Origin of the sequence: Comamonas composti DSM 21721 (genome assembly GCF_000429845.1) — a bacterium.
Lineage (GTDB): Bacteria > Pseudomonadota > Gammaproteobacteria > Burkholderiales > Burkholderiaceae_C > Comamonas > Comamonas composti.
Genome location: NZ_AUCQ01000012.1, coordinates 1 through 114,404, shown reverse-complemented (window position 1 = coordinate 114,404; position 114,404 = coordinate 1). Strand labels below are relative to the sequence as shown.

Here is a 114,404-nt window from a genome sequence, read left to right as displayed (position 1 = left end):
GCCGTGGCTTACGCCCACCGCGGTCACGGCACCACGCATGTGCCCGACACGCCTGCGCCAATGGCGCGGCCCAGGCCACCGCCTGCGGCGCTGCTGGAGCTGCACACCCTGCAGGCGCTCGATGCGACCCTGGCGGGTGCGTCCTTACGCGACGTAGCTGAAGGCTTGTTCGGCGCGGATGCCGCAGCTGGTTGGTACAGCGACGGCGGCCTGCGCTCCAAGGTGCGCCGCCTGGTGCGGCGTGGCGATGCGCTGATGCGCGGCGGCTATCGCCGCCTAGCACAACTGCCGCCGCTTGAGAAGGGTCGTTTTGAAGAGAGCGCAAAACGACCCTGAGCACGAGGGCTTCGTTTTCTGATACTGCCTCCATCCGGTTGCGCTGTGTGGCCGGAGCCCTGCAACCGATGGAGGTTCTCACCATGCGTCCTGCTCCCTTGCGGCCTGCCGCTACTGTCTCGACCGCTGCCGCGCAACCGCAGCGTTATCTCACCAACGACGAGGCTGCCGATTACCTGCGGCTGTCGCCGCGCACGCTGGAAAAGCAGCGCGTGCTGGGTGGCGGCCCCAAGTTTCGCAAGTTCGGCCGCCGCGTCATGTACGCCGTGGCCGACCTCGATGCCTGGGCTGCGGATCGCAGCTTCGAGAGCACGTCCGATCCCGAATACGCCGAGCAGCACTCGGCGGACAGCCGTGCGCGCTGATCGCTGGAGTGCGGGTGGCCTTCGCCATGTCCAGCCCATCCGGGGCAGTCAGGCAGGAGCGCGAACAGCTCGATCTGTTCCGCGCCTTGCCGGGCGACATGGCGCCGCGCGACAGCCAGGACTTGATGGCCTTTCCGTTCTTCTCGCTGGCGAAGTCGCGGCGCACGGCGCCGATCGACTTCCAAGCCAGCGGCGTGACGATCCGCGTGGAGGGTACGGCCGAGCACGGCATCGCCACGATTTGGGATGCGGACGTGCTGATCTGGGCCGCCAGCCAGATCGTGGAAGCGCGCGACGCGGGCTTGCGCCCGTCGCGGCTGATGCAGGCCACGCCCTACGAGATCCTGCGCTTCATTGGGCGCGGTACGTCGCTGCGCGACTACCAGCGCCTCAAGGCCGCGCTGGATCGCCTGCAATCGACCACGGTGGCCACGTCGATCCGCGAGACGACCGGGCGGCGCCTGCATCGCTTCTCGTGGATCAACGAGTGGAAGGAGCTGGCCGATGCCAAGGGCACGCCCTTGGGGCTGGAGTTGATCCTGCCGGACTGGTTCTTTGCCGGTGTGCTCGATGCGGCACTGGTGCTGACCATCGAACCGGCGTATTTCCGGCTCACGGGCGGGATCGAGCGATGGCTGTACCGCCTGGTGCGCAAGCACGGCGGGCGACAGCCTGGCGGCTGGCAGTTCGACTTCCGGCACCTGTACCGCAAGTCGGGCAGCGTGGCGCGGTACTACGACTTTGCCGCCGACCTGCGGGCGCTGGTGGCGCGGCAAGCCTTGCCTGGCTACCAGTTGGGCATCGAGTACGCCTCGGGTATTTCCTCGCCGCTGTTGACGTTCCGGCCCGTGCTGCAAACGGCACGGGGATAACTGCGACAAAGCCTGTGGACGGACTCGTGCTATCAGGCAACAGAGGTATCGTGCTATCAGGCAACGAATCCTCGTGCTATCAGGCAACAAAATCGGCCGCGAAGCCAATGCTGGCGCGGGTTTCGGCGCCCCTTAACTTCCCTAACTTAAATTCTCTAACTTTTAGTAGAAGCGCCGCGTCTCGGTGGACAACCACCCAACCGGCGAACGAAGGGCACGAAAACCAGCAGCAACAGCCAGGCTTTCCAACGCGGAGGGCCAGGCCATGATCGTCGCGCTGCTCAACCAGAAAGGCGGCGTGGGCAAGACCACGCTCGCCACCCATATTGCCGGCGAGCTGGCGATGCGCGGGCAGTCGGTCATCCTGCTGGATGCCGACCCGCAAGGCTCCGCGCTGGACTGGACGCAGCGCCGCAGCCAGCAAGGTTTGCCAAGGCTGTTCAGCGCCGTGGGCCTGGCACGCGAAACACTGCACCAGGAAGCCCCAGAACTCGCCAGGCGGGCCGATCACGTCGTCATCGACGGGCCGCCACGCATCGCCGCCTTTGCGCGCTCCGCGCTGCTGGCGGCCGAGCGCGTGCTGATCCCCGTGCAGCCCAGCCCCTACGACCTGTGGGCCAGCGCCGAAATGGTGGCACTGATCCGCGAGGCGCAGGTGTTCCGGCCAACGTTGCGCGCGGCCTTCGCCATCAACCGGCGCGTCAGCACCACGGTGATCGGGCGCGAGGCACGCGGCGCCCTGGCCGAGCAGCCGCTGCCTGCGCTGCGATCGGAAGTGCATCAGCGCATCGTGTTCGCCGACAGCGTGGCCGCTGGCCGGCTGGCACGCGAGACGGCGCCGGATAGCGCCGCCGCGCGCGAGATCACTGCGCTGGTCGATGAACTGCTGCGGTGGCCGTCATGAGCAGTCCCGTCAGCAAACGCTCGGGCAAGCGCATCGGCATCGGCGCGCGTCCGCCCGCGAATCCGCACGCCGAGGCGTGGATTCGCCAGGGCAGCGCCGATGACCTCCAGAAAGGCGATCGCTACACAGCCCGCCTGACCCTCGACATCACGCCCGCCATGCGGGCGCGCATCAAGGTATCGGCCTTCACGCAAGGCGTCACGGTGGCCGATCTGTTGCGTGCGCTGCTGGAACGGGAATTCCAGGAGAAGTCCTCATGAACACATCCGCTTCGACGGCTTCGACTGCATCGGTGCCGCCGTCCATCCCGCCTCTCGGCGTGGCCGATGGCGTGCCGCTGACGCGCGTTGCGCTCGCATACATCGACCAGCGCTTCGACCTCTATCTGCGCTTCGGTGATCCTGCACGCATCATCCGGTTCGACCGCTGGCGACGCTGCGCGGTGTTCACGCCGAACGCGGTTCTATGCCGCATCCGCTGGCAGGCCAACGACTACGGCACGGTTCGCTGGCAACTCATGGTGATGCAGGCGTGCATGCCGATGGATAGCGCGCAGCGCATCCCCGGCGTGCAACCAGGCGCACGCCTGTTGCTGCACGCCGAGGGCGAGCAATCGGTGCGTGCCGTGCTGGCGCGCATCGACGCCATCGAGGCGCTGGGCATCGCGCCTGCTGGCGCCTCGCCCGCGTACTGGCGCACGCTGGGCAACCGGCTCGCGGCGCGCTTGCCGCTGCCCGAATACGGCGCTGAGCGGCACGCCGCTTGGCTGGCTGGGAGGGCGTTGTCATGACGGCCCATCCTCGCTCACGTTTGCGCGCTCGCCTCGTGCTGGCAGGCCTGTCCGCCTGCGGCCTCGCTGCGCTGGCCTGGGCGTCCTTCGTGCATCCACTGCCGCGCCTGACCTACAACCCATCCGACAGCGTGGCGGTCGGCTGGTATCGCGTCGATCCGCTGGGCCACGATACCAGCTCGCTGCCACATCGGCTAGAAGTGGACAGCATCGTGCTGGTGCCGCTGCCTGCCGAGGCTGCCGCGCTTGCTGCGCAGCGCGGCTACCTGCCGACGCGCATCCCGCTGCTCAAGCGCGTGGGCGCGGTCGCACCGCAGGAGGTGTGCGTCATTGGGGGCAGCGTCGGCATCGACGGCGTGCCTTCGGCCGCCGTGCTGCCTGCCGACCGCTGGGGCCGTCCGCTGCCATCGTGGTCGCAGTGCCGCCGCCTTCGGCCTGGCGAGCTGTTCCTGCTCAGCGTCACCAATCCGGCATCGTTCGACAGCCGGTATTTCGGGCCGGTCAGCGCAGCTTCCGTGATCGGCGTTGCGCGCCCGGTCTGGCTGGAGTCGCGCCCATGATGGCCGCCGATTCGCTGCACGTTGCCGTGCATTTCATCGTGCTATCGGGCGTGTCATTCTGCTGGCCGTTGTCATGTCGTCGCGCGTGCAGTGCGGGTGCCAATTCTTCGCATTGGGCACCGCACTTCGCGCTGCCTCCGGCGCAGCCGTCCCACGTGCAGGCGTCTTGCCTCGAACGCGGCTGGCCTGCGGCCATTGCCGTGTTCGCCGGGGCGCTGGCTGCTGGTGCAACAGCGCCACCGGGCCGCAGTTGCCGGGAGCGAGAACCTGGGGTGCGGGGGGAGGCAAATGCGGAAGGCAAGACAAAAGGGGGCGGCACTTGTTCGCCCGCAAAGCCAGTCTGCACGTGGGGGTGGCGCGGCACGGCGCGGCTTCGCCGCCGTGCCGCTTGGAGCGCGAAGCCCGCGCCGATACGGGCATGTCCGCGTGTTTCGCACGACGGGACACGCCAGAGCTTGCAAGGAGAACGGCCATGAGCGACCGCCGTGATGATGATTTTCGTGTGCGCCCCAGCGCCCCGAAGAACCGCGGCAAGGGCCAGGGGCAGAGCTTCGTTTCCCAGGTGCTCGAGCAGACCGGCAAGGCCAGCAGCGGCAAGTCCTCCTTGCGCCGCTCTGGGGGAACTGGCAAGGGCGCAGGAACCGGCCAGCGGCCCGGCTCGCGCCTGGGGCGCGGCCACACGGCGGCGCGCTTCGCGGGGGCGAAGCTCACACCCATGTCGCGGCGCGTGACCATCAAGACGCTGCTGGTCAACCAGCGCCAAGCCAGCCCGCAGTCGCTCGCCAAGCACCTGCGCTACATCGAGCGCGACGGCGCGGGCCGCGATGGCGAACCGGGGCGGGCCTACGGGCCGCAGACCGACGAAGCCGACCTCGACGCCTTCAAGGAGCGGGCCGTTGATGACCGGCACCATTTCCGCTTCATCGTCTCCCCGGAGGACGGCGCGGAACTGGACGACTTGCGCACCTATACCCGGCATCTGGTGAACCGCATGGAAGCCGACCTGGGCACGCGGCTCGACTGGGTCGCGGTCGATCACTGGAACACCGACAACCCACACACGCACCTGATCGTTCGCGGGCGCGACGACACCGACAAAGACCTCATCATTGCGGGCGACTACATCGCCCACGGCTTCCGCCATCGCGCCGCCGAACTGGCGACCGAATGGCTGGGGCCGCGCACCGAACTGGAGATCCAGCAGACCTTGCAGCGGGAAGTGGAGCAGGAGCGGTGGACGAGCCTGGATCGCACGCTCAAGCGCGAGCTGGGCGACGATGGCCTAGTGTATGCCGAACGGCTCAACGAACCGCGGCTGCAACGCCAGCGCCTGCTGCTGATCGGCCGACTGCAACGTTTGCAGCGCCTGGGCCTGGCCGACGAGATGCGGCCCGGCACCTGGGCCGTCCATGGCGACGCGGAAAAAACGCTGCGCGCCCTGGGCGAGCGCGGCGACATCATCCGCACCATGCAGCGGGCCATGCGCGGCGAGCCGCGCGAGCTGGCGGTATTCGAGCCGGGCGACGACGGCCGAACCATCCTCGGCCGCGTCGCCGCAAAGGGGCTGGCCGACGAACTGCGCGACCGGGGCTATCTGGTCATCGACGGGGTGGACGGCAAGGCCCACTACGTCGCGCTCAACGCCCGCGACGAGCTGGCGAACTATCCCGCCGGCGCCGTGGTGGAGGTGAAGGGATCGGCCGCCGTGCGCGCGGCCGACAAGAACATCGCCGCGCTGGCGAGCGATGGCCTGTACCGCACCGACCACCACCTTGCCATCGCGCAGGGTCAGGCCGTGCCCGGCCGCGATCCGCAGGAAGTGGTCGCGTCCCACGTCCGCCGGCTGGAAGCCTTGCGCCGTGCCGGTATCGTGGAACGGGTGGCCGAGGGGCTATGGAAGGTGCCGGACGACCTGCCCGAGCAGGGCCGTCGCTACGATGCGCAGCGCCTGGGCGGCGTGGCGGTGGAGCTGAAATCGCACCTGCCCATCGAGCGGCAGGCCCGCGTGATCGGAGCCACCTGGCTCGACCAGCAGTTGATCGGCGGCGGCTCGGGCCTGGGCAACCTGGGCTTTGGCAGCGAGGTCAACCAGGCGATGCAGCAGCGCGCCGAATTCCTGGCCGAACAGGGGCTGGCAGAGCGGCGCGGGCAGCGCGTAATCCTCGCGCGCAATCTATTGGCGACACTACGCGATCGGGATGTGATTCGGGCTGCCAAGGATATTGCCACCGAAACCGGGCTGGAACACCGTCTGGCGGCCGATGGCCAGCGCGTGACCGGCATCTACCGGCGCAGCCTCATGCTCGCCAGTGGCCGCTTTGCCATGCTCGATGATGGTATGGGGTTCAGCTTGGTGCCATGGACGCCGGTCATCGAACAACGACTCGGCATGCTGATTTCTGGGCAGGTACATGGTGGCACCCTATCCTGGCAAATCCGACGGCAGCAGGGTTTATCCGTTACCTGACGCCAGCAGCGATTGAGCACCTACCGACCGGATGCGTCTACAGCCGTTCAGCGTCCGGCAAACTGCGGGACTCGCTTTGCGACGAACGCGTGAACCGCTTCCAGCGAATCTGTGGTTTTCGAGGCTCGATTCATTTCGGCCGCCTCCAGCCTCAATGAGGTCGCCAGATCACTCTCGAAGGCAGCGAGTTGCAGGCGCTTGGCGCCCGCATAACCTTGCGTTGGTCCGACCGAAAATTGCACCGCCATACGCCGCGCTTCGCCCAGCAGGCTCTCGCCAGGAACCACTTTCTCGACCAATCCCCAGGCCAAGGCCTCGTCCGAACTGACTACGCGATTGGTCAAGATCATGTCTCGTGCGCGTCGTCCACCCACTGCGCGTGGAAGTAGCCAGCTGATGCCGAAATCCCCCGCGTATCCGAGGCCGGTATGGGCCGCCACAAACTTCGTCCCACTTGCGGCAATCAGGTAGTCAGAAGGCCAAGGCAAGCCCGAGACCGCCTCCGGCTACCGCGCCTTGTACGGCGCAGACTACCGGGAACGGCAGGCTGGCGAATTGAGGAATCATGCTTTCGGCCACTCTCAGTTCGTCATCGACCAAGGTAGACAACGCATCGCCTGCGGCCACCATTTCTTCGATGTCGCCTCCGCAACTGAACATCCGGCCCTCGCCGCGCAGCAGCAAAGCTCGGATCGAGCCATCGCGTTCGACATCTGCAATGACACCAGCGAGCACGTTTACGACCGACGTGCTCAACGCATTCATTTTTTTGGCGAGTTGAGTGTTATGGTCGCGACGGCACCATTCTTTTCGAGAATTACCGGATTTCCAGGCATGCTGACGTTCCCTGATTGATCAAAATTTCAGCGTCAGCGTCAGCGTCAGCGTCAGCGCGGCGCCATGCGAATGGCACCATCCACACGAATGGACTCGGCATTCATGTAGCCGCAAGTAACGAGAAACTCGACGGCCTGCGCGAATTCATCGGGGTCGCCTAAACGCTTGGGGAAGGGCACGCTGGCCGCCAGCGCCTGTTTGACGTTGTCCGGCAGACCCAGCAGCAACGGTGTACCGAAGATCCCCGGCATGATGGTGTTGATCCGGATCCCTTCGTCCATCATGTCGCGCGCGATTGGCAGGGTCATGCCCACGATGGCTGCCTTGCTGGCCGCATAGCTGGCCTGGCCGACCTGGCCGTCCTGCGCGGCGGCCGAAGCAGTGTTGACGATGGCGCCGCGGTCGCCATCGGCCAGCGGCGCGAGCGTCAACATGCCCGCAGCTGACTTGGCGATGCAGCGGAAGGTGCCCACCAGGTTGATCTGAATGATGCGATTGAAACGATCTGCCGCGCATGGGCGGATTTCGCCGGTTTTCTTGTCGCGGCTGACAGTCTTGACGGCATCGGCAGTGCCGGCGCAGTTGACCAGAATGCGTTCCTGCCCAATGGCCGCGCGGGCCTTGGCGAAGGCGGCGTCCACCTGCTCCTCGGACATCACGTCCACATTGCAGTAAACGCCGCCGAGTTCGCTAGCCAACGCCTGGCCGACGGTTTCGTTCATGTCGAAGATGGCGACTTTGACGCCATGGCTGGCCAAACGCCGGGCCGTGGCGGCTCCCAGGCCGGAAGCGCCCCCGGTGATGACGGCAGAGATGTCGGAGTTCAGTTGCATGGTTTTTCCTCGATGGGTGAGAAACAGGCGTTATTGGCCGGTAAAGTTGGGTGTGCGCTTGCCTAGGAATGCCGCTTGCCCTTCCAGGTTGTCGGCCGAACGCAAAGCGACGAGGAAATTGCGCTTCTCATGCTCCAGGCCTTGCGCGAGCGGAGTCTCAAAGCTGGCCAGTGCCGCATCTTTCGCCAGCGCCACGGCCAGCGGCGAATTGGCTGCAATCCGGTTGGCCATCGCCAACGCCGTCGGCAGGGCCTGGCCATCAGCCGTCACTTCGGCGACCATGCCTGCATCGCAAGCCTTGCGGGCGTCGATGAAATCGCCGGTCAGCAACAGGGCCATGGCCTTGGACTTACCGATAGCGTGGATCAGGCGCTGCGTGCCCCCGGCACCCGGAATGGCGCCCAGCTTGACTTCCGGCACACCAAAATTGGCAGACTCGCCAGCGATCGCGATGTCGCAGGCCAGCGCTAATTCTGTGCCGCCGCCCAGCGCGAGCTTTTCCACCGCTGCGATGACGGGCTTGGGGAAGCGCTCCAGTTCCGACCAAAAGTGGCCGCCTGCTGCCGCACGATCGCCCAGCAGTGGCTCGGCGCGCAGCGCATCGAAGGCCGTGATGTCGGCCCCGGCGCAGAACACGCCCTCGGCGCCGGTGATGATGACCGCGCGCACGGTATCGTCGTCGCGCAGTTGCACAAGCTGCGCACGCAGGCCATCGAATACCGCGCGGTTCAAGCTGTTCTTCGCGCGCGGGCGGTTGATGGTCAAGGTGGCGATGGCGCCATCGCGGCTGACGAGCACTTCGCTGGCTTCGCTCATGGTGGCCCCGCTCATCCAAGCCGCTCGATGATGGTGGTGTTGGCCGTGCCCGAGGCCTCGCAAATCGTCTGCAGGCCATAGCGGCCGCCCCGGCGCTCCAGCTCGCACAGCAGGTCAGTGAGCATGCGCGCGCCGGTAGAGCCCAGCGGATGGCCGATGGCTATCGAGCCGCCGTTGACGTTGAGGCGGTCGTCCAGGATGCCGAACTCCTGCTGAAACATCAGCGGCACGCCGCCGAAGGCCTCGTTGACTTCGAACAGATCGATATCGTCGAGGGTCAGACCCGATTCCTTCAGTGCCTTGCGGGTGGCGTCGAGCACGGCGGTGAACTGGATCACCGGGTCGGCGGCTGCCACGGCGGTGCTGACGAAGCGCGCACGCGGCTTCAGGCCGTATTGCTTGGCGTAGGCACGGCTGGCGATCAGCAGCGCGGCGGCACCGTCGCTGATCTGCGATGAGTTGGCGGCCGTGGTGGCGCCGTCGGCGGCAAACACGGCTTTCAGCGTGGCCATCTTCTCGGGGTTGGGGTCCGCGCGCACGCCCTCGTCGGCGGCGACGATCGGGCTGTCCGGATCAGCCGGATCCTCGGTCAGCCGCACCAGTTGATCCCTGACGCGGCCAGCCTGCGAGGCCTCGGTGGCCCGCCGATGGCTACGCACGGCGAAGGCATCCAAGGCCTCGCGCGTGAGACCGAAGCGCTTGTTCATCAACTCCGAGGAAGCGCCCTGCGGTATCAGCGGGTTGTCCTGGTAGCGCGCCAGTTCGCTCGGGCTGTATTGCGAGCCCAGCGGCGCGCCGGGCTTGAACGACGGCGGCATGGGGGCCTGCGACATCGACTCGACCCCGGCACCGATGACCAGTTGGTAAGCGCCCGCCCGGATGCCATGCACGGCAAAGCTCACCGCCTGCTGGCCCGACCCGCATTGCCGATCGACCGTCACCGCCGGCACGGATTCGGGCAGCCCCGCCGCCAATACGGCATGACGGCCCAGGTTGCCGTGCTGCTGGTCCCACTGCAGCACGCAGCCGACGATCACATCGTCCAGATCGGCCGGGTTGATGCCGGAGTGCTCGACCAGTTGGCGCAGCGTCTCGCCCAACAAATCGACGGGATGCCATTTCTGCAGGCGCCCGCCGCGCTTGCCCACGGGGGTGCGCAGCGCACCGACGATGACGGGTTCATGGTCATTCATGTTGTTCTCCTGGTTCAAAAGGTTGGCTCACTCGGCGTAGCGGCCCGCATGCTCGGCGCGGATGCGCTTCTTGTCGAGCTTGCCGACGCTGGTCTTGGGGATGGCTTCGACGAACAGGACCTGATCCGGCCACTGCCACTTGGCGAAGGCGCTGCCCAGGTACTCCTTCAGTTGTTCCTGGGTCGCCTGCTGGTCGGGCTTGAGCACCACCAGGGCCAGCGGCCGTTCCTGCCACTTCGAATGCGGAACGCCGACCACGGCGGCGTCGCGCACGGCGGGGTGGCCCATGAGCAGGTTTTCCATGTCGATGGAAGAAATCCATTCGCCGCCGCTCTTGATCACGTCCTTGATGCGGTCGGTAACTTTGAGGTAACCGTTCTCGTCCACCGTTCCGACATCGCCCGAGCGCCACCAGCCGCCTTCCAGGAAACGGTCTGCGGAATCAGGCATGTCGTGGTATCTGGCCGTGATCCAGGGGCCGCGCACGCAAATCTCGCCCGCTGACTTTCCGTCGTGCGGCAAGTCCTTGTCGTCGGCATCGAGGATGCGAATATCCACCCCGGTCAGCACCAGACCCTGCTTGCGCTTGAGGTTCCACTTCTCTTCCTCGGTCAAGCGCTTCTTGAGCGTGGACTTGAGGCGGTTCATCGTCACCAGCGTCGTGGCTTCGGTGGCGCCGTAGGCGTGCACCACCTCAGCACCCGTGAGGTCGTAGAAACCGATCATCATCGACAGCGGCGGCTCGGAGGCGCCAGACAGCATGCGCATGCGGCTGAAGTCCGGCTTGACCTGCATCGTCTCGATGTACTGCAGCATGGGCTGGAAGATGGCCGGTGCGCCGTTGGTGATGGTCACACCCTCAGCGATCATGGCGTCAACCAGCGGCTTGGTGTCTTCGGCAGCGTAGCGGCCCGGCAGCACGATCTTGTCGGCCAGCAGCGTGGCGGCCTGTGGCAGGCCCCAGCACTGCCCGTGGAACATGGGCGTGATGAGCATGACGCAGTCGTCCAGCGTCATGCCCAGATTGGTGGCCATGGCCGTGGAGTGCAGATAGATGCCGCGGTGCGAGTAGTACACGCCCTTGGGCTTGCCTGTGGTGCCGGTGGTATAGCAGGCGCTGTAGGCCGAGGTTTCGTCGATCTCGGGCCAGTCGATCTTCGTGTCGGCGGCGGCCAGCAGGCCTTCGTAGTGCAGCAGCGGTTTCAGCGTGGTCTTGATCTGGTCCAGCGGCTTGTCGGTCATGACAATCCAGCCCTTGATCTGGGGCGAATTCGCTGCGACGGATTCGGCAAGGGGTAGCAATGACTCGTCTACGCAAACGTAGGACACCTTGCTGTGGTCGACCACGTAGCCCAGGTCCTCTGGGCCCAGGCGCAGATTCATCTGCAACATGACAGCACCCAGGCCGGGAATAGACCAGTACAGCTCGAAGTGACGTCGGCTGTTCCAGTCCAGGATGCCGACCCGGTCGCCGGGCTCGACACCGAGCGCGCGCAGTGCATTGGCGCTGCGGCAGATGCGCGCGTAGCAGTCCGCGTAGGTGTAGCGATCCCAGCCGCCATCGGGTGTGCGGTAGACGATCTCCTGGTCCCCATGGGTGCGCGCGGCGTGCCGGATCAGCGTCGTGGTGTTGAGCTGGCGGTCGTTGCCCGTGGTGGACGGGCAGCCGCGGACGATGTGGGTGGTAGCAGTCATTTCTTTGTCTCCTGGGTGGTGGTTGCGTTGAGTGCCTGGAACCGTGGGGCCGAGGCCGCTTCGATGGCGCCGAAAGAGGTGGTCTGGTAGATGCCCCGTGCCGCGTTGTGCGGATGCCGCACTGCCTCGGCCAGGCTGAGCACGGGTGCAAAGCAGGCGTCGCTGCCTTCAAGCAGCGCGCACCAGTGCGCCTGGGGCTGGGTGCGGATGAGGGCCGCGATGCGCTCCTTCAACGCTGGCCACGCCGCCGTGTCGTACTGGTCTGCAGGGTTCACGTCCGCCAGGCCCAACTTGGACAACAGCAATGCGTAGAACGGCGGCTCGATCGCGCCGAGGCTGATGAAGCCGCCGTCGGCGCAGACGTACACGTCATAGAACGGCGAATCGTGGAACGGGCTCGGCTGTGCGCCGTCGATCTGCCCGTTGGCGCGAATCCAGTGCACCAGCGTGCCCAGCATGGCCACGATGTCCACGATGGCTGCGTCCACAACCCGGCCACGGCCGGTGGCCCGTGCATCGACCAGCGCGCAGGCGATGCCAAAAGCCATGCCTAGCGCCCCGGCACCGTCCCCGAGTACCGAGGGCGGCACGATGGGCGCCTGCCCCCTGTGCGCCGACAGCGACAGCAGGCCCGTCAGCGCGACGTAGTTCAGGTCGTGGCCCGCGGCCTGGGCAAGTGGCCCGTCCTGGCCCCAGCCCGTCATCCGGCCATAGACCAGCCGGGGATTGAGCGCCGCGCAATCTGCGGGGCCGAAGCCCAGCCGCTCCATCACCCTTGGGCGAAAGCCTTCGATCAGAGCGTCGGCCTGGGCAATCAGTTCCAGTGCGCGCGCCTTGCCACCGGGCGACTTCAGGTCGATGACCTCGACCTTCTTGCCGCGGTGCAGCGGGTTCTCCACCGCCCCGCCCAGCCGCTGCGCCCCAGCAGCCTGCTCGGCCCGTGCCAGCGCGATCACCTCGGCGCCCATGTCGACCAGCATCCTGGCGGCCAGAGGGCCTGGACCGATGCCCTCAAACTCCACCACACGGACGCCGTGCAGAGGCAACTGCAGCGTGTGCGGCATGTTCACAGCTTCCTCGAAACCAGGTCTTTCAGGACCTCGTTGGCGCCGCCGTAGATCTTCTGCACTCGCGAAGCGGCATACATCCGCGCGATCGGATACTCGGCCATGTAGCCGTAGCCGCCGAACAATTGGAGACACTCGTCCACCACGCGGCACTGCTGTTCGGTGCACCACCACTTGGCCATGTAGGCGGCCTCGTTGTCGAGTGTGCCGTCCAGCAGTCTCTGTGTACAGTCGTTGACGAAGCTGCGCACCACATGCGCGATGGTCGCCATCTCGGCCAGCTTTTGGCGCGTTGTCTGCATGTCGAACAGAGGCGCACCGAATATCTTGCGCTGCTTCGTGTATTCGATGGTGAGCTCCAACGCCCGGTCGATGACGGCCGCCGCCGGCACTGCAATGACCATGCGCTCGTAGGGCAGCGCGCCCATCAGTTGCCCAAAGCCTTGGCCTTCAACGCTCCCCAGCAGTTGGTCGGCTGGAACGCGCACGCTGTCGAAGAAGAGCTCCGCCGTGTCCGAGGCCTGCATGCCGATCTTTTCAAGCAGGCGGCCCACACGAAAGCCTGGCAGGTTCTCGGTCTCCAGTACGAACAGCGACACCCCTTTGCTGCCCGCGCCACTGGTGCGCGCCGCGACGATCAGCAGGTTTCCGGTGAAGCCGTTGGTGATGAAGGTCTTGGCGCCGTCGATCACGTAGTAGTCGCCGTCGCGCCGGGCCCGGGTGGAGATGGCCTTCAGATCCGAGCCGCAGCCCGGCTCGGTCATCGCGATTGCGGCCAGCATCTCGCCGTTCGTCACCTTGGGCAGCCAGCGCTGCTTTTGCGCTTCGGTGCCAAAGTCCAGGATGTAATGCGAAGCGATGGTGTGCACCGCGATATTGACCGGCATCTCGGCCTTGGCCAGTTCGTCCTGCACCACCAGCTGGTAGGCGAGGCTGGCGCCGGCACCACCATAGGTCTCGGGCATCTCGGGCAGCAGAAAGCTCATCCCGCCGAACGGACGCCAGACCTCGCGCGGGATGTAGCCCTGGCGGCGCCATTCGTCGAGCCGGGGAGTGAATTCGGCGGCAACGTAGCGACGCACCTGCTCGCGAAAAGCGTCGATCTCGTGGTCCATCCAGGCGTGGCGATACAGCTGTGGCAGCATGGGCATGTCTCCTTGTATGTTGGCTTCTGACCCCGCACCGGGCGTTCCGCACAGCGCCACTGCCGAAGTGTTTTTGGGGATGCGACAATCGTAATAATTGGCCCCTGCAAGGGCGATAGCGGATTGCCTCAATCAACTGACAAATAACTTCTTTTGGCCCGCGCGACCGGCGTTGGCTCCTTCGATCACACGCAATGCTGCAACCCGTCTTCACCGCTCCTATCTTTGCCGTGCATGGCCTGCTGGACGGCGCGCGCGGCAAGGGGCTGGCCACGCAAGAATGGCTGAAGGGCGTGCTGGGGCGCGCCGGCATCAGCGAATCGCTGCTGGAGCTCGAGGATTCGCGCGTAACCGTGGAGCAGTTCAACGCGCTATTTATCGCTGTCAAGGACAGCCTGAACGACGAGTGCCTGGGCTACCTACATGAGCGACCCATGCGCCCGGGCAGCTTCGCGCTAATGGTGCGCAGCGCGTTCACTGCCCATTCGTTGTCATGCGCCCTGCGTCGCCTGAGCGAATCCTTCGCCCTGCTGCAGGACGACGTGACGCTGGTGCCCGTGACCGAGGGCGCGCTGGGGGGCTTCGCGCTGGAGATGCGCGGCGGCCCGGGCGCACATGCCGAATTCCTTCATGCACATCTGCTGCGCGTGTTCTGGCGCTTGTTGCTGTGGCTGCACGGCGGCCGGCTGGTGCCGCAGCGATTCGACTTCAATTTTGCGCTGCCGCTCCATGCGATGAGCTACGGGCGCATCTTTTCCGGTTCGCTGTGCTTCGGGCAGCCGCGCACGGCCGCCTGGTTCGACGCCGACGCCTTCAAACTGCCGGTGCGGCGCGATCGGGACGCGCTGCAGTCCTTTCTGCGCGCCACGCCGGGCAACGTGGTGGGGCCGCACCTGAACGAGCGCAGCGCCAGCGCGCGGGTCCGCATGGTGCTGCAGCTGGCCAACCCCGAATGGCCCGACCTGCCCGTCACCGCGCAGCGCCTGCATATGTCGGTGAGTGCGTTGCAGCGGCACCTGGCCACCGAGGGCACTTCCTTCCAGGCACTGAAGGACCAACTGCGGCGCGACATGGCGATCGTGCGCCTAACCAGCAGCGAAGCCTCGCTCATCGCCATCGCCGCCGACCTGGGCTTCACCGACAGCACCGCCTTCCAGCGCGCCTTCAAGGTCTGGACCGGCAGCGCGCCGGGAGCCTACCGCGCCCGCTCGCGTAGCCCGCAGCACCCTACATAGAGGCATTCGACCAATTCCGGCACGGCCACGAGGCTGTAGCCGACCACCGAGAAGATCGGCGCCTTCATAGCTGCCGGGTCTTGGCCCACATCGAGCGAGGCTTTCGTGCGCTCAAGAGACTGTTTGCAGCCCTGGCAGTTGCACCGACGGCAGCGCAGCGACAGGCTGCGCCAGGAAGCAGACGCTTTCCGTCAGCCTATCGAGGTCATTCGTCATTGCCACCGTTGAGGCTGACTTCTAAGCTTCCTAAGCTAAAACTGAGCTCGCACTGCATAGGAGTGATGGCTCTGCGCCATTAGGAGCAGCACTGCCAGAATGTAAATCAAGCATCATGACCCACGCAGCCCCGGCACTCTCGTATCCGTTCTCGGATCTCCCACTCCCTGGCCAAGCCACGGAAATCAAGCCTGGTGTGCTGTGGCTGCGCATGCCGCTGCCGTTTTCCCTGGATCACATCAACCTCTGGGCATTGAGCGACGGTCCTGGTTGGGCGGTCGTGGACACGGGCATTCGCAGCGTGGACGTCAGGAACGCGTGGCTCGCCTTGCTCGCTCCGCAGGGGCCGCTAGCCGGCCGACCCATCTCCCGTGTGATAGCGACGCACATGCACCCGGATCATGTGGGCATGGCGGGATGGTTGACACGTCGCTTCGAATGCGCGCTTTGGATGACACGAGACGAGTATTTGAGCTGTCGGGTGATGCTTGCCGATACGGGGCGGGAAGCGCCAGTCGATGGCGTTCGCTTCTATCGGAGGGCCGGATGGAGCGACACCGAGGTGGATGAGTACCGCACCCGGTTCGGTGACTTCGGTAAAATGATCCATCCATTGCCTGACAGCTTTGTGCGGCTCACGGATGGCCAGATGTTGCGGATCGGGGACCAGGAATGGGAAGTCATCGTCGGCACAGGACATTCCCCCGAGCACGCGTGCTTCTACTCGCGCGAACTGGATTTGCTGATATCGGGGGATCAGGTTCTTCCCAGGATCAGTTCCAATACCTCCGTGTACGCCACCGAGCCGCATGCGAATCCTCTGCAGGGCTGGCTCGATTCCATCGACCGGTTGATGCAACGCGTACCTGGGAGCGCCCTGATTCTGCCTGCCCACAACGAACCTTTCCATGGCCTGCACCTACGGTTGGAGCAACTGCGTGCGAGCACCGTCAGAGGCACCGACCGCGTCAGGCAACAACTTGCGCAGCCTCTGAGGGTCATCGACCTGGTTCGCGCCCTGTACCGTTCGTCCATTGTTGCGGAGCAAATGCACCTCAACCTCGCGACCGGAGAGACGCTCGCCCACCTAAACTATCTCGACCAGCGTGCGGAAATCGTGTCTGCAGAAGACGAAGACGGCGCAATGCGCTATCGGCTCGCCTGATGCACTAATTTGCCCTCAAGGATATAGAAGTAACCCAATCAAGCCTGTCATTGACTGGGTTCTTTGCTGATGTGTTTCGAGAGCAATGAGTCCTTGCACCAGCGCGTCGTGTACGGCCTCCAGTTCTTTGAACACCGTGTTGGCAAACCAATCCTGGCACGGCACCTTCCACAGATGCTCGACCGGGTTCAGCTCAAGGCTGGCAGAAACTCTAGGCGCATATTCTGTGGCACATCCAAGTGACCCGCGATGTGCCAACCCGCCTGATCCATGACCATCATGATGAACTCGACGGCATGGCGTCGCGCCATCTCGGCCAGGAACACCTGCATCGTCTCAGCGTTGGCCCAGGGCAGCACCAGAGAGTCAATCACGCCATCGTGCGTGCTGACGGCGGCGAAGGCGTACAGGGTCTGGCGTTGAGGCGTGCGCCGACGATGGGGCGTGAGCCCCTGGGCACCCAACACTGCCGGGGTGTTCCCAGCAGGCAGAAGCGCCCTTCGTGCTGGAATATCAGCCGCACGCGGCGACCATATTCAGCTTGACGCCTGACCTCTTGGCGCACTTGAACAGTGCTCTCAGAAAGGGGCCGTTTGTCATTCGATCGGGGCGCTTCGTCATCGCGGCTCGCAGCACCGGCACCTAGGATTCCTTGTGTGCGCTGGACGACATGTAGCGGAGCGGCGATGACCGCCGCCCCACGATCCAGAGCCTAACTCAAAGGAGACAAACACGTGTGCCAAATCGACATGCAGAAGCTCGCCGACGACGCTCGCTTCAACCGCTTTCATGCCAAGGTGCTTCTGTGGTGCCTGTTGATTCTCATCATCGACGGCTATGACATCGCCGTGGTGGGCATCGCCCTGCCGTCCATCATGCAGCAGATGGGCGTGAACGCATCGACTGCCGGTTTCATGGCCAGTTCGGCCCTGTTCGGCATGATGTTCGGCGCCATGGTTCTGGGCACGCTGTCCGACCGGATTGGTCGGCGCTGGGCCCTCTCCATTGGCGTCATGCTGTTCAGCGTGTTCACCGCGGCCGCCGGATTCACCAAGGATCCCATCAGCTTCAGCGTGGTGCGCTTCATCGCGGGCCTGGGGATTGGCGGTGTGCTGCCGGTCATCGTGGCACAGATGGTCGAGTACTCGCCCAAGAAGATCCGCAGCCTGATGACGGCGCTGATGACTTCGGGCTACGCACTGGGCGGCATCCTGGCCGCGGTGCTCGGCAAGCAGCTGATCGGCGAGTACGGCTGGCAGGTCGTTTTCATCGCAGCGGGTGTGCCGGTCCTGCTGATTCCGTTCATCCTGAAGCTGGTGCCGGAATCAATGACCTACCTGATCTCGCGCAGCCGCAACGGCGAACTGGCCGAAGTGGCCCGTAATCTCCAGCCGGGAGTCAAGCACCCGGCGGACGCCCAGTTCGTCGTGCCCACCGCCGACCGCGTGGCGGGTGCGCCGGTCTCCCGGCTGTTCCAGGACGGGCGAGGCCCGAGCACGGTGCTGTTCTGGATCGCCTTCTTCTCGGGCCTGTTCATGGTCTATGCGCTCAGCAGCTGGCTGACCAAGCTGATGGCTATGGCTGGCTACAGCCTGGGGTCTGCCCTCAGCTTCGTGATCGCGCTGAACGTTGGCGCCATCATCGGTGCCGTGGGAGGCGGGTGGCTCGCCGACAAGTTCAACATCAAGTGGGTGCTGGTGGGGATGTATGCGCTGGGCGGCGTGCTGCTGTACCTGATGACGTTCCAGACCTCGACCGAGCTGCGTTATCTGATCATCGGCGCGGTCGGCGCCTGCACCACCGGCGCGCAATTGGTGGCCTATGCCTACTGCGGGCAGTTTTACCCGATGTCCATCCGCTCGACCGGCATCGGCATGGCCTCCGGCGTGGGGCGCCTGGGCGCGATCGTGGCGCCGCTGCTAATCGGCCAGATCGTTGCGCTTGAGCTGCCGCTGGAGCAGAACTTCCTGGTGATCGGGGCTTTCGGAATCATCGGCTCGATCGCTCTGGCGTTCATCAGGCATGGCGGCCCGGCGTCGGTGGGCCCGCAAGAGGCTGCACGCGAGTTGCGCCCGTCGCAACAGACGCCGCAAAACGCCTGATCGTAGCCATCAAGGAAATTCGCTGTGTCTGTCTACATAGCCCCCCTGCGCGAAATGCTGTTCGCCATGAAAGAGGTCGGCGGCCTGGACGCGATCTGCGCCCAGCCCGACCATGAAGAAACCACGCCCGACCTGGTCGAGGCCATCCTGCAGGAGGCGGCTAATTACGCCGCTGGCGTGCTGGATCCGCTCAACCGCCCCGGCGACGTGCAGGGCGCGCGCTGGCACGATGGTCGGGTCACGCCCGCCGACGGCTTTCGCGAAGCCTGGGCCAGCTTCTGCGAGAACGGCTGGAACGGCATGCCCGCTGCCACCGAATGGGGCGGCCAGGGCCTGCCCACGCTGGTCTCCACCGCCGTGCTGGAGATGTGGAAGTCGTCCAACCTCGCGTTCAGCCTGTGCCAGATGCTCACGCTGGGCGCGGTGGAGGCCATTGCGCACCATGGCAGCGACGCACTCCAGCGCCGCTTCCTGGCACCCATAGTCGAGGGCCGCTGGACGGGCACCATGAACCTCACCGAGCCCCAGGCCGGCTCTGACCTGGCCGCGCTGCGCAGCCGTGCCGTACACGAGGGCGACCACTACCGCGTCAGCGGCAACAAGATCTTCATCACCTGGGGCGAGCACGACATGGCCGAGAACATCGTGCACCTGGTGCTGGCGCGCCTACCCGATGCGCCACCGGGGGTGAAAGGCATCTCGCTGTTCCTTTGCCCGAAGTACCTGGTCAACGACGATGGCACCCTGGGCGAACGCAACGACTTGGCCTGCACGTCGATTGAGCACAAGATGGGCATCCACGGCAGCCCCACGGCGTCGATGAGTTTTGGCGACAGCGGCGGCGCTATCGGCTACCTGGTCGGCGAGCCGCACCAGGGGCTGGCCTGCATGTTCACCATGATGAACCACGCGCGGCTGAACGTTGGCCTGGAAGGCGTGGGCATTTCCGAGCGCGCCTACCAGCGCGCACGCGCCTATGCGCTGGAGCGGGTGCAGGGCAAGCCGCTGATCAGCGGCAGCACCGCCATCGCAGGCCACCCGGACGTGCGGCGCATGCTGATGGACATGAAGGCCCGCACCGAGGCCATGCGCGCGCTGGCCTACTTCTGCGCCGGTCAGATGGACCGCGCCGCGGGCCACGCCGATGCGCAGGAGCGCGCGCAGGCGCAGGCCCTGGTCGGCCTGCTGATACCGGTGGTCAAAGGCTGGTGTACCGACAGCGCGCAGGGCATCACGTCCGACGGCGTGCAGGTGCATGGCGGCATGGGCTACGTCGAGGAAACCGGCGCCTCCCAGCACATGCGCGACGCGCGCATCACGACCATCTACGAAGGCACCACGGGCATCCAGGCCAACGACCTGATCGGCCGCAAGCTGGCACGCGAGGGCGGGCGCACGCTGAAGGCGCTGCTGGGCCGCATCGACGGCGATGCGCGCCGGTTGGTCGAATCGCCCGATGCAGTGCTGGCGCAGATCGGCCGCGCGTTGGCAGCCGCTGCCCAGGCGCTGGACGAAGCGGTCGACTGGCTGCTGGCCCACGACGGTCAACCCGCGCAGTGCGCGGCGGGCGCCGTGCCCTTCCTGCGGCTGGCGGGCACCGTGATCGGCGGCTGGCTGTCGGCGCGCATGGCCGAAGCCGCTACCGCGCAACTCGCGGCGGGCGCGGGCGATGCGGGCTTTCTCGGTACCAAGCGCGCCACAGCCAGCCATTACGCGGCGCATGTCCTGGTGCAGGCGCCGATGCTGCGCGACATCGTCACGGGCGGCGCCGCCAGCACGCTGGCCCTGGCGGACGATCAACTCTGAATGATCCTGAAAGGAAACCCTCCCATGAAAATCCTGGTTCCCGTCAAGCGGGTGGTTGACTACAACGTCAAGGTCCGCGTCAAGAGCGATGGCAGCGGCGTGGACATCGCCAATGTCAAGATGAGCATGAACCCCTTCGACGAGATTGCCGTCGAAGAGGCTGTGCGGCTCAGGGAGAAAGGCGCGGCAACGGAGATCGTCGCCGTCTCGTGCGGCGTGTCTCAATGCCAGGAGACGCTGCGCACCGCCATGGCCATCGGTGCCGACCGCGGCATCCTAGTCGAGACCAATGAAGAACTGCAGCCGCTGGCCGTGGCTAAGCTGCTCAAGGCCCTGATCGACAAGGAACAGCCCGGCCTCGTGATCCTGGGCAAGCAGGCCATCGACGACGACTGCAACCAGACCGGCCAGATGCTGGCGGCGCTGGCCGGTCTACCGCAAGCCACCTTCGCCTCCAAGGTCGAGCTCGCCGGCGACAAGGCAGCCGTGACCCGCGAAGTGGACGGCGGCCTGGAAACCCTTAGCCTCACGCTGCCCGCGGTCATCACCGCCGACCTGCGTCTGAACGAACCGCGCTACGTCACCTTGCCCAACATCATGAAGGCCAAGAAAAAGCCGCTGGACACCATCAAGCCCGAAGACCTCGGCGTTCAAGTCGCCCCGCGCCTGAAGACCCTGAAGGTGACCGAACCCGCCAAGCGCGGCGCCGGCGTGAAGGTGGCTGACGTGGCCGCCCTGGTCGAAAAACTCAAGAACGAAGCGAAGGTGATCTAAATGTCGGTACTCGTTATTGCTGAACACGACAACGCATCCATCAAGGGCGCAACCCTGAACACCGTGACGGCTGCAGCCGCTTGCGGTGGCGACGTGCACGTGCTGGTGGCCGGCCACAATGTCGGCGCTGCCGCACAAGCCGCCGCCCAGATCGCCGGTGTCGCCAAGGTCATCCACGCCGACGCCGCAGGCTTGGCCCACGGCCTGGCCGAGAACGTGGCCGCCCAGGTGCTGGCCATCGCCGGCAACTACAGCCACATCCTGTTCCCGGCCACGGCGTCGGGCAAGAATGCGGCGCCGCGCGTGGCGGCCAAGCTGGACGTGGCCCAGATCAGCGACATCACCAAGGTGGTGAGCGCCGACACCTTCGAGCGCCCGATCTATGCGGGCAATGCGATTGCCACCGTGCAGTCCGGCGATGGCGTGAAGGTCATCACCGTGCGCACCACCGGCTTCGACGCCGCCGCCGCCACCGGAGGCTCGGCCGCCGTCGAAACCACCGCAGCAGCAGCAGACGCCGGCAAGAGCAGCTTCGTGGGCAGCGAAATCGCCAAGAGCGACCGCCCCGAACTCACCGCCGCCAAGATCATCGTCTCGGGCGGCCGGGCGCTGGGGAGCAAGGAAAAGTTCGACGAAGTCATGACCCCGCTGGCCGACAAGCTGGGCGCGGCCATTGGCGCCAGCCGGGCGGCGGTGGACGCGGGCTACGCCCCCAACGACCTGCAAGTGGGGCAGACGGGCAAGATCGTGGCGCCGCAGCTGTACGTGGCCGCCGGCATCTCGGGCGCCATCCAGCACCTGGCGGGGATGAAGGACTCCAAGGTGATCGTGGCGATCAACAAGGACCCGGAGGCGCCGATCTTCAGCGTGGCCGACTACGGGCTGGAGGCGGACCTGTTCGCGGCTGTGCCGGAACTCGTCAAGGCCTTTTAACTTGGATGAGATACACCATGGAGCTTCGGCATTTGCGTTGCTTTATAGCGGTGGCCGAAGAACTTCACTTTGGCCGCGCAGCGGAAAAGCTGCACATCGATCAGTCCCCTTTGTCGCGCACCATCAAGGAGATAGAGGAAGAGCTCGGGGCGCAACTGTTCACGCGAACCACGCGAAGCACCCGCCTGACCTTTGCCGGAATGGCATTCCTGGAGCGGGTGCCGCGAATCTTCGAAGCTCTGAAACAGGCGTGTGACGGCGTCAAGTCCGCCGCCAGTGGGTTTCAGGGACAGTTGCGCATCGCTTTGTCCGATGGCATCACGCCCTCGCGAATGCCGACGCTGCTGGCACGGTGCCGAGAGGAAGATCCAGAGATTGACATTCGGTTATTTGAGGTGCCGTTGGACCAACAGATCAAGGGTCTGCACGATGACCTGTATGACGTCGGCTTTTCGATGGCCGAAGAGGTGGGCGACGGCATTGTGGTCAGGCCTGCGTGGGAAGACGAGCTGATGGTGGCGGTCCCAGCTCGCCATCCTGTGCTGGCCCACAAGCACGTTCCGTTGGAAGAAGTGCTGCGCTATCCGCTGGCGCTATGCGATCCGGCGATATGCGAAGGCCATGCACGCCAAGTTGATCGCGTTTTGCAGCGCTACGAGCAACAGCCACTGATCGCCCAGCGCGTGGCGTCCTATGAGGTGATGATGACCTTAGTCTCCGCCGGATTGGCACTTGGTTTGGCGGGCGCCGCGCACATTGCATCCGGCCGTGGGCCAGGTGTTGTGGCCCGGCGCTTGGCGGGCAAGTCGCAGATGCTGGCCACGTATCTGCTGCACCGTGACGTGGAGCCCTCCGAAATGCTGGCTCGGTTCATCGCACGAGTGGACTCCATTGATTCGGCGGATGGCTCCAGCGCCGCCGAGGACTCCTGATCCACCTGCTGAAAGGACCCAAGCCATGCCCCGATTCCTGTCGCTGCTGATGGCCGCTGCACTGACAGCCTCCTGTGGGCCATCCCAACCGACGGAAACCGTGGACTTCCTCGTGGCCCATCCTGAGCGTCTCAAGGAAGTCCAGCGCCTGTGCAAGGAAGAGCGCGCGAAGGCCGGCGAAGAACTCTGCCGACGTGCCGCCGAGGCCGCGAATCGCCGCTTCTTCGGTGATCGGCCGGAGCAGAAGCCTCAATAGGGCACCCCTCCGTCGCGGCGCCGCGACGAAGGTCTCACTGTTACCTCATCACGCCGCAGCGCGCTCGCGCATGCGGCATTTTTATTGTCTTCGCCACAGCAATAAGTCTGGCTCTTTTGGCCTGAATCCCCGCCACAACGGTCTTTGACCGACCTGCACGCTCGCCTTGATCCTCGGCACTACGGCACGTTCCTGTGCCGTAGTGGGAGGTTGACCAATGCAAGGAACGAACGTGCTGTTCGGTCAGATTGCCGTTGTCTTCGGCATCGTGATCGCTGGCGTATGGAGCGCTACGCAATGGACGGCCGCCGCCCTGGGCTACCAGCTACGCCTGGGCTCGCCGTGGTTCGATTTCTTCGGCACGCCGGTCTATCACCCCTGGCGCCTGTTCGAGTGGTGGTTCTTCTTCGACGCCTACGCGCCGCATGTCTTTGACGTGGGCGGTGCCATTGCCGCAGGCAGCGGCCTGATCGCGGTGGTGGTTGCCATCGGCATGTCGATCTGGCGCTCGCGCCAGTCCAAGCTGGTCACGACCTACGGGACGGCTCGCTGGGCCAACGCGGAGGACATTTGCAAGGCGGGGCTTGACCAGCCTGCGGGCGTGTTCCTCGGCCAGCATCGCCAGCAGTACCTGCGACATGAAGGCCCAGAGCATGTTCTGACCTTCGCGCCTACCCGCTCGGGCAAAGGCGTGGGCCTGGTGGTTCCCACCTTGTTGAGCTGGCCTGCATCGGCCGTCATTCACGACATCAAGGGCGAGAACTGGAGCATCACCGCCGGCTGGCGCTCGCGCTTCTCGCATTGCCTGCTGTTCAACCCGACCGATGCGAAGTCGTCGGCCTACAACCCACTGCTGGAGGTGAGGCGCGGCGCGCACGAAGTGCGCGACGTGCAGAACATCGCAGACATTCTGGTCGATCCCGAAGGAGCACTGGAGCGGCGCAACCATTGGGAGAAGACCTCGCATGCGCTGCTGGTTGGGGCCATCCTGCACGTGCTCTACGCAGGCGAAGACAAGACGCTGCGCGGAGTCGCCAACTTCCTCAGCGACCCGGCCTGTCCCTTCGAGCTGACCCTGCATCGGATGATGACCACGCCGCACATCGGTGGTGGGCCGCATCTGGTGGTGGCATCGGCAGCGCGCGAAGTCCTGAACAAATCGGACAACGAGCGTTCCGGCGTGTTGAGCACCGCCATGTCATTCCTCGGCCTGTACCGCGACCCCACGGTGGCCGAAGTCACCTCGCGCTGCGACTGGCGCATTGCCGACCTGATCGCGGCCGAGCATCCGGTGTCGCTGTACCTGGTGGTGCCGCCTTCGGACATTTCGCGGACGAAACCGCTCATTCGCCTGATCCTCAACCAGATCGGGCGACGGCTGACGGAATCGCTCGACGGCAGCGATGGCATCGCGCGCCGCCACAAGCTGCTATTGATGCTCGACGAGTTCCCCGCGCTCGGACGGCTCGACTTCTTCGAGACGGCCCTGGCCTTCATGGCCGGCTACGGTATCCGCAGCTTCCTCATCGCCCAGTCGCTCAATCAGATTGACAAAGCCTACGGCCAGAACCATTCGATCCTGGACAACTGCCATGTCCGGGTGACGTTCGCCACCAACGACGAGCGCACCGCCAAGCGCATCTCCGAAACGCTGGGCACCGCGACCGAGCTGCGCGCGCAGCGCAACTACGCCGGCCACCGGCTCGCGCCATGGCTCGGGCATCTGATGGTGTCGCGCCAGGAGACGGCACGTCCGCTGCTCACGCCGGGCGAGGTAATGCAGCTTCCGCCCGACGAGGCCGTGGTGATGGTGTCCAGCGTGGCGCCCATCAAGGCCAAGAAGCTGCGCTACTACGCGGACAGCAATTTCAAGCGGCGCGTGCTTCCGCCGCCGGTGCTTGCAACCCTGTCCATGCAGGGGCGCTATGCCGATGTGCCACCGGAACGCACCGACGACTGGAGCGGGCTGGCGATTCCCGCCATGCCGGTCGCACCGACGGCCGACGCCGCCGATGGGCTGGAGAACCTGGGTTCGGCCGACGACAGCGGCCCACGCCGCCAGCCCGAACTTTCCGAAGCCGTCACCTACGACCCCGACCTGGTTGCGCCCGCAGCCGACCTCGGGCTGCTCGATGACGACGACATGCCGCATCCCCTTCCTCGCCAGCTCGATCCGGCCCTGCAGCGCACGGCCCGGCTGGCTTCCCTCGACCCTGACGACGGAATCGACCTATGACCCAACACCGCCTCAATGTGTTCATCCAGCCGGAGCACAGCAAGCGGCTCGATGAACTGGCCGCCAAGAAGGGCGTGTCCAAGTCCAGCATCGTCGCGGCGGCCCTGGCCTCCTGGCTGTCGCCCGATGCGGCCGACCAGCGCGAGGCGGCAATTGCCAAGCGGCTGGACCGCCTGTCGCGCCACGCCGAGCGCCTGGAGCGCGACCAGAACATTGCCATCGAAACATTGGCGCTGTTCATCCGCTATTTCCTCACGGTGAGCACACCCGTGCCCGAGGCCCATCAGGATGCCGCTCGCGCCCAGGGCAAGGCCCGCTTCGAGCAGTTCGTCGAACAGCTCGGACGGCATTTGCTGCGCGGGCGCAGCCTGGTGCGGGATGTGGTGGAGGAACTGCACACCGATCCGACGCGACCGGAGGGCGCTGCGGCCGTCGCGGATGCCCAGGAGCGTGCCTTATGAGCGCCGTTCCTTCCTCCTTCACGGCCACCTCGCTGGATCGCCGCATCCAGATGCTGCGCACGGCCATGGGGCCGCTGATCGCTGCCGCGCTCGAAGACCCAGACGTGGTGGAAATCATGCTCAACCCCGACCGCACGCTCTGGGTGGATCGGCTGTCCACGGGCCGCGCGCCGATGGGCGTGGAGCTGTCCGAGGCCGATGGCGAACGCATCATCCGCCTCGTTGCAGCTCACGTTGGCGCGGAAGTTCATCGGGGCCAGCCGTTGTTGACGGCAGAGCTGCCCGAGACGGGCGAACGCTTCGAGGGCATCCTGCCGCCCGCCGCGCCGGGGCCGGCCTTCGCCTTGCGCAAGCGCGCCTTTGGCGTGATCCCACTGTCGCGCTACATCGAGGACGGAATGATGACCGCCGCGCAGGCGGGCCTGCTGGTGCGCGCCGTGCGCGAGCGCCAGAACATCCTGATCGCAGGCGGCACCAGCACGGGCAAGACCACGCTCGCCAATGCCTTGCTCGCCGAGATTGCCGCTACCGGTGACCGCGTGCTGGTGCTTGAAGACACGGTGGAGCTGCAATGCGCGGCGCGCGATCACGTACCGCTGCGCACGCGCCAGGGCGTGGTGTCGATGACCGAGCTGGTGCGCTCTTCCATGCGCCTGCGCCCGGATCGCGTGATCGTTGGCGAAGTGCGTGGTGCCGAGGCGCTGGATCTCATCAAGGTATGGGGCACGGGCCACCCCGGCGGCATCGCCACCATCCACGCCGGCTCCGCGCTGGGCGCGCTGCTGCGCCTGGAGCAACTGATTCTCGAAGTGGCGGAGAACCCGCCCCGTGCGCTGATCGCGGAAGCGGTCAACGTGGTCATCCACATCGCCGGGCGCGGACGCAAGCGCCGCATCGAGAGCATCGCCCGCGTCGTCGGCTTCGATGGCGCGGGCTACCAACTGGCGGATGCGCTGGAGGCTCCATTCCCGGAGCTGCTGTCGCAGTCCGACCTTTCTTCCCTGTCCCTTGACCAACCTGGAGAACTGCCATGACGCAGATGATCGTTCCTGCTTTCCGTATTTCTGCAAACCCGCTTGCCCTGCGCTGCCGTCCCGCGCGGCTGGATGGCTTGGCACGCCCAGCCCTGCAGGGCCTGATGCTCGCGGCGCTGACGCTGCTGCTCGCAGGCACCGCGCAGGCCGCCGGTTCCTCGATGCCTTGGGAGGGGCCGCTGCAATCCATCCTGGAGTCGATCCAGGGTCCGGTGGCCCGGATCATCGCGGTCATCATCATCATCGCCACGGGCCTGGCGCTGGCCTTCGGCGATACCTCGGGCGGTTTTCGCAAGCTGATCCAGATCGTCTTCGGTCTGTCGATCGCGTTTGCCGCGTCCTCGTTCTTCCTGTCGTTCTTCAGCTTCTCGGGCGGGGCTGTCGTATGAGCGCGGCCCACGATGGCGTGCAGGGGTTCGCTCCGGGGTTCGAAGTGCCACTGCACCGCTCGCTGACCGAGCCGATCCTGCTGGGCGGCGCGCCGCGCACGGTGGCGATTGCCAATGGCACCTTGGCCGCGGCCGTGGGCTTGGGCCTGCAACTGTGGATTCCGGGCCTGGTGCTCTGGATCGCCGGCCATGCGTTGGCGGTCTGGGGCGCGCGTGTCGATCCGCAGTTCATGCAAGTCTTCGCGCGCCATATCAAGCACCGGCCGCTGCTGGACGTGTAGGGGCAAAGGGAGATATCGCATGCTGAACCTTGCCGAATACCGCCAGCGCCCGGCCTTGCTGGCTGACTGGCTGCCTTGGGCCGGGCTGATCGCTCCGGGCGTCGTGCTGAACAAGGATGGCTCCTTCCAGCGCACGGCGCGCTTTCGGGGGCCAGACCTCGACAGTGCCACGCAGGGCGAGCTGATCTCTACGTCAGCACGGTTGAACAACGCGCTGCGCAGGCTGGGTTCGGGCTGGGCCTTGTTCATCGAAGCCGAGCGCCGGCCCGCCGCCAACTACCCGCACTCGGAGTTTCCCGAGCCGCTGTCCTGGCTGGTGGACGAAGAGCGACGGGCAGCCTTCGAGGACTCCGGCAACCATTTCGAGAGCGGCTATCACCTCACGCTGGTGTATCTACCGCCCGAGGAGGCCCGCGCCCGTGCGGTCGGAATGCTGTACGAGAACCGTCCGACCGAGGGCGTGGACTGGCGTGAGCGCCTGACCGCGTTCGTCGCGGAGACGGATCGGATTTTCGACCTGCTCGATGGTGTGATGCCGGAGATTGCGTGGCTCGATGACAGCCAGACGCTGACCTACCTGCACTCGACTATTTCCACGCGGCGCTACCGCGTGGGCGTGCCAGAGGTGCCATTCCACCTCGATGCCTTGCTGGCCGATTCCGCGCTGATCGGCGGACTGGCACCGATGCTGGGCGACCAGCACCTGCGCGTGGCGACGGTGCGGGGATTTCCGACTTCGACTTGGCCGGGGATTCTGGATGACCTCAACCGTCTCAGCTTTGCGTACCGCTGGAGTACGCGCTTTCTCTGCCTCGACAAAGCCGATGCGGAAAAAGAGCTTTCCCGCCTACGCCGCCAGTGGTTCGCCAAGCGCAAAAACGTGATCGCGCTGCTGCGCGAGACGATCTTCCAGCAGGAAAGCCCGCTGGTCGATACCGACGCCAGCAACAAGGCCACCGATGCTGATGCCGCCTTGCAAGAGCTGGGCAGCGATCAAGTGGCCTTCGGCTACGTGACGGCGACCGTCACAGTCATGGACGCGGATGCCGCCGTGGCCGACGAGAAGCTGCGCAGGGTGGAGCGCGTCATCCAGGGGCGTGGCTTCGTCACCATCCCCGAAACGCTCAACGCCGTGGATGCGTGGCTGTCGTCCATTCCGGGCCATGCCTACGCCAACGTCCGCGAGCCCATCGTCTCGACGCTGAACCTGGCGCACCTGATGCCGGTGTCGGCGGTATGGGCCGGGCCGGAGAAGAACGCGCATCTCGACGGCCCGCCGCTGATCGTCACGCGCACTGAGGGCGCGACGCCGTTCCGGCTGGTTACGCACATCGGCGACGTGGGCCACACGCTGGTGGCTGGGCCAACCGGTATGGGCAAGTCCGTGCTGCTCGCCACTTTGGCGATGCAGTTTCGGCGCTATCGCGGCTCGCGCATCTTCGCCTTCGACATGGGGCGCTCGATGCGCGCCACGATCCTGGGCCTGGGCGGCGAGCACTACGACCTTGGGCTGGATGGCGAGATCGCTTTCCAACCACTCGCGCGCATCGACCGCGAGGGCTACCGCACCTGGGCGGCTGAATGGATCGAAGGCCGTTTGCGGCATGAGGGCGTGGCCGTCGGCCCCGAGGAGAAGGTGGCCATTTGGTCGGCGCTGGGAAGCCTGGCCGGAGCTCCGGTGGAGCAGCGCACGATGACGGGCCTTTCCGTACTGTTGCAATCGAACGCGCTGCGGCAGGCGCTCGCGCCCTATGTGCTCGGCGGCGCCCACGGCAAGCTGCTGGACGCGGATTCGGATCGACTGGGCTCCGGCTCCGTGCAGTGCTTTGAGATGGAAGAGCTGATGCACAGCAAGGCCGCCGTCATGGCCGTGCTGCATTACCTCTTTGCACGGTTCGATGAACGCTTTGACGGCGCACCGACGCTGCTGATCCTCGATGAAGCATGGCTGTTCCTCGATGACCCGGTGTTCGCGGCGCGCATCCGCCAATGGCTCAAGACGCTGCGCAAGAAGAACGTGAGCGTCATCTTCGCCACGCAGAGTCTGGCGGACATCAAGGATTCGAGCATCGCGCCCGCGATCATCGAGAGCTGCGCGAGCCGCATCTTTCTGCCGAACCCGCAGGCGACCGAGCCGCAGATTCGCACGATCTACGAGGGCTTCGGTCTTAACAGGCGGCAGATCGAAATCGTCACTACCGCGCAGCCCAAGCGCGACTACTACTACCAATCGCGCCTCGGCAACCGTCTTTTCGACCTCGACCTGGGTACGGCAACGCTGGCCTTCGCGGGCGCGTCCACGCCACAGGACCAGCGCGACATCGACACAGTGCTCGCTGCTGCGCATTCCGATTCTTTTCCCTTCGCAGCTGCCTGGCTGCGTCACCGCAGCCTCGATTGGGCGGCCGATCTGCTGCGCGATTTCCCCGGCCCCGCGCCGGGTGCCGCCCCCATCCCCAGCCATTCCCAGGAGAACCTGCCATGAAACCCCATGCCCACAATCTCGCCGCGCTGACCACCGCCTGCGTGCTCGCCTTCGGCATTGCGCAGCCCGCGCATGCGCTGTTCGGCGTTGGCGACATCGTGTTCGATCCGACCAATTTGGTGCAGAACACGCTCACCGCCGTTCGCACGCTGGAGCAGATCAACAACCAGATCCGCCAGCTCCAAAACGAAGCGCAGATGCTCATCAACCAGGCGCGCAACCTGGCCAGCCTGCCGTCCAGCGTGGTGGGCCAGCTGCGCGCCAACCTAGCGACCACCCAGCGGCTCATCGCCCAGGCCAAGGGCATGGCCTACGACGTGGCGAACATGGACCAGATGTTCCAGCGTCTGTACCCCGAGCAGTACGCCGCCACCGTCAGCGGCAATCAGATGTACCGCGACGCGCAGGAGCGCTGGAAGAACACGCTCACTGGCCTTCAGACCACCATGCAGATGCAGGCCCAGGCTTCGCAGAACCTGAGCGATGACGAGGGCGTGCTGGCCGACCTCGTGGGCAAGAGCCAGTCCGCCGTGGGCGCTCTCCAGGCGATGCAGGCCATGAACCAGCTGCTAGCCCTGCAGGCCAAGCAGTCGATCCAGACGCAGCGGTTGCAGATCACGCAGGACCGCGCGGCCTCGCTGGAGCTGGCGCGGCAGGCCGCCGCCGTGGAGCGGGGCCGCGAAGTCACGCGCCGCTTCCTGGGGTCAGGCACGCCGTACACACCGCAGCCCGTCGATTTCTACAGCCGCTGACGAGGCCGGGCCATGAATGACGTATCGGTCATTGATCGTTTCCTCGACACCTTTTCGCGCTACATCGACTCGGGCTTCGGCCTGCTGCACGGCGAGGTGGCATTCCTCACGGCCACGCTGATCGTCATCGACATGACGCTCGCCGGGCTGTTCTGGGCGATGGGCCATGCCACCGGCCAGGGCGAGGACGTAATCGCCAAGCTCATCCGCAAGGTGCTGTACGTCGGTGCCTTCGCCTACATCATCGGCAACTTCAACACCCTGGCGGGCATCCTGTTCCGGTCTTTTGCCGGACTGGGCCTGACGGCCAGCGGCTCGACCTTGAGCATGGGCAACTTCCTGCAACCGGGACGGCTGGCCAAGGCCGGTATCGACGCGGCGGCGCCCATCCTCGACCAGATCCGGGAGATGGCGGGCTTCCCAGAGGTCTTCATCCACATCGCGCCCATCGTCGTGCTGTTCCTCGCGTGGCTGGTGGTCATCGTCAGCTTCTTCGTGCTGGCGGTGCAGCTTTTTGTCACGCTGATCGAGTTCAAGCTGACCACGCTGGCGGGCTTCGTGCTGGTGCCGTTCGCCCTCTGGAACAAGACTGCGTTCCTCGCCGAGAAGGTCTTGGGCAACGCGGTGTCCTCAGGCATCAAGGTACTGGTGCTTGCCGTCATCGTGGGCATCGGCTCGGGGCTGTTCGCCGAATTCCGGATACCGCCGGGCTCCGAGCCCTCCATCGACCAGGCACTGGTCATCATGCTGGCTTCGCTGTCACTGCTGGCCCTGGGCATCTTCGGTCCGGGCATTGCGACGGGCTTGGTATCGGGCGGCCCGCAGCTCGGCGCTGGCGCGATGGCCGGTGCTGCCGTTGGGGCGGCCGGCGCCGCCGTCGCGGTCGGCGCAGCGGCCTCTGGCGTCGGCAGCGCCGTGGCGGCTGGGGCGCGCATGGCACCCGCCGCCGCGAGGATGGCTGGGGACGGGGCCCGCTCGATGGCATCGACCGCCGGCAGCGCCCGGTCGGCGTACCAGGCAGGTTCCGCCCCGGCCGGTGGCAGCCTCAAGGGTGCCCCCGCCGGCGTGGGCAACGTGGCCAAGACCGGTGCGCAGGCCGCCGGACAGAAGGTGGCCGACGGAGCGCGCTCGATGAAGGAGCGTGTCGCTGCTTCCTTCCGACCCGATGACGCCGGATCGGCATCGGGGGCAGCTGCTGGGACGCAGAGCACCAGCGAAGCCGCCGCACGACCTCCATCCACCGAGCAGCCGGCCTGGGCCAAGCGCCTGCATCGCAGGCAGCAACTCACCCATGCCGCGACCACCGCCGCCCACACGCTGCGTGGCGGCGATGGCGGCAGCTCCAGCCAGGGCCCAAGCCTTCGCGATTCCGATTCATAAGGAGAACTCCCATGCGATTCAAACGACCGCAGCTGCGCTACGCCGACACACCGCAACCTGCCACTCCGTACCAAGCCGCAGGCCAGGTGTGGGACGAGCGTATCGGCTCGGCCCGCGTGCAGGCAAAGAACTGGCGTTTCATGGCACTGGGCTGCCTCACCTTGGCCGTGCTGATGGCGGGCGGCCTGGTCTGGCGTTCCGCGCAGTCCATCGTGACGCCCTACGTGGTGGAGGTGGACAACGCGGGCCAGGTGCGCGCGGTCGGCGAGGCCGCCACGCCATATCGACCCAACGATGCGCAGATGGCCTATCACCTGGGCCGCTTCATCGGGCTGGTGCGTTCGCTGTCCATCGACTCCATCGTCGTGCGGCAGAACTGGCTCGATGCCTACAACTACACCACGGACAAGGGTGCCGTGGCGCTCAACGAGTACGCCCGCGTGAACGATCCGTTCGCGCGCATCGGCAAGGAGTCGGTGACGGTGCAGATCAGCAGCGTGACCCGCGCCAGCGACCAGTCGTTCAACGTGCGCTGGACGGAGACGCGCTTTGTGAACGGTGCGCTGGATCGCACCGAACGCTGGAACGCAGTGGTTTCCATCGTGCAGCAGACGCCGCGCACCGAGCAGCGGCTGCGCAAGAACCCCCTGGGTATCTACGTCAACGGCCTGTCGTGGAGCCGCGAACTGGAAGGAAGCGAAGGAGCAAAACCATGAATTATCTTTTGCGTAAATCCGCCTTGCCGGTGATCCTGCTGGCATCCACCGTCCTGTTTGCAGGCTGCGCTTCGCAGGGCAAGCCGCCGCCGGCCATCTCGCTCGATGAGCCGGTACAGGCCCAGCCGCTGCCGGAGCCGCCTGCGCCTGTGGAGGTGGTGGCCGTGCCGCAGGTATTGCCGATGCCGGCGCAAATAAAACCTGTGCCGGATACCAAGCCCACGCCGGAACCCGCCGATGAAACCGTGCGGGTGTCCCGCGCCAACGCCGAGGCGCGCATCGCGCCGACGCGCGAGGGCTACGTCAACGCAATCCAGGTCTGGCCCTTCACCGATGGCGCGCTGTACCAGGTCTATGCGGCCGTGGGCCGCGTGACGGTGATCGCGCTCCAGCCGGGTGAGGAACTGGTGACGGTGGCCGCTGGCGACACGGTGCGCTGGATCGTTGGGGACACATCGAGCGCCAGCGGCGATGCGTTGCGCGTGAACGTGATGGTCAAGCCGATCCGCTCGGGGTTGAAAACCAATCTCGTCATCACCACCAGTCGCAGGACGTATCTGCTGGAGCTGACCTCGACCGAGAAGACGTGGATGGCTTCGGTGTCCTGGGAGTATCCGAAGGACAAGATGCTGGCCTTGCAGCGCCAGGCACAGGTCGCGAATGCGGCTGCGCCGTTGGACGCTGGCCTGTCGCTGGAGAAGATCCGTTTCCGCTACGCGGTCAGCGGCAGCAATCCGCCGTGGAAGCCGCTGCGCGCCTTCGATGATGGCGAGAAGGTCTATATCCAGTTTCCGCCGGGCATCGCGCAAGGCGAACTGCCGCCGCTGTTCGTGATCGGCGCGCAGGGCGACGGGCAACTGGTGAACTACCGCTTCCGCGCACCGTACTACATCGTCGATCGCATGTTCGGCGCCGCCGAGCTGCGCCTCGGTGGCGACAAGGGCGACATGGTGCGAATTGAGCGCACGGACGGCGTTACGCGGAGGAACTGACCATGAGCCAGGACGATACTCCCGACCTTGCTGCGCCACAGGCGGGCAAGGTAGCGCCCGAGGAGGTGGCGCTACGCGCCCAGCCGCGCCCGGTCACGCGCCTGAATCGGCGCACGCTGGCCATCCTCGTCGGCGGCCTATCGGTCGCCGTGCTCGGCGCCACGATCTGGTCATTGCAACCGCATCGGCGTGGCGCGGGCGAGCAGACAGAGCTTTACAACGTTGATCGCGTGTCGAAGTCCGAAGGGCTGGACGGCCTGCCGATTGACTACTCGAAGCTGCCGCCGAAGGTGCCCGAGCTGGGGCCGCCGCTGCCGGGCGACCTCGGCCCGGCCATCGTGAAGTCGCAGCAGCCGATGACGCCGACCTATGCGCCACCGGGCCACGACCCGGAAGATGCACGGCGCAAGGAGGCTGATGCGGCTGCGGGTTCGTCGGTGTTCTTCCGCTCGGGCAACCAGGGCAAGGCCGCTGCGCCGGGCACGGCGCAAGTCGCTGCGGCTGCGCCCGGCAGCGCCTTGGCGAGCTTCGACCCGCTGGCCGCCGGCCCGGCCTCGACGGCGGCCCAGCCATCCGACCCGACCGCCGTGCAGAATCGGCAAGACCAGAAAGAGGCGTTCCTGAAAGGCGGCTCTACAGAAACCCGTAATTCCGGCAATCTGCAAATGCCGGCCTCGCCGTATCAGGTCATGGCGGGAACAGTGATCGCCGGGGCGCTGGTGACGGGCATCAAGTCGGACTTGCCGGGCGACGTGATCGCCACGGTGACGGAGCCGGTCTATGACACGGCCACAGGCAAGTTCCTGCTGATCCCGCAGGGATCGCGCATCCTGGGCAAGTACAACAGCCAGGTCAGCTATGGGCAGAGCCGCGTACAAGTGGTGTGGAACCGCGTCATCCTGCCGGACACGTCATCGCTGAAGCTCGACAACCTGGCAGGCGCCGATCCTGCCGGCTACGCCGGCCTGGAGGATGGCGTCGATTGGCATTGGGATCGCGTCTTTGCCGGTGCGGCGCTGACAACGCTGCTGGGCGTGGGTGCCGAGCTGGCCGCACCGGAGAACCGGCAGAACGGCAACCGTATCGTGATTGCCGGGCGCGACAGTGCGCAGGACAACATCAGCCAAGTGGGCCAGGAGATGACCCGGCGCAACATGAGCATTCAGCCGACCTTGACGGAGCGACCGGGCCTACCAGTGCGGATCATCGTCAATCGCGATCTGGCGTTGCGACCGTACCAGCCGGTGTTCTTCCAGCGGGGAGCAATGCGATGAGCACCACCAAGAAGCTGCGGCTCGGGCCGCTGCCCAAGACTGAAAGCGTCAAGCTGACCTTTGCCTGCCCGGTCAGCCTGAAAGCCGACCTTGACCGCTACGCAGCGCTACACGCGCAGACTTATGGCGAGGCTGTGGACGCAGTGACGCTGATTCCGCACATGCTGGAGGCATTCATCGCTGGGGATCGGGGGTTTAAGCGCAAACATGAAGCAAGTCGCGGCCTATAGGTGAGTGATCCCGAAGCCGGGTGCGTACCTCGGAGATCTTGGTCAACAAATTTCGCGAGAACTCTCCCTTGGGGGATGCGTCGGAGCAGACCTCCCATTAAAATTTTTAACAGAGTCGCTACGACTCTGCGGCAGCACCACAGGAGGGAACTATGAAGCGTCTCTGGATCGTACTGGGAGTGTCCGTCGCGTTTGCACTGGGCGGGTGCAGCGCAACAACGTCAGCCTATGTGAAGGCGGGCGAAGGTTTCACCGAGACCATGGATGGCGCGAAAGCCAGCGTCAAGCTGCTGGCCGACCAGCGCACTCGCGTGGCGCGCGTAGCGTATGCCGACAACTTGATCGTGCGTGGCCAGACTGCTGGCGGCACGGTAGAGAAGGAATTCGGCGACTTCGTCTGCAAGGGTGCAGGCGCGTTGGTCGACGCGCGTTCCGGCATGAAAGTGCTAGGGCAGTACGGCAAGTCTGTGAACGACCTGCTCAAGAAGCCTGATCAGGACGTGGCGAGCTTGTGGGAGTCGATGGCGACGATCGAAGAGCGGCAGGCAAAGCTCAAGAAGCCCAAGCAGTCCACGGAACAGTCGGATTGCGCAGACGAAGTGGCTGGACTGCTAGCGATGAATATGCCCACCGTGCAGGAGTCAGGCCTGCTCGCAGGCATCCTGACGATTCAGACGGTGATTGATGGTTTGAACAAAGCGGTAGTGGCCGTGATGAGTATGCAAGACGAGGCGGCCCGAGCCAAAGCATTGCAGGTCTACATCACCGCCAACACGAAGACGGTCGCTGACTTGATCGACAAGGTTGGCCAGATCAGCCCCGAATACGATGATCTTTGCCGTAGTGATACTGGTAAGCATCGCATTTTTTGCAAGGTCTACACAGAGAGGCCCGATGGCGCAGCGGCGGACTACGTGATCCCCGAGCCGAACAAACTTGCGGCGCAATTGCTGTGGCAGAAGTGGGCGTCGCTGCGCCAGCCGTACCTACACTTCCAGGCCTTTTCAGCGGCCGCTCCGGCCGCGCGCACGCCGCAGGAAAAGGCGCGCGCCATGGACATGGCTTTGCGCATCCATCGACAACTCGGGGAATACGACGCACTGCGCGTCACCCCGTCGCCGCAGATGCTGCCCGGCGGCCTGCGCGAGGCACAACAGGCGCTGGTTGACGTAGCCGAAGGCAAAGTGCCACCGGGCACTGGCTGGGGCCGCATCATGGCCTGGGCTAAGACTTTGGGTGACGTAGCGTCAGGCCTGGGCGATGCGAAGAAGGCCATTGAAGGGGATGCTGAATGAGTACACACCGTCAACACTGGCTTCGTCGAGGCATTGTGGTCGCGGTGTTGTGGGGCAGTACGGTTTGCGCCTGGGCACAGGTGGAGAAAATCGCGTCGCGGATAGAGGAGCTGGGGCCGACACAGCAGCGTCAGCTCCAGGCGCTGATGGCGTCACGCCAGGAGCGAGGTGGCGCTCAATTGTTCACCGACGAGGAGGTCCGCACCGTCCGCGCCGCTGTGCCGACCGCGGTAACACCGCTGCCCAAGTCGGACATCGATCAACTATCACTGCGCATTCACAATGTGTTTGGCTCACGCGGCAATTACATGGATCGCATCGTTAGCGGCGATCCGGTATTTCCGGTCTGTCCAGGGTGCAACGATGGACTCGGTAAGACTTGCCACCAATCATCGTCGCAATCTCGCAGAGCCACTGCCAGTAGTCTGCTGACCCAGCGCCCTCATTTGGCTGAAGCGGTTGGTGGTCTGTACTTGATACAGGTGGATAGTCCACCGCAGCTCATGGGCACGGTTTTCGTGCTGCAAGGGCGTATCGTGACCAACGGGCATGTCTTGCTTAATGCAACTCAACCGACTGGGTCAGCCGACGTGCGTAAGCTCAAGCCTCAATACCGTTTGGAGGCAGTGTTCGGTGCCGGTGGAGTACGCCGAGTGGTCTTACCGGCAGATTCACCTTGGCGCCGTCATCCAAGTCTGGATCTCATTGTGACTGCATGGCCTGTAGGCGCGGTGGCGCCAATGGGGCTGACGCTTGCGACAGGGACACTCGCCACCAGCACGTCCGTGGCGCTGCTGGGTTTTCCGTCGGTAAACAACAATACGGATCGGCCTGAGGACGTTGATCGGGTTTTTGGCCGCTGCCCGGAGGTGCCTGTCTCCGAGCCGTCCATGGTGATATCAATGGGCCAGATCACGTCAGTGTCTGATGTGACCTTGGAGCACGATGCCAACACCATGGGCAACAGTTCCGGCTCACCGCTCATTCGAATGGCCGACGGCTTGGTTGTCGGAGTGCAGCGTGCCGACGGCCTGTCGTCGGATCGCAATTTGGCTGTGGTAGCAAGCGGGCTGGCCGAACTGGTGCTGGCCGCAGCGCCATGACTAGCGATGCGTACATTGGCAGCCGCGCACTCGTGCCTGCTGATGCGGCGGTCCATGCGCTACCTAACATTCCATATGGACAAGTTTTGATTCCGTCCCAGCCACCGCTGTGCGGAACCGGCAAGACCAGAAAGAGGCTTTCCTGAAAGGCGGCTCTACGGAAACCCGCAATTCTGGGAATCTGCAGATGCCGTCCTCGCCATACCAAGTCATGGCCAGGACGGTAATTGCGGCGGCGCTGGTGACTGGCAGCAAATCCGATTTGCCGGGCGACGTGATCGCCACGGTGACTGAGCCTGTCTACGACACGGCCCAGGCAAGCTCCTGCTAATCCCGCAGGGCTCGCGCCTCATGGGCAAGTACAACAGCCAGGTGAGCTATGGGCAGAGCCGGTGTGGAATCGCATCGTCCTGCCGGACGCGTCTTCTCTGAAGCTCGACAACCTCGCGGGCATCGATCCGGCCGGCAACGTCGGCCTGAAAGATAGCGTCGATTGACATTGAGATCGGTTTTTTGCTGGCGCGGCTCTGGCCACGCTGTTGGGCCAGGGCGCCGAGCTGGTCGCGCCGCAGAACCGGCAGGACGGCAACCGCGACCTCGTGCTGCTGCCGTGCCAGCCTCTGTTCTTCAACCAGGGAGCCGCGAAATGAACACCACCAAGAAGCTGCGTCTTGGGGCGTTGCCCAAGACCGAGGCCACGAAGCTTACGTTCTCTTGCCCAATCAGCCTGAAGGCTGAACTCGACCGCTATGCCGCGGTGTATGCACAAACCTACGGAAAAGCGGTTGATGCGGCTACGCTGATTCCGTACATGCTGGAGGCTTTCATGGCGAGGGACCGGGGCTTCCACCGCAAAGCGCAGAAGAGCCTGCCGGTGCGCGCTCCAGCCTGAACTTGCTAAAATGGTGCCATGCACGGGTAGGTGCTGGCCGTCCGCAATGGCAAAGTTCACTCACTACCAATGGCGATTTCCATTGGAATCTTGATCGGATTCCTACTGAGCGGGCCCTAGGAGTCTTCGATTGAGAAACCAATGAAGATGAACACCATCACATGGGTCGATCTGGCCCGCCTCAAGAAGGCCGCCAAGGCGGCCAAAGCAACACTCCCCGACCTGACGCATATGCAACGGCTCAATGCCATTGCCGCGGCCGAGTATGGAGTGCGCCACTTCCACGAACTGGAGAAGCGCTACGACGCGCAAGTGGCCAGCCACGTTGACGTGGACGGCGGTGCGCACCACTGCCGCTTCTGCTCCTTCACCTTTGATGGGACGCTGCCAGCTGACATCAAGGCGCACAGCGAGCGGCATCAGCTCTTCGCGGAAGCGCAGGCGACGCTGGGCTTCGTACCCATGTCGTACAAAGAGCGCGAGCAGGTCAAACGCACCGGATACGAATGGATGCGTTCGCCCGATCCGGGAACTCAGCGGCAAGGTGCGCTGGCTGTTCTGCTGTCCCACTTCGAACGCTCGATGGAGCACGCCGTCGACGGCGGGCGTTGGCACAAGCACCCATACTTCGTGGAGTACCTGGCGTATGCGCTGCCCGGCGCTGGCTTTGTTCCTGAGTCGATCCGACAGCGGCTTGCCAAGGAGTTCGGCGATAAGCCTGGGGGCATTCCGGCTGGCGCTACGGACTGGCCGTCGCAGGCCGCCGTCAAGGTGACCCGTTCGGCCTCAGATGCCGCTGCCTCTGTGCGGCTTCGCGAAAGTGTGTCGCAGGCGGCGAAAACTGCCGCAGAAGGATTGGTCGCTACCTGACTTGGGCTGCCCAAAGGAGGGGGAATTCCCCCTCCCGAGCATGACGGTGTTTGCCACCGCCATGCTCCCATATGGCACCTAGCTCACGAAGGCCAACCGCCGAAGAGTGCCCCGATCCGAGCCTAACTGCTTGTGGCGTATGGGAATTTACGCCCGATGCAGATCCACCTTGGGGACTTGACATTGGACATTTTTCATGCCCGCACAGGAGCGGCCGGGTGTTGCAAACGGGGATAGGTATTTACCCTGGTTCGTCTGTAGATTCTTTGCTTTGCGTGCAAAATAGAACGAGCGTTCGTTTTTATAGAGTTCCGCATGTCCCGTGCACCCACTACTGTTGCGTCGACTTCCTCCAGGGCCTTGGCTGCGCCCGGGGGGGCCGTTGCGCGCAAGTCCATGCCGCCCGCCAGGGCCGGCGAAAAAACGTCTGCCAAGGCTGAAGGCAAGAGCAGTGGCCGCGCCTTGCAGAAAGGCCAGCAGACCAAGGCGGTCATCGTCGATGCGGCGCTGAATCTGGCGACCCATCTGGGTCTTGAAGGCCTGTCCATCGGTGCGATTGCCGAGATGACGGGTATGAGCAAGTCCGGCGTGTTCGCCCATTTCGGCTCGCGCGAGGAGTTGCAGATCTCGGTGGTGCACGAATACCACGAGCGCTTCGAGCAGGAGGTGTTCTACCCCGCGATCACCGAATCGCGCGGCATTCCGCGTCTGCGGGCGCTGTTCGACAACTGGATGAAGCGCACCTCGATCGAAATCGACTCGGGCTGTATCTACATCAGCGGCGCCGTCGAGTTCGACGACCGCACGGGGCCCGTGCGCGATGCGCTGGTCGAGTCGGTCAGCATCTGGCATGCGGCCATGCGCCGCACCATCGTGCAAAGCCGCGAGTGTGGCGACCTGCATGCCGATGTGGACGAGAACCAGTTGCTGTTCGAGATTCACGGCCTGATCCTGGCCCTGCATTACGAGGCCCGCTTTCTGCGCAGCGCAGACGCGATTGCCCATGCCCAGACCGGCTTCAACAACATTCTGGCGCGCTATGCGCGCCAGCCGCTTTCCGCCTGAGGCTGTCCTGCCGCACGGGATGCGCCTGCCATCGGCCAGGCCCCGTGCACAGGGCAGCGAGAACCCGTTTCCCGTTTTCCATTTACCGCTTTCCATTTACCGTTTCACGACGCCCATCATCACAGGAGAAAAACGATGCCCAGCTACAACCCGCCACTGCGCGACATGCAATTTCTCATGCACGAGGTGTTCAAGATCACCGAGGCCTACCAGCAAATGCCCACGCATGCCGAGGTCGATGCCGACACCATCAATGCCGTGCTGGAAGAAGCGGGCAAGTTCGCAGCCAACGTGACCTTTCCGCTGAACATCAGCGGTGACGAAGAAGGCTGCCAGCTGGACAAGGCCACGCATGAGGTGACCACGCCCAAGGGCTACAAGGCCGCCTATGCCCAGTTCGTGGAAGGCGGCTGGCCTGCACTGTCCTGCGATCCCGCTTACGGCGGCCAGGGCCTGCCCTTTGTGGTGAACTCCGCGCTGTACGAAATGCTCAACAGCGCCAACCAGGCCTGGACCATGTACCCCGGCCTGTCGCACGGTGCCTATGAAGCCCTGCACGCTCATGGCTCGGACGCGCTCAAGGCCAAGTACCTGCCCAAGCTCACCAGCGGCGAGTGGACCGGCACCATGTGCCTGACCGAGCCCCATTGCGGCACCGACCTGGGCCTGCTGCGTTCCAAGGCCGAGCCCCAGGCCGATGGCAGCTACAAGATCACCGGCAACAAGATCTTCATCTCCGCCGGCGAGCACGACTTCACCGACAACATCGTCCACCTGGTGCTGGCACGCCTGCCCGATGCACCGGCCGGCTCCAAGGGCATCAGCCTGTTCGTGGTGCCCAAATACCTGGTGAATGCCGATGGCTCTCTGGGCGCGCGCAACGGCATCTACTGCGGCGGCCTGGAGCACAAGATGGGCATCAAGTCCAACGCCACAGCCCAGATCGTGATGGAAGACGCCGTGGGCGAACTGGTGGGCCAGCCCCACAAGGGCCTGCAGGCCATGTTCGTGATGATGAATGCCGCGCGCCTGGGCGTGGGCAACCAGTCGCTGGGCCTGACCGAAGTGGCCTTCCAGAACGCCCTGGCCTATGCCAAGGACAGACTGCAAATGCGCTCGCTGTCCGGCGTCAAGGCCAAGGACAAGCCGGCCGACCCCATCATCGTGCACCCCGATGTGCGCCGCATGCTGCTCACGGCCAAGGCCTATGCCGAAGGCGGCCGCGCGCTGTCCACCTTCTGCGCGCTGCTGATCGACCAGGAACTCAACCACCCGGACGAAAAAGTGCGTGCCGACAGCGCCGATCTGGTCGCGTTGCTGACCCCCATCGTCAAGGCCTTCCTGACCGACAACGGCTGGACCGCGACCACCATGAGCCAGCAGGTGTTTGGCGGCCACGGCTTCATCAAGGAATGGGGCATGGAGCAGTTTGTGCGCGACAACCGCATCAACATGATCTACGAAGGCACGAACGGCGTGCAGGCCCTGGACCTGCTGGGCCGCAAGGTGCTGGGCAACCAGGGCGCTTCGCTCAAGAAGTTCGGCAAGCTGATTGCCAAGCTGGTGGAAGAAGAGGGCGTCAACGAAAAGATGAGCGAATTCATCACGCCCGTGGCCATGCTGGGCGAGCAGATGACCAAGTTCACCACCGAGATCGGCTTCAAGGGCATGCAAAACCCCGATGAGGTCGGCGCCGCTTCGGTGGACTATCTGCGCGTGGCCGGCCACCTGGTGTTCGGCTACCTGTTTGCGCGCATGGCCCAGGTCTCGCTGCGCGCCATCGCGGACGGCAACACCGATCCCTTCTACGTGGCCAAGCTGCAGGTGGCGCGTTTTTACTTCGCCAAGCTGTTCCCCGAAACCGCGACGCTGATGCGCACCGCGCGCGCCGGCAGCAAGGTGCTGATGGACAGCGACGCCGCCCTGGCCTGATTCATCATCAATGAGAGCGCCTGGCGCTTGCCAGGTCTTGTATTCAAAGCAAAAGGGGACTGATATGAAGGTGTATCAAGCGCTGACAGCTATTGTTTTTGCTGCAACCGGCTTTGCTGCCCAGGCCCAGATGACGCCGCTGGGCCTGTGGAAAAACATTGACGACAAGACCGGCGAGGCCAAGGCCGAGATCCGCATCACCGAAAAGGACGGCCAGCTCAGCGGGCGCATAGAAAAGACGCTGCGCAAGAACACGCCTGCGGACGCGGTCTGCACCGAGTGCAGCGACGACCGCAAGGGCCAGCCCGTGGTGGGCCTGGAGATTCTGCGCGGCGGCAAGCAGACCGAGGGCAAGAATCTCTGGGAAGGCGGCAAGGTGCTGGATCCCGAGAGCGGCAAGGAGTACCGCGGCAGTCTCACGCCCATCGAAGGCGGCGCGCGCATGGAGCTGCGCGGCTACTGGGGTCCGTTCTGGCGCACCCAGACCTGGGTGCGTATTCAGTAAATCAAATCCTGGAGGCGCCGCCCGGCCATGGGCGGCCCCCATTTCATGGAAGAACCCATGTCACGATTCAATGTGAAAAAAGTCGCCGTGCTCGGCGCGGGAGTCATGGGCGCGCAGATTGCGGCCCATCTGGTCAACGTCAAGGTGCCGGTCATCCTGTTCGACCTGCCCGCCAAGGAAGGCCCCAAGAGCGGCATCGCCGAGCGCGCGATCGCCAACCTCAAAAAGCTCAAGCCCTCGCCCATCGGCGTGGCCGAGGACGTGGCGCTGATCCAGCCAGCCAACTACGAAGAGCACATGAAGCTGCTCAAGGGCTGTGACCTCATCATCGAGGCCATTGCCGAGCGCATGGACTGGAAGCTGGACCTCTACACCAAGATCGCGCCCTTTGTGGCCAAGCATGCGATCGTCGCCTCCAACACCTCGGGCCTGTCGATCACCAAGCTGTCCGAGGCCCTGCCCGACGCGATCAAGCCGCGCTTTTGCGGCATCCACTTCTTCAACCCCCCGCGCTACATGCCGCTGGTGGAGCTGATCTCCACGCCCACCACCGAACCCGAGGTGCAGGACCAGCTCGAAGCCTTTGTCACCAGCGGCCTGGGCAAGGGCGTGGTGCGCGCCAAGGACACGCCCAACTTCATCGCCAACCGCATCGGCATCGCCGGCATGCTGGCGACCATGAAGGAAGTCGAGAACTTCGGCCTCACGTTCGACGTGGTCGACGACCTCACGGGCAAGAAGCTGGGCCGCGCGTCCAGCGGCACCTTCCGCACCGCCGACGTCGTGGGCCTCGATACCATGGCCCACGTGGTCAAGACGCTGCAGGACAACCTCAGCCTGGCGAGCGATCCGTTCTACGACAGCTTTGGCACGCCGCCCGTGCTGGCCAAGCTCATCGAGCTCGGCAACCTGGGCCAGAAGACCAAGAAGGGCTTCTACCAGAAGAAGGGCCGCGACATCCTGCAGTTCGAGCTGGACAGCGAGGACTACATTCCTGCCGGCGGCAAGGCCGACGAAGTCTATGGCCGCATGCTCAAGAAGCCCGCAGCCGAACGCCTGAAGCTGCTGCGCAATGCCGAAGGCGCGCAGGGCCAGTTCCTGTGGGCGATTCTGCGCAACAGCTTCCACTACGCGGCCGTGCACCTGGAGAGCATTGCCGACTGCGCGCGCGATGTGGACCAGGCCATGCGCTGGGGCTTTGGCATGAAACAGGGCCCGTTCGAGCTGTGGCAGGAGGCCGGCTGGCTGGAAGTGGCCAAGATGATCCAGGAGGACATCGCTGCCGGCAAGGCGCTGTGCAAGGCGCCGCTGCCCCAATGGGTGTTTGAAGGCCCGGTGGCCGAGGCCGGTGGCGTGCACACCGCGCAAGGCTCGTGGAGCCCGGCCCAGGGAAAGTTCATCGCCCGCCGCGTGCTGCCCGTTTACGAGCGCCAGCTGTTCCCCGAAAAGCTGCTGGGCGAAACCAGCCTGCCCGACTGGAAGACCGCGGGCACGACGATTGCCGAATCCAAGGCCCTGCGCAGCTGGACGCTGGACGGCAAGGTGTTGATCGCCAGCATCAAGAACAAGATGCACGCCATCAGCCCCGAAGTGATGGAAGCCCTGGTGGAAGCCGTGGAAACGGCCGAGAGCGATTTCGAGGCCATGGTCATCTGGTCCGGTGACGCGCCCTTCAGCGTGGGCGCCGACCTGGAAGCCACCATGCCGGCCTTTGTGATTGGCGGCGCCGATGCGATCGAGAGCATCGAAGCCGAGCTGCAGAACATGATGCTGCGCATACGCTATGCGCAGGTGCCTGTGGTGGCTGCGATCCACGGCATGGCCCTGGGCGGCGGCTGCGAGCTGGCCGTCTACAGCGCCCGCCGCGTGGCCCATATGGAGAGCTATATCGGCCTGGTGGAAGTGGGCGTGGGCCTGGTGCCCGGCGCCGGCGGCCTGACCTATATCGCCCGCCGCGCAGCCGAGAACATGGCCCAGAGCACCAGCAAGGACGTGCTGCCCTTCCTCACCGAAGGCTTCACTGCCGCTGCCATGGCCAAGGTGGGCACCAGCGCCATCGAATCGAAGAAGCTCGGCTATCTGCTGGAGTCCGACCTCATCGTGCCCCACAAGGACGAGCTGCTGTTCACCGCCATCAACGAGGCCAAATCCATGGCCGCCGGTGGCTGGCGCGCACCGCACAAGCGATTGTTCCCCGTGGCCGGCCGCAACGGCATTGCCACCATCAAGGCCCAGCTGGTGAACATGCGCGACGGCGGCTTCATCAGCGCCTACGACTTCAAGATCGCTTCCATGATTGCCGAGGTGGTCTGCGGTGGCGATGTGGATGCCGGCTCGCTGGTGACCGAGGAATACCTGCTGGCACTGGAGCGCAAGGCCTTCTGCCACCTGATAGGCCAGCCCAAGACGCATGAGCGCATTCTGGGCATGCTCAACACCGGGAAACCTGTTCGGAACTAAGCCTGTCTCCACTCCTTCCCCCTCCGGGGGAAGGTTGGGATGGGGGCTCTCCACACTTCACCACCATGCGCAACCAAGCCACAGCCAATGCCAGAGCGAATGCGCTTGTGCTTCGCCGTGAGATGACCGACTCCGAGCGCAGGCTCTGGGCCGGACTGCGCAGGGAGCAACTGGGCGTGAAGTTTCGCCGCCAGCATCCCTTGGGTGCTTATGTGGCGGACTTCGCTTGCTTGGCACCGAGGCTGATCGTGGAGCTGGATGGCTCTCAGCACCAGACGAAACAGGGCTATGACGCCTTGCGTGATGCTTTTTTCCGTGACCAGGGCTTTGATGTGATGCGGTTTGCATCCAACGAGCCATTTCTTCATCTGGATGGGGTGTTGCAAGCCATAGCCAACCGGCTTGGCGTGCTTCAAAAACAGCCCCCATCCCCACCTTCCCCCGAGGGGGGAAGGAGTCATACCTTGCAGGAGCAATCTCCATGAAACAAGTACAAGACGCCTACATCGTTGCCGCCACGCGCACGCCGATCGGCCGCTCGGGCCGCGGTTATTTCAAGAACACGCGCCCGGACGATCTGCTGGTGGCGACGCTGAAGTCCGCCATGGCCCAGGTGCCCACGCTGGACCCCAAGGCGATTGAAGACGCCATCATCGGCTGCTCCTTCCCCGAGGGAGAGCAGGGCATGAACATGGCGCGCATTGCCGTGGGGCTGGCCTTTGACCACCCCATCGGCGGCGTGACGGTGAACCGCTTTTGCGCCTCGGGCGTGACGGCCATCCAGATGGCGGCCGACCGCATCCGCGTGGGCGAGGCCGATGTGCTGATTGCCGGTGGTGCCGAGTCCATGAGCATGGTGCCCATGGGCGGCAACAAGCCCTCGTTCAACCCCGAAATCTTTGCACGTGACGAAAACGTGGGCATTGCCTACGGCATGGGGCTGACGGCCGAGAAAGTGGCCCAGCAGTGGAAGGTGACGCGCGAGATGCAGGACGCCTTCGCGCTGGAGTCCCACCTGCGCGCCGTCAAGGCCCAGCAGGCCGGTGAGTTTGCGGACGAAATCACGCCCATCGACATCGTGGAGCGCAGCCCCAATCTGGCCACCGGTGAAGTCATCACCAAGACCCGCAGCGTCAACCTCGACGAAGGTCCGCGTCCCGACACCACGCTGGAGGCCCTGGCCAAGCTGCGCCCGGTGTTCAATGCGCGTGGCTCGGTCACGGCCGGCAACAGCTCGCAGACCAGCGATGGCGCGGGTGCGCTGATTCTGGCCAGCGAAAAAGCCGTCAAGCAATTCGGCCTCACGCCGCTGGCCCGCTTTGTCAGCTTTGCCGCACGGGGTGTGCCGCCCGAGATCATGGGCATAGGCCCCATCGAGGCCATTCCCGCTGCGCTGCGCTATGCCGGCATCAACCACCAGGACATTGGCTGGTTCGAGCTGAACGAGGCCTTTGCAGCCCAGTCGCTGGCGGTCATCAACTCCCTGGGGCTGGACCCAGCCAAGGTCAACCCCATGGGCGGCGCTATTGCCCTGGGCCACCCGCTGGGTGCCACCGGAGCGATTCGCGCCGCCACCGTGGTGCATGCGCTGCGCCGCCACAAGCTCAAGTACGGCATGGTCACCATGTGCGTGGGCACGGGCCAGGGCGCGGCCGGCATCTTCGAGGCAGTCTAGCCTTCTGGGCGGCTTTGCTGTCTCCCCCGGAAAGGGGGGCGACGGCAAAGCCTGAGAGACGGCCCTTGCCCGGCATCCCCGGCGTCGGGCCGCACCGGTTGTTGGGGCAGAAGGCGTGATCGACTGCCCAGGGGTTTGCTCTGCAGGCCCTGGAATCTTGCAAATCCATGGAATGAAAAGCCGCTGTCGACAAAGCGGCCGCACAAGGAGACAGACATGGAACTGCTGCAGCTTGCTGCACCCGGCGCCTCGCTGGCGCTGCGCGTTTACGAGCCTGAGGGCGAGCCGCTGGCCAGCGTGGTCATCGGCGCGGCCATGGGTGTGCCCCAGAGCTTTTACCAGGCGTTTGCGGAGTGGCTGGCCGGGCAGGGCTTTCGCGTGACCAGCTTCGACTACCGGGGCCATGGGGATTCGCTGCAGGGCTCGATGCGCAAGGTCCGCGCCGACCTGCTGGACTGGGCGCGCGATTACGAGGCCGTGGTCCAGGACGCCCGAAACCGCCTGCCGCGCAAGCCCCTGTTCCTGCTGGGCCACAGCCTGGGCGCACAACTGCCGGGCCTGTTCCAGCAGCCTCGGCTGGTCGACGGGCTGCTGAGCATTGCTTCGGGCAGCGGCTACTGGCGCGACAACGCACCCAAGGTCAGGCGCAGCATGCCGTTTTTCTGGCATGTGCTGGTACCCGTGATCACGCGGGTCTGTGGCTATTTTCCGGGGCGGCGCCTGAACATGGTCGGCGATCTTCCTGCGGGCGTGATGCTGCAATGGCGGCGCTGGTGCCTGCATCCGCGCTACAGCCTGGCCGAGGGCCGGGAGGCCGAGGCCCGCTATGCGGCAGCCAGCTATCCGCTGCTGGCGCTGTCCATGGATGATGACGAACTCATGACCCGGCGCGGCATAGAGCAGCTGGCGGGCTTCTACACCAATGCTCCCAGCCGTGTCGAGCATCTGCAGCCGGCGGACCTCGGCTTGCGCCGCATCGGGCATTTCGGCTTTTTCCGCCCCGAAATGCGCGAGCCGCTGTGGAGCCGCGCTGCCGAGGTCCTGGGCAACTGGTCCCGGGGCGCGATGCAGCCCGTCTGGCCTGCGGGCAAGCCGGCCGCCGAGTCGCCGGTTTGACCGTCGACAAGAACACTTCCCCTCAAACTTGATAGCCATGAGCACGAACCCCCACCCCCTAGATCGCGCACTGGCCCTGGCACCCACGGGTGCCGTCGGCCATTACCGGGGCCAGACCACCCAGGACTACTGGAACATGGTCGGCCCCTATGGCGGCATCACGGCCGCAACCCTGGTGCGGGCCATCATGTCCCACCCGCAGTGCCTGGGCGAGCCGCTGTCGCTCACCGTGAACTATGCGGCAGCCGTTGGCGCCGGAGAGTTCGACATCGAGGCCAGGCCCGTGCGCACCAACCGCTCCACCCAGCATTGGTTGCTGACCATCACCCAGCCCGATGCCGATGGCGATGCCCAGGTCGTGACCACGGCCACGGCCGTGACGGCGGTCAGGCGCAGCACCTGGAGCGCCGAGGAGGAGGCCATGCCGGTCGTCCCCGCAGCCCAGGAGCTGGAGCGGGCCCCGGTGCTCAACGGCGTTGCCTGGCTGCAAACCTATGACATGCGCTTTGCCCAAGGCATTCTGCCCAGCGTCTGGGACGGCAGCGAGGCCGAGAGCCTGACCCGGCTGTGGGTGCGCGACGAGCCCGCAAGACCGCTGGACTTCTGCGCGATCGCGGCCCTGGCCGACGTGTTCTTCCCGCGCATCTGGCTGCGCCGCGCGCAGCGAACGCCTGCGGGCACGGTGTCGATGACGGTGTACTTTCACGCGGGCAGCGAAGAGCTCGCGGCCGTGGGCCCGGCCCACATCCTCGGCCAGGCCCGTGGCCAGGAGTTTCGCAACGGATTTTTCGACCAGACTGCCCAGCTGTGGAGCCCCGGCGGGCGTATGCTGGCCAGCAGCCACCAAGTTGTTTACTACAAGGAATAAGGAGCCATCTCATGAGCGAATCCAGCCAGGAAATTCTGGTCCATACCGAAGCCGGCGTGCGCACCGTCACCATCAACCGCGTCGAGAAAAAGAACTCGCTGACCGAAGCCATGTACGCGAGCATGGCTGATGCGCTGACCAGCGCCGTGGATGACGCCGAAGTGCGCTGCGTGGTGTTCCAGGGCGATATCAGCATCTTCAGCGCAGGCAACGACATTGCCGATTTTCTCAAGCAGTCCCAGGGCAGCAGCGCCTCCAGGCAGGACCCCGAGCAGCGCCCGGTCTGGCGCTTTCTGCACCAGATCTCGACCTTTCCCAAGCCCGTGATCGCCGCCGTCTGCGGCCCGGCCGTGGGCATTGGCACGACCATGCTGCTGCATTGCGACCTGATCTATGCGGGCGACAACGCGGCCTTCTCCCTGCCATTCGTGAACCTGGGCCTGTGCCCCGAGGCCGCCTCCAGCCTGCTGTTGCCGCAGATGATGGGCTACCACCGCGCGGCCGAGGCCTTGCTGCTGGGCGAGCCCTTCATGGCCGAGGCAGCCCTCGAAGTCGGTCTGGTGAACCGCGTCGTGCCGCCCAGCGAATGCAATGCCCTGGCCCAGGCCGTGGCGAAAAAGCTCGCGGCCAAGCCCCTGTCCTCGCTGATCGAAAGCAAGCGCCTCATGAAGGGCGGCCAGGCCGCCAAGGTGCGCGAGCGCATGGACGTAGAAGGCCAGAGCTTCACGCGCATGATGGCCGAGCCCGCAGCCAAGGAAGCCTTCACGGCCTTCCTGGAAAAGCGCCGCCCTGACTTCAGCGGATGCTGAAGTCAGAAGCCAGCGTAGCGTACCGCGAAGCGGGGCAGTACAGCTTTCGTTAAAAGCGCCGCCCTGATTTCAGCGGGTGTTAAATACCCCCTGAGCCGCTGCGCGGCTTCCCCCTGAAAGGGGGACGACACCATTGCTGCGGGGCGGCCCTTGCGCGGTGTCTCTGGCTTGGGCCGCGCCAGTTTTGTGCGTCGTGCCCAGCTTCTTGTTCTCTGGCTTTGCTCCCTCGCCCCTTGGGGGAGAGGGCTGGGGTGAGGGGGCTGCCGGGCAAGGCGCAAGGCCTGTGCCGACCCCAGCCCAGGAAAAATCAAACCCTGTTCATGAAATCTTCTTCAAGCCAAAAAACGCCAGTCGAATTCGAGCCCGAATTCATCGAGGGCTTGCGCCAGGTGTTCGAACGCCAGATCGCCTTCAACCAGTTGCTGGGCCTGCGCATCACCGAGGTGCGGCCCGAGCATGTCGAGGGGCGCATCGTCATGCGGCCCGAGCTGATCGGCCATGCGGCCTATCAGCGCATCCACGGCGGCGTGATCAGCGCGGGTCTGGACTCCATGGGCGGCCTGGCCGTCATGGCTGCCATCGGTGCCAAGCACATGGATGACCAGCCGCTGCAGCGCCTGCTGCGCTTCTCGCGCCTGGGCACCATCGATCTGCGCGTGGACTACCTGCGCCCGGGCATAGGCGCGGAGTTCATCCTGCGCGCCGAAGTGCTGCGCCTGGGCTCGCGCGTGGCGAATACGCGCATGGAGTTCCTCGGTGCCGACGGCCAGTTGCTGTCCACGGGCACGGCTGCCTATATCGTTTCTTAGAGCGTGAACACGTTCTTAGCGCCCAGTCAGCCAGCGAGGCGTTCGCTGAAACAGGAGCTGCTACCACGCTCCAGCATTGGATTTCAGATGGCTTTCAATCTGAAACCCAATGGACATGCGTGGTAGCAGCTCCTTTTTTATCAATCCCAGCGCGCGCGCCAGACGCTCCAGGCCGTGGCCAGTCCATAGGCGGCCATGGCCAGGCCGACCAGGCCGAACAAGGCCTGGGCGCTGGCCTGACCGCCGTGCATCAGCCAGGCGCCGCCGCCGGCGATCAGGGCCAGGCGCAGTGTGCCCGCGAACACGGGGCCGAGCACCCGGCCCGCGCCCAGCGAGGCAAAGTACAGCACCAGCCCCAGGCCGAACAGGCCGAAGGCCGGTGCTGCCATGCGCAGATAGAGATCGGCATGGGCGAGCACGGCCGCATCCTGGGTGAACAGGCCCGACCACAGCCGGGGCCAGATCCAGACCATGAGCCCCAGCGCTCCCAGCATGGCCGTGACCATGACGCCGCTGATCCAGGCCACGCTGCGTGCGCGTTGCACCTGGCCTGCGCCCAGGGCCATGCCCACCATGGGCACGGCGGCCATGCCCACGCCAAAGGCCATGGGAATCAGCAGGAACTCCAGCCTCTGGCCTATGCCGTAACCGGCCAGCGCCGCAGGGCCCAGCCGGGCCACCATGCCCGTGAGCAGCAGCGCTGCGAGCGCGGTCTGCAGGGGCGACAGGCAGGCCAGGGCGCCCACGCGCAGGATGGCGGAAAACATGGCGCGCGACAGGCGCGGTGCGCGCCAGTCGAGACGTATGCGCTGCTGGCCCCATTGCAGATAGGCGAGCAGGACCGCCACGGCCAGGACCATGGCCGCGATATTGCCCAGGGCCACGCCCGGCAGGCCCCAGCGCGGCAATGGCCCCAGGCCCAGGCCCAGGGCGCCGCCGACCACCACCTGCACCAGGGAGGCGAGCAGCAGCACGCCCGAAGGCAGGCGCATATTGCCGGTGCCGCGCACCACCGAGGCCAGGGTATTGCAGACCCAGACCAGCAGGGCGCCGCTGAACAGCACGCTGCCAAAGCCCGAGGCCTGGGCCAGCACCTCGCCGCGCCCGCCCAGCCAGCCATAGAACACCGGCCCGAGGAAGACGAAGACCAGCGAATACACGAGGCCGGCCACCGCGCCTATGACCAGTGCATGCAGGCCCAGGGCCGAGGCGCGCTCCACCTCGCCGGCGCCGAGCGCACGGCTGATGGCCGAAGAGACGCCGCTGCCCATGGCGCCATTGCTGAGCATCTGCGTGAGCATGGCAAACGGAAACACCAGGGCCATGGCTGCAAGAGCCGCCGTGCCCAGGCTGCCCACGTAATAGGTCTCGGCCACGGAAACCAGCACCGCCATGCTCAGGGCCAGCATATTGGGCAGGGCCAGCCTCAGCAGGGTGGAGGTGATCGGGCCTTCGAGCAGGGGCGAGCGGACCGGGGCGCGCAAGGGCTGGGCGATGGCGCTCATGTCTGGCTCTCCACGGCGGGATCGGGGTCTGCGAGCTGGGGCAGCATGGCCAGCACCAGGCTTTCGAGCTCGCCAATCTGCTGCTGGCCGCACAGCTCGCGCACGCGCTGCTGGGCCAGCTGCCACAGGGACCGGGCCTCGCGCAGCCGTGCAATCCCGGCGGGCGTGATCAGCACGCAGCGGCTGCGCGCATCGCGGCCCGGCACCAGCTCTATGCAGCCTGCCTGCTCCAGCGTGCGCAGATTGCGCGTGAGCGTGGTGCGGTCGGTGTGCAAAAGCTGGGCCAGGGCGGAGACCGTGGCCTCGCCGGGCCGGGCATGCCGCACCTGCATGAGCAGGCTGAACTGCGTGCCGCGCAAGCCGCTGGGTGCCAGTGTGTCGTCGTAGAGCTGGGAGATCTTGCGCGACAGGCTGCGCACCATGAAACAGGTGCAGACGGGCTGACTGCGGTTCGCGGGAAGGCTGGACATGAGAAGGGCAGGAGGAGAAAAAGTGGATATGAGTGTAGATGCACCTATTTGGACAAGCCTGTCTTCCCGGAGACATGGAGATGGGTAAATGCAAATATTGATGTTGTGTTAAGTAAATTAAGAAAGTAAATGAAACTTCTGAGCCATCTTGTTACTTTTCTTGCGAGATGAGGCGAATTGTTAAGTCTTGTCCTGCATAGCATGGCGCTTTCCCCAAGGAGGCTTTCGAATGGCTGTGCAGACCCCGTTTTTTGGCAAGCGTGACAACGACGCTTTTGGTAATCGCAACAATCCAGTGGGGGCCGGCAACAGTCAAAACAGCATGATGGCCGGCGCTTCGCGGCCGGCGCCCATTCCCGCACCGGCAACCACGGCCGTGGACGCCGGCGAGAGTGGCAGCAAGCTCACGGTCGGCCCCAACATCAAGCTCAAGGGCGTGGAGATCACGGACTGCGACACCCTGGTCGTCGAGGGCACGGTCGAAGCCACGATGAATTCGCGCGTCATACAGATTGCCGAGCGAGGTGCTTTCCACGGCACGGCGGAAATCGACATCGCCGAAATCCACGGCGTTTTCGACGGCTCCCTGACGGTGCGCGAGAAGCTGGTGATCTACGGCAGCGGCAAGGTGCGTGGCGAGATCCGCTACGGCAAGATCGTCATCGAGGAAGGCGGCCAGCTGTCGGGCCAGATCGCCGTACTTGGAGACAGCCCTGCGGCCAAGCCCGCCTTGCTCGAACCCGCCAAGTCCCAGCCCGCAGCGCCTGTGGCCGACACCGATGCTGCGGCCAAGCTGGCCGTACCTGTCACTGCCGCCCGCGTGCTCTGAGATCGTGAACACGCTCTGAGATCGTGAACACGCTCTGAGAGCGTAAGCACGCTCTGGCACAGCGCTGTTGAGCAGGCCAGGCCTGGTGTTCCGGCACCAGGCCTTTTTTCATGCATGGGCCTGCGAGGCGCTTGCGTTCTGCATGGCTCGGGTGGCGCGCCTGAGCTCCTGGGGAAAGCTCTAGGTGGCTTTGTTTATTTATAAAAAGCAATCGCTTGCTCAAATAAATAATTGTTGATACCTTGGGCTGCATGCATGCATCCAAGCCCACAACTTCCTCGTTCCCGCGCATCAAAAGCCCGCAGCCCGAAGCTGCTGCGCTCGAGAAGCGCCCGCGTGGCCGGCCGCGCAAGACCGATTCCGAAATCGACGAAGGCAATCGCCGTCGCCAGCTCATAGAAGGTGCGGCCCGCCTGTTCCATGCCAAGGGCTATGACGCCACGAGCACGCGCGACATCGCGGCAGCGGCCGGCATGCGCAGCGGCTCGCCGTTTTACTTCTTCGAAAGCAAGAGCCAGCTGCTGCAGGTGGTCATGCAGCAAGGCATGAGCCAGGCCCTGCAAAGTCAGACCGCTGCCATGGCCGCCCTGCCCGAGGACTGCAGTGCCAGCGAGCAGTTGCGTGCCCTCATAGACCACCACTTTCGCGTGCTGCTTGAACCGCAGGCGCACTTCATTCCGCTCATGGTTTCCGAGTGGCGCTCGCTCACGCCCGAGCAGCGCATCGATGTGGGCCGCATCAAGGACGAATACGAAGGCTGCTGGCAGCCCGTGCTCCAGATCCTGCACGAAGAGGGCCGGCTGCGCGCCGATCCGCATGTGGCGCGCATGTTCATCTTCGGTGCGCTGAACTGGTCGGTGCAGTGGTTCAAGCCCCAGGGCCCCAAGTCCGTTGAAGCCCTGGTGGATGAGGCCATGGCCTTGTTTTTATGACGCACCCCCTGAGTCGCTGCGCGCCTTCCCCCTCTCTGGCTTCGCCGGAGGGGGACGATGCCCTCGCTGCGGGGCGGCCCTTGCTCGGCATCCCTGTTCAGAGCCGCGCCGGTTTTGTGCGCTGGGCCCTGGCTTCGCTGCCTGGCCTTCTGGAGAACTGATATGTACGAATCAATATTCACGCCGGGCCTGATGCTGGGCCAGGTCATGCTGGTCACGGGCGCGGGCTCGGGTATAGGCCGCTGCGCGGCCCATGAGCTGGCGGCCCTGGGCGCACAGGTGGTGCTGGTCGGGCGCAACAGCGAAAAGCTGCAGGCCGTGCAGGCCGAGATCGAGGCTGATGGCGGCCGGGCCGCCTGGCATGCCTGCGACATCCGCGACGAGGCCGCAGTCACGCAGATGGTGGCTGCCGTGGTCGGCGCGCATGGCCGCATCCATGGCCTGGTGAACAACGCGGGCGGTCAGTACCTGGCGCCGCTGGAGAGCATTTCGGCCAAGGGCTGGGAAGCCGTGGTGGCCACGAATCTCACGGGCGGCTTTCTCGTGGCGCGCGAGTGCTTCAAGCAAAGCATGGCCGCGCATGGCGGTGCCATCGTCAACATCGTGGCCGATATGTGGGGCTCCATGCCCGGCATGGGCCATAGCGGGGCTGCGCGTGCGGGCATGGTGAGCTTTACGGAAACCGCAGCCCTGGAATGGGCGCACCAGGGCGTGCGCGTGAATGCCGTGGCTCCGGGCTATATCGCCTCCAGCGGCATGGACCACTACCCGCCCCAGGCCGCCAGCCTACTCAAGACCATGGCCGCCACCGTGCCCCTGGGCCGCTTTGGCAATGAGGCCGAGGTCGCGGCCGCCGTGGTGTTCTTGCTGAGCCCGGCCGCAAGCTTCATCAGCGGCAGCACGCTGCGCGTGGATGGTGCAAGACCGCAGGCGCGCCTGGGCTGGCCTTTGCCAATGCCGACGGATGCGGCGCGCCAGGGCGATGCCATCAGGCCCTATGGCGGCTTCCATAGAGCCGCAGTTCCCAGGCTGTTTGCCGATGCCCCTGAATGCCTGGGCCTGCCGGCTGCCAAGTCATGAAGGCAACGCTGAACCAGGCCCGCAGGCGCATCGCATCCCGCATGGAGCGGCCTGCCGCGTTGCAAATGCTCGCCATAGCTACGGCTATGGCTGCGCTTTGGGCCTTGCATTCCATCCCCAACCAGGGCGCGCTGCATCACGTTGACTTATTCAGCGTCGTCTAAAGGAGACAAAACAATGAATGGTTTTGAAAGCCGCTGGAATGCGGCCTCGCCCGAGGCCTTGCAGCGCCGCGAAGCGGCCTTGCAGCGCCTTGAGCGTATGCAAAGCCTGCAGGAGCGCGCGGCCGCAGCCTCGGCGCGTTCGCGCGCCGTATTCGAAAAACGCGGCCAGTTGCTGCCGCGCCAGCGCATTGCGTTGCTGCTCGACGGCGGCCAGCCCTGGCTGCCGCTGGCCAGCCTGGCCGGTTATCTGCAGGATACCCAGGACGAAGCCCGGTCCGTGCCCGGCGGCGGCGTGATTGCGGGCATTGGCGTGGTCAGCGGTGTGCGCTGCATGGTCGTGGCCAGCGATTCGGGCATAGACGCAGGCGCCATGCAGCCCATGGGGCTGGAGAAGCTGCTGCGCGCCCAGGAGCTGGCCCTGGCCAACAAGCTGCCCTTTGTGCACCTGGTGGAGAGCGCGGGCGCAAACCTCATGCAATACCGCGTGGAAGGCTTTGTGCAGGGCGGGCAGATCTTCCGCAACCTCGCGCGCCTGTCTGCGGCCGGCCTTCCCGTGATCACCGTGCAGCATGGCTCGGGAACGGCGGGCGGTGCCTACATGCCGGGTCTGTCGGACATCGTCATCATGGTCGAAGGCCGCAGCCGGGCATTTCTTGCGGGCCCGCCCCTGCTCAAGGCCGCCACGGGCGAGATCGCCACCGAGGAGGAGCTCGGCGGCGCCATGATGCATGCGACCACCTCGGGTCTGGGCGAATACCTGGCCGCCGACGATCGCGAGGCCTTGCAGCTGGCACGCAGCGTGGTTGGCCAGCTGGGCTGGGACACGGTGGGCGCGGCCAAGGACTGCGATCCGCCGGTGCTCGATGCCGAAGAGCTGCTGGGCCTGATGGCTGGCGATCTGCGCCAGCCTGTGGACATGCGCGAAGTCATGGCCAGGCTTGCCGATGCCTCGCGCCTGCTGGAGTTCAAGGCCTTGTACGGCCCGGCCACGGTCTGCGTCCAGGCCCATATCGGCGGCCATGCCGTGGGCCTGGTGAGCAACAACGGTCCCATCGACGTGGCCGGGGCCAACAAGGCCACGCACTTCATCCAGTGGATGAATCAGCTGGGCCAGCCGCTGATCTACCTGCAGAACACCACGGGCTTCATGGTCGGCAAGGACAGCGAGCAGGGCGGAATGATCAAGCACGGCAGCAAGATGATCCAGGCCGTGAGCAATGCACGCGTGCCTCAGATCACCGTGCAATGCGGGGCCAGCTTCGGCGCGGGCAACTACGGCATGTGCGGCCGCGCCTATGCGCCCGACTTCCTGTTCAGCTGGCCCGGTGCCAAGACCGCCGTCATGGGCGGCGAGCAGGCCGCGCGCACCATGCAGAACGTGACCGAAGCCGCGATGCGGCGCAAGGGCCTGGAGCCCGACGAGGAGCAAATGCGCAAGCAGTACGAGCGCATCGTGCACATGTTCGAGCGCCAGGCCGACGTGTTCTACACCAGCGGCCTGCTGCTGGACGACGGTGTCATAGACCCGCGCTCCACGCGCGAGGTGCTCCGCCTGTGCCTGGACCTGTGGCAGGCCGCCAAACACCGGGAGCTCCATCCCATGCAATTCGGCGTGGCCCGCATGTAGGCCCGCACTTTCCATAGATCACAAGGAGACAAGCAATGCAGCTCAGCCATGAACACCGCGAAATCCAGAAGACCCTCAAGCGCTTCATAGACGAGGAGATCAACCCCCATGTCGATGCCTGGGAAGAGGCCGAGATCTTCCCCGCCCATGAGGTCTTCGGCAAGCTAGGCGATCTGGGCCTGCTGGGCCTGACCAAGCCCGAGGCCTTTGGCGGCGCAGGCCTCGATTATTCCTATGGCCTGGCCATGGCCGAGACCCTGGGCCATATACGCTGCGGCGGCGTGCCCATGGCGATTGGCGTGCAGACCGACATGAGCACGCCGGCGCTGGCGCGCTTTGGCAGCGACGAGCTCAAGCGCGATTTCCTCGCGCCTTCGGTGGCCGGCCGCATGGTGGGCTGCATAGGCGTGAGCGAGCCCGGCGCGGGCAGCGATGTCTCGGGCGTGAAAAGCACGGCACGCAAGGACGGGGGCGATTATGTGATCACGGGCCAGAAGATGTGGATCACCAACAGCCTGCAGGCCGACTGGATGTGCATGCTGGTGAATACCGGCGAAGGACCGGTGCACAGGAACAAGAGCCTGATCATGGTGCCGCTGCGCGACGGGCCGAACGGCAGGCTCACCAAGGGCGTGGAGGTCGCACAGAAGATCCGCAAGATCGGCATGAACAGCAGCGATACGGGCTTGCTGTACTTTGACGAAGTGCGCGTGCCCCAGCGCAATCTGATCGGTCAGGAAGGCCATGGCTTCCTCTACCAGATGCAGCAGTTCCAGGAGGAGCGCATGTGGGCCTCGGCCAGTTCCCTGGTGGCCATGGACGAATGCATTCGCGAGACCATCGAATGGGCCCAGGGCCGCAAGATGTTCGGCTCCACCCTGGCCGACCAGCAATGGGTGCAGTTCAAGCTGGCCGAGCTGCAGACCGAGGTCGAGGCCTTGCGCGCCCTGGTCTGGCGCACCTGCGAGCTCTATGTGCAGGGCCAGGACGTGCTGCAGCTGGCCAGCATGGCCAAGCTCAAGTCGGGCCGGCTCACGCGCGCGGTGGCCGACACCTGCTTGCAGTTCTGGGGCGGCATGGGCTTTACCTGGGAGAACCGAGTCTCGCGCCTGTACCGCGACGGCCGCCTGGGCTCGATCGGCGGCGGCGCCGACGAAGTCATGCTGGGCATACTGGCCAAGACCATGGGCATTGCCAAGCGGGCCGTGGCATGAGCGGCACCGCCAAGGATTTGCTGGCCGTAGTCCGCGAGGAGGATGGCGCAGGCCATGCGCGCGAGACCTGGACCTTGAATGCGCCGGCCTCGCGCAATGCACTCACCGATGCCATGGTGGAGCAACTGCTTGCCGCCTGTGAGCGTGCCAGGGGCGATGCGCAATTGCGCTTCATCGTGCTGCGCGGAGCGGGCGGGCATTTCTGCGCGGGCGGCAGCCTGGGCGGATTTGCGGACTCCATAGGCCAGCCACCAGGTGCTGGCGTGGACCCGCTGATAGAGGCCAACCGCAGCTTTGGCCGCCTGCTCGAAGCCCTGTGTGCACTGCCCCAGTGGCTGCTGGCCGCCGTGGAAGGGGCGGCCATGGGCGGCGGCCTGGGCCTGGTGGCCTGTGCCGATCAGGTGCTGGCTGCGGCCGATGCCCAGTTTGCAGCGCCCGAGGTCACGCTGGGCGTGGTGCCTGCGCAGATCGCACCCTTCCTGGTCTGGCGCCTGGGCGCGGGGACGGCTCGCCAATGGCTGCTCCAGGGGCAGCGCTACACGGCGCAGCAGGCGCTGAACGACGGACTGGTGCAGCAGATTGCGGGCCATGACTTCGAGCAGGCAATCGAAGCCCGGTTGCAGGTCATGCGCGTGAGTGGCCCCCTCGCTCTGGCAAGCACCAAGCGCCTGTTGTGGGCCATGGAGGCACCGCGCATCGGCAGCCTGCTTGATACCGCAGCGCGGGAATTTGCCCAGGCCTTGCGCAGGCCCGAAGCCGCCCAGGGTCTGAAAGCCTTTGCCGCACGCGCCAAGGCGCCCTGGCACAGCGAGGAAAAAGCATGAAGAAAATCCTAATCGCCAACCGTGGCGAGATCGCCAGGCGCATTGCCCGCACGGCCCGCCGCATGGGCATTGCCACGGTGGCCGTTTATTCCGATGCCGACGCGCGCAGCCTGCATGTGGGCGAGGCCGACGAGGCCGTGGCCCTGGGGGGGCTGAGCTCGGCCGACAGCTATCTGCGCATGGACAAGCTCATCGCGGCCGCGCGCGCCACCGGGGCCGAGGCCATACACCCTGGCTATGGTTTTCTGAGCGAGGACGCGCGCTTTGCGCGCCTTGTAGAGCAGGAGGGGCTGATCTGGATAGGCCCGCCGTCCGAGGCCATAGAGGCCCTGGGCAGCAAGTCCGCAGCCAAGGCCCTGGCACAAAAGCAAGGCGTGCCCTGCCTGCCCGGCTATGCGGGCACGGATCAGCGCGACGAACGCTTTGAGCAGGCGGCAGCCGAGATCGGCTTTCCGGTCATGGTCAAGGCCGTGGCCGGCGGCGGTGGACGCGGCATGCGCCTGGTGCAGGCGAAGGAGCAGCTCAAGTCTGCGCTGGCCAGTGCGCGCTCCGAGGCCGTTGCCGGTTTTGGCAATGCCGATCTGCTCATGGAGCGAGCGGTGCAGCACCCGCGCCATGTGGAAGTGCAGGTGTTTGCCGACCGCCATGGTCGCTGCATCCATCTGGGTGAACGCGACTGCTCGGTACAGCGCCGCCATCAGAAGATCATCGAGGAATCGCCGAGCCCGGCCGTGAATGCCGAGCTGCGCGAACGCATGGGCGCCTGCGCCGTGGCCCTGGCCCGGGCGGCCGGCTATGTGGGTGCGGGCACGGTGGAGTTTCTGCTCGAGGGCCAGGATTTTTATCTCATGGAGATGAATACCCGGCTGCAGGTCGAGCACCCCGTGACCGAAGCCTTGACGGGGCTGGATCTGGTCGAGTGGCAGATCCGCGTGGCGCGCGGTGAGGCCTTGCCGCTGGCCCAGCAGGAGGTGAGCTTCAGCGGCCATGCCATAGAGCTGCGCATTTGCGCCGAGGACGAGAGCTATGTGCCGCATACGGGCCGGGTGCTGCATTTGCAGGCGCCCCGGGCGCTGGAGTTCGAGCGCGGCGCGCTGCGCTGGGACCATGCGCTGGCGCCGCAGACCGAGGTCTCGCCCCATTACGACGCCATGCTGGGCAAGCTCATCATCCATGCTCCCACGCGCGCAGAGGCCATAGAGCGTGCGCTCGCGGCCCTGGGCCAGCTGTGCGTGCTGGGCTTGCCCACGAACCGTGGCTTTCTCATGCAATGCCTGGATCACGCGCTGTTTCGTGAAGGCCGGGCCTTGATCTCGTTTCTGGCCGAGCATGGCGATGTGCTGCGCGAGCGCCTGGTGGCACGCGAGAAGGCCGCGTTCGAGCGCCATGGGCTGGCCGCAGCCTATGGCCAGGGGCTGCAGGACACGCCGCTGGCCTGCATCTGGGAAAAGCCCTTGCGCCTGCGCTGGCGCGGCGAAACCCGCGATTGGGCCGTCACCGCCCAGGGCGGCACGCGGTTGCGGGTGCGGCAGGGCGAGCAGGATCAGACCCTGGAGCTGCATGGCCGGGCGCCGCAGATGCAATTGGTCGCAGATGGTCTGCGGCAAGGCCTGAGCCTGGTGCATGTGCCCGGGCGCGGACCGAATGCCTGGCATATGCAGGCCGATGGCGTGGACTGGTGGCTGGAGGATGCATCGCTCTCTCGCGCCAAGAGCCAGAGCGCGGCCGAGGCTGCCCAGGTCCTGCGCGCGCCTTTCAACGGCAAGCTGGTGCAGGTCGCGGCACAGGCCGGGCAGACGCTGTCGCCCAGCGAGACGGCCCTGGTCATCGAATCCATGAAGCTGGAGCACAGCCTTTGCGTTTCCGCGCCCTCCGTGGTGCAGGAAGTGCTGGTGGCTCCCGGCCAGCAGGTCACACCCGGTCAGGTGCTGCTGCGCCTGCAGCCCGTACAGGCCGAGGCGCCGGCGCTTGCCTGAACCATTGAATAACAAGGAGACATTCGAGTGACGACTTCCAGCAACAAGGCCATCATCACCTGTTCCATCACGGGCGTGCTCACCGATCCCGCGCAGCACCATGTACCGGTCACGGCCGCACAACTGGCCCAGGAGGCGCGCCGCGCCTATGACGCGGGCGCCGCCGTGGTCCATGTGCACTTTCGCCAGCAGACGCCGGGCAAGGGCCATTTGCCCAGCTGGGACCCGCAGGTGGCGCAGGAGTGCGTGGCCGCCATGCGCGAGGCCTGCCCCGGCCTCATCATCAACCAGACCACGGGCACGGTAGGCCCGAACTACCAGGGCGCGCTCGACTGCCTGCGTGCCACCCGTCCCGAGATGGCGGCCTGCAATGCGGGCTCGCTCAACTACCTCAAGGTGCGCCGCGACGGCAGCTGGGCCTGGCCGCCCATGCTGTTCGACAACCAGCCAGCCAAGGTGCAGGAGCATCTGGACGTGATGGCCGAAACGGGCACCTTGCCCGAGTTCGAATGCTTTGATGTGGGCATCGTGCGCTGCGTGCAGATGTATGTGCAGACCGGCATGTACAAGGGCCTGCCCTCGTACAACTTCGTCATGGGCGTGGAGTCGGGCATGCCCGCCGATGCCGAGCTGCTGCCGATTTTGCTGCGCCTGAAGATGGCCGATGCACCCTGGCAAGCCACGGTCATAGGCCGTGCCGAGATCTGGCCTGTGCACCGCCGCGTGGCCGAGCTGGGCGGGCATTTGCGCTCGGGCCTGGAGGACACCTTCTATCTGCCCGACGGCAGCAAGGTCGAGTCCAACGGCCCGCTGATCGAGCAGCTTGCGCGCTATGCCCAGGAATGCGGCCGGGGCGTGGCCAGCCCGGCCGAGGCGCGCGCCATGCTCGATCTGCCGCAGGCCGCCTGAGTCGGTCTTGAGCCCAGAGAGGAAGCTGATGAACACGCAACAATTTCCGCAGACCGTAGGCCAGGCGCTGGACCGGACAGCCGCCAGGCATCACAAGACCGCCTACATCGATCGCGGCCGCAGCTATAGCTGGCAGGAAGTGCAGCAGATGAGTGCCGTGCTGGCGCGCAATCTGCGCGCCCTGGGTCTGGGCAAGGGCGACCGTATCGGGGTCATCCTGCCCAACGGCATCGAATGGGTTCTGACCTATCTGGCCGCTGCCCGCATGGGCGCCGTGGTCGTGGGTCTGAGCATTCGCTACCGCGACAGCGAGCTGGACTTCATGATGCAGGACAGCCAGATCAAGGCCGTGCTGGCGCCGCTGGCATTTGCGGAGCTGGACTATGTGCAGTACCTGAGCCAGGCGCGCGAGCGCTGCCCCACGCTTGAGCATCTGATGTTCCTCGGCGATCCAGGCGAGGGCCGGGGGCATGATTTCCTGATGCTGCTCAAGGCGCAGGCAGCTGTGCCGGATAGCCAGGAAGAGTCCGTGGAGGCCGATGATCTCTTGCTCATCATCTATACCTCGGGCACCACGGGCAAACCCAAGGCCGCAGGGCTGACACATGGCTCGCAACTGGCATCGGCGCGTGCCCAGTGCGAGCACACCAAGGCTTGTGCAGACGATCTGCTGCAGCTGTCCCTGCCGCTCAACCATGTGGGCGGCATCACCTGCGGCGTGCTCACGCTGATGCTGGCCGGCGCGGGCGCCGAGTTCGTGCCGGTGTTCAACGCGGATACGGTGCTGGAGATGGCCGGGGTCAACCCTCCGACCATGCTCACGGGCGTGCCCACCATGTTTGCGCTGCTGCTGCTCAAGCCGGAGTTTGCCAGCGCCGACTGGAGCCGCCTGCGCCTGGTCATCATCGGCGGCTCGAACGTCGAGCCCGGGCTGCTGTCACGCCTGCAGCAATTGCTGCCTGGCGTGGTCTTCATGAATCTCTACGGCCTGTCCGAGACTTCGGGCGCCATCGTGATGACACCCTGGAATGCCGACCAGCACTCGCTGCTGCACTCGATTGGCCGGCCCCTGGCCGGAGCCGAGGTCTGCGTGGCAGGCCCCGATGGCCGGCCCTTGCCCGCCGGCGAGGTGGGTGAGCTGTGCTATCGCTCGGCCAGCGTCATCCCCGGCTATGTGGGAGCGCAGCGCGACGAGGGCGCATTCGATGCACTGGGCTGGCTGCATTCGGGCGATCTCGGGTACCTGGATGAGCAGGGCCAGATCTATCTCATGGGCCGCAAGAAGGACATGTTCATTCAGGGCGGATTCAATGTCTATCCGGCCGAGGTCGAGGGCGTGCTGGGCCTGCATCCCGGCGTGCTCATGGCCGCAGGCCTGGGCGTGCCCGACCCGGTGCTGGGCGAGGTCGGGCGCTATTACGTGGTTGCCAAGCCCGGCGTGGAGCTCAGCGAGGCCGAGTTGCAGGCGCATTGCCTGGCGCATCTGGCGGACTACAAGGCGCCCAGGCAGATCGTGTTTCGCAGCGAATTGCCGATGACGCCTGCGGGGAAGATTCAAAAGGCCTTGCTCAGAGGCTCTCCCTGAGTCGCCTGGGGCGCCTTCTCTCGCAAGGGCGGTGAGCCTCTCGCTGCGGGGCCGCCCTTGCTCGGAAGCCTGGAGTCGGGCTTTGCCAGCTTTAGGCCTTGAGCCCTTGAGCCCTTGAGCCCTTGAGCCCTTGAGCCCTTGAGCCCTTGAGCCCTTGAGCCTTGACGTTGCCTGCCCGGGCTGCAGATGACCTATTTTTTGGCGGGAGTGAGTAGAGAAAAAACAAGACAACAGAGTGGAGAAGAGGGCGCCGTTCAAGGCGCTCAGGGTTGCTGGATCAAACACATATACACAGGAGACAAACCATGATTGAAATGCCCGTTTTCCAAGGTGCGCAACGCATACGCCGCATAGCCCTGGGCGACATCGTGCATCGCACGGCACAGCGCCATGCAGGCCGCATCGCCTTGTGGGATGGTGATGCGAGCATGCGCTACGGCGAGCTCGACGCGCAAAGCTCGCAGTTCGGCCATTACCTGCTGTCCAGGTTCGGCACGCGCAAGCAGATTGCCATGCTGTGTGCGAACTCCATGGACATGGTCGTGGCCTTCACAGGCATACACAAATCCGGCAATGTCTGGGCACCCGTCAATCACAGGCTGGATCTTGCGGGGCTGGAATACATACTGCGCCATGCCGAAGCCTGTGCCGTGGTCGTGGATGCGGAGATTCTGGCGGCGCCCGGCATGGCCGAGATGCTGGGCAAGCTGGGCCTGCCTCTGATACTCACCATGGCCGATGCTGCAGAGCCGGCCGGGGGCGACTGCATCACCCTGGCCCGGGCCTGCAAGGGCCAGGGCAGCGATCTGCCCGAAGTGGAGATTCGCGACGAACAGCCAGCCCTGCTGATGTATACCAGCGGTACCACCGGCCATCCCAAGGGCGTGGTGCATTCCCACCTCAGCGTCTATAGCGCGATCTCGGCCAATACCAGCCTGTTCGGCATGGATTGCACGGATGTCTCCACCTGCATGCTGCCGCTGTTTCACTGTGCCCAGCATGTGATGTGGGCCACCTGCAGCTTTGCGGGCGGCAGCATGGTGCTGATGCGCAGCTTTGTGCCGGGCCAGGTCGCACGCCTGCTGACCGAACGCCGAGTGACCCAGATGGTGGGCCTGCCCATGATGTATGCGGCCGTGCTGGCCGACACCAGTTATGAGGCGGCCGACTACTCCAGCATGCGCCTGTGCATTTACGCCATGGCTCCCATGCCCCAGCCGTTGATTGCGCAGATCTCCCGGCGCATGACGGGCAATATCCGGCTGGCCACGGGGCAGACCGAGATCTACCCGACCACGCTGAGCTTCGATCCTGTGGCCAATCCGGGGCGTGATGCCAATTACTGGGGCTTGAGCAACCCGGTGTGCGACAGCGCCATCATGGACGACGAGGGCCGTCTGCTGCCTGCAGGTCAGGTGGGCGAGATCGTGCACCGAGGCCCGAACGTCATGCTCGGCTATTTCAAGGACGAGGCAGCCACGCGCCATGCGCAGCGCCATGGCTGGCATCACACCGGCGATCTGGGCATGCTGGACGAGGACGGGCAGATCCAGTTTCTGGACCGGCAAAAAGACATGATCAAGACTGGTGGCGAGAACGTGGCCAGCGTCAAGGTCGAGGCTGCCGTACTGGCCCATCCTGCGGTTGCGGCCTCGGCCGTGCTCGGCCTGCCCCATCCGCGCTGGAGCGAGGCGGTGTGCGCCCTGGTGGTGCTCAAGCCCGGCGCCCTGTGTTCGGAGGACGACCTGTTGCTTCACTGCCGCGAGCGCCTGGGCAGCTTCGAGGTACCCAAGCTGGTTCGCTTCGTCGAGACCCTGCCGGCCACGAGCACGGGCAAGATCCAAAAGCATGTGCTCAGAAAGCAGTATGCGGATCTGGTGGAGCACATGCTCTGAGCCGTCTTAGGGGTCAGTCCCGGGGCCGGCTCTGGTCCTGGGGGTTGAGCGGCCTGGGCCGGCCTTCGGCATCTATGGCCACATAGGTGAGCAAGGCCTCGGTGACCTTGACGAAATGGCCCTGGTCGGAAAAACGCTCGGCAAGAACTTCCACGTCCACGGTGACCGAGGTGCGGCCTATGCGCTGGATGCTGGAGTAGAACGACAGAATGTCGCCCACACGCACGGGCTGCTTGAACACGAACTCCTTGACGGCCACGGTGGCCATGCGGCCGTGGCCCAGACGTGCAGGCAGGACCGATCCGGCAAGGTCGACCTGGGCCATGACCCAGCCGCCAAAAATATCGCCGTTGGCATTCACATCGGCAGGCATGGGAATGACCTTGAGAACCAGCTCCTTGTCTTGCGGCAAGGGGTGTGAGGGGAGGTCGGGGCGCGGAGGCATGGGCACAATGGGGTGAATATAAGAATCCGGAATTGTCTCCCCATGCGTAGAACAAGTATTGATACTCAGGGAATACCCTTGATTTCTGAGAAGACTCCCGCGAGGGACTGGCAGGTGCTGCGGCGCCTGCTGCCCTATCTGTGGCAGTACAAGTGGCGGGTGCTGGCCGCGCTGATGTTCATGATTGCGGCCAAGCTCGCGAATGTGGGCGTGCCCGTGCTGCTCAAGCACCTGGTTGATGCACTGGATGTGCGCGCCGGCGATGCCAAGGCCTTGCTGGTCGTGCCCGTGGGCCTGTTGCTGGCCTATGGGCTGCTGCGCTTTTCCACCACCCTGTTCACCGAGCTGCGCGATCTGGTGTTTGCCAAGGCCACGCAGGGCGCATCGCGCTCCATTGCGCTGTCCACCTTCGAGCATCTGCATGCACTGAGCCTGCGCTTTCACCTGGAGCGCCAGACCGGCGGCATGACGCGCGACATAGAGCGCGGCGTGCGCAGCACCGAGTCGCTGATCTCGTATTCGCTCTACAGCATTCTGCCCACGCTGATCGAGATGGCCCTGGTGCTGGGGATTCTGGCGCTGAACTTCGACATCTGGTTTGCGGCCATCACGCTGGCGGCGCTGGCGTTCTACATCACGTTCACGGTCACGGTCACCGAATGGCGCACGCGCTTCAGGCGCGAGGCCAACGCCCAGGAGTCGGCCGCCCACACCAAGGCCATCGATTCGCTGCTCAATTACGAGACGGTCAAATACTTCAACAACGAGAAGTTCGAGGCCGAGCGCTACGACGTCAACCTGGAGAAACTGCGCCGCGTGCGCCTCAAGAGCCAGACCACGCTGACCATGCTCAACTGCGGCCAGCAGCTCATCATCGGTGCGGCGCTGGTGGCCATTCTCTGGCGCGCAACCCAGGGCGTGGTCGATGGCCGGCTCTCGCTGGGCGACCTGGTCATGGTGAATGCCTTCATGATCCAGCTCTACATACCACTGAACTTTCTGGGCGTGATCTACCGCGAGATCAAGCAGAGTCTGGCCGACCTGGACCGCATGTTCACCCTCATGGACAAGGAGCGCGAGGTGGACGACGCCGCCCATGCCCAGCCTCTGGTGCTCGACGGCGGACCGCCCGAGGTGCGCTTCGAGCATGTGGACTTCGCCTACGATCCCGTGCGCCCCATCTTGCGTGACTTGAGCTTCAGCATCCCCGCAGGCAAGACCGTGGCCGTGGTCGGCCCCTCGGGCGCGGGCAAGAGCACGCTGGCGCGGCTGCTGTTCCGCTTTTATGACGTGAGCGCGGCGCCGCCGGGCAGCGCGCAGGGCGCAGGCCGCATCACCATTGCGGGCCAGGACATTCGCGACGTGACCCAGGCCAGCCTGCGCCGCGCCGTGGGCATTGTTCCGCAGGACACGGTGTTGTTCAACGATACGGTGGAATACAACATCGCCTACGGCCGCCCCGGGGCGAGCCACGAGGAGATCGTGGCTGCGGCCCGCGCCGCGCGCATTCACGACTTCATAGCACGCACGCCCGAGGGCTATGCGACGCGCGTGGGCGAGCGCGGGCTCAAGCTCTCGGGCGGCGAGAAGCAGCGCGTGGCGATTGCGCGCACCCTGCTCAAGAACCCGCCGGTGCTGATCTTTGACGAGGCCACTTCGGCGCTGGATTCGGCCAACGAGCGCGCCATACAGGCCGAGCTCACCAGCGTGGCCCAGGGCAAGACCACGCTGGTCATCGCCCACCGCCTGTCCACCGTGGTCAATGCCCATGAAATCCTGGTGATGGATGCGGGTCGCATCGTCGAGCGCGGCAGCCACGATCAGTTGCTGGCCGCTGGCGGGCGCTATGCGCAGATGTGGAACATGCAGCTCAATCAGCCGCAGGCACAGGAGGCAGCTGTGTAATCGGCCGCCGCCTGCCATGAGTCTTTCAAGCCGCCAATTTCAGGCGGCTTTTTTGTTGGTACGGGTGATGTATACATTCAAATGAGTGTTTTCCCTTGTTTTTGGGTGGTCGAGGCGATTTATTGATTTTTATGTATACATTTGGCGCTTCAAACAAAAGCCACGAGACATGACCCAAGCCATTGCCCCGGTCCCTGCCGCACAGGAAAGCCACTCCCAGGTCGTCAAGGTTCAGCTCCAGCTGCGCGAGAGGATTCTTGCCGGCGAACTGGCCGCCGGGGAGCGCATTGCCGAGCTGGCCATAGTCCAGCGCCTGGGCATTTCCCGCACGCCGATTCGCGAGGCGCTGATGCGTCTGGAGCAGGAAGGCATGCTCGAGGCCGTGGCCGGCGGGCGCGGCTACCGGGTGCGCGTTTTCTCCGAAGCCGATGTGAGCGATGCCATCGAGCTGCGCGGCACGCTGGAAGGCCTGGCTGCGCGCATGGCGGCCGAGCGCGGCGTCGACGAGCGTCTGATGGCCCAGGCCTTGCGCTGCCTCGATGCGATCGACCGCGTGCTCGATGCTCCCGGCTGGGGTGATCAGGCTTTCTCGCGCTATGTGGCATTGAACTCGGAATTCCATGACCAGTTGCTGGCCATGTCGGGCAGCGCCTTCATGCAGCGCGAGCTGGAGCGCGTCAAGCGCCTGCCGTTCGCCTCGCCCTCGGGCTTTGTGATTGTGCGCTCCGATTCGCCACGTGCGCACCACAGTCTGATCCTCGCCCAGGAGCAGCACCGCCAGGTTCTTGAAGCCATAGAACAGCGCGAAGGCGCGCGCGCCGAAGCCCTGATGAAAGAGCATTCGCGCATTGCGCGGCGCAATCTGCGCGAGGCCATGCGCGCACCCGAGGCCGCTGGCGTGCCTGGCGCGCAACTGATTCGCGCCGGACGCTGACCGGCCGGCTTGAGGCGCTGGCGCTGCGGCCGGGTGCCGCAGGCGCGCGAAGAAAACACAAGGAGACCCACGATGAAAAGCCCCGAACAAAACACGTTTCCACGCAACACCTGGTATGTGGCAGCCAAGGCGGATGAAGTCCAGGACCGGCCCCTGGGCCGCCAGATCTGCGGCGAGCGCATGGTGTTCTACCGCGCCAAGGAGGGGCGGGTGGCGGCCGTGGAGGATTTTTGCCCGCATCGCGGCGCGCCGCTGTCCCTGGGGCGGGTCTGCGAGGGCAAGCTGGTCTGTGGCTACCACGGCCTGGAGATGGGCTGCGACGGCAAGACCATTGCCATGCCCGGCCAGCGCGTGCGCGGTTTCCCTGTGATCAAGAGCTATGCGGTCGAGGAGCGCTACGGCTTCATCTGGGTCTGGCCGGGCGACAAAAGCCAGGCCGATGCGACGCTGATCCCCGAGCTGCAATGGCATGGCAGTCCCGAGTGGGCCTATGGTGGCGGGCTGTTCCACATCAAGGCCGATTACCGGCTCATGATCGACAACCTCATGGATCTCACCCACGAGACCTATGTGCATGCGACAAGCATAGGCCAGTCCGAGATCGACGAGACGCCCTGCAAGACCGAAGTCCATGGCGAGGGCGAAGTCGTGACCAGCCGCTTCATGCACGACATTCCTGCGCCGCCGTTCTGGAAGATGGCGCTGCGCAGCAACGGCCTGGCCGATGACGTGAATGTGGATCGCTGGCAGATCTGCCGCTTCACCCCGCCCAGCCACGTGATGATCGAGGTCGGCGTGGCCCATGCCGGCAAGGGCGGCTACGAGGCACCCGACGAGCACAAGGTCTACAGCGTGGTCGTGGACTTCATCACGCCCGAGACCGACGGCTCCATGTGGTATTTCTGGGGCATGGCGCGCAAGTTCAACCCCGGCGATGCCGCAGTCACCGAGCAGATACGCGCAGGCCAGCACAAGATCTTCAGCGAGGATCTGGAAATGCTGGAGCTGCAGCAGCGCAATCTGGCCGACCATCCCGAGCGCCAGCTGCTCAAGCTCAACATCGATGCGGGCGGCGTGCAGTCGCGCAGAATCATCGAGCGCCTCATTACGTGCGAAGAGGCCGTGAGCACATGAATGCGGGTCGCGCACAAAACCCTGGGTGCAGGGTGAATGCGGTAATCTCGAAGGCCGACCCCCAGCCCGCCTTTGCCCTGCCGCCGCATGCCTTCTCCCGCACCCGATCCGCTTTCCCTGGACCTCTACGATCAGCCCGGCCATTTGATCCGCCGCGCGCAGCAGATTGCATCGCAGCTGTTCCGCGACGTGCTGGGCCCCGATGTGACGCCCGTGCAGTACGCGATCTTGCGCATGCTGCAGGAAGCGCCGGGCATAGACCAGGTCACGCTGGCACGCCTGGTGGCGCTGGACAACTCGACCACGGCCGACATTGCCGCGCGCCTGGAGAGCAAGGGCTGGATTCACCGCGAGCTTTTGCCCCGGCGCCAGCGCTGTCTGAGCCTCACGACCGAGGGCGAAGCCATGCTCGCGGCCTTTGTGCCGAACGTGCACGAACTGCGACAACGCATGCTCTCGGCCCTGGAGCCGGGCGAGCAGGCCGAGTTCAAGCGCCTGCTGCGCAAGTTCGTGCAACTGCACGATGCCAGCGAGGCCACGCAAATTCCAGCAAAGGCCAGAACCGTCCGCCGCAAGTAAGGCCTGCGGGCCAGGACGGCGCGCGCCTCGCCCGGCATTGCATCTGCAGATCTTGCTGAAGATCTGATTTCCATTCGGGAAATCCCTGGTTTGGTGTGAATTTTCATTCAGTAAACTGAATGAGATTCAGTGTGCTGAATAATGAGAAAAACTCCTGGAGACAACGATGAAACTGCTGATCGCCTTTGCCCGGCACACAAGTGCCAGGCCGTTCCTGATGGAGGTGCTGCCATGAGCCAGAATCTGCGTACGCAGCTGGACCAGCGGCCCATGAGCATGTTCCAGTGGTCTGTGGTGGGGGTCTGCATGGTCCTCAACATGATCGATGGCTTCGATGTGCTGGTCATGGCCTTTACCGCCTCCTCGGTTTCCGCTCACTGGAAACTCAGCGGCTCGGAGCTGGGCTTCTTGCTCAGCGCCGGCCTGTTCGGCATGGCCGGTGGATCGCTGCTGCTCGCGCCCTGGGCCGACAGGCTGGGGCGGCGCCCGTTGATCCTCGGCTGTCTGCTGATTTCCGGCCTGGGCATGCTCGCCTCCGCCTGGAGCCAGACCCCGGCGCAGCTGGCGGCGCTGCGCGTACTCACGGGTGTGGGTGTGGGCGGCATCCTGGCCTGCAGCAACGTGATCGCCAGCGAATACGCGTCGCTGCGCTGGCGCAGCCTGGCCGTGACCCTGCAGTCCACGGGCTATGCGCTGGGCGCGAGCATAGGCGGCAGCATTGCCGTCTGGCTGCTGGCCCAGCATGGCTGGCGCTCGGTCTTTCTGTTCGGCGGCATCTGCACGCTGACGGTCTTCGTGATCGCCTGGCTGGCGTTGCCGGAGTCGCTGGACTTTCTGCTGGCCAAGCGCCCCCGCAGGGCTCTGGAGAGGCTCAATGCCCTCACGGGCCGCATGGGCCTGCCGCTTCTGCGCAGCCTGCCGGATCAGACCGCATCGCCGGGCGCAGCCCGGGCCAGCGGTCCGCTGCAGCTGCTCTCGCCGGGTCTGCGCCGCCCCACCTTGCTGGTCTGGCTGTCCTTCTTCTCGGTGATGTTCGGCTTTTACTTCGTGATGAGCTGGACGCCCAAGCTGCTGGCCGCATCCGGCCTTACGGCCGAGCAGGGCGTGACCAGCGGCGTGCTGCTGAGCCTGGGCGGCATTCTGGGTGCGACCTTGCTGGGGCTGCTGGCGGCGCGCTTTGCGATCCACCGTGCGCTGGCGGTCTTCATGCTGATCACGGCCCTGCTGCTGTGCTTTCTGGTCGGCAGTTCGGGGGCGCTGTGGGTGTCGTATGCGCTGGCCTTTTTCATCGGCATCTTCGTGAATGCCTGCGTGGCCGGGCTGTACGCGATCGCGCCCGTGGTCTATGGCAGCGATGTGCGCGCCACGGGCGTGGGCTGGGGCATTGGCATAGGGCGCATAGGGGCCATCGTCTCGCCCCTGGTGGCGGGCCGGCTGCTGGATGCGGCCTGGTCGCCGGGCCAGTTGTATGTGGGCTATGGCCTGGCCTTTGTGTTTGCGGCCGCAATTGTTTCTCTGCACCGGATTGCCAGCCCCTCGGCATCCCGCAGCACTGCGGGCGCGGCTGCAGCTCTGTCCACGCACAAGGCATGAATCCTGGCGCGCCGCAGCGCGCGCCAGAGAACGCCGGTCCCGGGGCTTGCGCAAGAGGCGCCCCAGGCCGGCCATAACAAAGAGGAAGTACGCAATGACTCCAACCACCCACGCCGCATCTATTGCATCCGCGCCGGCCTTTCCGCTCGAACAGTGGTATGTGGCAGGCTTTTCCTGGGAGCTCAAGAGCGCGCCCGTGGCACGCACCTTGCTCGGCCATCCCGTGGTGCTGTTTCGCACCGCCGACGGTAAGGTCGCGGCGCTGGAGGACCGCTGCTGCCACCGCGAACTGCCGCTGTCCTGCGGCACGGTGGAGGACCGGGGCCTGCGCTGCGGCTACCACGGCCTGCTGTTCGACCATGGCGGGCGCTGCCTCGAGGTTCCGGGCCAGGAGCGCATTCCACCCAAGGCCTGCGTCAAGTCCTTTGTGCTGCGCGAGCGCGACCAGATTCTCTGGATCTGGATGGGCGCCACGCCGGACTCCGTGCCCGCGCAGGAGCCGCCCGCCTATGAGGTGCATGGCGATCCTGCCTACCGCTTTGGCGGCGATGTCTACCACTACGATGCGCCTTACCAGCTGATTCACGACAATCTGCTGGATCTGAGCCACCTCGGCTATGTGCACCTCAAGACCATTGGTGGCAATGCCAGCGTGCACATGAATGCCGAGCTCAAGCTCAGTCAGCAGGGCGACTCGGTGAAGGTCGTGCGCTGGATGCCCGACTCGGAGCCGCCCCCCACCTATAGCGCGGCCTGGCCGTTCCAGGGGCGCATCGACCGCTGGCAGGAGGTCGAGTTCCACCCCTCCCATGTGCGCATCTGGACCGGTGCCATGGACAGGGGCACGGACCGGCTCGACAACCCGCAGCGCCAGGGCTTTCACATGCGCGGCTTTCATGGCGTGACGCCCGAGACCGAGACCTCGGCCCATTACTTCTGGACCATTGCCACCAACCCGCATCCGCAGATGCAGGATCCCACGCAGCTGGTCATAGACCAGACGGCAGCGACCTTCGAGGAAGACAAGGTGGTGATCGAGGCGCAGTTCCGCAATCAGCAGCGCTTTGGCGCGCGCCCCGTGGTCGACATCCATGTGGATGCGGGCCCGAACCGCGCGCGGCGTGTCATCGAGCGTCTGCGAACGGCCGGCGCCAGGGCTGGCGAGGGAGCATCGGCATGAGCAAGGAAGAAAAGGCCTTTCCCATGGGCGCGCAGACAAGTCTTGAGGTGTGCATTGCACGCAAGCAGGCCGAGGCGCAGGACATCTGCAGCCTCGAGCTGCGGGCACTGCCAGGCCAGAGCCTGCCGGCCTTTGCCGCGGGCGCGCACATCGACGTGCACCTGCCCGGCGGCCTGGTGCGCCAGTATTCGCTGAGCAATGACTGCGCCGAGCCCGACCGCTACGTGATCGCCGTACTGCGCGAAAGTGCCTCGCGCGGCGGCTCGGCCGCCGTGCACACGCAATTGCTGCAGGGCCAGCAGATCTGCATCAGCGCGCCGCGCAACCACTTTGCGCTGCAGGCCGGGGCGAAAAAGCACTTGCTGCTGGCCGGGGGCATAGGCATTACGCCGATTCTGTCCATGGCCCGCTGCCTGGCGCGCGAGGGCGCGGACTTCACGCTGCACTACAGCGCCAGGGCGCGCGAGCGCATGGCCTTTGCCGAGGCCATCGAGGCTTCGGCCTGGGCTACGAGGGCGCATCTGCATCTGGATACTGCAGGCGGCAAGCCGCAGCTGGACATCGCAGGCCTGCTGGCCGTGGCCGAGCCGGGCACGCACCTGTACGTCTGCGGGCCCCGGGGCTTCATGGATGCGGTGCTGGACACGGCCAGGGCTGCAGGCTGGCCGCAGGAACAATTGCATTACGAGTTTTTCGCCGGCGAGGCCGGGCCCCGCGAGGACGATGCCGGGTTCGAGATCCAGGTCGCGAGCACGGGCCAGGTGGTGCGTGTGGCGCCCGAGCAGACCGTGGTGCAGGCGCTGGAATCCATAGGCGTCTGCGTGCAGACCTCGTGCGAGCAAGGCGTTTGCGGAACCTGTCTCACACGCGTGCTGGAAGGCGAGATCGAGCACCGCGACATGTACCTCACCGAAGAGGAGCAGGCCGCCAACGACCAGTTCACGCCCTGCTGCTCACGCGCCAGATCGTCCAGGCTGGTGCTGGATTTGTAGCCGGCGCTGCAGGGGCAAGTTCAGCTCTCATGCAGGCCCGGGCAGGCGCATGCAGAATTTCTGCGGCCCTGAGCGGAAACTGACTTGCCGCGCGGCCCTGCCATGAAACCTGTACTGCTTGTTCTCAACTTCAACACCCCCGAGCATCTGCGCCTGATGGCGCAGAGCTTTGCCGACTTCGAACTCATCTACGCGCCCGATGCCGCGCAAGCCGAGGCCGCGATCGCCGCCCATGGCGAGCGCGTGCGGGTGGTGCTCACCGTGGGTGCCACGGGCCTGTCGGCCGCGCAGATGCAGCGCCTGCCCGCGCTGACCCTGGTCTGTGCCATGGGCGCGGGCTATGAGAACGTGGACCTTGCCCATGCGCGCGGACGCGGCATTGCCGTGGGCAATGGCGCAGGCACCAACGACGACTGCGTGGCCGACCACGCCATGGGCCTGTTGCTGGCCGCCAGGCGCGGCATCAGCCACCAGGACCGGCTGGTGCGCGAAGGCGTGTGGCGCACGGCCATCGGCTTTCCGCCCCATGTCTCGCACAAGCGCCTGGGCATTCTGGGCATGGGCAGCATAGGCCGCAAGATCGCGCAGCGCGCGCTGGGCTTCGAGATGCAGATCGCCTACCACAACCGCCGTCCCCGAGCCGATGTGGCGCATGCCTATTTCGGCTCGCTCATGGAGCTTGCGGCCTGGGCCGATTTCCTGGTCGTGGCCTTGCCGGGCGGTGCCGCCACGCGGCATCTGGTGGGCGCCCAGGTGCTCGATGCGCTGGGCCCCCAGGGCGTGCTCGTGAACATTGCGCGCGGCAGCGTGGTCGACACCCAGGCCCTGGCTGCGGCCCTGCGCGAAGGCCGACTGGGCGCGGCAGGCCTGGATGTCTATGAGAGCGAGCCCGCGCCGCCGGCCGAGCTCGTGGCTCTGGACAAGGTGGTGCTCACGCCCCATGTGGGCGGCTGGTCGCCCGAGGCCGTGCAGAACTCGGTAGAGCGCTTCATCGCCAACATGCGCTGCCACCTCGAAGGCCGTCCCCTGGTCTCGCCCGTTCAATAACAAGAGCTGCTAGCGCTTGCTGTATATCGATTTCAGATCGTTTTATGTCTGAAATGGCTTGAAGGCATGTGCTTGCAGCTATCTTTTTAGATAGTCTGCGGGGGCGCAGACGGAATGCAAAAAGCCCCGGGCCTGGACAGATCCCGGGGCTTTGGTCTGGATGGCGGAGCTTAGATCGTGAACACGCTCTTACTGCTTGCGTGCGGCAATCGCCTTCTCGGCGGCGTTCACGAGGTCGGCGCCGACCTGCTGCTTCCACTTGTCATACACGGGACGCGTGGCCTTGACGAAGGCTTCGCGCTCGGCGGGGCTCAGCTGGGTCACGGTCACGCCGTGGGTGGTCAGCTCCTTGAGCAGGGGCTTGTCGGCCTCGATCATGCCCTTGCGCGAGATCGCGACCTGCTCCTTGGCGGAGTCCAGCGCAGCCTGGCGCACGATGGCCTGGTCTTCCTTGGTCCAGCTGTTCCAGATGTCCTTGTTGACCACGAAGATCAGCGGGTCGTTGATATAGCCCCACATGGTCATGTACTTCTGGCCCACGGACTGGAGCTTGGCGGCGGTGTAGACGGCCACGGGGTTTTCCTGGCCGTCCACGGCGCCGCTGGCCATGGCGGGCTGGGCATCGGCCCAGCTCATCTGCGTGGGGTTGGCGCCCAGGGCGGTGAAGGTGTCGAGGAACAGCGGCGAGCCCACGACGCGGATCTTCAGGCCCTTGAGGTCGGCCGGGCTCTTGATCGGGTGCTTGGAGTTGCTGATCTCGCGATAGCCGTTCTCGCCCCAGGCCAGGGGCACGACACCGGCTTTTTCCAGGCGCTCGAACAAGCGCTTGCCGGGCTCGCCCTGGGTCAGCGCATCGGCGGCCGCGTAGTCGGGCATGAGAAACGGCAGCGCGAACAGGTTGAGCTCCTTGATCTGGGGCGACCAGTTGAGGGTCGAGCCCACGGCCATGTCGATCACGCCCTGGCGCAGCGCCGAGAACTCGCGCGTCTGGTCGCCCTGGACCAGGGAGACGCCGGGGTAGAGCTTGATGTTGATGCGGCCATTGGTGCGCTCGCGCACCTTGTCGGCCCAGATCTCGCCGCCCTTGCCCCAGGGAAAGGCCGTGCCCAGCACCAGGGACATGCGGTATTCGCTCTTGTACTTGCCCTGGGCCATGGCCGTGGGCAGGCCCAGGGTCAGCGCTGCGGCGGCAGCAACGGCGGTGGTGAGAAATGTGCGTAGTTTCATGGTGGATGTCTCCTGGTTAAAAAATGATCCGGTGCGCCATGTGGGGGGAATCGTGCCTGGTTCAGAGACCCTGCGCCAGGGCCACCCCGCAGCGCCGGCGTCGTCCCCCTTCCCGCGCAGCGGCAGAAGGGGGAAGGCGCGTAGCGCCTCAGAGGCTAATACCCCAGCTTTGCGGGCAGCCACAGCGCCAGTTGCGGGAAGGCAATGACCAAAATCATGACCACGAACATGGCCAGCAGCATGGGGCCGACCCAGCGCACCGTGGACTCCATGCGCACGCCTGCGATACGGCAGGACACCATGAGGTTCACGGCCAGCGGCGGCGTGAACTGGCCCAGTGCGACCTTGAGCGTGAGGATCACGCCAAACCACACGGGATCCCAGTGGTAGTGGTTCATGATGGGCAGCAGCAGCGGCACGAAGATCAGGAAGATGGAGATGCCGTCCAGGAACATGCCCACGGTGATGAGCAGCAGGATCAGCAAGGCCATCACGCCCCATTCGCCCAGGCCCGAGTTGACGATGGCATTGGCCACGGGATCGATCACGCCCAGCGTGGACAGCGAGAACGCAAAAATGCCGGCCAGCGAGACCACGAGCAAGATCACGGCCGAGAGCTCGCCGGCCTCGCGCAGTATGGGATACAGATCGCGTATGCCTATCGTGCGGTGAATCACCATGCCCACGAACAGGCCGTAGAACACGGCCACCACGGCGGCCTCGGTGGGCGTGAACCAGCCCGCGCGCATGCCGCCCAGGATCAGCACCGGCGCGGCCAGGCCCCAGGCGGCCTCCTTGAGGCTCTTCCAGAAGGGCGGGCGCGACATGTTGGCTTCTTCGGCGCCCATCTTGTGCTTGCGCGACAGCCAGACGGCGGGAACGATGAGCGCGATGCCGGCCAGAATGCCGGGCACCATGCCGGCTGCGAACAGCGCGGGCACGGAGGCGCCGGGCACGAGCACCGAGTAGATGATGAAGGCCACCGAGGGCGGGATCAGAATGTCCGTGGCTGCGGCCGCACCGACCACGCTGGCCGAGAAGCTGCCCGGATAGCCGGCACGGCTCATGGCCGCGATCATCACGCCGCCCACGGCGGCCGCATTCGCAGGGCCTGAGCCCGAGATGCCGCCCAGGAACATGGCCACGGCAATCGCCACCAGGGGCAGCATTCCCGAGCCCCGGCCCACGATGGCCACGGCAAAGTTCACCAGGCGCAGGGCCACGCCCGAGCGGTCGAAGATCGAGCCCACGAGCACGAACATCGGAATCGCGAGCAGCGGGTACTTGCCCAGGCCGGCATAAAAATTCTGCGGCACGGCCAGCAGGCCGAACCATTGGGTCTCTGAGTTGGCCAGCGCAATCGCGGCCGCGCCTGCCAGGCCCAGGGCCGCGCCAATCGGCACGCCCAGCAGCATGAGCAGCAGGAAGCCGACAAACAGCAGGGTTGCAATCATGGTGCCTGCTCCTCATCGGTGGTGTCGAAAGCGCCGGGACGGCCCTGGCGCACGAACAGTTGCAGCGCACGCGCCGTGATCAGGGCCGAGAACACCGGCAGCCAGATGGAGTACCACCACTGCGGCACGCCAATGCCGGGCGAGGTCTCCTCATAGCGGTAGTCATCCCAGACCACGCGCACGCTGAGCACGGCGATCAGCGCAAACAGCAGGGCCACCATCAGCGAGCCAAAGCGGGCCAGGCGCTTTCTGCGCGCAGCGCTGCCGCTCTGGGCGAAGTATTCGATGCGGATGTGGGCATCGCGCGCCACGGCGGCCGAGCCGGCCACCATGGCCAGCAAAATCATGAGAAAGACCGAGATCTCCTCGGTCCAGGCGAACGAAGAATCGGTGAAATAACGCACCAGCACATTCGCAAAGGTTATCAGGGCCAGGGCGGCCATGATGGCAACGCTGAGCCAGTCTTCCAGGCGCAGCGAGCGTGGCTGATCGCTTTCGGAGGATGGCGCCTTGCCGGCGCCGTTTTCGGAGGATGGGGATGACATGGGATGAGGTGACGGAAAAAACACATGCTTGGTCAGGGCTGTCAGGAGGTGCTGCGGACCTTGTGTGTCCGGCCTCGTACTGGGAGTGTCACATTTGGTAAATATGACACGCGCCATTATGTGCCGTGCACGCCGTCTGTTCAAAAAGCGCTGAAGACGGCGTCAGCCGGGCGTCACGGCCCAGCGGATAATGGCGGCCATGGAAACCAAATGGCTAGAAGATTTCGTCAGCTTGGCCGAAACACGCAGTTTCAGCCGTTCAGCCCAGTTGCGTCATGTGACTCAGCCTGCGTTCTCACGCCGCATCCAGGCGCTGGAAGCCTGGGCCGGCACCGATCTTGTGGATAGAAGCTCCTACCCGACCCGGCTCACCCCGGCCGGCAAGACCATGTACGAGCAGGCGCTGGAGATGCTGCAGTCGCTGCAGAGCACGCGCACCATGCTGCGTGCCCATGTGAGTGCGGGCAAGGGCATGGTGGGGTTTGCGGTGCCGCATACGCTGGCGTTTACGTTTTTCCCCAACTGGGTCTCCAGCGTCCAGGCCGAATTCGGCCCGTTTCGCAGCCGGCTTTTCGCGCTCAATGTGCACGATGCGGTGATGCGCCTGGTCGAAGGCGGCTGCGATCTGCTGATCGCCTACTTCCATCCCACCCAGCCATTTCAGCTCGATCCTGCGCGCTATGAGATGGTCAGCCTGGGCCATGAAGTGCTGGCGCCTTACTCCAAGCCCGACGCCCAGGGCCGGCCCCTGTACCTGCTGCCCGGCCAGCAGGGCCAGAGCCTGCCCTACCTGGGCTATGCGCCTGGCGCCTACCTGGGCCGCGTGACCGAGCTCATTCTCAAGGAGTCGGGCGAGGCCGTGCATCTGGAGCGCGTCTACGAAACCGACATGGCCGAAGGCCTCAAGGCCATGGCGCTCGAAGGCCACGGCGTGGCCTTTCTGCCTTTCAGCGCCGTGCGCAACGAGCTCGAAGCCGGGCGCCTGGTGAGTGCGGTTCCGCAAGACATGCCGGGCTTTCGCATGGACATGGAAGTGCGCGCCTACCGTGAAAAGCCCACAAATAAGGACGCAACCCAGGGCGGGGCCAATGCCTTGTGGAACTTCCTGCTGGAGCAGGGCGAGACCATTGGGCGGTAGCTGTTGCGGCCCGGGCGCTGAGCGCTGATTCGTTGTGCTTGGGCCGGGGCCTCGCTCGACCGGGAGAGGCCGGGGTGGCAGAGAGACATGTTTAACAAGCTCTTTAAGAGCGTCTTGAGAATCTCCTTGAAGACCGTCTCTTTCCCTGGCAAAAATACCTGCATATAGCCCGAGCAAAGCCATAGGTTATGCCTAGGGTAAATACTGATCCGTGCCTTGAGTATGATGATTTTGACAATTGGCGCTGGAATGTCCGGGGTTATGGCCTTAGAGTCTGCGCCCAAGCAAGCACGTGGTTTACCCCGGTGGCTGGAACATGGCGCAGCAATCGGTCAGCTCTGAATGCGTGGACGGGTTTTCTGAATATGTCTGACATCCAGGAACGTCTTCAAGTGCTTCCGCCAATTGGCATGGTTTGTGATTGCACAATATGTGCCATGCTGTGTAAGCCCATGGTCGGCCCATAAGGCGGGCGCGGGCTTTGTCTTAAAACCTTTTGTCCTCAGATCAGGAGACTCATATGAAGAAGCATTTGTTGGCCATTGCCGTAACTGCCCTGGCAGCCGGTAGCGCTTTCGCCCAGGCCAATGACACCCTGGCAAAGATCAAGTCCTCGGGCAGCGTGACCTTTGGCGTGCGCGAATCCTCGGGTCTTGGCTATACGCTGGGCAATGGCAAGTATGTGGGTTTCCATACCGAAATGGGCGAGCGTGTCCTGGCCGATATTCAAAAGCAGCTGGGCCTGGCCAAGCTGGACATCAAATACCAGCCCGTGACCTCGCAAAACCGTATTCCCCTGGTGACCAATGGCACGGTGGATATCGAATGCGGCTCCACCACGAATAATCAGGCGCGCCAAAAGGATGCGGCCTTTGCGGTGACCACCTATGTGGAAGAAGTGCGCATTGCGGTCAAGGCCAACTCCGGCATCACGGGTATCAAGGACTTGAATGGCAAGACCCTGGTCACGACCACGGGCACGACTTCGGTGCAGACCCTGCGCAAGAACAAGCGCGCCGACGGCCTGACCTTCAAGGAAGTCATGGGCAAGGACCATGCGGACAGCTTTCTGATGCTGGAAACCGGCCGTGCCGACGCCTTCATCATGGACGGCTCCATCCTGGCCGCCAACATCTCCAAGTCCAAGGCACCTGCCGACTACAAGATCGTGGGCGAAGTGCTGTCGGTCGAGCCCATCGCCTGCATGATGCGCAAGGACGACCCGGCCTTCAAGAAGGCCGTGGACGACTCCATCAAGCGCCAGATCGCCGATGGCTCGCTGGGCAAGCTGTATGACAAGTGGTTCATGCAGCCGATTCCCCCGGCCAACGTGAAGGTGGGCCTGCCCCTGTCCGAAGCCACCAAGGACGCCTGGGCCCATCCCAACGACAAGCCCATGGAAGCCTACGAGATCAAGTAAGCCGGCATCAGAGCGTGTTCACGATCTCTACGCAGGCGCGCCGCGAGGAGGTCGTGAACACGTTCTAAGGCGGCTAGCACAAGCCCTGATGCATGCATGGCCGCTCAGGCCGTACCGTCGGTCTGCCTGAGTCGGCGTGCACAGCATTTCAGCATTGGTGTGCTGCCCCATGCCTGCCGCCCCTTCTGCCAGCGCGGTGGAGAGGGGCGTTTTTTGTTGAGCTGATGTTTTCGGGAGCGGATGCGCTCCGGGCTTTTTGATTGTTTTGAATAAAGAGAGGTGCTCGTATGAGTTGGGATTGGCAGGTGTTTTGCCAGGACACCATCACTCAAGAGGTCGGGCAAAGCTGTTTTGGCAAGAATGGCGACATCACCTACCTGGACTGGCTGCTGTCGGCCTGGGGCTGGACGATTTCGGTATCCATACTGTCCTTGCTGATCGCGCTGGTGGCCGGCGCCTTGATCGGCACGTTGCGAACCCTGCCTGACCGGCCCTGGATCGTGCGCCTGGGCAATGCCTGGGTGGAGCTGTTTCGCAATATTCCGCTGCTGGTGCACATCTTCATCTGGTATCACGTGCTGCCGGCCTTCTTCCCGGCGATGAAGGAGCTCTCGGGCTTTGTGCTCGTGGTGTTCGCGCTGGGCTTCTTCACCTCGGCGCGCATTGCCGAGCAGGTGCGCTCGGGCATCCAGGCGCTGCCGCGCGGCCAGCGCTATGCAGGCATGGCCCTGGGGTTCACGACCTTCCAGTACTACCGCTATGTGCTGCTGCCGATGGCGTTTCGCATCATCATCCCGCCGCTGACCAGCGAGACCATGAACATCTTCAAGAACTCGTCCGTGGCGTTTGCAGTGTCCGTGGCCGAGCTCACCATGTTCGCCATGCAGGCCCAGGAGGAGACTTCGCGCGGCGTGGAGATCTATCTGGCCGTCACCGGCCTGTACGTGATCTCGGCCTTTGCCATCAACCGCATCATGGCCTTCATAGAAAAACGCTCGCGCGTGCCGGGCCTGATCACGGCCAGCGGCGGAGGACATTGAGATGAATCTGAATATCGACTGGTCGTTCTTTACCTGGGATCTGTTCAGCAACTTCGTTCTCAAGGGGCTGTACTTCAGCATCACGCTCACGGTGATCGCCACACTGGGCGGCATCTTCTTCGGCACCCTGCTGGCGCTGATGCGCCTGTCGGGCACCTGGCTGCTGAGCGTGCCTGCCACGGTCTATGTCAACGGCATGCGCTCCATTCCGCTGGTCATGGTGATTCTGTGGTTCTTTCTGCTCATGCCCTTGCTCATAGGCAGGCCGATAGGGGCCGAGATCTCGGCCATCATCACCTTCATTGCCTTCGAGGCCGCGTATTTCAGCGAGATCATGCGCGCGGGCATACAGTCCATTCCGCGCGGCCAGGTGTTTGCAGGCCAGGCCCTGGGCATGAGCTACGGGCAGAACATGCGCCTGGTGGTCCTGCCTCAGGCCTTTCGCAACATGCTGCCCGTGCTGCTGACCCAGACCATCATCCTGTTCCAGGACACTTCCCTGGTGTATGCGATTGGGGCCTATGACATGCTCAAGGGCTTCGAGCTTGCGGGCAAGAACAACGGCCGGCCCATCGAGGCCTATCTGGCCGCCGCCGTGACCTATTTCGTGCTGTGCTATTCGCTGTCCTGGCTGGTCAAGCGCCTGCACAAGAAGATTGCGATTATTCGATGAGCGACCCCCTGAGCTGCTGCGCAGCTTCCCTCTGGAAGGGGGATGGCAGCCTCGCTGCGGGGCACGCTGTCTCTGACTTGGCGCGTTCAGGCCTCGAGAGCGCGCTGCGGATAACTGAATACGGAGAGAAACCAAAATGATCGAACTGAAGAATGTCTCCAAGTGGTACGGCAGCTTTCAGGTGCTGACCGATTGCTCGACCAATATCCAGAAGGGCGAAGTGGTCGTGGTCTGCGGGCCTTCGGGCTCGGGCAAGTCCACGCTGATCAAGACCATCAATGCGCTCGAGCCTTTCCAGAAGGGCGAGATCTTTGTGGATGGCGTGGCCGTGCACGATCCCAAGACCAATCTGCCCAAGCTGCGCAGCCGCGTGGGCATGGTGTTCCAGCACTTCGAGCTGTTTCCGCACCTGTCGGTGACCGAGAACCTGACGATTGCCCAGGTCAAGGTGCTGGGCCGCAACCAGACGGATGCCCAGGCGCGCGGCCTCAAGATGCTGGAGCGCGTGGGCCTGATGGCGCACAAGGACAAGTTTCCGGGCCAGCTCTCGGGCGGCCAGCAGCAGCGCGTGGCGATTGCGCGTGCCCTGTCCATGGACCCCATCGTCATGCTGTTCGACGAGCCCACTTCGGCGCTGGACCCCGAGATGGTGGGAGAGGTGCTCGACGTCATGGTCAGCCTGGCCCACGAAGGCATGACCATGATGTGCGTGACCCACGAGATGGGCTTTGCCAAGCGGGTCAGCGACCGCGTGATCTTTATGGACGTGGGCGGCAAGATCCTTGAGGACTGCAGCAAGGACGAGTTCTTCGGCAATCCCGAGGCACGTCAGCCGCGCACCAAGGACTTCCTCAAGAAGATCCTCCAGCACTGAGAACGTAAACACGCTCTGAGGCCAGGCCTGCATAAGCAAAAGGCGCTCGAAAGAGCGCCTTTTGCTTTGTAAAAGAGAGCGACTAGCGCGCATCACATCTCGTTTTCAGTACATATTCATACTGAAATCGATGTGTGGCAAGCGGTAGCTGCTCTCTTTTAAGGAGTCGCCAGATCAGTCCAGCTTGACGCCGATCTCCTGCACCAGCCTGCCCCAGTCCTTCTGGTCCTGGCGCACGACCTGGGCGAACTGCTCGGGCGTGGTCAGCGGCAGGTCGGTGAAGTTGAGCTCGCGCATGCGCTGGATCAGGGTCGGGTCCTGCAGCGCGCGCTGCACCTGCTCGTTGAGCTTGGCGACGATGGCCGCAGGCGTCTTTGCGGGAGCGAAGAAGCCGTACCAGGCATAGTTCTTGAACGGGTAGTTGGCCTCGGTCATGGACGGCACATCGGGCAGGGACGGCAGCCGGCCCGCGCCGCTGTGTGCGAGTGCCTTCACGCGGCCGGCCTTGACCAGCTCCACCGTGGACGAGACATCGGCAAAGCCCGCATCCACCTGGCCGCCCATGATGTCCTGCACGCAAGGGCTGGAGCCCTTGTAGGGCACATGGGTCATGGTGATGCCGGCCTGCTTCTTGAGGCTTTCCATGGTCAGGTGACCGCCCGAGCCCGGCCCCCAGGAGCAGTAGTTGAGCTGGTCGGCATGGGCCTTGGCGTAGTTCACGAACTCCTGCAGCGTATTCACGGGCAGGGTTCTGCGGACCAGCAGCAGGTTGCCGCCGCGTCCGACCTGGGCGATCGGCGCAAAGCCTGCCAAGGGATCGTAGGGCAGCTTGCCGTAGAGGCTGGGGTTGACGGTCATGGAGGCCGCATAGGTGAACAGCAGCCGGTAGCCGTCCGGTGCGGCCTTGGCCACGTTCTCCAGGCCGATGATGCCGTTGGCGCCCGGGCGGTTGTCCACGACGAAGGGCTGCTTGAGCGACTTGCCCAGCATGTCGGCGAACAGGCGGGCCATGGTGTCGGTGCCGCCTGCGGCGGCCGTGGGCACGACGATCGTCACCGGCCGGCTGGGGTAGCCCGCAGCCTCTTGCGCGCTGGCTGCGGCGCTGCCCAGGACCAGGGCGGCGGCCAGGAGGGGGGTGCGGAAGTAAGAGTGTTTCATCGAAGTCCCTTTGTCTGCATGAGTCATGGCATCAGCGGATGCCGAAGTAGGCCTGCCGGCCTTGCTCGAGCATCTCGGCGCTGACCTTGTAGAGATTGCGCGAGACGTAGCTTGCGACCTGGGTCGCGCGCTTGCGCAGCCAGGCGGCCTTGAGCGCGCGCGCCTCGCCGATCTCGGGCGCATCGCCGGGGGCCGTGGCCAGCAGGTCGATCACATGCAGGGCCAGCTGCCAGCGGCCGGCATCGGCCAGGGCCTGGGCGCTGGCGATCACGGCACGCTTGTCGGCGATCGCATCGGCGAGTGCAGCGCCCACGGCCTCGGGCGCCTCGGGGTGCAGGTGGGTGGGGTTGCGGTCCCACCAGCCGTTTTCCGAGCGGTAGATGTCGCGCACGATGTAGCTGGGATCGCCGTAGCTGGGCTTCATCCAGGGCACGCCGAACAGCTCCTCGGGGTAGTGCATGCGTGCGAGCACCTGTTGCTCGTTGAGGCCTTCGTTCATCAGCTCCACGACCTGGGTGCGCAGCCAGCGCAGTGCGCGCGCCGTGTGCAGCAGCACTTTTTGCACTTCCTCCTCACCTTCGATCACGGGGCCGAACTCGCGCACCGCCTTGAGCGGCTTGAGTGCGGCCAGGGATTCCAGCGTGGCGGCCCAGCGCACGGTGTCGCGCAGCGTGCGAAACGGCGTGCCGATGTTGGGGATGGAGTCCAGCAGCGCTGCGCCGCCGTAGACCACGCGCTGGGCAGGGCTCCACAGCGCGATCGCATCGTCGGTCTCCGAAGGTGCCCAGAACAGCTCGATGCGCTGCTCGCCGTTGCCTATGACCAGGCGCTCGTCAAACGTCTCGCTCGGGTCGTGCATGGTCAGGCGGCGCTCGAAGAATCCGGGCGAGCGGTTGAACTGCACCTCGGCCATGCGGTGCTGCAGCGCCCGCGTCTCGCGGTAGCGCGCATGGCGGCGCAGCACGTTGTGCTGGCCGATGACGCGCGGCGGCGGCTCGCCCCGCTGGCGCGCATGTTCCAGCCATTGGGGCACGCCTGCGTTGTAGCCGATGTGGCCGTGGCTGTAGCACAGCGCATGGATGGGTGCATCGCTGAGCTGGCGCAGGCTCTCGATCATGCTCTGGGTCACCGAGCCTCCGGGGCCGGCATCGATCACCACGAGGCCGACATCGGTCTCGGCCACAAAGGACTGGCCCTGGCCGCGCAAAATGTGCAGGCCCGGGGCCACGGTCTCGCTGCCCGTGCCCACGAGCAAAAAGGGCTTGTCATCGTCTTGGGTGTTCATGTCGTTTCTCTGGAAGTGGAATCAGTCCTGCAGGGGCTGCAGTGCGGGAATGCGCCAGCTCGGCACGCCTTCGCGCGGGTGGTACATGCGCAAGATCAGGTAAAAGCGCCCGGCCGGTGCCGGTAGCCAGTTCGCCGTGTCGGCGGGGCGGGCATGGCTGATCTCCATCTCCAGGCTGCCATCGGCGCCGAGCTTCAGGCCCGGCGTGCGGTCGCCGATCGCGTGGCGCATGATCTCGTTGGCGTAGAGAAAGCGGTCGCTGTCGTACAGCGTCACGGACCAGAACGCGTCCGCAGGGGGCAGATCGTCGGCCTCGAAGCGGATGCGATAGCGCTGGCGGCCGTCCAGGGGCTGCTGCACGGCGTCGTAGTGCGAGGCCGCATAAATCGCTTCCTGGGTGGCCAGTGCGCCCAGGCCCAGGTAGGCCGTGCGTGCGCGCAGCAGAAAGTTGCTTGCATAGCGGCCCGTATGGGCGGCCATGGACCAGGGCCTGGGGCGCTGGTTGGGGGTCACGGCGGCAACGACTTGCACGCCATCGGCAAAGCCCTGGATCAGGCCCTTGCGCGTGGGCTCGTCCAGCGCATCCCAGGAGAATGCTGCGTCGGCCAACAGCCCCGCATGGCGAAGCCAGGCAAGCAGGCCGCGGTCTTCGACACGGCCTGGCGCTTCGGCCAGCGCATGGCACAGGTTGGTGAAAAAGCGCGGCGCCACCTGCTCCGGGGGCTCGCCCTTCTCGAAGGCTGCGGCCATGGCGTCCAGCGGCTCCCCGCTCCAGTGCTCCACGGCTGCCGGGCGGCCGCAGGGCTGGGTTCCGGGGGCCGGCTCCAGCCGGATCTCGGCCTGCAGCGCGCGTGCGGCCGGCCAGTCGCTGCTGTCTCCGGCGAGGATCCGGCCTATCAGCCAGACCAGGTTGGTCGGGCAGCGCACCACGCGCAGGCTGGACAGCGATTGGGGCACCTGGCCATCGGGGCCGACCAGCACCACGGTCTCGCCCTCGGGTGCGCAGTTGCGCGGGCCCAGGTTCTCGAAGTTCTCGGTATAGGCGTCGTACAGCGGCAGCACGAAGTAGCGGCCCGGATGCCGGGCCGAGGAGGGCACGGTGAGCAGCATGGGGCCGCCCGCCAGGTGCACCCAGGCCATGGTGTAGAGCAGGTCGTTGGCCGGGGTCACCACGTCACGGTCCTCGTGGGTCGAGGGGCGGGGCGCATGGTGCAGCTTGTTCATGGGCGAGCGCACATCCGATCCTGCCGAGGCACCGGGCCGTCGCGAGGCGCGGGGTTCGGTCTGCATGCGGCAGGTGCGGTAGGTCTCGGTCAGGGGGTAGCCGTAGATGAAGGCGCTCAGGCCTATGGAGTGCGCAAGGCTCTGGCGTACCTGGTCGGGAGAGGATGGGGTCATGAAATGAAGTCCTGCAAAGATGGGTAAAGGGCGGAGCCAGTCCTGTCCCGCATCCCGGTCGGGGGACGTTGTGGCTCGCGTGCCCTGGGGGCCGGGGGATGGAATCAGTTGGGCTGCACGCCCGTGGACTGGGTCAGCTTCAGGGCAATCGGCAGATAGGAGCGGTAGTCGGCTGCGGCCTGGGCCGGTGTGTTGCCTATGGGGTCGGCCCCCATCTCGGCGAGGCGGTGCAGCATCTCGGGGGTCTTGAGAACCTCGGCCACTTCCCGGCTCAGGTGCTCGACGATGGCGTCAGGCGTCTTGGCCGGAACCATCAGCGAGGTCGGCGCCATGAAGGTGTAGACATCGTCCTTGAAACCCAGCTCGGAGAAGGTGGGTACATCGGGCAGGGCCGAGGCGCGCGTGGTGCCGGCCACGGCCAGGGTGCGCAGCTTGCCCGAGTCGATATAGGGCTTGAGCGCGGCGATCGAGGCCGAGCTCATGTGCACCACGCCGCTGATCAGGTCGGCCACCATGGGGCTTTCGCCCTTGTAGGCCGCATGAAGCACGCTGGCGCCGTACTTCTTTTCCATGAAGGCCTGGAGCTGGTGGGGCTGGGTGCCCGGTCCCCAGGAGCCCATGGCGTACTTGCCCGGCGCCTTGCGGACCAGCTCTATGAGCTCGGCATAGGTTTTGACCGGCAGGGCCGAGTTCACGACCATCACGGTGCGCTGCCCTGCGATGTCGGAGACCATGCGCAGATCGGTGCGTGGGTCGTAGGGCAGCTTCTTGTAGAGCACCAGGTTGGCCGCGATGGGACCGGGCACGGTCATCAGCAGGGTGTAGCCGTCGGGCGGGCTCTTGGCCACGTACGAGGTGCCTATGATGCCGCCGGCGCCGCTGCGGTTCTCGACGATCACGGGCTGGCCCAGGCGCTTGGACAGGCCGTCGCCCAGGGTGCGGGCCATGATGTCGGCAGAGCCGCCGGCCGCGTATTGCACGACCAGATGGACGGGTTTGCTGGGATAGCTTTTCTGCGCCAGAACCGGGCCGGTACCCAGCACCAGGGCCGAAGTCAGCAGGGCCAGTCGGAGCAGGCCGGAGTGCAAAGAGAGAGACGTTTTCATGCAATTCCTTGAGGAAGAAACAGGAGTCAGACAGTGAAGGCGCGGACCCGCGCCCTGAAATGGAGCTCCATGGAGCAGATCGCTTGCGTCCTGGTGCCGGCCGGGCCCGGGGGCTTGCCTGGCCGTGCTCCTGGACAATCTGTTTTGAACGAAAGTGCGGTTCGGGGCACTAGGTGCTGGCACCTATGACCAGCGCATCCACGGCCATGCAGCCGCCCTGGTCGGCGGGCAGGGCCAGCAGCGGATTCACCTCCGCACTGAGCAGCGTGTCGCCTGCGCGCTGGGCAAAGTCGGCCAGCGCGTAGAGCGCATCGGCCAGGGCCTCCTGGTCCACGGGGGGCTTGCCGCGTGCGCCCGCAAGAATCGGGTAGGCGCGCAGCTCGCGCACCATGGCCCGGGTGTCCTCGCGGGTGACGGGCAGTACGCGCAGCGCCGAGTCGCGCAGGATCTCCACATGGATGCCGCCCAGGCCAAACATCAGCACAGGGCCGAAGACCGGATCGCGGTGCACGCCGGCAATGCATTCGACGCCGCCATGCACCATGCGCGCGGCCAGCGCGCCGTCCAGTTGCGCATCGGGTCTGGCCTGGCGTGCCCGGGCCAGGATCTGTGCGAAGGCCTCGCTGGCATCGGAGGCGGAGCGCAGGTTCAGGGCCACGCCACCGACTTCGGACTTGTGGGCAATGCTGGCGCTGGCCACCTTGAGCGCAATCGCGCCGCCCAGGGCCTGTACGGCCTCGCCGGCCTGCTGCGCGGTCTGGACCAGCTGGTGCGGCACTACGGGCACGCCGGATTCGGCCAGCCAACGCATGCTGTCTGCTTCGGACAGGCTGTGCGGTGGCAGTTGCATGGTGGGCAGGGTGTTTTCCGCAGACTCCGGTGCGGCATCCGCGAGTGTGCCCAGGGAGGCCAGGGCGCCGATGCAGCGTATGGCCGTGCCGGGGTCGGAGAACACCAGGCAGCCCAGAGATTCGAGTTCGGCGCGCCGCGCATCGCTGCACAGGGTGCAGACGGCCAGCAGGGTCTGTGGATGTGCGCTGCGCATCTTCTCCACCAGGGAGCGCAGCACGGGCCAGAAACCTTCGGACAGGCCGCCAGCGGCGAAGAACCCCAGCCAGCTGGCGAAGTTCCGGTCTTTCATCATCACTTCGGCGCTGCGCTCCAGCAACGACATGTCGTTGGTGACCTGGCCGGTGATGTCCACGGGGTTGCGCGGTGCCGCAAAGGGCACCCATTCGCGCAGTTGCTGCTGGGCGGAATCGGACAGGGCCTGGACATCGAGCCCGGCAGCACTGGCGTCGTCGGCCATGAGTGCGCCCACGCCGCCGGAGACGGTGAGAATGCCCAGCGAGCGGTTACGTGGAATCGGCGCAATCGCGGCGCTGGCCGCGAGCTCGAAGAAGTCGCTGATGGTATGGGCGCGCAACACACCGTAGCGGCGGAACACCGCGTCGTAGACGGCGTTGTTGCCGGCCAGCGAGGCCGTATGCGATGCAGCGGCTGCCGCGCCAAGTTCGCTGGTGCCGACCTTGAACATGATCACGGGTTTGCCGTGTGCGCGTGCCAGGGCCAGGGCGGCGCGCAGGCGGGCGCCGTCGCGGCAGCCTTCCATATAGGCCATGATGACGTCGGTGCCGGGGTCACGCGCCAGCCAGGCCAGTCCGTCCGCGAGCTGTACATCGGCCTCGTTGCCCGTGGTGGCCCACAGCGAAAGCCCCAGGCCGCGCTCGCGTGCCAGGCTGTAGGCATAGGCGCCAAAGGCCCCCGACTGGCTGATCAGACCTATGCGGCCGGGCTTGACCAGGCCGGCCTTGGGCGCGGGCGAGAACGTCGCATAGATGTTGTGCCCCGGACGCATGAAGCCCAGGCAGTTGGGGCCTATGAGGCGTATGCCGGCCTCGCTGGCGCGCCGGCTCAGTGCCTGCTGGTCGCTGATACCCTGCTCGCCGGTTTCGGCATAGCCCGAGGAGAACAGCACCATGGAGCGCACGCGGGCTGCGGCCGCATCCTCGAGCACGGCGGCCACCTGGGACTGGGGCACGGCCACGATGGCCAGATCCACGGGCTCGGCGATGTCGCTGAGCCTGGCCTGGGTCTGCAGGCCCTGCACATGGCCGGAGCGCGGATTCACCGCATGGATCCGGCCTGCATAGCCAAAGCGCAGCAGATAGTCGAGCGGGATGCCGCCTATGCGCTCCACCGAGTCCGAGGCCCCGACCACGGCGATGGACTGCGGGGCGAACAAGGCATCCAGTCCGTCGAAATCGAAACAAGATTCCTGCATCTTCCTTCTTTCAGAAATTGTGGCGCGCCCCGATGGCGATCGAGCGCACCCCGTCGCCGCTGTTCGCGACCACGGGGACGTTGGCGATGCCCACCGAGGAGCCGCCCGCATTGCTTGACTGCAACCAGCGCGCATAAAGCGTGGTGCGTTTGCTCAAATAGTGGTCATAGCCCAGGGACCAGGCGGTCTGGCTGCGGTTGGAGCCGTCGACCTTGCGGCGGGCGATGGAAAACAGCAGCTTGTCGGCCGGGGTCATGCTCCAATCCGCGCCCAGCTGGGTCATGTGGGCATCGCGCGTGCCTGGCTGGTTGACGCTGGAGGTGCTGTAGCTGCCGCTGATGCGCAGCACGGGCAGGCTCTCCCAGCTGGCCACCAGGGTCTGGAAGCGACTGGTGCGCGGCGATGCGACCGGGGCTGCGGCGCTGCCTTCCACGGCGTTCTGGAAGCTGTAGCCCACGAAGAAGGGCTGCTGCTTCCAGCCTACGGTGCCGCCAACGATGCGGCCGTTGTTGCTGTTGGGGGACGCGACCTCGCCAAAGGAATAGGCGAAGTCCAGCAGCAGCTTCTGGCTCTCGGGGCTGCGGTAGCGCAGCATGTTGTTGGCGCGTGGCGCAAACGGCCTGAGGCCGGGCTGGGCATCGATGGCGTAGCCGAGATTGGTGGGCGAGAACAGCGAGTTCATGCCCATAGGGTCCGCGCGGAACAGGGCGCCGAACATGGGGGTGTACATGCGGCCCAGTTCGATATGGCCCCAGGGGGCGCTCAGACCCAGATAGGACTGGCGCGTGAAGGCCAGGGACGGTCCGGGCACCGTGCCCATGCCCGTATCCGGCGTGACGCCGGCTTCCAGCAGAAAGCGGGCACGCATGCCGCCGCCCAGGTCTTCGCTGCCGCGAAAGCCTATGCGTGATGCAGCACTGCCGCCATCCTCCATGCGCGTGAGGCTCGTGGGCCCGGATTTGGCCTTGTTGATGTGCAGGTCCATGATGCCGAAGATCTCCACGCTGCCCTGGGCCGAGGCCGTATTGCCCAGTGCAGCAAGAGCCAGTGTGGCCAGCCAGTGTTTGTGCGTCACGAATGTGTCTCCTCTATTTGTGCTTATGCACCGGCGCAAGACTTGCGCTGCGGTGTGGCTGCTACTATCCAAAACAGCGAGGAAGACACTCTGTCGAGGCTTTGACAATTGGCGCTATTTGGTCCGGGGGCTAACCCTGGGATGGACTTTTGAACGAAAAAACCCATGTCTCGCAAACAGACTCCTGTTGCTGATGCGGCGATGCTGATAAGGCATGCGCTGAGCCTGACCGAGATGATGGGCACATGGCCTGTTGAAGTGCTCGATGAGCTGGCTTCCATTGCGCGGCTGGGGCGTTACGACAGGCGTACCCCGTTGATGGTCGGCGACCGCTCGCGCCGTGAGGTGATGGTCGTGATCACGGGCCGGCTTGAAGTCGAGGGCGTGGACGCCGATGGCATGCGCTTCATCCTGTCCATGCACGGGCCCGGCGAGGTCGTGGGCCTGGTGCGCCTGCTCAAGAACACCCGCTTCGTCTACCACTTTCAGGCCTGTGAGGGCACGGTGCTGGTGCACCTGCCGGGAGACCCGCTGCTGGCCGTGCTGGACACCCATCACATACTGTGGCGCGATGTGTGCATGCTGATGATGTCGCGCATGCATGAGCAGATCGCAATGAAGCGGCGGCGCGCTCTGGGACATACGGCCAATCACGTGGCGGACGAGCTCGTGCGGCTGGCCCTGATCCATGGACAGGTGCTCGAGGGCAGCACCGCGCTGCGCCTGAGCATTTCCCAAAGCGAGCTGGCTGCGATGCTGGGCAGATCGCGCCAGACCGTGAACAAGGAGCTCAGTGCGCTGGCTCAGCGCGGCCTCATCGACGTGGCCTATGGGCGCGTCACGATTCACGATCTCGATGCCCTCTGCCGCGCTGCCGAAACAAGGGATGTCGAGACCGGGGACGAGGCCGGGCCTGGAATCCAGGCTTGAAGCGTGCCGCCGGCCGATCTCCCGGCAACGGGGCAGGGGAAGGACAGGGGCACATGATGTGACAATGTCGGCATGACCCAGACTCTCACGATCACCCGTCCCGACGACTGGCATCTGCATGTGCGCGATGGCGATGCCATGCGAGCCGTAGTGCCGCATACGGCCGCGCAGTTTGCGCGCGCCATCATCATGCCCAACCTCAAGCCTCCCGTGACCACCACGGAGCAGGCCCTGGAGTACAAGAAGCGCATTCAGGCAGCCGTCCCGCAGGGCATGAGCTTCGAGCCCCTGATGACGCTCTACCTCACGGACAATCTGCCTCCCGAGGAAATCGTGCGCGCCAAGGCCGCAGGCATCGTGGCCTGCAAGCTCTACCCGGCCGGGGCCACGACCAACAGCGACCATGGCGTGACCGATCTGCGCAAGATCTATCCCACCTTGGCCGCCATGCAGCGCGAAGGCCTGCTGCTGCTGGTACATGGCGAGGTGACCAGCAGCGAGATCGACCTGTTCGACCGCGAGGCGGCCTTCATCGATCAGCAGCTGATTCCGCTGCGCCGCGATTTTCCCGAGCTCAAAATCGTGTTCGAGCACATCACCACGCGCGAAGCCGCGCAGTACGTGAGCGAGGCCGATCGCTTCGTGGGCGCGACCATCACGCCCCAGCATCTGCTGTTCAACCGCAATGCGATCTTCACGGGCGGCATACGCCCGCATTACTACTGCCTGCCGGTTCTCAAGCGCGAGACCCACCGCCTGGCCCTGGTCGAGGCCGCGACCAGCGGCTCGGCCAAGTTCTTCCTGGGCACGGACAGCGCGCCCCACGCCGCCCATCTCAAGGAGCATGCCACGGGTTGCGCAGGCTGCTACAGCGCCCATGCGGCTGTGGAGATGTATGCCGAGGTCTTTGATACGGCCGGGGCGCTGGACAGGCTCGAAGCCTTTGCAAGCTTCAACGGCCCCGACTTCTATGCCTTGCCGCGCAACAGCAGCAAGATCACGCTCAAGCGCGAAAGCTGGACTCCGCCCGACAGCTTTGCGTTCGGCGAGGCCCAGCTCAAGCCCCTGCGCGCGGGCGATGTCCTGCCCTGGAAGCTGGTTTAGAACGTGTTTACGATCTCCTCGGTGCCGCGCCAGTGTCTGTGCGGGATGGGATGCAAGGCGCGATACCGCAGCAATCGCCGTGCTATTGCGAGGATTCGCAACGCTGCAGACCGCCCGCAAAGGCACTGTCCCGAAGGGTTGGAGCGAAATCGGGCTATTTTCTAGCGCTAAAGCTTGCTTGCACCCCGGTGCAAGCTGCGCCCCACCGCTTTGAACTCATCCCGATTGCGCTCCAACGCGGCAGCGTAGAGATCGTAAACACGTTCTTAGGAAGTCTCCAGAACCCGTTTGCCCCAGGCCGGCTCCGGCTTGGGGCAAACCGCTGCAAGCCTTATGGATTTGCCCCGGCCCGACCCTAGAGCCCCCTGGTTTCAGCCTTTTGCCGCTTGTACGAGCGGCGGCTGGCCTGCGCCCGAACAGCCTGTGGCTGCGTGGCTCAATGGCTTGCGCCATGCCGAGGCACCGGATTTTGTTCCCCAGGCACATCTGCCCGAGGGCATGACCTATGAGGGCTTCATTGCGCAGACCGGCCAGGTGCCCACGCGCGAGAATCTGCACGATTTGTTCAACGGCCTAGTCTGGCTGCGTTATCCGCAGACCAAGCGCCGCTTGAATGCCCTGCATGCCCAGGCCCTGGCCGGACAGGGTGCGGGAGGGCAGCGCGGCCCGGTGCGTGATGCGGTCACCCTGTTCGATGAAAGCGGGGCCGTGCTGCAGGCGCCCGAGCCGCTATGGCAGGCCTTGCTGGCCCGGGACTGGCAGAGCTTGTTTCTGACCCGGCGGGCCCTATGGTTGCAGGCCGAGCTGCGGGTCTTTGGCCATGCGCTCATGGAAAAGCTGCTGGCAGGGCGTCTGAATGCCACGGCCCATGTGCTGCTTGCGCCCCGCGCCCAGGCCGGGCAAGACTGCGGCATTGCGCTGAGCGACGAGGCCATGGCCGCTGTCTTGCAGCCGCAGCATCTGGCGCTCAAGCCGTTCGTGCCCCTGCCTCTGGCCGGCATCCCGGGATGGCATACGGGCAATGGCGATGCGGATTTTTATGCGCAAACCTCCATCTTCCGGCCGCCGCGTGCTGCCGGCCGAGCATGAGCTCTGCGAGCCGGCATCGATACACGCAGCCGAGAGTCAAGGCGGACTGGGGCTGATCTGCGCTGGAGGGCAGAACTTTTGCTTTTATGATGAATCCCTCAGATTCCGAGTTGCTGGCTGGCTGAGCCACAATCAGCAGCAGAGTTTCACGTCGCCTGGCTCATAAGCAGTACAACAACGAGACACAGGGCGTGGATGGGTTGAAAAAGGGTGCAAAGCCCTTATCTGCCAAAGCCGCAGAGCTCGAAATTCCACATCCCTCTTCCCCATCCTGATGGAGAACCCCTTAGATGAAACGCATTGCACTTTTTCTGCTGACCAACGTTGCCGTGGTGGCGGTGCTGGGCATTGTTGCCAGCCTGCTCGGCGTGAACCGTTATTTCACGGCCAATGGATTGAACTTCGGAGCCCTGCTGGGCTTTGCCTTCGTGATGGGCTTTGGCGGCGCCATCATCTCGCTTTTGATCTCCAAGCCCATGGCCAAATGGACCTCGGGCGTGCATGTGATCAACCAGCCGCGCAATGCCGATGAGGCCTGGATCGTCCAGACGGTGCAAAACTTTGCCCAGAAGGCCGGCATAGGCATGCCCGAAGTGGGCATTTACGAAGGCGAGCCCAATGCCTTTGCCACGGGCGCGTTCAAGAACTCGGCCCTGGTCGCGGTCTCCACGGGCCTGCTCGAAGGCATGACGCGTGAGGAGGTCGAGGCCGTGATCGGCCATGAGGTGGCCCACATCGCCAATGGCGACATGGTGACCATGACCCTGATCCAGGGCGTGATGAACACTTTCGTGGTCTTTCTGTCGCGCGTCATCGGCTATGCGGTGGACAGCTTCTTGCGCAAGAACGACGAAAACAGCTCGGGCCCCGGCATCGGCTATTACGTGACCACCATCGTGCTGGACATCGTGCTGGGCTTTGCGGCGGCCATCGTCGTGGCCTGGTTCTCGCGTCAGCGCGAATTCCGTGCCGACGCCGGAGCTGCCCAGCTCATGGGCCGCAAGCAGCCCATGATGAATGCGCTGGCCCGTCTGGGCGGAATGCATGCAGGCGAATTGCCCAAGAGCGTGGCCGCCATGGGCATTACCGGCGGCATAGGCAAGCTGTTCTCCACCCACCCGCCGATCGAGGAGCGCATCGCGGCCTTGCAAAACAGCCAGTAATCGCGTCTTTTACATCGGAGCAAAGCCCTGGTCAGCCAGGGCTTTGGCTTTGGGAGATTGATGATTTTGGCCTCTGGCGCTTAACTGGCAGGCGCTTGTAGCTATCGAAAATGAAGCAGAAGGCTTGGGCCATCGGGGCCATGGCATCCCAAAGCCGATGCCAGCAAAGCCGGGGGGGCCGGGGCGATGTCAACAGAAAGGGTGCCGTACACGCTGCAGCCCCCATCCCCACCTTCCCCCGATGGGGGAAGGGGCCATACCGGCAAGGGCTCAGGCCGGAGTTTGGATGCAGTCGCGCCCTGGTTGGGTCATACCCATGAGAGGCCATCACGGCCGGGATCGGACACGGCTCGGAAGCCCGCGCGGCCCAGCCCAGGGACACTGAGCAAGGGCCGCCCCGCAGCGAGAGTGTCGTCCCCCAGGGGGGAAGCGGCGCAGCCGCTCAGGGGGGATCCCATTCACCCCCAACGCATGGCCGCCACGTCATGGGCGAAGATGGGGTAGTTCATCCAGGCGCCTTGCAGGCCCTTGCGCACCACGGTGCTGATCTGGGGCACAAAGATCCAGGCGTTGACTGCGTCCTCGGCCAGCTGGCGCTGCAGTCTCGCAAACAGCAGCTGACGCTGGCGCGGGTTCTCGGTTCTGGCATGCAGTGCGAGCAGGCTGCGGAACGACGGGCTGTCGTAGCCGAAGTAGTAGTCGGGGTCGGCGTAGATGTCGATGTCGTGAGGTTCGACGTGGTTGATCAGCGTCATGTCGAAATGGCCGCGAAAGCAGGACTCCATCCACTGCTTCCAGCTCATGGGCGCCTGGCGCACGAGAATGCCGACCTCGGCCAGGTCCTTGGCCACCACCGGGCCACCAGCCCGCGCATAGGGCGTGGGGGGCAGGCTCAGGTCCAGCCGCAGAGGCGTGGTGACACCCGCCTGCTGCAGCAGGGCGCGCGCGCGCACCGGATCGTAGGGATACATATGGGCCAGATGCACGTAGCCGGGCTCCGAAGGCGCGAAGTGGCTGCCTATGGCCGTGCCGCGGCCTTCGAGCACCTTGGCGATGAAGGCCTCGCGGTCTATGGCGTGGGCGATGGCGCGGCGCACGCGCACATCGTTCAAGGGGCTGCGCCGGTTGTTGAGGGCCAGCATGCCCTTGCCGCCCGATGCGCCCACCAGCACCTGGTAGCGCGCATCGCCCTGAAAGCGGCTCAAGCTCAGGGTCGCGAAGTTGAAGAACAGGTCGATCTCGCCGCTCTCCAGCGCCTGCATCTGCTGGGCCGCATGGCTGATGAAGCGGAAGTTGGCCCTGTCCATGGCGGGTGCGCGCCAATGGCCTGGAACCTTTTCCAGCGCAATATTGAGTCCGGAATCCCAGCGGGCCAGCCGAAACGGGCCTGTGCCCACGGGCCTGCTGGCGGCCGTGGCCGCGCTGTCCGGGTGCAGGATGACGGCTGGAGCCTCACCGAGGCGAAACAGGAAAAAGCTGTCGGAGCGGTGCAGGCTCAGCGCGACCGTGTGCTCGTCCGGCGTGCTCAGCTGGGCAATGTTCTCGAACAGGGGCTTGCGCGCCTTGTTGACCGAGCCCGGCGCGCGCGCTCGCTCGAACGAAAAGCGCACGGCTGCTGCATTGAAGGCCGAGCCATCGTGAAAGCGCACGCCTGGGCGCAGATGGAAGACATAATCGCGCCCGTTCGGGCTCTGGCTCCAGCGCTCGGCGAGCAAGGGCGTGATGCTGCCGTTCTCCTCGATCCTGGTCAGGCCTTCGAACAGGTTGTAGTGGCTGACCTGGGCGGCCGAGGCGGCGGCCGTCGAGGACGGGTCCAGGCTGTCTGGCTCCAGCGCAAGATTGAGCGTGACCGACGAGGGCCTGGCTGGGGAGGCAAGGGCAGCGCCGGGACCGAGCAAAAGCGCCATGGTCTGTTTCAGGCAATTTCGCCGCGAGCTTGAGATCATTCGGATGGCATGGCTCCAAGCGGTTGCATGGCGTGTGGTGCACGCTCTTGCACAGGGTAAAGTGCAAACTAGTGTGACATATTCATAATCCGAGAGGGGGATGACCAGGGGGCCTACCCTGTGTGCGCTGTCTTCACAAGCGTGCATGATGACGACTTTTTAAGCAGTTTCTTGTTTGCTCTTCGTTCAGGCTGGCTGATGAGGCTTTTCAAAGCGCTACAACGCAAATCCACAGGGATCAGGAACAGCTGCGGCCTGTTGCCAGCCTTGCTGTTTCCCTTGGCCATGCTGCTGATCAGCATCGTATGGCTGAGCCTGGCGCTTTACGAGGAGAGGGAGCAGCGCTTTCGGCACCAGGTGGAGCTCGGCCTCAAGTCACTGGGGGAGCTCCAGGTCAAGCGCGTGGTCGAGTGGCGAAGCCGCCGTCTTGCCGATGCCATGGCCCTGACCGATGACAGCCTGTTTGCGAAGGCTGTCGTGCGCTGGCAGCGCACCTCGGCACCCGAGCTCGAGGCCGTGGTCAACGAGCGCCTGCGGATTCTGGTCGAGCGCAGCCACTATACGGTGGCCCTGTTGCTGTCACCTGAGGGACGCCTGTTGATCAGCTCGGACAGCAGCCAGGATGGCGCCCTGTCCGCGCAGGCACAAAAAGCCTTGAGGCAGGCGCTGGACAGTGCCCAGCCCGTGCTCGCCGAGCCCCATGAGGAGCAGCGCTTCTCCTTTCCTTTCATCGGTGTGTTTGCGCCGCTGTACGAGGGCGAGCGCGCCATAGGCGTGGTCTGGCTGGTGGCCGACATGAGAAGCTCTCTGTATCCGCAACTCGAGGGCTGGCCCAACAACAGCCAGACGGGGGAGTCGCTGCTGTTGCAGCGCAATGAGGATGGCGTCATCGTGCCCATCAACCCGCTGCGTCATGGCGACCAGACGCTGTTCGAGAGCATGGGGCACAAGGACAATCCCGCGACCATGGCCTTTCAGGGCGTGCGCGGCGTGACCTATGGGCATGACTACCGGGGCGCCGAGGTGTTGGCGGTCAGCAGTGCCGTGCCCGGATCGCCCTGGATGCTGGTCACCAAGATCGACGTGGCCGAGGCCTTCATCCAGAAGCAGCGGCGTGAAGGCCTGGCGGCCGGCCTGCTCATCGGGCTTGCACTGCTGCTGGTGGTGTCCATGGCCGCAATCTGGCAGTGGAATGCCTGGCGGCGTGAACGCACGCTCAAGCGCGCACTGGAGCGCAACATGCGCTGGCTGGAGAACGCCCAGAAGGCCGCATCCATAGGCTATTTCGCCTATGAAGAAGGCAGCCAGCGGTTCCACATGTCGGGCATGGCCTGCATCATCTTCGGCCTGCCCAAGAATGACGTCATGGCGCTGCGCGAGTGGATATCCATGCTCTCCCCGCTGGACCGCGAGCAGACCCTGGCGATCCACGGCAAGGCCATGAGCCGGCGCACGCCCCTGCATGCCCAGTACCGCATCAACCGCCAAAGCGATGGCGAGCTGCGCTGGATACAGGTCTGGGGCGAGTATGAGGACAAGCCCATCAGCGGGCGCACGGCTCGCATGACGGGCACGGTGCAGGACATCAGCGACCGCAAGCAGGCCGAGGAGCAGCTGGAGAGCTACCGCTCCGCACTGGAAGCCCAGGTGAGGCTGGATCCGCTGACGCGTGTCTCCAACCGCCTGGCGCTGGACGAGGCCGTGGCCAGTGAGTGGAACCGCGCCATGCGCCATGGCACGACGCTGGCCCTGCTCATGGTCGATGTAGACCACTTCAAGGCCTACAACGACTTCTACGGTCACCTTGCGGGAGACCGCTGCCTGCAGCAGGTGGCCCAGGCATTGCGCGGATCGCTGCGCCGTGCGGGCGAGCTTGTGGCGCGTTATGGCGGCGAGGAGTTTGCCGTGCTGCTGCCCGATGCCGACGAGCAGCAGGCGATGGATACGGCCCAGCGGCTTGGCGAGGCCGTGCGTGCGCTCGAGTTGCGGCATGAGGCGCCGGGCGCCCAAAGCCTGGTGAGCGTGAGCATAGGCATGGCTTGCCTGAGCCCTTGCTACAAACCGGGCCAGACGGCGGGCGAAGAGGGGGTGCTGGGCGCACAGGATTTGTTCCAGCGCGCTGACGAGGCCTTGTACCAGGCCAAGCAACAGGGCCGGGCCCGGGTCTGTGCCTACACGGCGGATGCGAGCGGCCTGGCCACGAGCGGGGCCTGATCCGGAATCAAGCGATCAGGTTGCTGCCTGATCGCTGGCGCCGGCCTTGGCGAGCAGAAAGTCTATGCAGGTGCGCACGGCCCGGGTCTGGTGGCGGTTGGGCAGGTACAGCAGATACATGTGGGTGCCGAAGATGCTCAGCCGGTATTCCTCCAGCGTGGTCAGCACCTCGCCGCTGAGCACCTCGTTCTGCACCACATAGTCGGGCACCAGGCCTACGCCCAGGCCGGCCAGAATGCCCTGGCGCAGAAAGGGAAAGTGCTCGGAGATCAGGGTGGGCTCGAGCAGCACCTCCTGGCGCTCCTGGCCCTGGTAGGCCGACAGGCGCAGCTGGCGGCCCATGACGCCGGCCGTGATCACGGGGCTGTTGCGCAGCTCGTAGAGCGTGGCCGGCAGCCCGTGCTGCTCCACATAGGCCCTGGAGGCGCAGGCCACGTAGCGCACATTGCCCAGGCTGCGCGCGATCACCGACAGCGGCGGCTCCTGGACCACGCGGATCGCAATGTCGACCTCGTCGCGCAGGTTATCCGCGCGGTTCTCGAACAGCACGTCGAGCACGATGCCCGGATACAGGCGCTTGAACTCGATCAGCCAGCCGCTCATCACGATCTGCCCATAGCCGCTGGGCACGCTGATGCCCACGCGCCCCTGCAGGCCCTGGCCCAGCGAGGCAATGGTTTCGCGCGCGGCCAGCATTTCGTTCTGGATGCTGCGCCCGTGCTCGTAGAGCTTGAGGCCCAGCTCCGTCGGCTCCACACGCCGCGTGGAGCGCTTGACCAGTTGCACGCCCACGGCCTTTTCAAGCTGGGTCAGGTGGTAGCTCACATTGGCGCGCGTCATCTTGAGCTTGCGCGCAGCCTGGCTCAGATTGCCGCTGTCGATGATTTCAACCAGCAGGGTGAGGGTGTTCAGGTCCATGACGGGCTTGGAAATGGTGTCAAGTATTACTTGACGCTCTGTCAATGAATCATGTGATTGTAAAGATTCATTATCGTCGTGAGAATGGATATCGAACAAACCATGATGCCGGCCATGGTCCGCCCGCAGCCATGGCACCGTCCGCGTGGCCGGCCCGAGAGCGCAGAGCATGCGGGCGCTTCAGGGGCGGCCCTACTTTTCTTTGGAGACAACTGCATGAGTCAAGAAGTCCAAGCTTCCGTAGTCCATACCCGTCTAGATGGCGAGGTGCTGGTGGTCAGCATCAACAATCCCCCCGTGAATGCCCTGGGCCAGGCCGTGCGCGCAGGTCTGCTGGCTGCGGTGGAACAGGCTGCGGGCGATGCAGCCGTGCGCTGCGTGCTGTTGGTGGGCGAAGGCAAAGCCTTCATCGCGGGTGCCGACATCCGCGAGTTCGGCAAGCCCGCGATGCCGCCTTCCCTGCCCGAGGTCTGCAACCGCATCGAAGCGCTGGACAAGCCCGTGGTCGCCGCCATCCATGGCCCGGCCCTGGGCGGTGGCCTGGAGGTCGCCATGTCGGCCCATTACCGCCTGGCCCTGCCTGCGGCCAAGCTGGGTCTGCCCGAAGTCACGCTGGGCCTGCTGCCCGGCGCCGGCGGCACCCAGCGTGCGCCACGCCTCATGGGCGTCAAGGCGGCGACCGAGCTCATGCTCGGCGGCAAGCACCTGTCGGCCAAGGCCGCCCAGGCTGCAGGCCTGGTGGACAAGCTGGCCGAAGGCCAGGACGTGCTGGCCGCAGGCCTGGCCTATGCGCGCGAGCTGCTGGCCCAGGGCGCACAGCCGCGCCGCACGCGCGACATCGAGATCGCCGACAAGGCTGCGGCCCTGGCCGAGCTCGATGCGCTGGCGGCCGATACGGCCAAGAAATCGCGTGGCCTGTTCTCGCCCGCAAAAATCGTGGAATGCGTGCGCGCTGCCGTGGAGCTGCCCTTCGACGAAGGCCTGGCCCGCGAGCGTGCGCTGTTCACAGAATGCCTGGACAGCCCGCAGCGCGCAGGCCTGGTCCATGCGTTCTTTGCCGAGCGCGAAGTGGTCAAGATCCCCGAGGCCAAGGCCGCCGCGCCGCGCGCCTTTGCCAAGATCGCCATCATCGGCGGCGGCACCATGGGTGCGGGCATCACGGTCTCGGCCCTGGATGCGGGTCTGCCCGTGGTCATGATCGAGCGCGATGCCGAGTCCATCGCACGCGGCCAGGCGAATGTGGAAAAGGTCTATGACGGCCTGATCGCCAGGGGCCGCATGACTGCCGAGGCCAAGGCGGCGGTCATGGCGCGCTACACGCCCTCGACCAGCTACGACGACATCGGCGACGTGGACCTCGTGATCGAGGCCGTGTTCGAGGACCTCGAAGTCAAGAAGGCCGTGTTCAAGGAGCTGGACCGCGTCTGCAGGAAGGGCGCGGTGCTGGCCACCAACACCTCCTACCTGGACATCGACGCCATTGCGGCGGCCACCAGCCGCCCCGAGGATGTGATCGGCCTGCACTTCTTCAGCCCGGCGAACATCATGAAGCTGCTGGAGATCGTGGTCCCCGCCAAGGTGGCGCCCGATGTCGTGGCCACGGCCTTCGAGCTGGCCAAGAAGCTCAAGAAGGTGCCCGTGCGCGCAGGCGTCTGCGACGGCTTCATCGGCAACCGCATCCTGGCCATCTACAAGCAGGCCGCCGACTACATCATGGAAGACGGCGCCAGCCCCTACGAGATCGACGAGGCCGTGCGCGGCTTCGGCTACCCCATGGGCCCGTTTCAGGTCACCGACCTGGCCGGCGGCGACATCGGCTGGGCCACGCGCAAGCGCCGCGCCGCCACGCGCGACCCCAAGGCGCGCTATGTGGAGATCGCCGACCGCGTCTGCGAGCAGGGCTGGTTCGGCCAGAAGACCGGCCGCGGCTTCTACCTCTACCCCCAGGGCGTGCGCGTGGGCCAGGCCGATCCCGAGGTGCTGGCCATCGTGGACGCCGAGCGCGCCAAGAAGGGCATCACGCCGCGCAAGTTCACGGCCGATGAAATCATGCGCCGCTACATGGCGGCCATGGTCAACGAAGGCGCCAAGGTCGTGGAAGAAGGCATTGCCCTGCGCCCGCTGGATGTGGACGTGACCTTCATCTCCGGCTATGGCTTTCCGCGCCATCGCGGCGGCCCCATGAAGTGGGCCGACATGCAGGGCCTGGAGAAGGTGCTGGCCGACATCCGCGAATTCGCCAAGGAAGACGCGCTGTTCTGGAAGCCCGCGCCGCTGCTGGAAAAGCTGGTCGCCGAAGGCAAGAGCTTCGAGAGCCTGAACAGCCTCTGATGCGCCTGCGGGCGTGTTCTTCGGGAGCCTGCGGCCGGCTGGCGCATGCTTCCGAAACAAGAGCTGCTAGCGCTTGCTACTGCTGGTTTTCAATATGAAAAATATCTGAAATCCAGTTGTATCAAGCGCTAGCAGCTCCTGAAAACATAGATAACTTTTGATAAAGAGACAACCGAGGAGATTCTCATGCGTGAAGCCGTCATCGTTTCCACAGCCCGCACACCGCTGACCAAGTCGCACCGTGGCGAGTTCAACATCACGCCCGCAGCCCAGCTGGCGGCCTATTCGGTCAAGGCGGCGGTCGAGCGCTCGGGCGTGGACCCCGAGAGCATCGAGGACCTGATCATGGGCTGCGGCAACCCCGACGGCTTCCAGGGCCGCAACCTGGGCCGCCAGGCCGTGCTGCGCGCCGAGCTGCCGCTGTCGATCGCGGGCACGACGATCACGCGCTACTGCGCCTCGGGCCTGCAGTCGATTGCGATTGCCGCAGGCCGCATCGTGGCCGAAGGCGTGGACGCCATGATTGCGGGCGGCGTGGAGACCATCTCCGGCATTCGCGCAGGCAACAACCTGCCCACCGACATGGACCCCTGGCTGGTCGAGCACAAGCCCGAGCTCTACATGGCCATGATCGATACGGCCGACGTGGTCGCCCGGCGCTACGGCATCAGCCGCGAGGACCAGGACGCGTTCTCGCTGCAAAGCCAGCAGCGCACGGCAGCAGCCCAGGCCGCCGATGTGTTCAAGGACGAGATCATCGCCTGCGCCACGCGCATGGCGGAAAAGAACAAGGAAACCGGCGAACTCACCTACCGCGACGTGGTCGCCACCAAGGACAACTGCAACCGCGCGAGCACCACGCTCGAAGGCCTGGCCAAGCTCGAGCCCGTGAAGGGGCCGGACCAGTTCGTCACCGCAGGCAATGCCTCCCAGCTGTCGGACGGCTCCAGCGCCTGCGTGCTCATGGAGGCCAAACAGGCCGAGCGCCTGGGCCTGTCGCCGCTGGGTGCCTTCCGCGGCTTTGCCGTGGCCGGCTGCGAGCCCGATGAAATGGGCATAGGCCCGGTGTTCGCTGTGCCGAAGCTGCTCGCGCGCCACGGCCTCAAGGTCGAGGACATCGACCTGTGGGAGCTCAACGAAGCCTTTGCCTCCCAGGCCCTGTACTGCCAGCGCAAGCTGGGCATTCCCAACGAGCGCCTGAACGTCAACGGCGGCGCGATCTCCATCGGCCATCCGTTCGGCATGACGGGTGCGCGCCTGGCCGGCCACATCCTGCTCGAAGGCCGCCGCCGCAAGGCCAAGTGGGGCGTGGTCACCATGTGCATCGCCGGTGGCATGGGGGCTGCAGGCCTGTTCGAGATTTACTGACATGCCCTGAGCTGCTGCGCAGCCACCGCCCTGAAAAAGGGGGCGGCCGCCTCGCCGCAGGATGCCCCCGGGGCCAGGGATTGGAAAGGCGCATGGCGCCATCATGGATGACTGAGGAAACAGCGATGGATTTGCAATTTACCCCCGAGGAGCTCGCGTTTCGCGATGAGGTGCGCTCCTTTTTGAAGGCCGAACTGCCCGAGCAGATGGCGCACAAGGTCAGGAACGGCCTGCAGCTTTCCAAGCAGGACATGGAGCAGTGGCACGCAATCCTCAACCAGCGCGGCTGGCTGGCCAACCACTGGCCCGAGCAGTACGGTGGCCCGGGCTGGGGCGCGGTGCAGAAATTCATCTTCGAGCATGAGTGCGCGCTCGCGGGCACGCCGCGCATCGTGCCCTTCGGCCTGTCCATGCTGGGCCCGGTGCTCATCAAGTACGGCAGCGAAGAGCAAAAGAGCTACTGGCTGCCGCGCATTCTGAACGGCGCCGACTGGTGGTGCCAGGGCTATTCGGAGCCGGGCTCGGGCTCGGACCTGGCCTCGGTCAAGACCACGGCCGTGCGCGATGGCGAGCACTACATCGTCAACGGCCAGAAGACCTGGACCACGCTGGGCCAGCACGCCAACATGATCTTCTGCCTGGTGCGCACCAACCGCGAGGTCAAGGCCCAGCAGGGCATCAGCTTTTTGCTGGTGGACATGAACACCCCGGGCGTGGAAGTGCGTCCCATCATCACGCTGGACGGCGAGCACGAGGTCAACGAAGTCTTCTTCACCGACGTCAAGGTGCCGGTCGCCAACCTCGTGGGCGAGGAAAACAAGGGCTGGACCTATGCCAAGTACCTGCTGACCTACGAGCGCACGAATATCGCGGGCGTGGGCTTCTCGGTGGCCGGCCTGGAAAAGCTCAAGCTCGTCGCGGATCGCGTGCAGTGCAACGGCAAGCCGCTCTCCAAAGATCCCTTGTTCGCCGCGCGCCTGGCCAAGGTCGAGATCGACCTCGAGAACATGAAGACCACCAATCTGCGCGTGATCGCCGCCGTGGCCGGCGGTGGTGTGCCGGGTGCGGAAAGCTCCATGCTCAAGATCAAGGGCACGGAAATCCGCCAGGAGCTGCTGTCCCTGCTGCGCCGTGCCATGGGCCCGTATGCCGCGCCCTTCATCGAAGAGGCCATGCAGGCCGGCTACGACCAGAGCCCCATAGGCGACGAGGCCGCGGCCACGGCTGCAGCCCAGTATTTCAACTACCGCAAGCTGTCCATCTTTGGCGGCTCCAACGAAATCCAGAAAAACATCATCTCCAAGATGATTCTGGGTCTGTGATCCCCCCTGGGCCGCTCCTGGCGCCTTCCCCCCCGGGGGACGACGCCTTTGCTGCGCGGCGGCCCTTGCCCGGCGTCCCTGGCGAGCCGGGCGGTGACATACGACAGCGATGCGCTGGACTGGGAAGAAAGAATTTTTATGAACTTTGAGCACACAGAAGACCGCCGCATGCTGGCGGACAGCCTGAACCGCTTTGTCTCCGAGCAGTACGCGATCGAGGCACGCAACCAGATCGCCTATGGCAGCGAAGGCCACAGCCCGCTGCTCTACAGCCAGTTCGCCGAGATCGGCGCCATCGGCGCGCTGTTCCCCGAAGAGGTGGGCGGCTTTGGCGGCACGGGCTTTGACATCAGCGTGATCTTCGAATGCCTGGGCCGTGGCCTCGTGGCCGAGCCCCTGCTGGGCGCCCTGGTCGTGGGCCAGGCCCTGGTGGCGGCAGGCAGCGATGCGCAAAAGCAAAAGCTGCAGGCCCTCATGGACGGCAGCCTGGTCGCTGCGCTCGCGCATGACGAGCCGGGCAGCCATTACGAGCTCAACAAGGTCTCGACCACGGCGGTCAAGCAGGGCCAGGGCTGGGTGCTGAACGGCGCCAAGGGCGTGGTCGCATTCGGCGAAAAGGCCGAGCTGCTGCTGGTCTCGGCGCGCAGCGCGGGCGCGCAGTTCGACGAGCAGGGCATCAGCCTGTTTCTCGTGCCCGGCGATGCCAAGGGCCTGCAAAAGCGCGGCTACAACCGCCTCGAAGGCGGTCGCGCGGCCGAGCTGGTGTTCGACCAGGTCGAGGTCGGTGCCGATGCCCTGCTGGGCCAGCAGGACCAGGGCTTGGCGCTGCTCGAACGCATTGCCGGCTATGCGCTGCTGGCATTGAGCGCCGAGGCCGTGGGCGCCATGGACGTGGCCAAGGACCAGACGCTCGAATACCTGCGCACGCGCAAGCAGTTCGGCGTGCCCATCGGCAGCTTCCAGGCCCTGCAGCACCGCATGGCCCAGTTGCTGCTCGAAGTCGAGCAGGCGCGCTCGGCCGTGATCAATGCGGCTGCCGCCATCGACGGCGAAGACCGCGTGGCGCGTGCCAAGGCCTTGTCGGCCGCCAAGTACAGCATTGGGCGCATAGGCACGCTGGTGGCCGAGGAAAGCATTCAGATGCACGGCGGCATCGGCATGACCTGGGAGCTGCCGCTGGCGCATTACGCCAAGCGTCTGGTGATGATCGATCACCAGTTCGGGGATGAGGACCATCACCTGAGCCGCTACATCGGCTCGCTCTGAGGCGCTGCGCAGCCCCTGCCTTCTTGCGGGAGGGCGGGGGAGCGGCTCCTGCCGGCTGTCACCAGCCAGGAGCCGCACCAGCTTTGCCGGCCGCGCCGGTAGGGGCGGTCGGGGTGTGAAGCCAGGGCTTTCTTGGAAGCCATTTCCTGGCGCATGGAATCGAGGAAAGAGAAATGAGTCAAGCATTGCTGGTGCGCCGCGAGGGCGCGGTGCTGGTGTTGTCCAACAACAACGTGGCGGCGCGCAATGCGCTCTCACCCGAGTTCTACCAGGGGGTGATCGCAGGCCTGAAGCAGGCTGCTGCGGACCCGGGCGTGGGCGCCGTGGTGCTCACGGGCGAGGGCGGGCATTTTTGTGCGGGCGGCGATCTGCGTCAGCTGGCCAAGCGGCGCGAGCTGCCGCGGCAGGAGCGCCGCGAAAAACTCGAAGGCCTGCATGAGCTGATCCGCGCCGTGCGTGACTGCCCCAAGCCCGTGATCGCAGCCGTCGAAGGCGCAGCTGCAGGCGCGGGCCTGTCCCTGGCCCTGGCCTGCGACATGCTGGTGGCCGCGAAGAATGCGGTGTTCTCCGTGGCCTATGTGAAGGTCGGCCTCACGCCCGATGGCGGTGCCACGGCCTTTCTGGCCGAGTTTGTCTCGCGCCAGGTGCTGACCGAGCTGTGCCTCACGGGCGAGCGCATCAGCGGCGAGCGCCTGGCCCAGTTGGGCCCGGTGAACCGCCTGACCGAAGCCGGTGCGGCCCTGGCCGAGGCGCTGCGCCTGGCCGAGCACATCGCCAGCGGGCCCGAGCAGGCCATGGCCCGCATCAAGAACCTGTGCCGCGAGGCTCCGCGCAACACGCTCGAAGAGCAGCTGGAGCTGGAGGCGCAGTACATGGTGATCTCTCAGGAAACCGAGGAGTCGCGCGAAGGCATTGGCGCCTTTCTCGAAAAGCGCCAGGCGGATTTTTCCAAGCTGCGCGCATGAGGTGAAGAGCCCGCGCTCCCTCTCTTTGCGGGAGGGGCGCGGCGGTGCAGGTGGCGATCAAGAAATTCCAAGGAGATGGATCAATGACGGAGAAGAAGGCGCAGGCCGAAGAGATGGACTTTCCCCTGGAGGGCGTGCGCGTGCTCGATCTGTCGCGCGTGTTTGCGGGGCCGCTGTGCGGCCAGGTGCTGGCCGACTTCGGCGCCGAGGTCATCAAGGTCGAGCACCCGGGAAGAGGGGACGACACACGTGACTGGGGGTTGCGCATAGGCAAGACCGAGACCTCGTACTACAACAGCATGAACCGCAACAAGCGGTCCATCACCATCGACCTGCAAAAGCCCGAGGGGCTGGGGCTGATCCATGAGCTGCTGCCGCAGTTCGATGTGGTGATTCACAACTTCAAGACCGGCGGGGCCGAGAAGCTGGGCCTGGGCTATGAGCAGCTCAAGGCCATCAAGCCCGACCTGATCTACTGCGCCGTGGCCGGCTATGACAGCAGCGGCCCCGAGGCCACGCGTCCCGGCTACGACCTGGTGATCCAGGGCGAGGCCGGGCTCATGGCCCTCAATGGCGAGGCCGGCACACCGCCGCTCAAGTTCGGCGTGGCCGTCGTCGATCTGATGACCGGCATGTCGGCGGCCCAGGCCGTGCTCGCCGCACTGTTTCGCCGCGAGCGCACGGGCCGTGGGCGGCTCATAGAGATGGCGTTGTACGACAGCGGCATCATGATCACCGGCTATTACGGGCTCGATGCGCTGCAGATCGGTCAGGACCCCGAGCGCTATGGCAATGCCCACCCCTCGATCGTTCCCTATGGCATGTATGAGGCTGCCGACGGGCCGCTGATCATCGCCGTGGGCAACAATGCCCAGTTCGAGAAGTTCTGCCGCCAGGTCATAGAGCGCCCCGACATCGTCGAGGACCAGCGCTTTGCCACGAACGTGAACCGTGCAAAGAACCGCCTGGTCCTGGCCCCGATGCTCAAGCAGCTGGTCGCGACCTTCTCGCGCGAGCTGCTGCTGGAGCGCCTCACGGCTGCGGGCATTCCCTGCGGCAAGGTCTCCGGCCTGCACGAGGCCCTGACCAGCGAGCGCACGCGGCGCAGCGGACTGGTGCAGCACATGCCCCACCCCGTGGTCGGAACCACGCCGGTGTTTGCGCCGCCCTACCGCCTCGATGGACAGCGCCTGCCGATCCGCAACGCGCCGCCCACGCTGGGCGAGGGCACGCGCGACGTGCTGCAAAAGCTGCTGGCCCTGGACGACGGGCAATTGCAGCAACTGCGCGACAGGGGCGTGCTCACCCTGCCCGACGAAGCCGGCCAGGACTGAGACGGCCTTGCATACCCCAGGAGCGCGGCCCAAAAGGCGGCGCTTCGTGCAGGCCGCCGGCCTGCACATTCACCGCAACCCATAAGGAGACAAGCTCATGAAGACCGAACTCAAACGACGCAATATTCTGCAAGCCATGGCCGCCTGCGGCGGCGCCAGCCTGCTGGGCACCAGTGCCCTGGCCCAGGGCAAGCCGGCCTGGCCGACCAAGGCCATACGCGTGGTCGTGCCTTTCAACGCCGGGGGCGCAACCGACATCATTGCGCGCACCGTGGGCGAGGCCCTGGCCAAGCGCCTGGGCCAGCCCGTCGTGATCGACAACCGTGGCGGCGCGGCCGGCATTCTGGGCACGGATGCCGTGGCCAAGGCCCAGCCTGACGGCCACACCCTGCTGATCTCGCTGAGCACCTCGATGCTCATCAACCAGTTCCTCTACACCAAGCTGCCCTACAACCCGCAAAAGGACTTTGCGATGATCACCCAGATCGCGGCGGCGCCCGTGACCCTGGTGGTCCACCCCTCGGTGCCCGCGAACAACATGAAGGAGCTGCTGGCCTATGTGAAGGCCAACAAGGGCAAGCTCTCCTATGGGTCCTGGGGTGTGGGCTCCTATGCCCACCTGGCTGGCGCCTACATGAGCAAGACCATGGACGCCGACATGACCCATGTGGCCTACAAGGGCGAGGCGCCCATGATCCAGGAGCTGATCGGCGGCCAGTTGCAGATCTGCTTTTCGAGTGCCCAGAACACCAAGCCCTTCATCGAATCGGGCCGCCTCAAGGCGATTGGCGTGACCGGCAAGGAGCGCATGGAAATCCTGCCCAAGGTGGCGACCATCTTCGAGCAGGGCGTGAAGGACGATGCCTACTCGATCTACGGCTGGGTGGGCATGGCCGCACCCGCAGGCCTGCCCCAGGAGATCCTCGATCAGCTCTACGCTCACCTGAGCGAGATCGTCAAGGACCCCAAGATGCAGGAGCGCACCAAGGGCGCGGGCTTCATGCCCATGATGAACAGCCCCCAGGCCTTCGCGGAGAACTACAAGCGCGACATGCCGGTCTGGAAGGCCCTGGTCGAGGAAGCCGGCGCACGCCTGGATTGATGGACGGCTCTGCACGGAGCTGTTTTGCCGCAGCCCCTGATCGCAGGGGCATGCGGTCTTGAATGTGATGTGGGTGGCGCGCGGCATGGATCTGCGGTTCGCCATCCGATCGGATGCCGGTACCCGAAACCCTTGGGGCCGGATTTTTAAGCGCACTTGATTGACAGGAGACACCACCATGCAAAAGCGCAATCCCTTTTTTGCCCCCACTCGGCGCCAGGCTCTGGCCCTTGCTGCCGCCCCCTTGATGGCCGGCCTGGCTGGCAGTGCTTTCGCGCAGCAAAATGGCTGGCCCGACAAGATGGTGCGTCTGGTCGTGCCCTTCCCCGCAGGCGGCCCTACCGATACGAGCTCGCGCATCGTGGCCCAGAGGCTGGGCGAGCGCCTCAAGCAGATGGTGGTCGTGGACAACCGTCCCGGCGCCTCCGGCTCGATTGCCGCAGCCCAGGTGGCCAAGGGTCCGGCCGACGGCTATACGCTGATGATGCTGGCCACGCCGACCCTGCTGGCCCCGCATCTGTTCAGAAAGGCCGGCTATGACGTGACGCGCGACTTCGCGCCCATTGCCCTGGTCTATGACCTGCCCATCGTGGTGGTCGTGAACCCGACCCTGATGCCCCAGGTGACCGATCTGCAAAAGCTGGTCGCCTATGCCAAGGAGCGCAAGGGCCTGGTCAACTACACCAGCGCAGGCACGGGCAGCTTCGGCCACCTGAGCATGGAGCTGCTCAAGCAGATGGGCGACTTCGACATGATGCACGTGCCCTACAAGGGCAGCGCGCCTGCGATCACCGACACCATTGGCGGCCAGGTTCCCGTGATGTTCGCGGACCTGATTGCAGCCCTGCCGCACATCCAGTCGGGCAAGCTGCGTGCCATCGCCGTGGGATCGCCCCAGCGCGTGAGCATTCTTCCCGACGTCAAGACCGCTGCGGAGCAAGGCTTCAAGGGCTACGAGGCCGTGGCCTGGGGCGGACTGGTGGCACCTGCGGGAACACCCCAGGCCATCGTCGACCGTCTGGCCAGCGAAGTGGGCCAGATCCTTGCCGAAAAGCAGACCCAGGACAAGATCATGGGCGTGGGCGCCTATGCGCGCTATCTGCCGCCGGCGAAGATGGGCGAGCTGATTGCCGACGACTACCGCAAGTGGGGTCAGATCATCCGCGACAAGGGCATTGCATCGGAGTGAGCAGAGCATGAAGACACGTATCACCGAACTTTTCGGCATAGAGCATCCGATCATCCAGGGCGGCATGCACCATGTGGGCCTGGCCGAGCTCGCGGCGGCCGTCTCCAACGCCGGCGGCCTGGGCATCATCACGGGCCTGACCCAGCGCACGCCCGAGCTGCTGGCCAGGGAGATCGCGCGCTGCCGCGAGATGACGGACAAGCCCTTCGGCGTGAACCTGACCTTTCTGCCCTCGGTCAATCCGCCCGACTACCCGGGCTATGTGAAGGCCATCATCGAAGGCGGGGTCAAGGTCGTGGAGACGGCAGGCAACAACCCGCAACAATGGCTGCCCGCGCTTAAGGAGGCGGGCATCAAGGTCATCCACAAGTGCACCTCGGTGCGCCATGCACTCAAGGCCGAGGCCATTGGCTGCGATGCGATCAGCGTCGATGGCTTTGAATGCGGCGGCCACCCCGGCGAGGACGATGTGCCCAACTTCATCCTGCTGCCGCGCGCGGCCCAGGAGCTGAAGATTCCCTTTGTGGCATCGGGCGGCATGGCCGATGGCCGCTCCCTCGTGGCTGCGCTGGCCCTGGGAGCCGAAGGCATCAACATGGGCACGCGCTTCATCGCCACTCAGGAGGCGCCCGTGCACGACAGGGTCAAGCAGGCGATCGTCGCGGCCAGCGAGCTCGATACGCGTCTGGTGATGCGCCCGCTGCGCAATACCGAGCGCGTGCTGAACAACCAGGCCACCGAGCGCCTGCTGCAAAAGGAGCGCGAGCTGGGCTCGCAGATCAGCTTTGCCGACATCGCGCCCGAAGTGGCCGGGGTCTATCCGCGCATCATGCAGGATGGCGAGATGGATGCCGGTGTCTGGTCCTGCGGCATGGTCGCGGGCCTGATTCAGGATGTGCCCACGGTGCAGGAGCTCATCACCTCCATCATGGCCGAGGCCGAGGCGCTGGTGCTCGAACGCCTGGCCGGTCTGGTTCGTTAATCCTTTCAACCGTTCAATCTGGAAAGCTCGCTATGAAAATTCTTGTTCCCGTCAAGCGCGTGGTGGACTACAACGTGAAAGTCCGCGTGAAGTCGGACGGTACGGGTGTGGACATCGCCAACGTCAAGATGAGCATGAACCCCTTTGACGAGATCGCCGTCGAAGAGGCCGTGCGTCTCAAGGAAAAAGGCCAGGCCACCGAAGTCATCGCCGTGTCCTGCGGCGTGGCCCAGTGCCAGGAGACGCTGCGCACGGCCATGGCCATTGGTGCGGATCGCGCCATCCTGGTCGAGACCGATGCCGAGCTGCAGCCGCTGGCCGTGGCCAAGCTGCTCAAGGCCCTGGTGGACAAGGAGCAGCCGGGCCTGGTGATCCTGGGCAAGCAGGCCATCGACGACGATGCCAACCAGACTGGCCAGATGCTGGCGGCGCTGGCCGATCTGCCGCAGGCGACGTTTGCGAGCAAGGTCGAGCTGGCAGGCGACAAGGTGAACGTGACGCGTGAAGTCGACGGCGGCCTGGAGACGCTGGCCCTGTCCACGCCTGCGGTGATCACCACCGACCTGCGCCTGAACGAGCCGCGCTATGTGACGCTGCCCAACATCATGAAGGCCAAGAAAAAGCCTTTGGAGACCATCAAGCCCGAGGATCTGGGAGTGGATGTGGCTGCGCGCCTGAAGACCCTGAAGGTGGTCGAGCCCGCCAAGCGCGGCGCCGGTGTCAAGGTGCCGGACGTGGCAACCCTGGTGGGCAAGCT

At 65.2% G+C, this 114,404-nt stretch carries 103 protein-coding genes and 1 pseudogene (1 of these 104 running past the window's edge); 81 read left to right on the top strand and 23 right to left on the bottom strand.

What is annotated here, in order from left to right; all coding sequences use genetic code 11:
* The 8 genes from G486_RS0108440 to G486_RS0108405 all read left to right on the top strand — a co-directional run.
* Positions 1–336 carry the 3' portion of a DUF2285 domain-containing protein gene (locus G486_RS0108440; RefSeq protein ID WP_012436207.1) on the top strand. 414 nt of this gene lie to the left of the window's left edge, so the window shows 336 of its 750 coding nt (coding positions 415–750); the start codon falls outside the window, past its left edge; the stop codon is at positions 334–336.
* 83 nt (positions 337–419) lie between these two features.
* Positions 420–701, top strand: coding sequence for a helix-turn-helix transcriptional regulator (locus tag G486_RS0108435; protein ID WP_012436208.1), 282 nt, complete (start codon positions 420–422; stop codon positions 699–701).
* Positions 702–727: 26 nt separating this feature from the next.
* Complete coding sequence (locus tag G486_RS0108430) at positions 728–1,573, top strand: replication initiator protein A (RefSeq protein ID WP_027015151.1); 846 nt, start codon at positions 728–730, stop codon at positions 1,571–1,573.
* A gap of 265 nt (positions 1,574–1,838) precedes the next feature.
* Positions 1,839–2,477 carry a ParA family partition ATPase gene (gene parA, locus G486_RS0108425; RefSeq protein ID WP_027015150.1) on the top strand — a complete coding sequence of 213 codons (639 nt, stop codon included), beginning with the start codon at positions 1,839–1,841 and terminating at the stop codon, positions 2,475–2,477.
* Entirely contained in the window at positions 2,474–2,737 is a 264-nt protein-coding gene (locus G486_RS0108420; RefSeq protein WP_027015149.1) for a hypothetical protein, read from the top strand. The genes parA and G486_RS0108420 overlap by 4 nt, the downstream gene beginning before the upstream one ends.
* Positions 2,734–3,267, top strand: a complete 534-nt coding sequence (locus G486_RS0108415; protein WP_027015148.1) for a DUF2840 domain-containing protein — start codon at positions 2,734–2,736, stop codon at positions 3,265–3,267. Before G486_RS0108420 ends, G486_RS0108415 begins: the two co-directional genes overlap by 4 nt.
* Positions 3,264–3,827 carry a S26 family signal peptidase gene (locus tag G486_RS0108410; protein WP_027015147.1) on the top strand — a complete coding sequence of 188 codons (564 nt, stop codon included), beginning with the start codon at positions 3,264–3,266 and terminating at the stop codon, positions 3,825–3,827. The genes G486_RS0108415 and G486_RS0108410 overlap by 4 nt, the downstream gene beginning before the upstream one ends.
* A 472-nt stretch (positions 3,828–4,299) precedes the next feature.
* Positions 4,300–6,294 carry a relaxase/mobilization nuclease domain-containing protein gene (locus G486_RS0108405; RefSeq protein WP_027015146.1) on the top strand — a complete coding sequence of 665 codons (1,995 nt, stop codon included), beginning with the start codon at positions 4,300–4,302 and terminating at the stop codon, positions 6,292–6,294.
* Between the two features lie 47 nt (positions 6,295–6,341).
* On the opposite strand, the gene G486_RS24705 is transcribed toward G486_RS0108405, so the two are convergent.
* From G486_RS24705 to G486_RS0108370, 8 genes are all read right to left on the bottom strand, one after another.
* A complete protein-coding gene (locus G486_RS24705) occupies positions 6,342–6,734 on the bottom strand; it encodes an enoyl-CoA hydratase/isomerase family protein (protein WP_253279287.1) in 393 nt (130 codons plus the stop codon).
* Between the two features lie 31 nt (positions 6,735–6,765).
* On the bottom strand, positions 6,766–7,059 hold the full coding sequence (locus G486_RS24700; RefSeq protein ID WP_255446752.1) for an enoyl-CoA hydratase/isomerase family protein: 294 nt from the start codon (positions 7,057–7,059) through the stop codon (positions 6,766–6,768).
* 122 nt (positions 7,060–7,181) lie between these two features.
* Complete coding sequence (locus G486_RS0108395) at positions 7,182–7,964, bottom strand: SDR family NAD(P)-dependent oxidoreductase (RefSeq protein WP_015014604.1); 783 nt, start codon at positions 7,962–7,964, stop codon at positions 7,182–7,184.
* A gap of 30 nt (positions 7,965–7,994) precedes the next feature.
* The gene (locus tag G486_RS0108390; protein ID WP_027015145.1) at positions 7,995–8,780 is read right to left on the bottom strand and encodes an enoyl-CoA hydratase/isomerase family protein; all 786 of its coding nucleotides are present in this window, start codon (positions 8,778–8,780) and stop codon (positions 7,995–7,997) included.
* An 11-nt stretch (positions 8,781–8,791) separates the two neighbouring features.
* Positions 8,792–9,973 (bottom strand): thiolase family protein, encoded by a 1,182-nt coding sequence (locus G486_RS0108385; protein ID WP_027015144.1) that lies wholly within the window; start codon positions 9,971–9,973, stop codon positions 8,792–8,794.
* Between the two features lie 27 nt (positions 9,974–10,000).
* Complete coding sequence (locus tag G486_RS0108380) at positions 10,001–11,668, bottom strand: long-chain-fatty-acid--CoA ligase (protein WP_027015143.1); 1,668 nt, start codon at positions 11,666–11,668, stop codon at positions 10,001–10,003.
* Entirely contained in the window at positions 11,665–12,732 is a 1,068-nt protein-coding gene (locus G486_RS0108375) for a CaiB/BaiF CoA transferase family protein (protein WP_027015142.1), read from the bottom strand. The genes G486_RS0108380 and G486_RS0108375 overlap by 4 nt, the downstream gene beginning before the upstream one ends.
* 2 nt (positions 12,733–12,734) lie before the next feature.
* Positions 12,735–13,880 carry an acyl-CoA dehydrogenase family protein gene (locus G486_RS0108370; protein ID WP_012436220.1) on the bottom strand — a complete coding sequence of 382 codons (1,146 nt, stop codon included), beginning with the start codon at positions 13,878–13,880 and terminating at the stop codon, positions 12,735–12,737.
* A gap of 194 nt (positions 13,881–14,074) precedes the next feature.
* Here G486_RS0108370 and G486_RS0108365 point away from each other — a divergent pair, with 194 nt between their 5' ends.
* Together G486_RS0108365 and G486_RS0108360 are read left to right on the top strand one after the other, a co-directional pair.
* Entirely contained in the window at positions 14,075–15,115 is a 1,041-nt protein-coding gene (locus G486_RS0108365) for an AraC family transcriptional regulator (protein WP_027015141.1), read from the top strand.
* Positions 15,116–15,446: 331 nt separating this feature from the next.
* The gene (locus G486_RS0108360) at positions 15,447–16,496 is read left to right on the top strand and encodes an MBL fold metallo-hydrolase (protein ID WP_027015140.1); all 1,050 of its coding nucleotides are present in this window, start codon (positions 15,447–15,449) and stop codon (positions 16,494–16,496) included.
* Between the two features lie 188 nt (positions 16,497–16,684).
* Here the strand turns inward: G486_RS0108360 and G486_RS23105 are convergent, their stop codons facing one another.
* Positions 16,685–16,963, bottom strand: a complete 279-nt coding sequence (locus G486_RS23105; RefSeq protein ID WP_012436224.1) for a transposase — start codon at positions 16,961–16,963, stop codon at positions 16,685–16,687.
* Positions 16,964–17,230: 267 nt separating this feature from the next.
* Here G486_RS23105 and G486_RS0108345 point away from each other — a divergent pair, with 267 nt between their 5' ends.
* From G486_RS0108345 to G486_RS0108175, 33 genes and pseudogenes are all read left to right on the top strand, one after another.
* Positions 17,231–18,598: an MFS transporter gene (locus tag G486_RS0108345; RefSeq protein ID WP_027015139.1), complete on the top strand. Its 1,368-nt coding sequence runs from the start codon at positions 17,231–17,233 to the stop codon at positions 18,596–18,598.
* A gap of 24 nt (positions 18,599–18,622) precedes the next feature.
* Positions 18,623–20,404, top strand: a complete 1,782-nt coding sequence (locus G486_RS0108340) for an acyl-CoA dehydrogenase (protein WP_027015138.1) — start codon at positions 18,623–18,625, stop codon at positions 20,402–20,404.
* A 24-nt stretch (positions 20,405–20,428) separates the two neighbouring features.
* Positions 20,429–21,178 (top strand): electron transfer flavoprotein subunit beta/FixA family protein, encoded by a 750-nt coding sequence (locus tag G486_RS0108335; protein ID WP_015014594.1) that lies wholly within the window; start codon positions 20,429–20,431, stop codon positions 21,176–21,178.
* Positions 21,179–22,111 (top strand): electron transfer flavoprotein subunit alpha/FixB family protein, encoded by a 933-nt coding sequence (locus tag G486_RS0108330; RefSeq protein WP_027015137.1) that lies wholly within the window; start codon positions 21,179–21,181, stop codon positions 22,109–22,111.
* 17 nt (positions 22,112–22,128) lie between these two features.
* Entirely contained in the window at positions 22,129–23,043 is a 915-nt protein-coding gene (locus G486_RS0108325) for a LysR family transcriptional regulator (RefSeq protein WP_027015136.1), read from the top strand.
* A gap of 25 nt (positions 23,044–23,068) precedes the next feature.
* Positions 23,069–23,299, top strand: coding sequence for an EexN family lipoprotein (locus G486_RS0108320; RefSeq protein WP_027015135.1), 231 nt, complete (start codon positions 23,069–23,071; stop codon positions 23,297–23,299).
* 217 nt (positions 23,300–23,516) lie between these two features.
* Positions 23,517–25,535, top strand: coding sequence for a conjugal transfer protein TraG (locus G486_RS0108315; protein ID WP_027015134.1), 2,019 nt, complete (start codon positions 23,517–23,519; stop codon positions 25,533–25,535).
* Complete coding sequence (locus tag G486_RS0108310) at positions 25,532–25,996, top strand: CopG family transcriptional regulator (protein ID WP_012436232.1); 465 nt, start codon at positions 25,532–25,534, stop codon at positions 25,994–25,996. Before G486_RS0108315 ends, G486_RS0108310 begins: the two co-directional genes overlap by 4 nt.
* The gene (trbB, locus tag G486_RS0108305) at positions 25,993–27,030 is read left to right on the top strand and encodes a P-type conjugative transfer ATPase TrbB (RefSeq protein ID WP_027015133.1); all 1,038 of its coding nucleotides are present in this window, start codon (positions 25,993–25,995) and stop codon (positions 27,028–27,030) included. The genes G486_RS0108310 and trbB overlap by 4 nt, the downstream gene beginning before the upstream one ends.
* Positions 27,027–27,419, top strand: a complete 393-nt coding sequence (locus G486_RS0108300) for a TrbC/VirB2 family protein (RefSeq protein ID WP_027015132.1) — start codon at positions 27,027–27,029, stop codon at positions 27,417–27,419. The genes trbB and G486_RS0108300 overlap by 4 nt, the downstream gene beginning before the upstream one ends.
* The gene (locus tag G486_RS0108295; RefSeq protein WP_027015131.1) at positions 27,416–27,700 is read left to right on the top strand and encodes a VirB3 family type IV secretion system protein; all 285 of its coding nucleotides are present in this window, start codon (positions 27,416–27,418) and stop codon (positions 27,698–27,700) included. Before G486_RS0108300 ends, G486_RS0108295 begins: the two co-directional genes overlap by 4 nt.
* A gap of 19 nt (positions 27,701–27,719) precedes the next feature.
* A complete protein-coding gene (gene trbE / locus G486_RS0108290; RefSeq protein WP_027015130.1) occupies positions 27,720–30,185 on the top strand; it encodes a conjugal transfer protein TrbE in 2,466 nt (821 codons plus the stop codon).
* Positions 30,182–30,937 (top strand): P-type conjugative transfer protein TrbJ, encoded by a 756-nt coding sequence (gene trbJ, locus G486_RS0108285; protein ID WP_027015129.1) that lies wholly within the window; start codon positions 30,182–30,184, stop codon positions 30,935–30,937. Before trbE ends, trbJ begins: the two co-directional genes overlap by 4 nt.
* A 12-nt stretch (positions 30,938–30,949) precedes the next feature.
* On the top strand, positions 30,950–32,317 hold the full coding sequence (gene trbL, locus G486_RS0108280; protein ID WP_027015128.1) for a P-type conjugative transfer protein TrbL: 1,368 nt from the start codon (positions 30,950–30,952) through the stop codon (positions 32,315–32,317).
* Between the two features lie 11 nt (positions 32,318–32,328).
* Positions 32,329–33,033, top strand: coding sequence for a conjugal transfer protein TrbF (gene trbF, locus G486_RS0108275; protein ID WP_027015127.1), 705 nt, complete (start codon positions 32,329–32,331; stop codon positions 33,031–33,033).
* A complete protein-coding gene (trbG, locus tag G486_RS0108270; RefSeq protein ID WP_027015126.1) occupies positions 33,030–34,025 on the top strand; it encodes a P-type conjugative transfer protein TrbG in 996 nt (331 codons plus the stop codon). Before trbF ends, trbG begins: the two co-directional genes overlap by 4 nt.
* Before the next feature lie 2 nt (positions 34,026–34,027).
* On the top strand, positions 34,028–35,299 hold the full coding sequence (locus G486_RS0108265; RefSeq protein ID WP_027015125.1) for a TrbI/VirB10 family protein: 1,272 nt from the start codon (positions 34,028–34,030) through the stop codon (positions 35,297–35,299).
* Entirely contained in the window at positions 35,296–35,529 is a 234-nt protein-coding gene (locus G486_RS0108260; RefSeq protein ID WP_027015124.1) for a DUF2274 domain-containing protein, read from the top strand. The genes G486_RS0108265 and G486_RS0108260 overlap by 4 nt, the downstream gene beginning before the upstream one ends.
* Before the next feature lie 152 nt (positions 35,530–35,681).
* On the top strand, positions 35,682–36,824 hold the full coding sequence (locus tag G486_RS0108255; RefSeq protein WP_027015123.1) for a hypothetical protein: 1,143 nt from the start codon (positions 35,682–35,684) through the stop codon (positions 36,822–36,824).
* The gene (locus G486_RS0108250; RefSeq protein ID WP_027015122.1) at positions 36,821–37,927 is read left to right on the top strand and encodes a trypsin-like serine peptidase; all 1,107 of its coding nucleotides are present in this window, start codon (positions 36,821–36,823) and stop codon (positions 37,925–37,927) included. The genes G486_RS0108255 and G486_RS0108250 overlap by 4 nt, the downstream gene beginning before the upstream one ends.
* 79 nt (positions 37,928–38,006) lie before the next feature.
* Positions 38,007–38,577 (top strand): annotated as a pseudogene (locus G486_RS23400) (TrbI/VirB10 family protein); the annotation flags it as partial.
* Positions 38,574–38,819, top strand: coding sequence for a DUF2274 domain-containing protein (locus G486_RS0108230; RefSeq protein WP_027015120.1), 246 nt, complete (start codon positions 38,574–38,576; stop codon positions 38,817–38,819). The pseudogene G486_RS23400 and the gene G486_RS0108230, both read left to right, overlap by 4 nt.
* Before the next feature lie 141 nt (positions 38,820–38,960).
* The gene (locus tag G486_RS0108225) at positions 38,961–39,689 is read left to right on the top strand and encodes a hypothetical protein (protein WP_027015119.1); all 729 of its coding nucleotides are present in this window, start codon (positions 38,961–38,963) and stop codon (positions 39,687–39,689) included.
* 396 nt (positions 39,690–40,085) lie between these two features.
* Positions 40,086–40,754: a TetR/AcrR family transcriptional regulator gene (locus tag G486_RS0108220; RefSeq protein WP_034387031.1), complete on the top strand. Its 669-nt coding sequence runs from the start codon at positions 40,086–40,088 to the stop codon at positions 40,752–40,754.
* 135 nt (positions 40,755–40,889) lie between these two features.
* Positions 40,890–42,686, top strand: a complete 1,797-nt coding sequence (locus tag G486_RS0108215; RefSeq protein WP_027015117.1) for an acyl-CoA dehydrogenase C-terminal domain-containing protein — start codon at positions 40,890–40,892, stop codon at positions 42,684–42,686.
* 64 nt (positions 42,687–42,750) lie between these two features.
* Positions 42,751–43,191, top strand: a complete 441-nt coding sequence (locus G486_RS0108210; RefSeq protein ID WP_027015116.1) for a DUF2147 domain-containing protein — start codon at positions 42,751–42,753, stop codon at positions 43,189–43,191.
* 57 nt (positions 43,192–43,248) lie between these two features.
* On the top strand, positions 43,249–45,651 hold the full coding sequence (locus G486_RS0108205; RefSeq protein ID WP_027015115.1) for a 3-hydroxyacyl-CoA dehydrogenase/enoyl-CoA hydratase family protein: 2,403 nt from the start codon (positions 43,249–43,251) through the stop codon (positions 45,649–45,651).
* Between the two features lie 65 nt (positions 45,652–45,716).
* Positions 45,717–46,136: an endonuclease domain-containing protein gene (locus tag G486_RS21795; protein WP_169728584.1), complete on the top strand. Its 420-nt coding sequence runs from the start codon at positions 45,717–45,719 to the stop codon at positions 46,134–46,136.
* The gene (locus tag G486_RS0108195) at positions 46,133–47,326 is read left to right on the top strand and encodes an acetyl-CoA C-acyltransferase (RefSeq protein ID WP_027015114.1); all 1,194 of its coding nucleotides are present in this window, start codon (positions 46,133–46,135) and stop codon (positions 47,324–47,326) included. The genes G486_RS21795 and G486_RS0108195 overlap by 4 nt, the downstream gene beginning before the upstream one ends.
* Before the next feature lie 216 nt (positions 47,327–47,542).
* The gene (locus G486_RS0108190; protein ID WP_027015113.1) at positions 47,543–48,442 is read left to right on the top strand and encodes an alpha/beta hydrolase family protein; all 900 of its coding nucleotides are present in this window, start codon (positions 47,543–47,545) and stop codon (positions 48,440–48,442) included.
* Between the two features lie 37 nt (positions 48,443–48,479).
* Positions 48,480–49,310, top strand: coding sequence for an acyl-CoA thioesterase (locus tag G486_RS0108185; RefSeq protein WP_027015112.1), 831 nt, complete (start codon positions 48,480–48,482; stop codon positions 49,308–49,310).
* Positions 49,311–49,321: 11 nt separating this feature from the next.
* Positions 49,322–50,119, top strand: coding sequence for an enoyl-CoA hydratase (locus G486_RS0108180; RefSeq protein WP_027015111.1), 798 nt, complete (start codon positions 49,322–49,324; stop codon positions 50,117–50,119).
* 320 nt (positions 50,120–50,439) lie between these two features.
* On the top strand, positions 50,440–50,928 hold the full coding sequence (locus G486_RS0108175; protein ID WP_027015110.1) for a thioesterase family protein: 489 nt from the start codon (positions 50,440–50,442) through the stop codon (positions 50,926–50,928).
* 140 nt (positions 50,929–51,068) lie between these two features.
* Here the strand turns inward: G486_RS0108175 and G486_RS0108170 are convergent, their stop codons facing one another.
* Entirely contained in the window at positions 51,069–52,433 is a 1,365-nt protein-coding gene (locus G486_RS0108170; protein WP_027015109.1) for an MATE family efflux transporter, read from the bottom strand.
* Positions 52,430–52,903 (bottom strand): MarR family winged helix-turn-helix transcriptional regulator, encoded by a 474-nt coding sequence (locus G486_RS21790; protein ID WP_051303305.1) that lies wholly within the window; start codon positions 52,901–52,903, stop codon positions 52,430–52,432. The genes G486_RS0108170 and G486_RS21790 overlap by 4 nt, the downstream gene beginning before the upstream one ends.
* A 229-nt stretch (positions 52,904–53,132) precedes the next feature.
* Here G486_RS21790 and G486_RS21785 point away from each other — a divergent pair, with 229 nt between their 5' ends.
* The 10 genes from G486_RS21785 (at position 53,133) to G486_RS0108110 (ending at position 65,938) form a co-directional block, all read left to right on the top strand.
* Complete coding sequence (locus G486_RS21785) at positions 53,133–53,732, top strand: bactofilin family protein (protein ID WP_051303303.1); 600 nt, start codon at positions 53,133–53,135, stop codon at positions 53,730–53,732.
* A gap of 251 nt (positions 53,733–53,983) precedes the next feature.
* Positions 53,984–54,664 carry a TetR/AcrR family transcriptional regulator gene (locus tag G486_RS0108155; protein WP_051303335.1) on the top strand — a complete coding sequence of 227 codons (681 nt, stop codon included), beginning with the start codon at positions 53,984–53,986 and terminating at the stop codon, positions 54,662–54,664.
* A 162-nt stretch (positions 54,665–54,826) separates the two neighbouring features.
* Positions 54,827–55,744 carry an SDR family oxidoreductase gene (locus tag G486_RS0108150; RefSeq protein WP_027015107.1) on the top strand — a complete coding sequence of 306 codons (918 nt, stop codon included), beginning with the start codon at positions 54,827–54,829 and terminating at the stop codon, positions 55,742–55,744.
* A gap of 177 nt (positions 55,745–55,921) precedes the next feature.
* Positions 55,922–57,535, top strand: a complete 1,614-nt coding sequence (locus tag G486_RS0108140) for an acyl-CoA carboxylase subunit beta (RefSeq protein ID WP_027015106.1) — start codon at positions 55,922–55,924, stop codon at positions 57,533–57,535.
* A gap of 35 nt (positions 57,536–57,570) precedes the next feature.
* Complete coding sequence (locus tag G486_RS0108135; protein WP_027015105.1) at positions 57,571–58,749, top strand: acyl-CoA dehydrogenase family protein; 1,179 nt, start codon at positions 57,571–57,573, stop codon at positions 58,747–58,749.
* Entirely contained in the window at positions 58,746–59,573 is an 828-nt protein-coding gene (locus tag G486_RS0108130; RefSeq protein ID WP_034386976.1) for an enoyl-CoA hydratase/isomerase family protein, read from the top strand. The genes G486_RS0108135 and G486_RS0108130 overlap by 4 nt, the downstream gene beginning before the upstream one ends.
* Positions 59,570–61,549, top strand: coding sequence for an acetyl/propionyl/methylcrotonyl-CoA carboxylase subunit alpha (locus G486_RS0108125; protein ID WP_027015103.1), 1,980 nt, complete (start codon positions 59,570–59,572; stop codon positions 61,547–61,549). The genes G486_RS0108130 and G486_RS0108125 overlap by 4 nt, the downstream gene beginning before the upstream one ends.
* Before the next feature lie 27 nt (positions 61,550–61,576).
* Positions 61,577–62,458 carry a BKACE family enzyme gene (locus G486_RS0108120; RefSeq protein ID WP_034386973.1) on the top strand — a complete coding sequence of 294 codons (882 nt, stop codon included), beginning with the start codon at positions 61,577–61,579 and terminating at the stop codon, positions 62,456–62,458.
* 28 nt (positions 62,459–62,486) lie between these two features.
* Positions 62,487–64,043, top strand: a complete 1,557-nt coding sequence (locus tag G486_RS0108115; protein ID WP_027015101.1) for a class I adenylate-forming enzyme family protein — start codon at positions 62,487–62,489, stop codon at positions 64,041–64,043.
* 305 nt (positions 64,044–64,348) lie between these two features.
* Entirely contained in the window at positions 64,349–65,938 is a 1,590-nt protein-coding gene (locus tag G486_RS0108110; protein WP_027015100.1) for a class I adenylate-forming enzyme family protein, read from the top strand.
* Between the two features lie 13 nt (positions 65,939–65,951).
* Here the strand turns inward: G486_RS0108110 and G486_RS0108105 are convergent, their stop codons facing one another.
* The gene (locus G486_RS0108105) at positions 65,952–66,383 is read right to left on the bottom strand and encodes an acyl-CoA thioesterase (RefSeq protein WP_027015099.1); all 432 of its coding nucleotides are present in this window, start codon (positions 66,381–66,383) and stop codon (positions 65,952–65,954) included.
* A 42-nt stretch (positions 66,384–66,425) separates the two neighbouring features.
* Between G486_RS0108105 and G486_RS0108100 the strand changes: the two genes are divergently transcribed.
* The 8 genes from G486_RS0108100 (at position 66,426) to G486_RS0108065 (ending at position 75,747) form a co-directional block, all read left to right on the top strand.
* Positions 66,426–68,288: an ABCB family ABC transporter ATP-binding protein/permease gene (locus G486_RS0108100; protein WP_027015098.1), complete on the top strand. Its 1,863-nt coding sequence runs from the start codon at positions 66,426–66,428 to the stop codon at positions 68,286–68,288.
* Positions 68,289–68,457: 169 nt separating this feature from the next.
* Positions 68,458–69,222 (top strand): GntR family transcriptional regulator, encoded by a 765-nt coding sequence (locus G486_RS0108095; protein ID WP_027015097.1) that lies wholly within the window; start codon positions 68,458–68,460, stop codon positions 69,220–69,222.
* Positions 69,223–69,294: 72 nt separating this feature from the next.
* Positions 69,295–70,356, top strand: coding sequence for an aromatic ring-hydroxylating oxygenase subunit alpha (locus G486_RS0108090; RefSeq protein ID WP_027015096.1), 1,062 nt, complete (start codon positions 69,295–69,297; stop codon positions 70,354–70,356).
* An 87-nt stretch (positions 70,357–70,443) separates the two neighbouring features.
* Positions 70,444–70,935 carry a MarR family winged helix-turn-helix transcriptional regulator gene (locus G486_RS0108085; protein ID WP_027015095.1) on the top strand — a complete coding sequence of 164 codons (492 nt, stop codon included), beginning with the start codon at positions 70,444–70,446 and terminating at the stop codon, positions 70,933–70,935.
* Between the two features lie 231 nt (positions 70,936–71,166).
* Positions 71,167–72,528, top strand: coding sequence for an MFS transporter (locus G486_RS0108080; protein ID WP_027015094.1), 1,362 nt, complete (start codon positions 71,167–71,169; stop codon positions 72,526–72,528).
* Positions 72,529–72,622: 94 nt separating this feature from the next.
* Positions 72,623–73,708 carry an aromatic ring-hydroxylating dioxygenase subunit alpha gene (locus G486_RS0108075; RefSeq protein ID WP_027015093.1) on the top strand — a complete coding sequence of 362 codons (1,086 nt, stop codon included), beginning with the start codon at positions 72,623–72,625 and terminating at the stop codon, positions 73,706–73,708.
* A 23-nt stretch (positions 73,709–73,731) separates the two neighbouring features.
* Positions 73,732–74,700, top strand: coding sequence for a PDR/VanB family oxidoreductase (locus G486_RS0108070; protein ID WP_027015092.1), 969 nt, complete (start codon positions 73,732–73,734; stop codon positions 74,698–74,700).
* A gap of 102 nt (positions 74,701–74,802) precedes the next feature.
* Positions 74,803–75,747 carry a 2-hydroxyacid dehydrogenase gene (locus G486_RS0108065; protein WP_027015091.1) on the top strand — a complete coding sequence of 315 codons (945 nt, stop codon included), beginning with the start codon at positions 74,803–74,805 and terminating at the stop codon, positions 75,745–75,747.
* Positions 75,748–75,936: 189 nt separating this feature from the next.
* On the opposite strand, the gene G486_RS0108060 is transcribed toward G486_RS0108065, so the two are convergent.
* From G486_RS0108060 to G486_RS0108050, 3 genes are all read right to left on the bottom strand, one after another.
* Positions 75,937–76,974, bottom strand: coding sequence for a DctP family TRAP transporter solute-binding subunit (locus G486_RS0108060; protein ID WP_027015090.1), 1,038 nt, complete (start codon positions 76,972–76,974; stop codon positions 75,937–75,939).
* 155 nt (positions 76,975–77,129) lie between these two features.
* Positions 77,130–78,428, bottom strand: coding sequence for a TRAP transporter large permease (locus G486_RS0108055; protein ID WP_027015089.1), 1,299 nt, complete (start codon positions 78,426–78,428; stop codon positions 77,130–77,132).
* A complete protein-coding gene (locus G486_RS0108050; RefSeq protein WP_027015088.1) occupies positions 78,425–78,973 on the bottom strand; it encodes a TRAP transporter small permease in 549 nt (182 codons plus the stop codon). The genes G486_RS0108055 and G486_RS0108050 overlap by 4 nt, the downstream gene beginning before the upstream one ends.
* A 199-nt stretch (positions 78,974–79,172) precedes the next feature.
* Between G486_RS0108050 and G486_RS0108045 the strand changes: the two genes are divergently transcribed.
* The 5 genes from G486_RS0108045 to G486_RS0108025 all read left to right on the top strand — a co-directional run bounded on the left by G486_RS0108045 (position 79,173) and on the right by G486_RS0108025 (position 84,118).
* Positions 79,173–80,111 carry a LysR substrate-binding domain-containing protein gene (locus tag G486_RS0108045; RefSeq protein ID WP_027015087.1) on the top strand — a complete coding sequence of 313 codons (939 nt, stop codon included), beginning with the start codon at positions 79,173–79,175 and terminating at the stop codon, positions 80,109–80,111.
* 520 nt (positions 80,112–80,631) lie between these two features.
* Positions 80,632–81,531: a transporter substrate-binding domain-containing protein gene (locus G486_RS0108040; protein ID WP_027015086.1), complete on the top strand. Its 900-nt coding sequence runs from the start codon at positions 80,632–80,634 to the stop codon at positions 81,529–81,531.
* A gap of 287 nt (positions 81,532–81,818) precedes the next feature.
* Positions 81,819–82,571, top strand: coding sequence for an amino acid ABC transporter permease (locus G486_RS0108035; RefSeq protein ID WP_027015085.1), 753 nt, complete (start codon positions 81,819–81,821; stop codon positions 82,569–82,571).
* A gap of 1 nt (position 82,572) precedes the next feature.
* A complete protein-coding gene (locus G486_RS0108030) occupies positions 82,573–83,244 on the top strand; it encodes an amino acid ABC transporter permease (protein ID WP_027015084.1) in 672 nt (223 codons plus the stop codon).
* A gap of 136 nt (positions 83,245–83,380) precedes the next feature.
* On the top strand, positions 83,381–84,118 hold the full coding sequence (locus G486_RS0108025; RefSeq protein ID WP_027015083.1) for an amino acid ABC transporter ATP-binding protein: 738 nt from the start codon (positions 83,381–83,383) through the stop codon (positions 84,116–84,118).
* 174 nt (positions 84,119–84,292) lie between these two features.
* Here the strand turns inward: G486_RS0108025 and G486_RS0108020 are convergent, their stop codons facing one another.
* The 6 genes from G486_RS0108020 to G486_RS0107995 form a co-directional block, all read right to left on the bottom strand.
* On the bottom strand, positions 84,293–85,276 hold the full coding sequence (locus G486_RS0108020) for a Bug family tripartite tricarboxylate transporter substrate binding protein (RefSeq protein ID WP_027015082.1): 984 nt from the start codon (positions 85,274–85,276) through the stop codon (positions 84,293–84,295).
* A gap of 31 nt (positions 85,277–85,307) precedes the next feature.
* Positions 85,308–86,561: an alkyl sulfatase dimerization domain-containing protein gene (locus G486_RS0108015; protein WP_027015081.1), complete on the bottom strand. Its 1,254-nt coding sequence runs from the start codon at positions 86,559–86,561 to the stop codon at positions 85,308–85,310.
* A 21-nt stretch (positions 86,562–86,582) separates the two neighbouring features.
* Positions 86,583–87,959: a DUF1254 domain-containing protein gene (locus G486_RS0108010; RefSeq protein ID WP_027015080.1), complete on the bottom strand. Its 1,377-nt coding sequence runs from the start codon at positions 87,957–87,959 to the stop codon at positions 86,583–86,585.
* 104 nt (positions 87,960–88,063) lie between these two features.
* Positions 88,064–89,065, bottom strand: a complete 1,002-nt coding sequence (locus tag G486_RS0108005; protein WP_027015079.1) for a Bug family tripartite tricarboxylate transporter substrate binding protein — start codon at positions 89,063–89,065, stop codon at positions 88,064–88,066.
* 169 nt (positions 89,066–89,234) lie between these two features.
* Complete coding sequence (locus G486_RS0108000) at positions 89,235–91,349, bottom strand: acetate--CoA ligase family protein (protein ID WP_027015078.1); 2,115 nt, start codon at positions 91,347–91,349, stop codon at positions 89,235–89,237.
* A 10-nt stretch (positions 91,350–91,359) separates the two neighbouring features.
* Positions 91,360–92,424: a porin gene (locus G486_RS0107995; protein ID WP_027015077.1), complete on the bottom strand. Its 1,065-nt coding sequence runs from the start codon at positions 92,422–92,424 to the stop codon at positions 91,360–91,362.
* A 165-nt stretch (positions 92,425–92,589) separates the two neighbouring features.
* On the opposite strand from G486_RS0107995, the gene G486_RS21780 reads away from it, so the two are divergent.
* The 4 genes from G486_RS21780 (at position 92,590) to htpX (ending at position 96,710) form a co-directional block, all read left to right on the top strand.
* Positions 92,590–93,354, top strand: a complete 765-nt coding sequence (locus tag G486_RS21780) for a Crp/Fnr family transcriptional regulator (protein WP_051303301.1) — start codon at positions 92,590–92,592, stop codon at positions 93,352–93,354.
* 72 nt (positions 93,355–93,426) lie between these two features.
* Positions 93,427–94,458: a dihydroorotase gene (pyrC, locus tag G486_RS0107985; protein ID WP_027015076.1), complete on the top strand. Its 1,032-nt coding sequence runs from the start codon at positions 93,427–93,429 to the stop codon at positions 94,456–94,458.
* A gap of 423 nt (positions 94,459–94,881) precedes the next feature.
* Complete coding sequence (locus G486_RS21775; protein WP_034386964.1) at positions 94,882–95,547, top strand: DUF3025 domain-containing protein; 666 nt, start codon at positions 94,882–94,884, stop codon at positions 95,545–95,547.
* Between the two features lie 290 nt (positions 95,548–95,837).
* Positions 95,838–96,710, top strand: a complete 873-nt coding sequence (gene htpX / locus G486_RS0107975; protein WP_027015075.1) for a protease HtpX — start codon at positions 95,838–95,840, stop codon at positions 96,708–96,710.
* A gap of 458 nt (positions 96,711–97,168) precedes the next feature.
* On the opposite strand, the gene G486_RS0107970 is transcribed toward htpX, so the two are convergent.
* A complete protein-coding gene (locus G486_RS0107970) occupies positions 97,169–98,617 on the bottom strand; it encodes an ABC transporter substrate-binding protein (RefSeq protein WP_084455122.1) in 1,449 nt (482 codons plus the stop codon).
* Positions 98,618–98,941: 324 nt separating this feature from the next.
* On the opposite strand from G486_RS0107970, the gene G486_RS0107965 reads away from it, so the two are divergent.
* Entirely contained in the window at positions 98,942–100,870 is a 1,929-nt protein-coding gene (locus G486_RS0107965) for a sensor domain-containing diguanylate cyclase (RefSeq protein WP_245587274.1), read from the top strand.
* 15 nt (positions 100,871–100,885) lie between these two features.
* On the opposite strand, the gene G486_RS0107960 is transcribed toward G486_RS0107965, so the two are convergent.
* Positions 100,886–101,788, bottom strand: a complete 903-nt coding sequence (locus tag G486_RS0107960; protein ID WP_027015072.1) for a LysR family transcriptional regulator — start codon at positions 101,786–101,788, stop codon at positions 100,886–100,888.
* Positions 101,789–102,004: 216 nt separating this feature from the next.
* On the opposite strand from G486_RS0107960, the gene G486_RS0107955 reads away from it, so the two are divergent.
* From G486_RS0107955 to G486_RS0107910, 10 genes are all read left to right on the top strand, one after another.
* Complete coding sequence (locus G486_RS0107955; protein WP_027015071.1) at positions 102,005–104,119, top strand: 3-hydroxyacyl-CoA dehydrogenase NAD-binding domain-containing protein; 2,115 nt, start codon at positions 102,005–102,007, stop codon at positions 104,117–104,119.
* A gap of 186 nt (positions 104,120–104,305) precedes the next feature.
* Entirely contained in the window at positions 104,306–105,487 is a 1,182-nt protein-coding gene (locus G486_RS0107950) for an acetyl-CoA C-acyltransferase (protein WP_027015070.1), read from the top strand.
* Positions 105,488–105,612: 125 nt separating this feature from the next.
* On the top strand, positions 105,613–106,809 hold the full coding sequence (locus G486_RS0107945; RefSeq protein ID WP_027015069.1) for an acyl-CoA dehydrogenase family protein: 1,197 nt from the start codon (positions 105,613–105,615) through the stop codon (positions 106,807–106,809).
* A 138-nt stretch (positions 106,810–106,947) separates the two neighbouring features.
* Positions 106,948–108,075, top strand: a complete 1,128-nt coding sequence (locus tag G486_RS0107940) for an acyl-CoA dehydrogenase family protein (protein ID WP_027015068.1) — start codon at positions 106,948–106,950, stop codon at positions 108,073–108,075.
* A gap of 173 nt (positions 108,076–108,248) precedes the next feature.
* Entirely contained in the window at positions 108,249–109,040 is a 792-nt protein-coding gene (locus G486_RS0107935) for an oxepin-CoA hydrolase, alternative type (RefSeq protein WP_027015067.1), read from the top strand.
* 83 nt (positions 109,041–109,123) lie between these two features.
* Positions 109,124–110,374: a CaiB/BaiF CoA transferase family protein gene (locus G486_RS0107930; protein WP_027015066.1), complete on the top strand. Its 1,251-nt coding sequence runs from the start codon at positions 109,124–109,126 to the stop codon at positions 110,372–110,374.
* 97 nt (positions 110,375–110,471) lie between these two features.
* Positions 110,472–111,476 carry a Bug family tripartite tricarboxylate transporter substrate binding protein gene (locus G486_RS0107925; RefSeq protein WP_027015065.1) on the top strand — a complete coding sequence of 335 codons (1,005 nt, stop codon included), beginning with the start codon at positions 110,472–110,474 and terminating at the stop codon, positions 111,474–111,476.
* A 178-nt stretch (positions 111,477–111,654) separates the two neighbouring features.
* On the top strand, positions 111,655–112,665 hold the full coding sequence (locus G486_RS0107920) for a Bug family tripartite tricarboxylate transporter substrate binding protein (RefSeq protein WP_027015064.1): 1,011 nt from the start codon (positions 111,655–111,657) through the stop codon (positions 112,663–112,665).
* A gap of 7 nt (positions 112,666–112,672) precedes the next feature.
* A complete protein-coding gene (locus tag G486_RS0107915) occupies positions 112,673–113,647 on the top strand; it encodes an NAD(P)H-dependent flavin oxidoreductase (RefSeq protein ID WP_027015063.1) in 975 nt (324 codons plus the stop codon).
* Positions 113,648–113,679: 32 nt separating this feature from the next.
* Positions 113,680–114,404, top strand: a 725-nt coding sequence (locus G486_RS0107910) for an electron transfer flavoprotein subunit beta/FixA family protein (RefSeq protein WP_034386956.1), incomplete at its 3' end; no start/stop codon positions are given.

Coding starts and splice junctions, on each gene's coding strand:
- G486_RS21790 (WP_051303305.1), bottom strand. CDS start 52,903: ATGTCCAGCCTTCCCGCGAACCGCAGTCAGCCCGTCTGCACCTGTTTC.
- G486_RS0108080 (WP_027015094.1), top strand. CDS start 71,167: ATGAGCCAGAATCTGCGTACGCAGCTGGACCAGCGGCCCATGAGCATG.
- G486_RS0108170 (WP_027015109.1), bottom strand. CDS start 52,433: ATGAGCGCCATCGCCCAGCCCTTGCGCGCCCCGGTCCGCTCGCCCCTG.
- G486_RS0108410 (WP_027015147.1), top strand. CDS start 3,264: ATGACGGCCCATCCTCGCTCACGTTTGCGCGCTCGCCTCGTGCTGGCA.
- G486_RS0108330 (WP_027015137.1), top strand. CDS start 21,179: ATGTCGGTACTCGTTATTGCTGAACACGACAACGCATCCATCAAGGGC.
- G486_RS0108025 (WP_027015083.1), top strand. CDS start 83,381: ATGATCGAACTGAAGAATGTCTCCAAGTGGTACGGCAGCTTTCAGGTG.
- G486_RS0107935 (WP_027015067.1), top strand. CDS start 108,249: ATGAGTCAAGCATTGCTGGTGCGCCGCGAGGGCGCGGTGCTGGTGTTG.
- G486_RS0108405 (WP_027015146.1), top strand. CDS start 4,300: ATGAGCGACCGCCGTGATGATGATTTTCGTGTGCGCCCCAGCGCCCCG.
- G486_RS0108435 (WP_012436208.1), top strand. CDS start 420: ATGCGTCCTGCTCCCTTGCGGCCTGCCGCTACTGTCTCGACCGCTGCC.
- G486_RS0108140 (WP_027015106.1), top strand. CDS start 55,922: ATGAATGGTTTTGAAAGCCGCTGGAATGCGGCCTCGCCCGAGGCCTTG.
- G486_RS0108310 (WP_012436232.1), top strand. CDS start 25,532: ATGACCCAACACCGCCTCAATGTGTTCATCCAGCCGGAGCACAGCAAG.
- G486_RS0108185 (WP_027015112.1), top strand. CDS start 48,480: ATGAGCACGAACCCCCACCCCCTAGATCGCGCACTGGCCCTGGCACCC.
- G486_RS0108180 (WP_027015111.1), top strand. CDS start 49,322: ATGAGCGAATCCAGCCAGGAAATTCTGGTCCATACCGAAGCCGGCGTG.
- G486_RS0108125 (WP_027015103.1), top strand. CDS start 59,570: ATGAAGAAAATCCTAATCGCCAACCGTGGCGAGATCGCCAGGCGCATT.
- G486_RS0108070 (WP_027015092.1), top strand. CDS start 73,732: ATGGGCGCGCAGACAAGTCTTGAGGTGTGCATTGCACGCAAGCAGGCC.
- trbG (WP_027015126.1), top strand. CDS start 33,030: ATGAATTATCTTTTGCGTAAATCCGCCTTGCCGGTGATCCTGCTGGCA.
- G486_RS0108065 (WP_027015091.1), top strand. CDS start 74,803: ATGAAACCTGTACTGCTTGTTCTCAACTTCAACACCCCCGAGCATCTG.
- G486_RS0108095 (WP_027015097.1), top strand. CDS start 68,458: ATGACCCAAGCCATTGCCCCGGTCCCTGCCGCACAGGAAAGCCACTCC.
- G486_RS0108365 (WP_027015141.1), top strand. CDS start 14,075: ATGCTGCAACCCGTCTTCACCGCTCCTATCTTTGCCGTGCATGGCCTG.
- G486_RS0108295 (WP_027015131.1), top strand. CDS start 27,416: ATGAGCGCGGCCCACGATGGCGTGCAGGGGTTCGCTCCGGGGTTCGAA.
- G486_RS0107945 (WP_027015069.1), top strand. CDS start 105,613: ATGGATTTGCAATTTACCCCCGAGGAGCTCGCGTTTCGCGATGAGGTG.
- G486_RS0108000 (WP_027015078.1), bottom strand. CDS start 91,349: ATGCAGGAATCTTGTTTCGATTTCGACGGACTGGATGCCTTGTTCGCC.
- G486_RS0108135 (WP_027015105.1), top strand. CDS start 57,571: ATGCAGCTCAGCCATGAACACCGCGAAATCCAGAAGACCCTCAAGCGC.
- G486_RS0108370 (WP_012436220.1), bottom strand. CDS start 13,880: ATGCTGCCACAGCTGTATCGCCACGCCTGGATGGACCACGAGATCGAC.
- G486_RS0107925 (WP_027015065.1), top strand. CDS start 110,472: ATGAAGACCGAACTCAAACGACGCAATATTCTGCAAGCCATGGCCGCC.
- G486_RS21780 (WP_051303301.1), top strand. CDS start 92,590: ATGTCTCGCAAACAGACTCCTGTTGCTGATGCGGCGATGCTGATAAGG.
- G486_RS0108115 (WP_027015101.1), top strand. CDS start 62,487: ATGAACACGCAACAATTTCCGCAGACCGTAGGCCAGGCGCTGGACCGG.
- G486_RS0108360 (WP_027015140.1), top strand. CDS start 15,447: ATGACCCACGCAGCCCCGGCACTCTCGTATCCGTTCTCGGATCTCCCA.
- trbJ (WP_027015129.1), top strand. CDS start 30,182: ATGAAACCCCATGCCCACAATCTCGCCGCGCTGACCACCGCCTGCGTG.
- G486_RS0108015 (WP_027015081.1), bottom strand. CDS start 86,561: ATGAACACCCAAGACGATGACAAGCCCTTTTTGCTCGTGGGCACGGGC.
- G486_RS0108220 (WP_034387031.1), top strand. CDS start 40,086: ATGCCGCCCGCCAGGGCCGGCGAAAAAACGTCTGCCAAGGCTGAAGGC.
- htpX (WP_027015075.1), top strand. CDS start 95,838: ATGAAACGCATTGCACTTTTTCTGCTGACCAACGTTGCCGTGGTGGCG.
- G486_RS0108105 (WP_027015099.1), bottom strand. CDS start 66,383: ATGCCTCCGCGCCCCGACCTCCCCTCACACCCCTTGCCGCAAGACAAG.
- G486_RS0108375 (WP_027015142.1), bottom strand. CDS start 12,732: ATGCCGCACACGCTGCAGTTGCCTCTGCACGGCGTCCGTGTGGTGGAG.
- G486_RS0108320 (WP_027015135.1), top strand. CDS start 23,069: ATGCCCCGATTCCTGTCGCTGCTGATGGCCGCTGCACTGACAGCCTCC.
- G486_RS0108420 (WP_027015149.1), top strand. CDS start 2,474: ATGAGCAGTCCCGTCAGCAAACGCTCGGGCAAGCGCATCGGCATCGGC.
- G486_RS0107960 (WP_027015072.1), bottom strand. CDS start 101,788: ATGGACCTGAACACCCTCACCCTGCTGGTTGAAATCATCGACAGCGGC.
- trbL (WP_027015128.1), top strand. CDS start 30,950: ATGAATGACGTATCGGTCATTGATCGTTTCCTCGACACCTTTTCGCGC.
- G486_RS0107940 (WP_027015068.1), top strand. CDS start 106,948: ATGAACTTTGAGCACACAGAAGACCGCCGCATGCTGGCGGACAGCCTG.
- G486_RS0108385 (WP_027015144.1), bottom strand. CDS start 9,973: ATGAATGACCATGAACCCGTCATCGTCGGTGCGCTGCGCACCCCCGTG.
- G486_RS0108175 (WP_027015110.1), top strand. CDS start 50,440: ATGAAATCTTCTTCAAGCCAAAAAACGCCAGTCGAATTCGAGCCCGAA.
- G486_RS0108055 (WP_027015089.1), bottom strand. CDS start 78,428: ATGATTGCAACCCTGCTGTTTGTCGGCTTCCTGCTGCTCATGCTGCTG.
- G486_RS0108005 (WP_027015079.1), bottom strand. CDS start 89,065: ATGAAAACGTCTCTCTCTTTGCACTCCGGCCTGCTCCGACTGGCCCTG.
- G486_RS0108045 (WP_027015087.1), top strand. CDS start 79,173: ATGGAAACCAAATGGCTAGAAGATTTCGTCAGCTTGGCCGAAACACGC.
- G486_RS0108300 (WP_027015132.1), top strand. CDS start 27,027: ATGACGCAGATGATCGTTCCTGCTTTCCGTATTTCTGCAAACCCGCTT.
- G486_RS0108335 (WP_015014594.1), top strand. CDS start 20,429: ATGAAAATCCTGGTTCCCGTCAAGCGGGTGGTTGACTACAACGTCAAG.
- G486_RS0108035 (WP_027015085.1), top strand. CDS start 81,819: ATGAGTTGGGATTGGCAGGTGTTTTGCCAGGACACCATCACTCAAGAG.
- G486_RS0108255 (WP_027015123.1), top strand. CDS start 35,682: ATGAAGCGTCTCTGGATCGTACTGGGAGTGTCCGTCGCGTTTGCACTG.
- G486_RS0108215 (WP_027015117.1), top strand. CDS start 40,890: ATGCCCAGCTACAACCCGCCACTGCGCGACATGCAATTTCTCATGCAC.
- G486_RS21785 (WP_051303303.1), top strand. CDS start 53,133: ATGGCTGTGCAGACCCCGTTTTTTGGCAAGCGTGACAACGACGCTTTT.
- G486_RS0107920 (WP_027015064.1), top strand. CDS start 111,655: ATGCAAAAGCGCAATCCCTTTTTTGCCCCCACTCGGCGCCAGGCTCTG.
- G486_RS0108010 (WP_027015080.1), bottom strand. CDS start 87,959: ATGACCCCATCCTCTCCCGACCAGGTACGCCAGAGCCTTGCGCACTCC.
- G486_RS0108040 (WP_027015086.1), top strand. CDS start 80,632: ATGAAGAAGCATTTGTTGGCCATTGCCGTAACTGCCCTGGCAGCCGGT.
- G486_RS24700 (WP_255446752.1), bottom strand. CDS start 7,059: ATGAATGCGTTGAGCACGTCGGTCGTAAACGTGCTCGCTGGTGTCATT.
- G486_RS0108315 (WP_027015134.1), top strand. CDS start 23,517: ATGCAAGGAACGAACGTGCTGTTCGGTCAGATTGCCGTTGTCTTCGGC.
- G486_RS0108050 (WP_027015088.1), bottom strand. CDS start 78,973: ATGTCATCCCCATCCTCCGAAAACGGCGCCGGCAAGGCGCCATCCTCC.
- trbF (WP_027015127.1), top strand. CDS start 32,329: ATGCGATTCAAACGACCGCAGCTGCGCTACGCCGACACACCGCAACCT.
- G486_RS21795 (WP_169728584.1), top strand. CDS start 45,717: ATGCGCAACCAAGCCACAGCCAATGCCAGAGCGAATGCGCTTGTGCTT.
- trbB (WP_027015133.1), top strand. CDS start 25,993: ATGAGCGCCGTTCCTTCCTCCTTCACGGCCACCTCGCTGGATCGCCGC.
- G486_RS0108130 (WP_034386976.1), top strand. CDS start 58,746: ATGAGCGGCACCGCCAAGGATTTGCTGGCCGTAGTCCGCGAGGAGGAT.
- G486_RS0108195 (WP_027015114.1), top strand. CDS start 46,133: ATGAAACAAGTACAAGACGCCTACATCGTTGCCGCCACGCGCACGCCG.
- G486_RS0108085 (WP_027015095.1), top strand. CDS start 70,444: ATGCCTTCTCCCGCACCCGATCCGCTTTCCCTGGACCTCTACGATCAG.
- G486_RS0108415 (WP_027015148.1), top strand. CDS start 2,734: ATGAACACATCCGCTTCGACGGCTTCGACTGCATCGGTGCCGCCGTCC.
- G486_RS0108325 (WP_027015136.1), top strand. CDS start 22,129: ATGGAGCTTCGGCATTTGCGTTGCTTTATAGCGGTGGCCGAAGAACTT.
- parA (WP_027015150.1), top strand. CDS start 1,839: ATGATCGTCGCGCTGCTCAACCAGAAAGGCGGCGTGGGCAAGACCACG.
- G486_RS0108100 (WP_027015098.1), top strand. CDS start 66,426: ATGCGTAGAACAAGTATTGATACTCAGGGAATACCCTTGATTTCTGAG.
- G486_RS0108230 (WP_027015120.1), top strand. CDS start 38,574: ATGAACACCACCAAGAAGCTGCGTCTTGGGGCGTTGCCCAAGACCGAG.
- G486_RS0107955 (WP_027015071.1), top strand. CDS start 102,005: ATGAGTCAAGAAGTCCAAGCTTCCGTAGTCCATACCCGTCTAGATGGC.
- G486_RS0108390 (WP_027015145.1), bottom strand. CDS start 8,780: ATGAGCGAAGCCAGCGAAGTGCTCGTCAGCCGCGATGGCGCCATCGCC.
- G486_RS0108150 (WP_027015107.1), top strand. CDS start 54,827: ATGTACGAATCAATATTCACGCCGGGCCTGATGCTGGGCCAGGTCATG.
- G486_RS0108110 (WP_027015100.1), top strand. CDS start 64,349: ATGATTGAAATGCCCGTTTTCCAAGGTGCGCAACGCATACGCCGCATA.
- G486_RS0107930 (WP_027015066.1), top strand. CDS start 109,124: ATGACGGAGAAGAAGGCGCAGGCCGAAGAGATGGACTTTCCCCTGGAG.
- G486_RS0107915 (WP_027015063.1), top strand. CDS start 112,673: ATGAAGACACGTATCACCGAACTTTTCGGCATAGAGCATCCGATCATC.
- G486_RS0108210 (WP_027015116.1), top strand. CDS start 42,751: ATGAAGGTGTATCAAGCGCTGACAGCTATTGTTTTTGCTGCAACCGGC.
- G486_RS0108020 (WP_027015082.1), bottom strand. CDS start 85,276: ATGAAACACTCTTACTTCCGCACCCCCCTCCTGGCCGCCGCCCTGGTC.
- G486_RS0108430 (WP_027015151.1), top strand. CDS start 728: ATGTCCAGCCCATCCGGGGCAGTCAGGCAGGAGCGCGAACAGCTCGAT.
- G486_RS0108075 (WP_027015093.1), top strand. CDS start 72,623: ATGACTCCAACCACCCACGCCGCATCTATTGCATCCGCGCCGGCCTTT.
- G486_RS0108060 (WP_027015090.1), bottom strand. CDS start 76,974: ATGAAACTACGCACATTTCTCACCACCGCCGTTGCTGCCGCCGCAGCG.
- G486_RS0108265 (WP_027015125.1), top strand. CDS start 34,028: ATGAGCCAGGACGATACTCCCGACCTTGCTGCGCCACAGGCGGGCAAG.
- pyrC (WP_027015076.1), top strand. CDS start 93,427: ATGACCCAGACTCTCACGATCACCCGTCCCGACGACTGGCATCTGCAT.
- G486_RS0107970 (WP_084455122.1), bottom strand. CDS start 98,617: ATGGCGCTTTTGCTCGGTCCCGGCGCTGCCCTTGCCTCCCCAGCCAGG.
- G486_RS0108380 (WP_027015143.1), bottom strand. CDS start 11,668: ATGACTGCTACCACCCACATCGTCCGCGGCTGCCCGTCCACCACGGGC.
- G486_RS0108190 (WP_027015113.1), top strand. CDS start 47,543: ATGGAACTGCTGCAGCTTGCTGCACCCGGCGCCTCGCTGGCGCTGCGC.
- G486_RS0108250 (WP_027015122.1), top strand. CDS start 36,821: ATGAGTACACACCGTCAACACTGGCTTCGTCGAGGCATTGTGGTCGCG.
- G486_RS0108155 (WP_051303335.1), top strand. CDS start 53,984: ATGCATGCATCCAAGCCCACAACTTCCTCGTTCCCGCGCATCAAAAGC.
- G486_RS0108030 (WP_027015084.1), top strand. CDS start 82,573: ATGAATCTGAATATCGACTGGTCGTTCTTTACCTGGGATCTGTTCAGC.
- G486_RS0107950 (WP_027015070.1), top strand. CDS start 104,306: ATGCGTGAAGCCGTCATCGTTTCCACAGCCCGCACACCGCTGACCAAG.
- G486_RS0108225 (WP_027015119.1), top strand. CDS start 38,961: ATGAAGATGAACACCATCACATGGGTCGATCTGGCCCGCCTCAAGAAG.
- G486_RS0108090 (WP_027015096.1), top strand. CDS start 69,295: ATGAAAAGCCCCGAACAAAACACGTTTCCACGCAACACCTGGTATGTG.
- G486_RS0108205 (WP_027015115.1), top strand. CDS start 43,249: ATGTCACGATTCAATGTGAAAAAAGTCGCCGTGCTCGGCGCGGGAGTC.
- G486_RS0107965 (WP_245587274.1), top strand. CDS start 98,942: ATGCTGCTGATCAGCATCGTATGGCTGAGCCTGGCGCTTTACGAGGAG.
- G486_RS0108260 (WP_027015124.1), top strand. CDS start 35,296: ATGAGCACCACCAAGAAGCTGCGGCTCGGGCCGCTGCCCAAGACTGAA.
- G486_RS0108395 (WP_015014604.1), bottom strand. CDS start 7,964: ATGCAACTGAACTCCGACATCTCTGCCGTCATCACCGGGGGCGCTTCC.
- trbE (WP_027015130.1), top strand. CDS start 27,720: ATGCTGAACCTTGCCGAATACCGCCAGCGCCCGGCCTTGCTGGCTGAC.